Below are 110,458 nucleotides of genomic sequence, written 5' to 3' on the forward strand. Positions count from 1 at the left end.
GTGAATGACAATCAGATTTCTGTTCACTGGTCAGATCTACCGAAAGATGAGCTAACCCGTTTCTGCCAGGATGTCGATGCCGGCACTCAGGGTAATTTCCTCATTGCACCGGTCAAAAAACTGACCCGCCGCAAACGCGGTGAGCATTCCACAAAAGCCAAATGTGAGAACCCGGCCTGGTATCGCCCGGAGCATTATAAAAAGCTCTCCGGACAGCTCGGTCATGCCTACAATCGCCTGGTGAAAAAAGACAAAGAAACCGGGCAGGTCAGCCTGCGCATGCATGTTTCTCGTCACCCTCTCTATGTCGCCGGCCGCCGTAAGGCGGGACGTAAATATGGCTTCCGTCCGGAACGTCAGCGCCTGCTCGATGCGCTCTGGCCAGTGCTCATCAGCTTCTGTGATGCCGGCAAGCATACCGTCGGCATGTGTATCTCCCGTCTTGCAAAAGAACTCAGTGCAAAGGACGCAAAAGGCAATGTCATTCCTGAAACGGAGGTGACGGTGTCACGCCTTTCACGGCTTATTGAGGAACAGGTACGGTTTGGCGTTCTGGGCCTCGCAGAAGAACGCGCCTGGGATCGTGAATCCCGCACCTGGTTGCCAACGTATGTCTATATAACCCCCGTGGGATTCCAGATGCTGGGCGTCGATATGGACAAGCTGTTTAAAGAGCAGGAGAAGAAGCTCCGTCAGAGCGCCGAGCGTGAGCAGCTGATCCGGGAAGGAGTGATGAGCGAACATGATGATGTTCAGGCCCACTCTGCGCGGAAATGCTGGTCTGGCCGTAAGCGTCGGGAGGCACTCGTTTACCGCCGCAATAAAGGCGCGGAGCGTAAACGTGCCAACAATCTGATTAAGCTGCCGGCAGATGAACGACTCCATGCAATGTCTGAATGGATTTACCGCACCCTCCCGCCTGACGAAGCGTACTGGTGCACATCTGAGCGCCTGAAGGCTCTGGCCATCCAGCATCTTTACCAGCTGGATCTGGCGCTTTCTCCCCCGGACTAGTCACAGACGACACAACAGTCTTCTTGTTTACGGGCCCCTCACCGGGGCTTTTCGTGCTGGTTTTTTTCGGCCACTCTGCTCATTTTTCAACCTTCACTCCGTTCTCCTTCCGGTCACCATGACGTTCTGCTTGTCGTTATGGCCCCCAGTGGCCACTGTCTCTTTTTTTTACACAGAAATCCGCAAACGAATAAGTGAAGTAACCCGGAAACGAATAAAAGACATTCCGCAAAACAGTCTTACTTCACCGTTTTTATCTCTCTGTTCATTTCATTCCAGAGTAGATCTTTGTCTGCAGTCACTCTGTGGATAACGAAAAATGCCTTCGCATGCAGCGGCCTCACGGCCTCGCGCTCAGAACAAAATCAAAAGTACCTCCCGTCGCAAGCGCCGGGCCCCTTTCTGGCCAGAACCCGGCACCGCATACATACCTAACCCCTGCTAAACCGACGCCGCCCCGGCCCAAAGGGCCGGAACACCCTCGCTTTAAGAGGGATGTTGTAACTAGTATCAAGAGTAGCTGTAGTTAAGTCGCGGTAATCACTTCATACACGCTCGTAAGCGCCTGACGGCGCTAACGCGGAGATACAGCCCGTCAGCGGCCATCGGCCTTGACGGACTCACTCCGACCGCGCACATTAGCAATCGGAAAGCTTTAAGCGGGTATAGCTTTGCAGGGAAAGGGATGGGATTGGCAGAACCTATCAATCCGTAACGGCTGATGCCGGTTACGACGCCCCTCACCAGAATCACCCGGTTCAGCTCCGGCTGGCGTCTCCATGCCGCTTCGCGGCATACATGTTCCATGAACCCTGGACTACACAGGCTGGCCATCATGGGCGAAGGTTTACTGACAGCATCAGACTATTATTTTACCCTTTAAAGCAGGGTTGCCTAAATCCGGGAGCGCGATAAGCTTTAACGGGTGATTTTCAATCAGGATGAGTAAAATGGATATAATTCTTCCGGGAAACAAAAGCCAGGCACGACTCTGGGCAGAAACCATGATTAATCTGGAGGCCCGCAAACTCGTCAATACCGCTAATATTGTTGGCGCCCGACATCTGGGGGATGGATTGACGCGTCTCAAATTCATCGATGAAATTAAATCTGTCATTAATGGCGAATTTGAGCGTGCCCGGCGGGCAAAGTCTGACGAAGAGTGCATGACCTGCCTGCGTAACCTGCAGGCAGAAAACAGCAGTCTGCTTGAGCAGAGCCGGCAGCTCCAGACCGGTTATGCGAAACTATATGCCCAGATCAAATACGTCAGGGATGAAGACCGGATGGTCGGTTATGTCATCTCAGGAATTAAAGTGGTGCTGGCAGGTATGCAGGGCGTATTTGGCTTCGTGCTGACTTCCTCAATGACCCCCGTAGGCGTTCTTGCCGGGGCTATTCTGATTGTCGACTCGGCCAACACGATAACCCGTGAAGTTGGTCGTCAGTTCCTGAATGAACCTGACACGCAGGGTATGTTTGGTGATGGTGCCATGAACATCGCTAAATTCATGGGATTTGAACGATCAACAGGGTTAGGGATATACAACGGGATCGCGCTTGCAGGCAATATCTACAGTGTCTATGGATTAATGGCCAGACCTGGGACATGGCGTCTGTTTAACTATATCAGCACCGATTTTTACCGGAAAATCGACACCATGTCCCGGGGTAAACTGACAATGAAAATTGTGGGATGGGGGGTAAAGGCTAAGGTTGTTTTCGATCTGATCACTTCTGATGACTCCGGGAAATGAGATTTTTCCGGCGGTAATGCCATGATTTATAGGCCAGCTTCAAAGGCATGGTAATCGTAAACAGAGTGCCAAGAACAAGAATAGCCACGCCGAAGGAAATGGTATGCATCCTCGAGCCAGCCAAAAGTGTGGCCACAAAAATCAGTAACATGACTGACAACACCCATATCAGGGCCTTAAAACGGTTTGCCAGATCGTTCAGCAGGGTATCCATCTCCGTACCCGTCTTAGCTGAACTGGCCCGCAGCCGGACAATGTCCTCTTCACTGAAGCCGTGGTTCATCAGATCACTTTCATGGTTCATGCTTCTCTCCTTTTCCCTGCGGGAAGTTTAACATGCCCTGCGCCAATAACCAGTTAAGCCCGACCGATAATCTGTCAGGTGGTTACGGGCTATCACTTTGCTGAAACCTGCCCCGGGCATTCTTCTGCAGGCGGAATGCTTTCCAGCCAAGAGCCGGTGGAAAGGTCAACCAGGCAATGGTCAGGACAACGAGGGAACTCATGCCGCCAGACAGGATATGTGTCCGGCTGCCGGCGATGAGAATGACCAGCATAATCAGAGCGAGCGCGACCGTGATCCATACCGATACCCGGAAGCGTCGTGAAAGTGCTGCAATGAAGCCCTGCATAGTGCCACCGGTTGCTGAAAGCCGCTCCAGTAAAGTATCCACATCACGGTTACTGAAACCTGCCTCAAGAAGCTCTTTCTCACTGATAGCCATCACGTCATCCTAAGTCAGCCAAAAGTAGTCTGTACCAGACCAATGATCCCCAGGTGGCCGGCGTAAGCATAATAAAAGAAATTACGCGGCATGAAACGCCTACGGCCCTCCGGACATATTTGCCTGCAGAATGAAACCACTGCCAGGGGGAATGCCAGAGTAGGCAGCGTGGCCAGTAATAATGTTTCTGCGGGCATATCCAGGAGATGCGATAACCCGTTTAAACAAATCAGTGACAGCACGGCAGTGATGGCTGCCAGCCGCTGCACTCCGGGTGTATCGCTGCCAGAAACCGTTGCCATACTGATGGCCAGCGTTATTCCTGCCAGTCCGTAACTTGCCGGCTGCAGGGGCCAAATCATAAGGGCCAGGAGCAGATACCCGGCAAGCATTCCTTTCCGGCCGTGCCGGTACTGCAGGGCAAGCAGCTGCGTGACGCCTGCAAACACGAACAGAATGTTCAGGGCCCACCAGGGCTGTTGATTCTGGAAGGCCAGGCTGAACACCGGCTGCGTTATGACTGCCCAGATCCACAGACGATTGGCTCTCTTCTGCAGTCGCTCCGGGGTGCGCTGTACGTTCATCGCCCATATAAGCGTGAACAGGGGGAAGGCCATCCGGCCAAGCGCATACATCACCGGCAATGCTGACGACAGAAACACCGTATTGGTGTGGTCGATAATCATGGCCAGAAGTGCGAGAAGTTTGACCATATCGAGTGCAGCGGGACTGAGCTGGCTGGCGTTCCGGATAGTGGGAAGAACGTCGGGTAATGAATGATTCATGCTGTATATTCCCCTGGCGACACGCGGTTAACAGCCAGCCCTGAACATAATGCCAGAATGCCCTGCCGGTTTGCGTTGTGATCCTGACTCTGAGTTTCTCCAGAATCTTGCGCACCGCAAATTCTGATTTATCACGCAGCACGCGCATTGCGCCTGCCACATCCTTATTCTGAATACAGATACTTAAAATATGAAAATCGTTCATGACACTCCCTTACTTACTATATATATCGGCAAAAATATTGATATATTTAGATTAAGGAGTGTAATTGTTTATTATTTTACCATAGTTTGCAGGAGCAGTTTTTTATAATTATAAAACATGCTGCTGCAAAATAACTTCATATACATCTCAACCTAAACCTATTATTCCTGGCTGATATCCGAAGAGGGAGCAGGATGAAGCTTTGCATAATCTTCTCGAAGCGATTTTGCCGCGGGTTTCCAGGCTTTCGCCCACTCATCATCCATTCTACCTACACCAACAATCTTCAGTGCGACAGCATAGGGAGTGCGCCCTTGCTGTTTTGAAAGCCACAGGATGTGATCATCAATTCTGTCATCAGGTATATCGTCGATAATGGAATGGATAACATCGAGGTCCTCTGATAGCCACGGCTTTCCAGTACGGGGAAACACCAGGTCCGGTTCGCGCGGTTTCTTTACCTTCTCGTTTTTGGCGATCTGTCTGGCTTCTTTCTCCGCAGAAATGAGTCGTAGTCGCTCCTTAAGCCCACCCAATGTGGCAACCGTTTTAATTAAATTTTCTCGCTGTTCGCGAGTAATACTTTGCTCATCACAGATCAGGTCGTTCAGGGTATCGATGAGTGTATCCACCCGATTTTCTGTTAATTTCATTTCCAGTTCTCGCTTAAGGCTACAACTCAGCATTCTATTAGATATCTATCTGATTTCGCATCCCTGTTGATCTCATAAATGCAGCCCATAGTCTCGATCACTGACCATGGAAGCCTGATGCTAAAATGATATACTTATGTAAGAACAAATCTTACATAATGAAACGGAGGGGTTATGGCCCGTACAATGACGGTGGACGTGGGTGATGAGCTGCGTGAATTTATCGATTCCCTGGTTAAGGCCGGTGATTACCGAACCCAGAGCGAAGTCATGCGTGACGCGCTGCGGCTGCTGCGCGAGAAGCAAGCTGAATCACGCCTTCAGGAACTGCGTGATCTGCTGGCCGAAGGCATCAGCAGCGGCGAGGCGAAACCATGGAACAAGGATGCATTCCTGAATAATGTCAGGGCCAGGATGGCAAATGAAAGAGATTGAGCTGACACCAAAAGCAGAAGAAGATCTGGAGGCTATCTGGGACTACAGCTTCAGACAGTTCGGGGTTGTTCAGGCGGATGCGTATATCGGGCGTATAGCCGCAGTGTTTGATGTGCTGGCCATGCATGACATCGGCACGCATCGCGCAGAGCTGGGAGAAGATATCTGCTCGCTGCCGGTGGAACAGCACATGATCTATTTTGTGTCATCACATTCGGTGGTTACGATCATACGTATTCTCAGTCAGTCTCAGGATACGGCGCGGCATGAACCATGGATATAACTGAATGTGTAAAATAACAATCAAATTAAATACTTAGTTCGCGCAATCTATCTTATGTTAAATTTAGTCCGTCGTTCATTTAGTTCATAACAGGCCGCAGACTACGATTAATCATACACAGACATAATCTTTCATTTGGTTTAAAAAAAACGCTCCCGATCGGGAGCGTAAGCCAGTGACTTCGGCGTCAAATGAGGGTCTGACAAGTGGAGCTGCGGGTTAATTCTGGGTGATCTGGCTGCGATGCTTTTCAGCCTGCTGCTGATGAATAACGGAAGATTGACCATTATTCGCCTTCTCATGCACAACAGCGGCTTTCTCATGCTCGTTCATTTCGGAAAATGATTTTGCTGTTTCGTTAGAAGCTGCTGGCTTGGATTTCATCATTTTTTTATGCATTTCAGCCATGTCCTGATGGGCAGCAGAATTGCCGTTTTGCATCATGTCATGGGACATTGCGGCCTGATCGTGACTGCTCATATCCATCATTGTCATGCTGTCTCCCTGAACTGCGCTTTTTTCAGCAGATGACTGCATCTGATGGGCAGGAGCCTGTGCATTATTTACCTGGTCATGCATGTTCATTGTCTCTGCAGCCATGGCGGATGAAGCGACAGCCATAATGGCAACAAATGATACGAGAATCTTTTTCATGGTTGGGTCTCCGGTGTTTACATACCCAAACAATCAATGGCTTATAACAGAGAAAGCAGTTGATCTCAGGGCGGGTTAATCATCACTCCAGGAACCAGGTGATTGTGTTATCACGCTGCTCCTGATTTATGAATAATTATAAAAAACCGCCTCTGTTTATCGCGTGACTGAATGATGACAATTTTGTCACCTTCCAGGTTTCTCCTGAACAACGGGATTAATCCATTAACAGGCGCACTTTGAACACAATTTCACGCCCCTGCTGTTCTGCTGACAGCTCGCCGCCGTGAGCATGAATGATCGACCTTGTAATTGATAATCCCAGCCCCGCGCCTTCCGTGTTGTAGAACCTTGATGAGTCTGCGCGATAGAACCGGTCAAACAAACGTTCCAGATTAGCGGGAACCTGGCCGGACATCGTATTCGTAATCATCACGTTCACACAGTCACTGTCACGCTCAAGGTGTATCGCTGTACAGGTGTTATCGGGAGAATACTTGATTGCATTGGAAAGCAGGTTACTGAAAGCACGTCGGAGCATATCGCTGTCTCCGGCAACAACGCCCTCTCCTTCAACCGTGATTGTCTTTCCTGTTTCGTCTGCCAGGGGCTCGAACAACTCACGTAATTCATTCAGTTCGGCTGCCAGATCCACATCATGTTTATCCAGCCGCAGCAGACCATGTTCTGAACGTGCCAGAAAAAGCATGTCACTGGTCATTCGTGACAACCTTTTCAGTTCTTCCAGGTTAGCGAATAAAATTTCGCGGTAATGCGAAACATCCCTTTCCTTAGCCAGTGCAAACTGCGTCTGCATCATCAGATTACTGACTGGTGTGCGCAGCTCATGCGCGATGTCAGACGAGAAATCTGACAGTTTCCGGAATGCCCCCTCCAGGCGATCAAACATATTATTGAACTCCTGCATGGTCTCAGAGATTTCCGGCGGAGCCAGATCGGGATTTAGACGCTGATCCAGGCTGTGTACGGTCGTGGAGGAAGCCAGACTGGTCATTTCCCGTAGCGGTTTCAGACCAATACGTGTGGTCAGCCAGCCCAGAAAAACAGAAATAAAGACCAGACCGATATTGAACCAGAACAGCCAGGTACTGAGTTTGTCCATAAACAGGGTGTGATACCCAGTATCCGTGGCAACCGTAATGATGACATGTTTGCTTTTACCCTGTTCCGGCGTCACGGCAACCCGCCGCGAGATACTGCGGTACACGGTGTTATTTTCTTCCGTCTGGATCATATAGTCGAGAATATCACCCGACTTATTAAGCAGGACCGCTGGAACAACAGAATTTTTGGCATAGAGTTGGCTTTGTTGAATAAATCAGATTTCGGGTAAGTCTCCCCCGTAGCGGGTTGTGTTTTCAGGCAATACGCACGCTTTCAGGTATACCTGCTTTCGTCATTTTGTTCAGCGCTCGTACCAGGGCCATAGCCTCCGCAACCTGACCATCGTAGTCACGCAGCGTCAGTGAACCCCCGAACAGCTGTTTTACCCGGTACATCGCCGTTTCCGCTATCGAGCGACGGTTGTAATCTGTTGTCCATTTCCACCGCGCATTACTCCCGGTCATTCGCTGATTAGCCACTGCACGGTTACGGTCTGCATATTCACCGGGCCAGTAACCCGCACCTTTTCGGGGAGGGATAAGCGCGCTGATTTTCTTACGCCGCAGTTCATCGTGACATAGCCGGGTATCGTAAGCGCCATCGGCGGCGGCTGACCTGATTTTCCGGTGGGTTTGCCGGATTAACCCGGGGAAGGCCTCTGAGTCCGTAACGTTGTTCAGCGACAGGTCAGCGCAGATGATTTCATGTGTTTTACTGTCAACGGCGAGATGCAGCTTACGCCAGATACGGCGGCGTTCCTGGCCATGCTTTTTGACTTTCCACTCGCCTTCACCGAAGACCTTCAGCCCGGTGGAATCAATTACCAGGTGTGCGATTTCACCCCGGGTGGGCGTTTTGAAACTGACATTAACCGACTTTGCCCGCCTGCTGACACAGCTGTAATCCGGGCAGCGTAGCGGAACGTTCATCAGAGAAAAAATGGAATCAATAAAGCCCTGCGCAGCCCGCAGGGTCAGCCTGAATACGCGTTTAATGACCAGCACAGTAGTGATGGCAAGGTCAGAATAGCGCTGAGGTCTGCCTCGTGAAGAAGGTGTTGCTGACTCATACCAGGCCTGAATAGCTTCATCATCCAGCCAGAAAGTTATGGAGCCACGGTTGATGAGGGCTTTATTGTAGGTGGGCCAGTTGGTGATTTTGAACTTTTGCTTTGCCACGGAACGGTCTGCGTTGTCGGGAAGATACGTGATCTGATCCTTCAACTCAGCAAAAGTTCGATTTATTCAACAAAGCCCATAGAGTTCAACAATTTTTTCATTTTCCATGTTTTTTATAGAAATGAATAAGCCATTGTGCCCCACCATCGCATCGTTTATTTTTTCTGATAATGACTTAATATCCGTTTTGTTCCTGAACGTCTCTGTTTTAAGAAACTCTTCGGTGAGCTGAAGTTTACCTGTCAGAAAATCGCGGTCCTGATTATCGAAATAGCCATTCAGGGTGCTAATCAGGATAAAACTTGATAACCACCATACCGTAAGCATCACCGCAGAAAAAATCAGGCTCAGGCGTGTGGTCAGGGAAATTTTGAACCTCACTCTTCTCTGATCTCCAGGACATATCCGGCACCGCGAACGGTATGGATCAGTTTTGGCTCAAAGTCATCATCAATTTTACTTCTCAGACGTCTCACGGCGACATCAATCACATTCGTATCACTGTCAAAATTCATGTTCCAGACCAGGGACGAGATAAGACTCCTGGGTAACACTTCTCCGGTGCGTTGCAGCAGCAACTCAAGCAGAACGTATTCTTTACCGGTGAGATGGATCTTCTTCCCCGAACGGATCACGGTCCGGCGCACCATATCAACGGTCATATCGGCGATGGTGCAGACTGTTGCGGCCTGCGAGCGTGCCCGGCGCAGTAGGGTTCTTACACGTGCAACCAGCTCCGTAAAATCAAAGGGCTTAATCAGGTAGTCATCTGCGCCAAGCTCCAGTCCTTTCACTTTGTCCCGCACGTTGTCCTTTGCGGTTAAAAACAGGACCGGTTCTTCGTGCCCGGACTCCCTCAGTGCGCTGATGATTTGCCACCCGTCGAGGAAAGGCAGCATCACGTCCAGTATTATCAAATCATACTGTCCCTTCGACGCGGCCCCGAGACCATCGCGGCCATTATTAAAGAGATCGGCCTGATAGCCTTCCTCAACCAGTCCCTGCTGCAGGTAACGACCTGTTTTTTGTTCGTCTTCAACGATTAAAATACGCTGCATGGTCAACTCGCTGATATGAAAGTAAAAATCTCACGCATGAGCTTTGGCTGTCCCCTAGCTGACCTGAGACGGAGCAAGCATTCCGAGCCACGCTACGGCGCCCAGAATGATAATCGCAACAACGAATTCTGTCAGGATGCTGTTTCGCATCAGGGCAACGCTGCGATCATAATTCCCTTCCCTGACCATAACTTCAAGCCGGGGACCCAGGTGAAACCGGTTTGCTGCAGCCAGAAGAAGCATCAGAACAAACAGAGCCGTCTTGGCAAGCAATATCCTCCCCCAGGAACTGTTGAATAAGGGAGTTAAGTTACCCTCAGCAATATACAGATAGTTGACCAGCGCACTCAGGATCAGGGCTACAACAATCACCGTTCCTGCCGTGGCAAATTTTGCCAGGGAGTCAGATATCACAATGACGCTCTGTGCATTATGCTCGTTTCTGCGCATCAGCAGGATAGCAAATGCAACCAGAGCACCTGTCCAGGCACCTGCAGCGCCGAGATGGGTCAGATCGCTCAGTAAATGGAGATAGTAATGCAGACCGTCATGCATAACGGCGTGTCCTCCCCAGGCAAGTGTAGCCAGCGCCACGCCCCCACTCATCGTCATCAGCAGGCAGGACAATAGTCTCTTATTAGTGTAAAGGAACAAAGCACCGAGTGTGGTAAACAGGGCACAGAGCCTGACAATCCAGCTAATACCCACATCAGTTTCTTCTATCACCATCTCGATAACATGGATGGATAATTCTCTGAGGTCAGTTACTCCACTCATGGCATTAGATACCAGGAGCATATTAATGCCAGTAAGAATGATGCCTGTAACAACAGCAAAGGTTATAAACGACCTGAAATTAGTCAGGTTATAGGTTTCATGTCTGACACCGCTTATTCCATATATCTGAAAAAATGGCAATCCAAATATTACCATCAAATCCAGATAAAGAAGAAAACGAATAACAATCATAATCAGGTCGTTCATAATATTACTTCACTGTAAAGGTGTAATTACCGGTAATAGGGTGCGTATCTGAAGAAACCGCGCGCCAGTCAACACGATAAGTGCCAGCGGGTAAAGGCTCTCGCGGAATAATGACCATCGATTTAGGGTCAGCGCCTGGCGCCACTTTTGCCGCGACCGGCATCGGAGAATGTGATGACATGCCTTTCATACCCGTCATCGTTAATTTTGCACCTGAGAATTTCACGGTCAGATTTTCCGAGAAATTAAGCTGAATCTTTTCCGGGGCCGCTACGGCTGAATCAGCCTGTGGCACAGAGCTTTTTAATTCCGGATGGGCCATAGCAGAGAAAGCAACGCCCATAACGAGGCCACCTGTAAGAATGGCTTTATTTAAAATCGACATTTTATTTACCTGTTTAGTTGAGTGTTTTATATCAGTGCGTTAAAACCAGATTCTGGCTCCCGCCAGGAATACTACCTGATGGTCTTTCTCACCTTCTCTTTTCGCCATATCGGATGTTTTCCCGTAAAGTTGATTCCAGGAAACGCCTATATAGGGTGCAAACTCACGGCGTATTTCATAGCGCAGCCGGAGCCCCAGCTCTGTGTCAGTCAGTCCCCTGCCGCGACCCCGCGATTCATCATCCTGACTGTAGAAATTCACCTCATAGGATGGCTGGAGTATGAGCCGGTTAGTCAGTAAAACGTCGTATTCTCCTCCCAGACGAAGGGCTGCTTTTCCGCCATTACTGACAAAACCCGTAATTTCAGACTCAAAATTATAGAGTGCCAGCCCCTGAAAACCGACAGCAGCCCAGGTCCGGGCAGAAGCAGGTCTGAAATCCTGCCTGACACCCGCAACCAAATCCCACCATGGGCCAACCGCATGTCCCCAGAGTAACTGCGCTTCAGCCGCCTCCGTTTCCCCATTGCTTCGTTCACCTTCACTCTTTAGCCAAATCCGATCTGTGTCGCCTCCAATCCAGCTGTTAACACTCCAGCTGAAATTGTTGGTGTTATCCGACCGTTGCCATTCCAGTTGATCCAGCAGAACCAGATAATTAATCGCACTGTCGTGAATCGCATGCCCCTGTAAATTGCCGAATGCAGCCTTCCGGTCGGCATCGGTAACAGGCGGAATTGGCGTTCTGCTCTCAGTTACAATGGGCTCCATTGACGTCATCTCAGTGAAATTCTCATCTGCTGGCATCTGCATGGCAGACATGTCGTGCCCGGCGTGGGGATCTGCAGAGACGGAGCCCGCCGCAATAGAAAGCTGTGAGGTAAACAAACCGGCGACCAGAACAGGTATGGCCTTCAAATTTCTCTTCATTCGCATCATTCCTCCACCCGGACTTCACGAAACATTCCCATTTCCATGTGATAGAGCAAATGGCAGTGATACGCCCAGCGGCCAAGCGCATCTGCTGTCACTCTGTAACTGCGTTTTGTACCAGGGGGAACATCTATTGTGTGTTTACGAACCATGAAATTACCGTTTTCATCTTCCAGATCGCTCCACATACCATGCAGGTGAATGGGGTGAGTCATCATGGTATCGTTGATCAGCGTGATCCTGAGCCGCTCACCGTATTTCAGCAGCACCGGTGCGGCATCTGAAAACTTGATTCCGTTAAATGACCAGGCAAACTTTTCCATGTGGCCGGTTAAATGCAGTTCTATGGTACGGCCAGGTTCACGTCCGTCAGGATCCTCAAAGCGGCTTTTCAAATCCGCGTACGTGAGAACCTTTCTTCCGTTATTTCGAAGACCAATACCCGGATCGTTTAATTTCGGAGAGACGCTCATCGCCTGCATATCAACCAGTGGGTTATCCGTTTCTGACGCAGGATGACTTTGCATACCCGGCATTCCGGCCATCCGGGAATGATCCATACCGGCCATGCTGCTGTGATCCATGGGCGCGGAGGATGTCCCGCTATCCGGAAGGTCAGCACCGTCCATAGACATCATCTCTCCGCTGTTATCCATGCCTCCCATCTGGCTGTGGTCCATTCCTGCCATATCATGTCCCATTCCCCCCATACCCATATCTTCCATGGTCAACAGAGGACGGGGATCGAGGGGGGGAACGGCAGCACTTAACCCCTCTCTCGTGGCCAGTGTCCCTCGAGCGTAACCGGTCCTGTCCATGGATTGTGCGAAGATGGTATAGGCCTCACCCTGAGGCTCCACAATGACATCATAGGTTTCGGCAACGGCAATCCTGAATTCGTCAACGGTAACCGGGTTTACATACTGGCCATCTGCAGCCACGACCGTCATTTTCAGCCCGGGGATACGGATATCGAAATAGGTCATTGCCGAGCCGTTGATAAACCGTAAGCGTATCTTTTCACCGGGACGGAACAGTCCGGTCCAGTTTTTCAGCGGGGCCTGCCCGTTCATGAGATAGGTGTAGGTGTAGCCACTGACATCCGCGAGGTCAGTCGGATTCATTTTCATTTCAGCCCACATTTTCCGATCGGCAATGGTGGCTGACAGCCCCCTGGTATTCACGTCGCGGAAAAAAGAGCCAACGGTTGGTTTATTGAAATTGTAGTAATCCGACTGTTTTTTTAATTTTTTCAGCAGGCTGTGAGGATTTTCATCGGTCCAGTCAGACAACATGACCACATGCTCACGATCGTAAGCAAACGGTTCTGGCTCCCTGGCATCGATGATAATGGCACCGTATACCCCCTCCTGTTCCTGCAGACCGGAATGGCTGTGGTACCAGTAAGTCCCGTTCTGCTTAACCTTAAAGGTGTAAACGTAGGTATCATCAGGCTCTATGCCCATAAAACTCAGCCCCGGAACACCATCCATATTGGCCGGAAGAATAATGCCGTGCCAGTGAATGGACGTCTGTTCATTAAGACGGTTTTTGACCTTCAGGGTAATGGTGTCACCTTCTTTCCAGCGAAGAACGGGCCCCGGCAGGCCTCCATTGATTGTTTTGGCCTGACGCTCACTGCCCGTGATATTGACGGCCGTTTCACCAATGGTCAGGTCAAACTGAGTACCCTGCAGGGATGCGGCAACTGGCAGGCTCAGACTGGAACGCGCATTGAAACTCCATACGCCAAGACTTCCGGCTACGCCAGAGAGGGTTAACCCCTTCAGGAAAGTTCGTCGAGACGTTTTCAACAGCATGCGCATTCCCTTATTTAAAGTATGGTTACTGACAGAATTCGAGAACCGATTTAAATTAAATTACTGGTTCATCCACTTACAATGAAATGAATCTAGCACACCTTAAGAAACAAATTCATTACAATCGTGTAATGTACATAGCTGTATTACATTTACGTCATCTTCCCCACAGGTTGATTATTTTTATATATGATCATAAGGACATCTTTTATGTACCTCAGAAGGTAATTACACATGAATATATTAATCACGACCACTGCGTTTACAGCTTTATTTTGTGGGGCAGCTTTTGCTCAGTCCAGTGATATTGCCCATGAAGCACATCGATTTGTTAATAATGCCTCAGCCGTCAGTCATGTGAACTCCTCGACGCATGAAAACTTACCGGACAGGGTTAATAAAAACAACACGCCCTCATTCTCTGAAATGAATGAACATGAAAGGGCCATTGTTGCTCATTCATTTATGAACAACAGCGCGTCCTATGCGCATCAGAAAATGATTGAGGAACATAAAAAAATGCTGTCCGGCAGTGATGCAAATTCAAAGACCTCGTCTTCTTCTTTTAACGAACTGAATGCCGGAGAAAAAGCCGCTCTCGTGCATGAGCAGGTCAATAATGCCGGTGCGGAAGCACATCAGACGCAGGCAAGAAAGCTTCGCGGGCTGTATTCGACCAGGTAACTGCAGGCGGGTTAGTGCTTAGCGTCAGGTGCGCAGCAGGGCTTTACTGACGGGTTACGTAGCAGGACATGAGCCCCATATTGCTCTGCTGTAACCTGTTTCAGTCCCGTTAATCATCACCGTCGGGCTGGTCATACAATTCCCAGATCTTCAGGAGCAAACGGGAAACAAGATATGTTACAAAAATGACGACCATCAACGGTGCTCCCGATTAACTGACAGATGACACGCCTCCTGAAAAGCCCTAGCATACGCCGCAGTGTTCATGCTAACGGCGAATTCCAGTAAATGTATTCTACCGATGTCGTAAAAGAAAATGCCTACCTTTCAGCCACCCGCTCGGGGCTGAAATCGAACGAGATCGCTACCCTTCAGCGCTCCTTGCCTTCCCGGTTTAATCTGCGGCATTTGAAAAAAAATGAATCATTAAAACTCGTACTGCAAAAGAAAGCGGGAAAATCACGTGTCGTGGCCTATAAATTTACGTCCGGTTCATTTAATTACACGGCGTATCGTATATCAGATAAAAAGTTCTATAACCTTTCCGATACTTCCGGGAAAGGCAGTCTCGATTATCCGTTACCGGCCACAGCAAGACTCAGTTCGCCTTTCAATCCTGCAAGACTTAACCCGGTATCGGGAAAAGTGAGTCCCCATAATGGCATTGATTATTCCGGGTATACGGATTTAATGGTTGATGGGGCACCTTCACCCCATCAATCTGATACCACCCTCAGATGGTTGATAGATCGACTCCGTAGTTGAGTTCCTCTGCGAAGTCCGGCAGTCCGTAACCGATGGTTTTCTTGTAGAAAGGAGAGACCTTCGCAGTCGGTGCCTTCTTCTTGTGCTTCGTGGTGTAGAGCATTCGTGCCCGCATCACCTCGAAGGAGTAACCGCGCCCTTCACGGTTCTTGTCCTTGGCCAGTCGGTTGATGGACTCCGTGTAAGCGTTGGTGACGGGCATGTCCGTCTCGAAGTAGGTCATGGTCTCTTCGCGCCAGTTTCCCACTGCCCTGACCAGATCGCTCCAGACTTCCTTTTGGCCCTTCGGGATGGTGGCTATCCACTCGTCCAGGGCGGCTTCTGCCTGGAGCCGTGTGGTGGCGTCCCAGATGCCGTAGAAGCGCTCCTTGTGCTCGTAGGCGGCCAGCAGTTGCGGGAACGCGCCTGTCCAGGTCTCCATGATGAGGCGCTCCCGGTCTGAGACTTCGTGAGCGCGTTTCAGCAGGATTTTCCGGTCTCCCTTGAGAGTCCGGCTCTGGGACGGTTTCAGCTCCTTTCTGAGGCCCTTGCGCACTCTCTCTAGGGCATCGTTGGCCATGCGCACCACATGGAACTTATCGACCACGATACGGGCCTGGGGCAGCACAGCCTTGACCGCTGCCCGGTAGGGGTTCCACATGTCCATGCTGACGATCTCGACCTTCTGCCGGTCTTTCAGCTTCATCAGGTAGTTGGTCACCACGTCCTGGCGGCGGGTGGCCAGCAGGTCGAGCAGGGTTCGCTCCTCAATGTTGGTCAGAATGCAGCGGTAGCGCTTGTTCAGGTATAGCTCGTCAATGCCCAGGATGCGGGGCGTCTCGAAGCGGTGCCAGCGCCCCAGGAACTCGGCGCGGGCGTTGAAGATGTCGCGCACCGTCTTCTCGTCCAGGCCGGTCTGTGCCGCCACAAAGGTGTAGGGGTGGTTGAAGGATTCCTTCTCCACGTACTCATGCAGCCGCAGTGTCATACGGAATCCGTCCACCATCTCCGGTAGCTGGGGCCTGAATGTTGTCTTGCAGGCCCGGCAGGTGTATCGGCGGCGGACCACCCAGAGAGTGACCCGCTTGCCGTGGATGGGCAGATCACGATAGGGAACGTCACGCTTGCCGAACCGTACGAACTCACCCTGCACGCCGCATTCCTCGCAGGCGATGGGATCGGGCACGTCCACCTGGAAGTGCATTTCGTCGTCGGTTGATTTGCAGCCCAGTACTTGGTATTGCGGCAGGTGAAGGATGTTGTCGGGAAGTTCGGTCATGGTGTTGTATAGGCGTAGGTGTCAGTCAGATCCATCCGGCTCGGCATTGGTGTTTGCTTTTTTACCCAACAAGCTGCTGGAAACGAAAAGTAAGGCACCGAGGACAATTGCAATATCAGCCAGGTTGAAGGCCGGCCAATGCCAGTCTCGCCAATAGAAATCAAAGGAATCCACAACATAGCCGCGAAAGACCCGGTCAATCAGGTTGCCCATGGCGCCACCGAGGATAAGACTGTAAGCGATGGCTTCTCCTTTATGACGATTTTCAAGGATCAGCTTGATCAGAAAAATCGAGACCACTACCGCGATTCCGATAAAAAAGTAGCGCTGCCAGCCTCCACCATTCGCAAAAAGACTGAATGCGGCACCGGTGTTCCATAGGTGCACCCAGTTAAAGAACGGGGTCACCGAAACATACTCGCCATAGGCCATTGATTGCTGCACCAGCCACTTTACAGCCTGATCAGACGCTGCCAGCAGGCCCGATATGGACAATAGGGCATACGGCGAGAGCTTTTTGCCAATAATGAGCATTATTTAACCCTTCAACGCCAAAATGCGTCTGGCACCGTTAAGTACAATGCCCCCCGCGATGGTGCCGATAATCAGATCCGGATAATTGGAACCGGTCCACGCGACCAGGGCGCCGGCGGTGATGACCCCCAGGTTGATCACCACGTCGTTGGCCGAGAATATCCAGCTTGCCTTCATGTGCGCCCCGCCTTCCCGATGTTTGGATATGAGCAGCAGACAACTGGTATTGGCAATCAATGCGACGAATGCGATAGCCATCATCACCAGCGATTCAGGCTCACTACCGAATACAAAGCGTCTCACCACCTCTACGAGCACGCCCACAGCCAAGATCAGTTGCAGTACACCAGCAAGATGCGCGGCACGTACCTGCATTTTCACGCTATGTCCAACCGCATAAAGGGCAAGCCCGTACACCGCCGCATCGGCAAAATTGTCCAGGGATTCTCCAATCAGGCCGGTGGACTGGGCGATCAGACCGGCAGTCATTTCCACCACGAACAGAAGTGCATTGATGCCGAGCAACCAGCGCAGGGTCCCGGATTCTTGCTTAGCAGAAGCTGCCGAAAACTCGGCGGCCTTGATGGTCTCCGGATTTGCAGCGACGGTTTCCTGAAGCGAGGCGCCTAGCCCCAAGGTCTTCAGTTTCGAGGTGACGGGCTCGACCTCGCCGTCATGCACGACCTTCAGCCGGCGGTTCGACAAGTCGAAGGACAGCGCCCGAATCTCCTCAAAGCCGTTCAGGGCTAGGCGAATCATTCGTTCTTCTGATGGACAGTCCATCTTCGGCACGGCATAAACACTGACCCATCTCCCTGGCGCCTCGGAGGAGGCCTGTATATCGGTATCCGCTGCGGACGTTGCATCACCGCCACAGGCGCCACCACAGGATTTGCTCATGATACGACTCCACTTGAACAATGTTGTGGTACCATTTAAAACTATAAAGCTACTATAAGGTCAATAGAGTAAAGAATCCGTTGGGGAGGAGGCTGATGCGCATTGGTCAGTTGGCGCAGTTGGTAGGGGTCGAAACACAGACGATCCGCTTCTATGAACAGCAGGGCTTGTTGCCGCCGCCTGATCGGCAGGACAACGGTTACCGTGTCTATACCGAGAAGCATGGTGAGGGGCTGGCCTTCATCCGTCGCTGCAGAATCCTGGGCCTGTCACTGGCTGAGATTCACGAACTACAGAGCTATCAGGACGACCCTCATCAGCCTTGTACCGCCGTCAACGCCTTGCTCGATGATCACATCTCTCATGTGCGGTCGCAGATAACCGCTCTGCAAGCGCTTGAGAAACAACTCGTTTCACTGAGAGCGAGTTGCAACGATGACCGGGAAGTTGAGGCGTGTGGGGTTCTTGCTGGAATTAGCGAAGGAAACATGCACCAGCAGTAGGTGAAGCATCAACCAGATAATCCGATGAGATGCCGGTCTGTCTCACTCTCATGCAAAGGTAAGATCAACCATTTAATCCGCTTACCCATTATTCCATGCCCATGAACACGAAAATAGTCAGCGTCATCGACGGAAAAATCACCCGGGCCGAATACAACAGTACCATGGGATTTTTTGTTGAAGTAACAGGAAAAGCCGGTGTTAAAACTCGCTATCTCCACCTCAATAAAATACTCGTTACTAAAGGGGCCAGGGTTACCCGGGGAGGCGCTATTGCGTTATCCGGTAACAGCGGACGTTCATCCGGTCCTCATCTGCATTACGAGCTGGTCATCAATAACAATCCTGTTAACTCACTGGCGTTCCGGGCAGCGGCACCCGCTGATAACAAACTTGAACAGCATGCCTTTGCGCATGCCAGAGACTACGAACGATACCTGGACTGATAACGGGGCCGCGACGCGGCCCCGTCTGACAGATTAATTTTTTTTATCGTTTTCACTTCCTTGATGTTGATGATCTCCATGTCCTCCGTGGCCGTGGAAAAGATGCATTAGCGGGCAGACCAGCAATAACAGATATGGCCAGTAACCTGCCACATGTGACCAGTGTTCGCGCAGGAGGGCAAATGCCGCGATCGCGGCGACAGCAATAAGCGCATAGGTGGTACTTTTCATACTGGACTCCTTCTGTTCGTAACAGCCCCTTCACTCAGTGTTATTTCCCGAGCCTGACACTTTTCAGACGCAACGCATTCACAATGACGCTGACGGAGGAAAGAGCCATGGCCGCCGCCGCAATAACTGGCGACAGCAGTATTCCATACACAGGATAAAGCAGGCCTGCAGCCACAGGCACGCCAAGTGCGTTGTAGATAAATGCAAAAAACAGATTCTGTCGGATATTTTTCATGGTGATCTCTGACAGATGACGGGCCCTGTTCAGTATCATCAGGTCGCCTTTGAGAAGGGTGACTCCGGCACTTTCAATTGCCACATCTGTACCCGTTCCCATGGCTATACCCACGTCAGCCGCTGCCAGCGCCGGGGCATCATTCACACCGTCTCCGGCCATCGCAACCACATGGCCAGACGCTTTCAGTCGGGTTATCACTGCTTTTTTGCCATCCGGCAGAATCCCGGCTTCAACCTCATCTATTCCCAGTTTCCGTGCGACTGCTTCAGCGGTAAGCTGGTTATCCCCGGTGAGCATAACGATGCGGATCCCCGCCTGACGCAAAGCTTTAAGCGCATCCGGCGTGGTTGCTTTCACGGGATCCGAGATAGCTATCAGGCCTGCAAGGTGCCCGTCTGTGGCCACATAGATAACGGTAGCACCTTCCATCCGCAACGTATCCGCAACGGCCTTTTGATTATCAATAACGATACTGTTTTCCTGCATAGCCAGTTCATTACCAATGACAACCCGTTGACCTTCGACATCGCCTGAGACACCTTTACCCGACGGCGCATTGAAATGAGTGACTGCGGGTATTGCGATCCCCTTTTCCTGTGCTGCTTTAACTACTGCCATACCCAGCGGATGCTGCGAGCCTTTTTCCACTGCGGCCGTTACACGCAAAAGAGATGTTTCCCCACCCGGATTGAGACTGATAATCCCTGTCACCGTCGGCGAACCTTCCGTGAGCGTGCCTGTTTTGTCGACAACCAGCGTGTCCACTTTTTCAAGACGCTCAAGGGCTTCGGCATTCTTAATTAACACCCCGGCCTGGGCTCCTTTGCCCACCCCCACCATTATCGACATCGGCGTGGCCAGCCCCAGCGCGCAGGGACAGGCAATAATCAGGACCGACACAGCCGCAATGAGACCGTGCGCCATCCTGGGCTCGGGCCCCCAGACAGACCAGATCATGAAAGCAACAACCGCGATAAGTATCACCAGAGGAACAAACCAGCCTGAAACGCTGTCAGCCATTCTCTGGATGGGGGCCCGCGAACGCTGTGCATCAGCGACCATCTGAACAATTCGTGAGAGCATCGTTTCATCACCGACTTTCTCTGCACGGATGATAAGACTACCTGTCTGATTAATGGTCCCCCCGATGACAGGGTCACCCTCCGTTTTGGTAACAGGCATAGATTCCCCGGTCACCATCGATTCATCAACGGTTGTTTTGCCTTCGACCACGATACCGTCGACCGGAATACTCTCTCCAGGTCTGATGCGGAGCTTATCGCCAGGCAGGACATCTTCCGCATTAATATCCGTTTCATGACCGTCTTGATCCAGCCGCCTGGCGGTTTTGGGGGCAAGGTTAAGAAGCGCAGTAATGGCACCTGAGGTTTGTTCCCGTGCCCGCAATTCAAGGACCTGTCCCAGCAGAACAAGCACCGTAATAACAGCTGCGGCTTCAAAATAAATGGCCACCAGGCCATCCATGTTTCTGAACGATGCAGGAAACCAGGAGGGGAAGACGGTTGCAATGACGCTGTAAACCCAGGCTACGCCGGTCCCCATTGCAACAAGGGTAAACATATTCAGGGAGCGGTTACGTAACGACATTCCGGCCCGGGCGAAGAATGGCCAGCCACACCACAAAACGACAGGAGAGGCCAGAAGTAACTGCAGCCATGTGTTGTACTGTGGCGGTACTGTATTCCTCAAAGCGGGAAACAGATGAGAACCCATTTCGAGTATCAGAACCGGAAACGCCAGCAACAACCCCAGCCAGAAGCGTCTTGTCATGTCGCGAAGTTCATCACTCGTCCCCGTGGATGCCGTAGCTACGAGCGGCTCCAGTGCCATTCCACAGACAGGACAGCTTCCGGGACCACTACGGCGTATCTCCGGATGCATCGGACATGTCCACACACCTTCAGAAATCTCTTTCTCCGCCTGGCGGTGAGACTGTTTTATCTTATCAGGGCTGACTTCATGGTGGTCGTGGTGATGGTGATGTTCACTGGCATCTTCGGTAAAATAATGATCGGGATGGGCTTTAAATTTGCTCTCACAGCTGGCGGAGCAGAAATAAAGCTGATGGTCCTGGTATCGAATGCTGCTGTGCGCCTTGTCAGGCAGGATGACCATCCCGCACACGGGATCTCTCACCTTATGCAATGCGTGACTCTCGTCCGGGGATGATGTCTGCTCAGAAGCAGTCTGGTTGTTATGTTCCACTGCATTGTCATTTTTCACAGTAACTCTCCTTATGCATATCTGAAGCATTTTCTGTCTTCAGGATATGTCATGGATGCGATTACCACGAATGCCGCCGGCATAAGAGTGCCTGCTGCCGGCGTCCCGTTATCAGCCGTTCCGCTGACTATTCGATTCGCTGGAAGACTTTTTTACTGCCCTCCGGTGAGAATGCGATAACATCGTAAGCCTCTTTTCGGGCCCCCATCTCCATTCCCGGACTTCCTGCTGGCATACCGGGGGTGGCGAGACCGTATATACCCGAACCAGACTGCATGGCCTTATGTATCGTTGCCGCAGGCACATGGCCTTCAATGATCAAATTACCTACAACCGCGGTATGACAACTTCGTAGTCCAGCAGGAACAGCATGCTTTTCTTTCAGGGCTGACAGCGCCTGATCATTCATGACGTGAGTTCGCACTTCGAACCCGTCTTTTTCCATCGCTTTGCCCCACAGGGAACAACAGCCACAGTTTTCAGATTTGTACATATCAATGACTTTTTCACTCGCCATTGCAGGCAGTGACAGGCCGAGAGCCAGGGCCATTAGAACCACTTTTTTCATACTCACCTCTGTATATTATCGATATAAACCCTGACGTCAGGGTGAATCAGTGCAGAAGGACGCCCACTGGGGGCGCCCTTTCAGGGTTATGACACGCTTTTTTTATGTCTGCGCAGCCAGATTAATTTGTAGGCGGCAGGAATAATGAACAGGGACAGCAGCGGAGCCGTGATCATCCCACCAATCATTGGCGCAGCAATACGGCTCATGACTTCTGAACCTGCGCCGGTTCCCCAGAGTATTGGCAGCAGACCCGCAATGATCACCGCCACGGTCATGGCTTTCGGCCGGACACGCAGTACGGCACCATGATAGAGGGCTTCATCAAGACCTTCCGGTGTGAACGTCTCTTTACGGGACAATTCCGGGTGCGCTTCAATGGCATGACGCAGATACATCAGCATGACCACGCCAAACTCTGCTGCCACCCCGGCCAGGGCGATAAACCCGGTTCCGGTCGCCACTGACATATGGAAGCCCTGCCAGTACAGGAACCATATTCCGCCAACCAGGGCGAACGGCAGGCTCATCAGGATCAGCAGGGCTTCGTCAACCCGGCGGAATGCCAGATACAACAGGATGAAAATGATCATCACCGTCATCGGCACCATCAGCTTCAGTTTCTTGTTGGCATGCTCAAGCAGTTCAAACTGTCCGGAGAATGCCACACTGGTTCCCGGTCTCAGTTTCACTTTCTCGCTGATGGCCGTCTTAATGTCGTTAACCACCGACACCATGTCCCTGCCGCGGGCATCAACATAAATCCAGCTGGCTGGCCGGGCATTTTCGGTTTTCAGCATGGTTGGTCCAGAAACGACGTTAATATCCGCGACATCGCCCAGCGTGATCTGCTGCTTCATCGGGGTCAGGATCGGCATCTGTTTCAGCGCCTGCGGACTGTTCCGGTAATCCTGCGGGTAGCGAATGTTAATAGGGTACCGGGCCACCCCTTCAACCGTCTCACCCACCATAGCACCTCCGATTGCTGAAGAGACGAACAGCTGGACATCACCTACCGTCATCCCGTAGCGGGAGGCTTTCTCCCGGTTGATATCGATATCGATGTAGCGCCCGCCCTCAAGTCGCTCAGCCAGGACAGACACCACGCCAGGCACGGTTTTGGCTACCGCCTCGATACTCTGCGCCGTCGCGTCGATATCGGACAGAACAGTCCCGGACACTTTGATACCTATCGGGCTTTTGATCCCGGTTGAGAGCATATCAATACGGTTACGGATAGGCGGCACCCAGAGGTTTGCCAGACCCGGTAAACGGACTGTCCTGTCGAGTTCTTCAATAATCTTGTCAATTGTCATGCCGGGACGCCACTGATCCTCAGGTTTGAGCTGGATCGTGGTTTCCACCATTTCGAGCGGCGCGGAATCCGTTGCGGTCTCTGCTTTACCGGTCTTGCCAAATACAGAAGCCACTTCAGGAACGCTTTTGATTAACTTGTCTGTTGTCTGCAGGAGCGCTGCAGCTTCTGCCGGAGAGACGCCAGGCAAGGTCGACGGCATATACAGCAGATCGCCCTCGTTAATCTTCGGCAGAAATTCACCGCCCACCTGACTCAGTGGCCAGATAACCGTGAAAATGGACAAGGCCGCAACCAGCAGGGTTGTTTTTGGCCAGTGGAGGACCCGCAGCAGCAAAGGATGATACGCTTTGATCAGCACCCGGTTCAGGGGGTTACTTGTCTCGGCAGGAATTTTCCCCCGGATCCAGAATCCCATCAGAATAGGAATGACGATGATGGCCAGTGCGGCCGCTCCCGCCATGGAGTACGTTTTCGTGAATGCCAGCGGGCCAAACAGACGACCTTCCTGCCCTTCCAGGGTAAAGATAGGAATAAAGGACAGGGTGATGATCAGCAGGCTAATGAACAACGCGGGTCCCACTTCCACGGAGGCGTCGGTAATCACCTTCCAGCGGGTGGCGTTGTCAATCTGCTCACCCGGATGCTGATGATCCCACTCCTCAAGCCGTTTGTGCGCATTTTCAATCATCACAATGGCGGCATCCACCATCGCACCGACGGCAATCGCTATCCCTCCCAGCGACATGATATTGGCGTTCAGTCCCTGGAAGTGCATGACGATAAAGGCGATACACAGGCCAAGCGGCAGAGAGATAATCGCCACCAGGGCAGAACGTACGTGCCACAGGAACAGAGCACAGACGATGGCCACCACGATAAACTCTTCCAGAAGTTTGGAACTGAGGTTATCAATCGCCCGGTCGATTAACTGGCTGCGATCGTAGGTGGTCACGATTTCAACGCCTTCCGGCAGGCTGGCCTTCAGCGTCTCCAGTTTATCCCTCACTGCCGTGATAACGTCGCGCGCATTTTTACCCGACCGCAGGATCACCACGCCGCCAGCGACTTCTCCCTGGCCGTTCAGCTCGGCAATACCACGCCTCATTTCGGGCCCGGTCTGCACGCGGGCAACATCCCGCAGATAAACCGGCACGCCGTTCTCGCCTGTTTTCAGGACGATGTTATTAAAATCATCAATGCTCTGAAGATAACCGCTGGCACGGACCATATACTCAGCTTCGGCCATTTCAACGGATGAGCCACCGGCCTCCTGGTTAGACGATTCAAGGGCCTGTTTCACTTCGGGCAGGCTGATACCATACTGAGACAATTTTACCGGATTGACCTGAATCTGGTACTGTTTCACCACGCCGCCAACCGAAGCGACCTCAGCCACGTTCGGGATGGTTTTCAGCTCAAATTTCAGGAACCAGTCCTGCAGAGAACGCAGTTCTGAAAGGTCGTGTTTTCCGCTGCGATCGACAAGGGCATATTCAAATATCCAGCCCACCCCCGTGGCGTCCGGACCGATTTCAGAACTCACACCGGCGGGCAGTTTTCCCTGTACCTGGTTCAGGTACTCCAGCACGCGGGAACGGGCCCAGTACAGATCGGTGCCGTCTTCAAAAATGACATACACATACGAATCACCGAACTGTGAAAAACCACGCACGGTTTTTGCGCCAGGCACGGACAGCATGGTGGTGGTAAGTGGATAGGTGACCTGGTTTTCTACAATCTGCGGGGCCTGGCCGGGATAGCTGGTTTTGATAATGACCTGCACATCTGACAGGTCAGGCAAGGCATCGACAGGCGTGTTAATAATCGTCCATGTGCCCCAGATGCTGAGAAACAGGGCCCCCATCATGACCAGGAAACGGTTGGCGACAGAGCGCCGGATAATCCATTCAATCATCGTCGTCTCCTCAGTGCCCTGAATGCATATTTACAGGCTGGTCAGACATTGCTGGCATACTGCTTTCTGTTTTTTCAGGGTGGCGCATACGTTCCAGTGCGCCCGTAATATTGGCTTCAGAGTCAATGAGGAACAGGCCACTGACCACCACGGTATCGCCTTCATTCAGGCCGGAGCCGATGCCGGACTGTTGCTGTGACTCATGCAGAACGTGGATCTGTTTCGGCACAAACTTGCCTTCATCATCAACAGTAATCACGCGCTGTTCTTTGCCGGTATCGATAACGGCCTGGCTTGGTATCAGCAGCATCTCCTGGCTCCTGGTATTCAGTTTCAGATAGGCATTCATGCCCGGCTTGAGAAACTCATCCTTATTAGAAACCTGGAGACGGACCTGAAGCGTACGGGTTGTCTGATCCACGCTGGGAAGAATGTTCCATTTTTCGACATGGAATGTTTTATCCGGATAAGCCGGTACCGAAATTTCAAACTGCGACGTATCTTTCAGCAGATAGGCGATAGATTCTGGCACTGCAGCGCTGATCCAGACCGGGTCCATTCCCTGAATCTGAGCCACCACCTTATCTTTCGAAATATTCATGCCGGTGCGCAGGTCAAATGCAGTAATGACGCCATCAATAGGTGCTTTAATGGTAAAACGGGTCTGGATGGTGCGGGTTGTACGCAGCCTTTGAATATCCTCTTCCGGCATACCAGCCAGACGAAGTCGCTCCAGAACCCCTTTTATCTGGGTTGGCGTACCGCCTGTACCGGATAACAGCAGGAACTCACTTTGTGCCTCAACCCATTCAGGAATGGTGATATCGATAAGCGGCGTGCCTTTCTTCACATGATCGCCAATCGTCAGGGGATACACTTTTTCGACAAAACCGTCAGAACGCGCCTGCACAATGACAAACTGATACTCGTTGTAACTGACATTAGCCGGGATTGTCTGAGAATAATTCAGCATTCCTCGCGTGACTTTTTGCGTTTTTAATCCCAGATTCTGAACCTGGGTTGGGTCGATACGGATCCCGCCACTGCTTTTATCGCCACTTTCATCAGCATATTTTGGCACCAGGTCCATATCCATAAAGGGCGATTTTCCGGGTTTATCAAATTTGGTATCCGGTTTCATCGGGTCATACCAGAAAAGTACCTTTTTCTCCGGTGCCTTTTGTTCTGTTTGTACTGTTTTTTGTGATGAGTTTACATACTGCCAGGCAGTAACCGATATCAGCCCTCCTGCTATGAGGCTGCTGATAATTATTGCAGCATATTTTATCTTTAAAGAAGCCATACAATTTCTCGCTGAAAAATCAAAACACCTGGCATATGCGCCCGATCATTCATTCACAGTAATCCCTTAATGAATGTTCAGGCGCACTGGATGTATTCGCTCCGGACTGTTAATCAGGATTGCGTCACGTTAATGCTTTTGAGTAAGGAGATATTGCCCTGCTGAATAAACGAGAAATCGACATGGTTGCCGGTTTTCAGGGCATTGATAGCGTCGTCTGCATTAACAAAAGTGAAGCGCATGGTCATTGCAGGCCAGCCCACCGCAGGGATTGCTTCGTGCGAAATGGTGATTTTTTTACTATTCATATCAATGTCTTTAACGACACCGGTGCCCTTGATAACCTGCTGTACCGAAGCATCACTGGCAGCATTCATATCGCCATGCTGATGTGTTTCAGCATGAAGACCGGCAGAGAACATGACAGAGAAGGCACCAAATAAAACGGCTTTAAGTGAATTACGCATTTTTAATTTCCTGATTAATTAAATAAATTTACTCTACCCAACCGCCACCCAGCGCGGTAAACAGATTAATTTCGTTAACCTGTCGGGAATAGGTAAGATCGAGAATGGTTTGCTGCGTCGCGAAGAGGGAACGTTCTGCATCCAGCACTTCGATGTAACTGACAGCACCACTTGCATACAATCCTCTGGCACGCTGTAGAGTTATCTGAAGTGAATCAAGATAACGCTGCTGTGACTCAAGTTGCTGGCTAAGGCTGTCGCGCAGCGCAAGCGTGTCGGAAACATCCTTAAAGGCTGACTGAATTTTTTGTTCGTAATTAACCACGGACTGTTGCTGGCGAATTTCAGCCAGCTTCAGATTGGCTTTGTTCCTGCCAGCATTAAATATAGGAATTTCAATTTTAGGAATAAAATTCCACATTCCACTTCCTGACGTAAAGAGGCTGGACAGCTCCGTACTGCTTGAGGAGAGACCACTGGTCAGGGTAATGGACGGGAAAAAAGCCGCTCGCGCTGCGCCAATATTGGCATCAGCCGCTTTCAACTGGTATTCCGCTTCCATAATATCCGGACGCTGCAGCAATATTTGTGACGACAGATTTGGTGGCAATTTTACTGGTGCGATCTCCCCACCTTTAATCCCTTTTTCTGACGGAACTGCGCGGTACGTTCCCAGCACCAGTTGCAGGGCATTGTTTGCCTGAGCCAGATCGCCTTCTCGTTTGGCTATTTCGGCGCGGGTACTTTCGATTTGCCCCCTGGCTTGTTCAAGCGCCAGAACGTTCGTACTCCCGGTCACCAGTTGTTGCTCAACGAATGCATAAGACTGTTCATAATTTTTCAGCGTTTCCCGCGCAATACGGAGTTGTTCGTACGCCAGTTGCTGGCTGAAATAGCTCTGTGAAACGTTGGAGACCAGCAGGATGTGTACGGCACGACGGGCTTCTTCGCTGGCAAAGTAGTTCTGGCGATCAGCCTCACTCATGTTCTTAAGTTTGCCAAAAAAATCGAGCTCATAGCTGAGCTCCAGACCCGCGTCGTACTCCTGTGTGGTCGGCTTGTCACCTTTCAGACCACCGTTGTATGTGATCCCGGATGAGGCATTCAGTTGGGGATAACGATCTGCATCCGTGACGTTGAACTGGGCCCGGGCCTCTTCAACCTTCAGGGCAGCCATTCTCAAATCACGGTTATTATTCAGGGCTTCACCGATCAGCCTGCTGACCTGGGGATCGACAAAAAAGTTTCGCCAGCCCGTATCCTGATAGCTGTTTACCGCAGGCGTCAGACTGTTTTTAGACAATGAAAACTGCTGGGGAACCGGAGCTGGCGGACGCTGATATTCAGGTGCCAGAGAAACACAACCAGCCAGGATGAATATGGTACTGATGCTGAGTAATTTTAATTTGAACATAACGCTTCTCGTACAGGCAGACCTGGTAAATGGTTCAAACGAAGTCCAGAGTATTGATAGGGGTACTTTACCTAACGCTCTCTGTTTGCCGGGTGACAGGATAATGACAATGTTGTCATTTTTGCTGTAATCCGTTGATAACGATCGTGGGCGCAATAGAATGACATTAGCAGCCAGCCGGGGAGCAAGATGAAAATATTGATCGTCGAAGACGAAATTAAAACAGGTGAATATCTCAGCAAAGGGCTTACAGAGGCAGGGTTCGTAGTGGATCACGCTGATAATGGTCTTACCGGATATCATCTCGCCATGACAGCCGAGTATGATTTAGTCATTCTGGATATCATGCTACCTGATGTGAACGGCTGGGATATCATCCGCATGCTGCGCACTGCCGGAAAGGGTATGCCGGTCTTACTGCTGACAGCCCTCGGCACGATCGAACATAGGGTCAAAGGACTGGAACTGGGTGCGGACGATTATCTGGTTAAACCCTTTGCGTTTGCCGAACTGCTCGCCCGGGTGAGAACCCTTCTGAGGCGGGGAAACACGATGATCACGGAAAGCCAGTTTAAGGTGGCTGACCTCTCGATTGATCTCGTATCCAGAAAAGTCAGTCGCGCCGGAAACCGCATTGTGCTCACCAGTAAAGAGTTCAGCCTGCTGGAATTCTTCATTCGCCATCAGGGAGAGGTTCTTCCCCGCTCCCTGATTGCCTCTCAGGTCTGGGACATGAATTTTGACAGCGACACTAATGCGATCGATGTCGCAGTAAAGCGACTCCGCGCTAAAATAGACAACGATTACGAGACAAAGCTGATCCAGACAGTCCGGGGCGTGGGCTACATGCTGGAGGTCCCGGATGCATAGCAAACCTTCCAGACGCCCTTTCTCACTCGCTCTGCGGCTGACCTTTTTTATCAGCCTGTCCACGATACTGGCTTTTATCGCCTTCACCTGGTTTATGCTGCATTCTGTTGAAAATCATTTTGCCGAGCAGGATGTCAGCGATCTTCAACAAATCAGCACCACACTGAACCGTATACTGCAGTCCCCGGTGGATCCGGATGATAAAAAAATAAGCAAAATAAAGGAATCAATTGCCAGCTACCGCAACGTTGCCCTTTTGCTCCTCAATCCCAGGGGTGAAGTGCTCTTTAGCTCAGCTCAGGGGGCGGCACTACGCCCGGCAGTGAATTCAGCAGATTTTAGCGAGCACAGCCGCGCACGGGATGTCTTTCTCTGGACGGTGGAGGATCCTGCGGGACCGATGGATACCGGGTCCGAAATGAAGATGGAAACATACAGGATTATCGCCTCCTCTGGTCAGGCGATATTTCAGGGCAAACAGCAGAACTATGTCATGCTGACTGGCCTATCCATTAATTTCCATCTCCATTACCTCGATGCGCTGAAAAAGAACCTGATTGCGATTGCCGTCGTGATAAGCCTGTTGATTGTTCTGATCATTCGAATCGCTGTCCGTCAGGGGCACCTGCCCCTTCGTAATGTCAGCAATGCCATTAAAAACATCACCTCCGAGAATCTTGATGCGCGACTGGAACCGACACGCGTTCCCATTGAGCTGGAGCAACTGGTTATCTCGTTCAATCATATGATTGGAAAGATTGAGGATGTCTTTACCCGCCAGGCCAATTTCTCTGCCGATATCGCGCATGAGATCAGAACGCCCATCACCAATCTGGTGACGCAGACTGAAATCGCACTGAGTCAGGATCGAACACAGAGGGAACTTGAGGATGTCCTCTATTCCAGTCTTGAAGAGTATAACCGGATGACCAAAATGGTCAGCGATATGCTGTTCCTGGCACAGGCAGATAATAATCAGCTGATACCTGACAGGGTCATGTTTGACCTCAGAGCGGAAGTCATGAAAGTCTTCGAGTTTTTCGAAGCCTGGGCCGAAGAACGCAATATCACGCTCAAATTTAACGGGATGCCCTGCCTGGTTGAGGGAGATCCACAAATGTTCAGAAGGGCGATCAATAATCTGTTATCCAATGCCCTGCGTTATACCCCGGAGGGACAGGCAATCACCGTCTCAATAAGAGAGCAGGAGAGCTTTTTTGACCTTGTGATTGAAAATCCGGGGAAACCAATCCCTGAAGAGCATTTATCAAGGCTGTTTGACCGTTTTTATCGGGTAGATCCGTCCAGACAACGAAAAGGAGAAGGCAGCGGCATCGGCCTTGCGATTGTGAAGTCCATCGTGGAAGCACATCACGGAAGAGTGCAGGTGGAATCGGACGTACGTTCAACTCGTTTTATCCTATCCGTGCCCAGACTGGAGAAAATGATTCCGGAAACCCAGTACTGAGAATAAAGATTTAAATGACAAAGATGTCATTAGCCTGTCATGCAGCAAACAGAAGCCATTCGATATAATTAGTGCAACTTATCAGGAAGGCATTATTACTTCATCCATACACGGCATCAGCACAAGCCAGGAGTTGTATTAAAGCCTCATCCTGGCGGAATAAGGTCTGTAGAGTTGTCAGTTGTACTACTGAGGACACAGATCGAAATTCACGGACATCACTAATTCAGAAATGGAGAGTTACCATGAAAAATATCGTCTTAGCATCAGTGTTAGGTTTGAGCTTAATTTCTACGGCCTGGGCCACTGAAACTGTAAATATCCATGAGCGTGTCAATAATGCTCAGGCTCCGGCCCATCAGATGCAGTCTTCTTCAACTCCAGCCGCCATCCAGGGGGCAGCTCCACGGATGGCCGGTATGGATCAGCATGAACAGGCTATTATTGTTCATGAAACCATGAACAATGGTTCAGCAGATGCACATAAAAAAATGGCGGAAAGTCATCAGAAGATGATGGGAACTGGCACCGTTAACGCTTCCCGTCCGGCGACTTCGTTTGCGGCGATGAATGAACATGAAAGAGCAGCTGTTGCCCATGAATTTACGAATAACGGTCAGTCCGGCCCCCATCAGGCTATGGCTGATGCACACCGCCGCATGATCAATGCGGGCTGATGACAACTGAAGTTTCCGTGCGGTTACCCTTTCCTTGATAGATTGTCCCTTATACGGATATGTTGTTATTTTTTGCCCCCTTCAGGGGGCTTTTTTGTCTGACTCAGCTAAACTTATCCGGTAACCATCTGAAAGGGTTTATTATATGAAAATCACAAATTCGCTTTTTGTTATACTGATGTTATCCCTGCCAGCGATTTCCGCAGAACATTCAGAAATGAAAATGTCAGATATATCCTCATCGGCATCGTCATCGTCATCGTCATCGTCACAGGAATATATGTCCGGCATGAAAGGTATGCATGACAAAATGATGGCCGCTGTAAAAGAGTCCGATCCCGACAAGGCTTTTGCGAAAGGCATGGTAGCACACCATGAAGGGGCAATAGCAATGGCTGAGACCGAGCTAAAATACGGAAAAGATCCGGAAATGAGAAAGCTCGCGCAGGACATCATTAAAGCTCAAAAAGGTGAAATTGAGCAGATGAATACATGGCTTGGTAATCAAAAATAATGATTGCGGAAATAATATATTGCGCGTACAATCAGAGTGTTCCCGGGCACGGGAACCTGTTAATCGTTAATTAATCAAAACCCGATTCATTTCGGGTTTTTCCTTTTACCCCCCCCAACGCATGCACTGCACCGAGTGAAATTCACCTGAGCCAATTCTGCTTGCTTATTATTTCGATGGGAATTGCTGATTTTAATTAAGTCTATGTTTTAAAGGTGTTTCTCATGCCTGGGTTTGGCAGGGGTTCGTCCTGTTCTCTGGTCATGCGCAATGGCAATTCGCAGTCAGGGCTCAAGACTACTTTTACCTCTTTTTTAACAGAAAGTTTCTGGACCCGATACTTGCCGGAAACATCATCTGCTGTTCATCCCGACCAATAAAACGAAGGTATCACTCTCGTTTGAATCTCACTTACTTTCCATTTTGTAATAAAGAATCAAGTTTTCCAGTGATATATCAATACCAACTTTTTTTAATAACCTTTTTCGCGCAGTGTATATTTCTTTCAGCATATCTTCATAACCCTGACCAAGGTGAATTTGTTTATGGCAATTGCAACACAGAGATATGATATTTTCTTCAACATCAAGAGATGTGTCAAAAGCATCTTGCCTGGACATAGGTACAATGTGATGAGGTTCTGTGTAATTTAAGGATGAATTTCGCCTTCTGAATGTTGGGTGGTCACTATCGACTTCACATCTGTAACCTGCTTTATTCAGCGCATTTTGGGATACGCCTTTACTCCTGGGATACGAGAGGCCATTTTTTACTTCTATTGCATTTTTCTTTGGTTTGGCTTCCCCTGTATATTCAAACGTCTGAACGTTGTCAAAGATATTACTTTTCTCTATGGCATTGATCAACTCATCGTCAGAGTAATACTCACTGCTGGCCATTTCTGTTGTACCAAAAAAATCCAGTTCGTTAATTGCCTGAACAAGTTCCTCACGAATTGTCCATAAGTTTCTTTTGGGTTTTCCGCCGATTTCTTTACTCTTCATTACGGTAATGAATTTTGTACCGGATGCGATATTTCCGACACCTTTAACCTCGAATCTACCAAGTTCTTTTTGAACTCTGCCACCCAGTCCGTTTATGACTCCATTAGCACTCATGCTGTGCAGGTCGTACTTCTTACCAATATCGAAGCATGTGCAGGAATGATTTGGCTCAATAAACCATTTTTTTAACGCTGCAATACTTTTTGTGTCAAAAACTTTATCATTTGTTAATAAAGTTTTCCATTCTTCCACACTGATATCAATGTCACAGACATACTCTCCATCAATCACTTCGCATATTTTTTTAATCACATTCATTCCCCTGTTATACAGATAGTCATAATGAAAATATAAAGCTCGCTAACCGGTATGGTTGCGTAAGGACCGTAGTCTCTCAGAGACCGTGCTTTCTTTTTTTTCAGGCCTGGACACTAAAGGGTCTGTTGCACCCCGAAAAAATTTGTTGCGGGGATTGCTCATTGAGATGAGCCTTTGCTCGATCATACCAGGGGTCGTCTCAGAATTCGGAAAATAAAGCACGCTAAGGCGTAGTCACCCCGTGACTCCCCCGCGCCGATGCAGCGAGCTTCGTTCCGTCTTGCAGTGACGCAATCAGCGGGCAGGAAACGTTCCCTTTCCGCGCATGGCAGGCGCACACCAGTTCAGACAGCACGGCCTCCATGCGTGCCAAGTCGGCCATCTTCTCGCGCACATCCTTGAGCTTGTGCTCGGCCAGGCCGCTGGCTTCCTCGCAATGGGTGCCATCCTCCAGCCGCAGTAGCTCGGCGATTTCGTCCAGGCTAAAGCCCAGCCGCTGGGCCGATTTCACGAACCGCACTCGTGTTACATCCGCCTCGCCATAGCGGCGAATGCTGCCATAGGGCTTGTCTGGCTCCGGCAGCAGGCCCTTGCGCTGGTAGAACCGGATGGTCTCCACATTGACCCCGGCCGCCTTGGCAAAAACGCCAATGGTCAGATTCTCAAAATTAATTTGCATATCGCTTGACTCCGTACATAACTACGGAAGTAAGCTTAAGCTATCCAAACCAAATTTGAAAGGACAAGCGTATGTCTGAACCACAAAACGGGCGCGGCGCGCTCTTCGCCGGTGGGCTGGCCGCCATTCTTGCGTCGGCCTGCTGCCTGGGGCCGCTGGTTTTGATCGCCTTGGGGTTCAGCGGGGCATGGATCGGCAACCTGACGGTGCTGGAACCCTATCGCCCGATCTTCATCGGCGCAGCGCTGGTCGCGCTGTTTTTCGCCTGGCGGCGCATCTACCGCCCGGCGCAAGCCTGCAAACCGGGTGAGGTCTGCGCGATTCCCCAAGTGCGAGCTACTTACAAGCTCATTTTCTGGATCGTGGCCGCGCTGGTCCTGGTCGCGCTCGGATTTCCCTACGTCATGCCATTTTTCTATTAATCACAGGAGTTCATCATGAAAAAACTGTTTGCCGCCCTCGCCCTCGCTGCCGTTGTTGCCCCCGTGTGGGCCGCCACCCAGACCGTCACGCTGTCCGTACCGGGCATGACCTGCTCCACCTGCCCGATCACCGTCAAGAAGGCGATTTCCAAGGTCGAAGGCGTCAGCAAAATTGACGTGACCTTCGAGACACGCGAAGCGGTTGTCACGTTCGATGATGCCAAGACCAGCGTGCAGAAGCTGACCAAGGCAACCGGAGACGCGGGCTATCCGTCCAGCGTCAAGCAGTGAGCCACTGAACCCGAACCTGGGGCGATCATGGGACTGATTACACGCATTGCCGACAAGGCTGGCGCGCTTGGCAGCGTTGTTTCCGCGATGGGATGCGCTGCCTGTTTCCCGGCTATCGCCAGCCTGGGCGCGGCCATCGGCCTTGGCTTTCTACAGGAATACGAAGGGTTGTTTATCTCCAAGCTGCTGCCGCTGTTCGCAGTCGTGGCTTTGCTGGCGAATGCACTGGGCTGGCTGAGTCATCGGCAATGGTACCGCAGCCTGCTCGGGATGGTCGGCCCAGCCATCGTGCTGGCGGCCATGCTCTTGTTTTTTGGCAATTGGTGGACGGCGAACCTCCTCTATGTCGGTCTGGCCTTGATGATCGGGGTGTCGATCTGGGATCTGCTCTCACCGGCCAACCGCCGCTGCGAACTACCACCCAAACACGGCTAACTGCATTGGCAGTTGCCGAAACGAAAAGGAACGATGCAATGTATTTGAATATCACCGGAATGACCTGCGACTCGTGCGCGACACATGTCAAGGACGCCCTGGAGAAAGTGCCGGGCGTGCTGTCGGCGCTCGTGTCCTACCCGAAAGGCTCCGCGCAACTCGCCACCGATCCCGGCACCTCGCCAGAGGCGCTGACCGCCGCTGTGGCCGGCCTCGGCTACAAGGCCACACCCGCCGATGCCCCATCCACTTCAGCGCGGGGCAGACTGCTTGGCAAGGCGCTGGGATGGCTGGGCGGTGGCGACAAGGCTGGTGGTGATGGGGACGGACTGCACGTCGCCGTTATTGGCAGCGGCGGAGCCGCGATGGCGGCGGCGCTGAAGGCCGTCGAGCAAGGTGCGAACGTCACGCTGATCGAGCGCGGCACCATCGGCGGTACTTGCGTCAATGTCGGCTGCGTGCCGTCCAAGATCATGATCCGCGCTGCCCATATCGCCCATTTGCGCCGTGAAAGCCCATTCGACAGTGGCATCGCGGCGACTGTGCCTGCGATTGATCGCAGCAAACTACTGGCCCAGCAGCAGGCGCGCGTCGATGAGCTGCGCCACGCCAAGTACGAAGGCATCCTGGACAGCAACCCGGCCATCACCGTGCTGCATGGTGAAGCGCGTTTCAAGGACGACCAGAGCCTTGCCGTCCGTTTAAACGATGGCGGCGAGCGTGTGGTGGCGTTCGACCGCTGCCTGGTCGCCACGGGTGCCAGCCCGGCCGTGCCGCCGATTCCGGGCCTGAAAGAGTCACCCTACTGGACTTCCACCGAGGCCCTGGTCAGCGACACCATTCCCGAGCGCCTGGCCGTGATCGGCTCGTCTGTGGTGGCGCTGGAACTGGCGCAAGCCTTTGCCCGGCTGGGCAGCAAAGTGACGATCCTGGCACGCAGCACGCTGTTCTTCCGCGAAGACCCGGCCATCGGCGAGGCCGTTACAGCCGCGTTCCGTGCCGAAGGGATCAAGGTATTGGAATACACGCAAGCCAGCCAGGTCGCGCATGTGGACGGCGAATTCGTGCTGACCACCGGGTACGGTGAAATACGCGCCGACCAGCTGCTGGTCGCCACTGGCAGGGCACCGAACACGCGCAGCCTGGCATTGGAAGCGGCGGGAGTCGCTGCCAATGCGCAGGGGGCCATCGTCATCGACAAGGGCATGCGCACCAGTACGCCACACATTTATGCGGCTGGCGACTGCACCGACCAGCCTCAGTTCGTCTATGTGGCGGCAGCGGCCGGCACCCGTGCTGCGATCAACATGACTGGCGGCGATGCGGCCCTGGACCTGACCGCAATGCCGGCCGTGGTGTTCACCGACCCGCAGGTCGCCACCGTGGGCTACAGCGAGGCGGAAGCACATCACGACGGGATCGAGACCGACAGTCGCACCTTGACCTTGGACAACGTGCCGCGTGCGCTTGCCAACTTCGACACACGCGGCTTCATCAAGCTGGTCATCGAGGAAGGTAGCGGACGGCTCATCGGCGTGCAAGCGGTGGCCCCGGAAGCGGGTGAACTGATCCAGACGGCGGTGCTCGCCATTCGCAACCGTATGACCGTGCAGGAACTGGCCGACCAATTGTTCCCCTACCTGACCATGGTCGAAGGGCTGAAGCTCGCGGCGCAGACCTTCAGCAAGGACGTGAAGCAGCTTTCGTGCTGCGCCGGATGAGGAAAAGGAGGTGTTCAATGAGCGCCTACACAGTGTCCCGGCTGGCCCTTGATGCCGGGGTGAGCGTGCATATCGTGCGCGACTACCTGCTGCGCGGATTGCTACGGCCGGTCGCGTGCACCACGGGCGGCTACGGCTTGTTCGATGACACCGCGTTGCAACGGCTGCGCTTTGTACGGGCTGCCTTCGAAGCGGGTATCGGCCTGGACGCACTGGCGCGGCTGTGCCGGGCGCTGGATGCTGCGGACGGTGACGGTGCGTCTGCGCAGCTTGCCGTGTTGCGGCAACTCGTCGAGCGTCGGCGCGAGGCCCTGGCCAGCCTCGAAATGCAACTGGCCGCCATGCCAACCGAACCGGCACAGCACGCGGAGAGTCTGCCATGAACAGCCCAGAGCACTTGCCGTCTGAGACGCACAAACCGATCACCGGCTACTTGTGGGGCGCGCTGGCCGTGCTCACCTGTCCCTGCCATTTGCCGATTCTCGCCATTGTGCTAGCCGGCACGACGGCCGGCGCGTTCATCGGGGAGCACTGGGGTATTGCAGCCCTCACGCTGACCGGCTTGTTTGTCCTGTCTGTGACGCGGCTGCTGCGGGCCTTCAAGGGAAGATCATGACCGCTTCCCAGCCAGCCGAGAGTGGGCAGCTTTGAGCTTCGCTACCAATCTGGAGGAGTACCACCATGAACGCAAACGCCCCGAACACTGCCAGTTGCACCACCTGCTGCGTATGCTGCAAAGAAATTCCGCTCGATGCCGCCTTCACCCCGGAAGGCGCGGAATACGTCGAACATTTCTGCGGGCTGGATTGCTATGAACGCTTCCAGGCACGCGCCAAGGCCGCGACAGAATCTGACATTGCGCCTGTCCCTGGCGGTTCGCAGCCGTCAGATTGAGGCATACCCTTCACATACTGGAGATAACGTCCTCTATGAACAGCCTCTTCCAATTTCCAGTGTCGCGGTCGCTAAAAATCTCTTTCGGCTCATCGATGCCAAAACCGGAGAAGCCTTTGACATCGAAGAAGAACTGTGGGCCTATGAGCGTCTGACGGCCGCAGTAGTGAACGACATTATTCACGAACATAATTTTTCTCGACTTCGTCTGGCTAAGCCCGGCGATTTCCCGTTCGAGACACTGACCAGCTTTGCAGTAATGCAGCTGCTTTTAAATTTACATAATCCCCAGAATAAGAATCCCTACAAGCAGGATCTTCTTGACCACTTTCATCATGACATTGAAATGCATTTTGAAGAATATATAAAAAGCATTCAGTCACTGCCTGGCACCCAGCCCGCACTAATGAACGACAGTTTTTATCAAAAATTGCTTCGCGTAGCCAACGCGTCCTCATCCAGAGAGGATAAATGTCGGGCGATTTTTACTTTGTTCAGCCTGCTGGCTATTCTCAATAAACCCACGCCTTATGACATGATCAATGTCTTCCGGAATAAAATATTCAGTCGGACGAGCGTGATTGAAATAATACACACCGGCCACGCTTTTGACAGTACTAACCCCAGGCCAGTCTTTGCGATAGCCCCGAATATATTTTGTTTATACACAAAACAGAATAGAATATATCTGCCGTTGTCTCATAATTTCACTTTGTGTTTTATTATTGGCTCACCATTAACATTCCGTCCCCGGATAGACGTTTTTTCACCACGACCCGAACTGCTAAAGTGTTGTGACGATCGCCACTTAAATTTCTACAAAGTTTCTTTTGATTACATTGATAATGTCATGAGCACCATCGATATGTACAATGTAGGAAATTCAAGCACTTTCTATTCTGCTTATCAGCTCAGCGACGTTGAAAAATACCTCGATTTGCAGGAAAAAGATCACCAATATTACTATACGCCTGCAGACCCCGTGCGATGGCTCCCTCAGCAGCCGGATTCATTATGAACCCAGAAAACCAGCAACGTATACGGGAGATGATTGAATCCGGAGAATTTAACGGGTATACGCTGGTCAGCGGAGAAGACTGGCAGCTCCCCACGGTGTAGTGGTCAAGTAATACTGGCCACAGTTTTACAGTAAAAATGGTATCTGTTCTCTGACTCTTCCGGCGTCAGCCCACCGTTATAATGGTGAGGTCTGACGCTGTTGTAGTAGTTCAATATGTAATCATTAATTTGCTGCCGGGCCTCGTCCTTGCCTGCGTAACCATTCGTTGGCACCCATTCTGTTTTCAGACTGCGGAAGAAGCGTTCCATGGGGCTGTTATCCCAGCAGTTTCCCCGCCGACTGACGCTTTGATTTATTCTGCAACGCCAGAGAAGTTGTTGATATTTAAGGCCTGTATACTGGCTTCCCTGGTCGCTATGGAACATGACATCCCGGGGTTGGCCACGCGTCTCATAGGCCATCCGCAGGGCACTGCTTATCAGTGCGGTATCGGCATGCGCTGACAGACTCCAGCCGATAACCCTGCGGGCAAAAAGATCCATAACAACCGCCAGATAGCACCAGCGATTTCCTGCCCAGAGATACGTAATATCTCCACACCATACCCGGTCTGGCTCCGGTACTGCGAACTGACGCTCAAGCAGATTCGGCAGGCTGGTATGCTCCTGACGGGCATTTTTATACTGATGTTTTCCGGGCTGACAACTGCTCAGGTTCAGATATTTCATCAGACGCCCGGCACGGTAACGGCTCATCGGGACGCCGTTTTGAGTCAGCATTTCAGCCAGAGTGCGCGCGCCCGCAGAGCCCCGACTTTGGTTCCACGCCCGGCGTATTTCGCTGCACAACCTGACTCGTGCCGGATTAACCGTATCGCGTCGTTTTCGCCAGTACCGGTAACTGCTGCGGTGTATTTCCAGAGCAGAACACAGGCTGACAACCGTGTGGCTGTCACTTAGTCTGGCGGCTATCGTGAACCGTTCAGCGAGTCGGACATTAAGAGCGCGGTAGCCTTTTTTAATATCGTATTTTGTTCCTCCAGACGGCGAACTTGCTTTTCCAGCTCGCGGATACGTTGCTGGTCTGGAGTAATGGGTGTGGCAGAGGGCGTAATCCCCTGGCGCTCTCGCCTGAGCTGGCGTACCCAGCTCTCAAGCGTGGTTGAACCGACATTCATCGCTTCACTGGCCTGTCGATATGAGTAGCCCTTATCAACAATCAGCTGTGCACATTCCAGCCTGAACTCAGGGGGGAAGGTTCGTTTGGTTTTCTTGTTCATTAAGTCACCTGTTTTGTGTTGTGGTGAGAATATCACCTTTCATCAGGTGGCCAAATTTAGTGTGCCACTACACGGCACGCGAAACTACCTTCGTTCGGGGGCTGATCCCCCTGACTGACATCCAGCTGGCCAACCGGCTGAATGTGGACGAACGTACCGTCCGCAAGTGGAAATCCGGCCAGACCCGGATGGTGTTCACCACATGGTGTTGCCTGTGCTGGCTGGCCGGGCTGGGGATGCTGCTGGATAACCTTCTCAGCGATTAAAGAGACGCTTCCAGATACGTCTGAGAATGAAGCGTCTCTGGTATCGCCAGCGGGAACGGTAGATATGGGGCAGGTCGTCATAGTTTTTCCAGAATAGGGTCCAGCCCTGATACCCTTTGTCCACTAAAAGGATGTAGCCGCCGGTACTGACGATGCCATATGCGATGGCGGTGAGGATGAGAAATACAGTCATACGATGTTCCTTATGTAAAACTGTATTTAGGAAATCTGATGCGGCCTTTAAGGCCGGTCTGTAAAAAAAACTGAAAAAAGTTTCTCTTTCCTTATAGTTGCCATTTAAGCCTCAGTCAGCCGTAAAATTTGCACTCCATGCAATAATCCCCAAATCACAACAATCCGCCTCTTTTCTTGATTCTGCTGCAATAATCCTTCTTTCTTTCTCCGCAGATCCGATTTCTGTTAGTTCCGGATCACGGCGATTTTCTGCGCTGATTTGTGAAACGAAAATTAAAAATGTGCTACACTTTAAGTAGTTAGATAACTTTCACCCTCTCCGCATCAGACCGACCTGACGAGTAAATCCTGTTAATCTGTTCATCATCGCTTCCGAAAACTTTGCTATTATGAATTTTTCGGAAGTCAAAAAGAGTGAGATCCGGTAATTGCGGGCGGTGACTGTTATTCTGCTAATCACTGCGGGCGGGCAACGGAATGTTCTGCTGGCGATGATAAATAAATAGAACTAATAGATATTAAATAATAAGGAAGTTGATTATGAATATGAAAATTACACTGAGTGTTTTATTTGAGGCTCTCATAATCCTTGGGCATGACAGAGTCTGGATGGAAGAATCGGAGTTTGAGCACATATACGGATACGGCTGCTACCGTGAGATACACACTTGGGACGATCGCACAGTTGCCTGGTGGGATGATGCTGATGACACATGGTATCTGTCCACAGAAGTCGATGTGATAACTCCTTTCCTTGGCCCTCTCCCAAAGAAAGAAGGAGAGCTCTCCGAGGAAAAATGCTTCCAGTTAATGACTCTTGGTCGCTACTGATAGCCGACAGCAGCATTTAATGAGTGGTCGGCTGGACACCCTCTGGCGGCCACATGTCACTCGATAGTGTAGTCCGGCGGGATTTCTCCCTGAAGATGATCCAGACATTAACGTAAAGGATACAGGAACGATGTGTAAACTGACCGGTTTTATAATGGGGCTGACGATCCTGCTGGGTGTGACTGCACGGGATGCAGGGGCGGCAACGCTCAGTGAAATGCGGATGGTTAATGCCAGTCAGAAACCCGGGATGGTGATTATCTGCAGCCGGACCTCGGAGATTCCGCAGAAAGGTGAATCCCCCGTTCGTATAGAAAGTCTCCTCAGGGGCGTGGTACTGCAGAACGACGGTGATCGCATGATGTTTGACGTGACCTATACACAGCGAAACGCTGAAGAGAGTATTCCTTTTCGTACGGAAAAATACCGGCTGACCACTGAGCTGGAAGCCACCCGCCAGAAAATGGCCATCGATCCTGAGACGATAGAACTATCGCTTCCGCGTGCCCGCGGTCTTGAAGAAACTTTTCTCGCGGGGATGAAAGCAAGCCCGGTTTCGTTTGAAGATTACACCAATTACCGTGTCAAATCTGCTACCGAGTATCTGATCCTGCCGGGTCCGGCATCCCCGGATGCACCGGTGATGCACTGCACACTCTAATGACAATGGTGACATAACATGATGCCAGCACTGCCAGGCCATAGCGGGGCTTTTTCCTCTGCTCAGCTGCCGGTGGCCATCGATTACCCGGCCGCGCTGGCACTGCGCCAGATGGCGCTCGTTCAGGACGAACTGCCGAAATACCTGCTGGCGCCGGAAGTGAGCGCCCTGCTCCACTACGTGCCCGATCTTCACCGTAAGATGCTGCTGACCACCCTGTGGAACACCGGCGCCCGTATTAACGAAGCACTGGCCCTGACCCGGAGTGATTTTTCCCTGGCCCCGCCCTACCCGTTCGTGCAACTGGCAACCCTCAAACAGCGGGTGGAGAAAGCGGCCCGAACGGCCGGCCGTGCTCCGGCCGGCAGCCAGCCTCATCGTAACGTTCCGCTTTCCGATCCGCAGTATGCCCGCCAGCTGGAAATGATGGTGGCCACCCTGAAAATACCGCTGGAACGCCGGAATAAGCGCACCGGCAGAACGGAAAAGGTGCGCATCTGGGAGATCACCGACCGTACCGTTCGCACCTGGCTGGGCGAAGCTGTTGAAGCGGCAGCCGCCGACGGGGTGACGTTCTCCGTGCCGGTGACGCCACACACGTTCCGCCACTCCTACGCCCTGCACATGCTGTATGCCGGAATTCCGCTGAAGGTGCTGCAGAGCCTGATGGGGCACAAGTCGATCAGCTCGACGGAAGTCTATACAAAGGTATTTGCGCTCGATGTTGCTGCAAGGCATCGTGTGCAATTTTCAATGGCACAGGCTGATGCTGTTGCCATGCTGAAAAAAAGATAACTAAATTTGTCAAAATTTACAGACAGTTGTAATGACATCCACTTATTCGATAATAAATTAATCTTGCGTTACGTGAAAACTGACAGGGGTCCAGGCTGTACCAGGCCGGAATTCACGTAACGCACTTTACGTCTTCTTCATTACTTACCTTTTCGTTCCGATCCTGTTCATCCCTGCATTGCCCCCTTTTCTTCATAACGCATTTCACTGTTGCCGAAAGCCCATGGGGTCGACTTTGCGACCGCGGCCGCACTCAGAAGGATGGCCACTTTAACCGGCGCCACCCTGGCGTACCTACTCGTCCCCGAAGTGAGAGCCCTACTCTTCTATATGCCGGATCTTCACCATTAAATGCTGTTCTCTACTTTCTGGAACACGGGAGTGCGGATCAGTGAATCCCGGACGCTGCCCCCGGAATCCTTTGATCTCGGTGGGTTAAGACCCTTTGTGAAAGTACTGGGCTAAGGGCATCCGCCCTGACGAACAATATTGACTAAGTGATGAAAGTAAACATATCGCAGTGAAGATGTTGAGCAGACTGCCCGCTCTTCCACACACCGCAGTCAATATCAATACTCCGGTAGGCCTATCCGCATATCGCAGTCAAGGCAAGCAAAACCTAAACGGAATGATGAATCAGTATAAATTGACTGTGGTATGCGCTCTGCATACCACAGTCAACAAACTCTAAAACGGCATTCCTCAGTCATTTCCCGGTTTCACGCTGGCGAGCGCTTTTGCTAGTTTCTGAGGATCAATACCTGCAGCCTTCAGGGCTTTAATAACTTCGTCATAGTTCTGCTCAGGTACTTCCTCTTCCGGCTCACGGGGAACAACGACCTTGCTACTGATGAGTTTCGGATTACGGTAATGCACGCTGAAGTAGGTGGCCCGGCCGCGTTTGAATTCGGTGTAATCCAGATAGCCGATATCCTTCAGCTGCGCCATGGCTTTGCGCACCGTGTGGTTCTGCGTGTAGAGGTTAGACGTCAGGTTGAGTCTGTCTCGCATACGCTTCATGGAGATGGGGGCCGGATTCTGTGGCAGACTTTCAATGTAGGTATAGAGTGCCTGTGCGGACTCCTTGCGCTGCAGGGCATCAATGGCTTTCAGACGCAACAGGACCCGCCTGTCCATCTGATAAAGCTCAAAGAGCTTGGGCTCTGCCCTGATCTCCACGACATCGGCAGTGATGTCGTAATAGGCAGACTGAACCAGGTGCGTAGTCCACCCTTTCGTTTCACTCTGAAACTTGAGGGTTACGGATGCCAGCTTGAACAGGGAGTTGCTTATCCTGTCACGCATTTTCTTGTTAGAGCGCCGGGAGTCAAAGCCACACATTTTAACAAACTCAACAAAAGACAGCTTGAGCGTGTCATCCTTAACGCCAAAATCATACATTGAACGGATGATTCCAAGCCAGACTTTGAAGTCCGTATCCATATCGAGGCGCGATCCGGTGATCCTGACATCGGTATACCCTTCACTCCGGGCAATGGACAGCTGTACGAGCTCCTCAGTCGCATCCGTGACGTTTTTGCGGTTCGTCTTACTCCTAGAGGTCGATTTGAGGGTAGGAACGAACAGACCAAGCCTCATGAGCGCAACAGGCTGAACAGTACTGGCGCTGTTGACATCCAGCTTAACAACTTCACCCGTTGTCTTATTGACCTCCTGAAGATTCAGGGGTAACTCATTATTTTCCATAGCCATTTTATTAACCCGCGGTTATCCACAAACGAAAGTATATACGCATATCACAGTCAACGGAAATACATACCCCAGTTAATACAATTGCATACCGCAATAGTTGATCTCGCACACAACAGTCAACATACCACACACCACAGTTAATGAAGATAGTCTCCAGGCTCAGGCGTAGCGGGGCGCTAAACGATCCGGGGATCTCTTTTTGATCTCAACATGATCTCCTTAAGGATCAATTACTGGATCGAAATATGGAATAACAGCCAGCATCCAATACATATGGACCACTGACATGACACAATGTGAATCTTGGTACAACAACCCAGTAATACAACACCAGGAAAGGCAATAGTCTTGACTGTGATATGCAGAAAAATGCATGTCATTACTCTTCCCTATTCCTATTCAGCTTCATACCGCAGTCAATAATCTGCATACTATAGTCAATTCCTTACCATTCAGTTCCTTCCAGTGGAGCTTCGTTAGCTTCAGAGCGTCAGCCACACCTTGTTAGTACGGAGTAATTCCGCTTCCTCGACGCATGCGCCTACGCGCGCATACTTTCTGCGGCGAGCGGATGATATTGACTGAAGCATGCGGCAGCCTTTCAGGCGGATGCTGAACTGAACAAGACTATATTTTGATCGGCTTTGCAATATTTAAGACGGTTTGCAACTTTAATGTTGCTTTGCGCCTTTTACCAAGATTTAATAGATTAATGCAAAGATAATAATAAGGAACAAAGAATGGGACTGATGGAAACGCTTGACCAGTGCATTACGGCCGGTCATGAAATGACGAAAGCTATCGCGATTGCACAGTTTAACGATGATAGCCCGGAAGCCAGGAAAATTACCCGTCGCTGGCGTGTGGGTGAGGCCGCCGATCTGATTGGCGTTTCTTCTCAGGCAATCCGTGATGCAGAAAAAGCAGGACGCCTTCCCCATCCTGATATGGAAATGCGTGGACGTGTAGAGCAGCGGGTGGGCTACACCATTGAACAAATCAACCATATGCGGGATGTATTTGGCACCCGTCTGCGCCGTCCTGATGACAGCGTTCCGCCCGTCATCGCGGTGGCAGCACATAAAGGGGGTGTCTATAAGACATCTGTATCTGTACATTTGGCACAGGACCTGGCGCTGAAAGGGCTGCGAGTACTGCTTGTCGAAGGGAACGATCCTCAAGGCACAGCCTCCATGTACCACGGCTGGGTCCCTGATTTGCATATCCATGCCGAAGACACACTGCTGCCTTTTTATCTTGGTGAGCGCGATGATGCAGCCTATGCCGTCAAAGCCACCTGCTGGCCGGGTCTCGACATCATACCTTCATGCCTGGCTCTGCACCGCATTGAGACAGAACTAATGGGAAGGTTTGACAACGGGAAACTGCCGACAGAACCTCGTATGATGCTTCGCCTGGCCATCGAAACAGTGGCCCATGATTATGATGTCATTGTTATCGACAGTGCACCGAACCTCGGTATTGGTACCATCAATGTCGTCTGTGCTGCAGATGTACTCATCGTGCCAACGCCAGCAGAGTTATTTGATTACACCTCTGCCCTTCAGTTTTTTGACATGCTGCGCGACCTGGGAAAAAACGTGGACCTGCAGGGTTTTGAACCTGACGTTAGAATTCTTCTGACCAAGTACAGCAATAACAATGGCTCACAGTCACCCTGGATGGAAGAACAGATCCGCGATGCCTGGGGAAGCATGGTACTGAAAAACGTTGTTCGCGAGACCGACGAAGTCGGTAAAGGTCAGATCCGTATGAGAACGGTGTTTGAGCAGGCTATCGATCAGCGCTCATCTACAGGAGCCTGGCGAAATGCGCTGTCTATCTGGGAGCCTGTCTGTAATGAAATTTTTGATCGCCTGATTAAACCTCGCTGGGAGATCAGATAATGAAACGTGCACCAGTCATTCCAAAACATACCGTAAAAGATATCCGCCCCGAAACTGAACCTTCAGCGGCACCCGCTGCACCGATGGTTGATTCATTAATTGCACGGGTTGGAGCCATGGCCCGCGGGAATACCATTCTGCTTCCGGTTTGTGGCCGGGAAGTGAAATTTATTCTGGAAGCGATCCCGGGCGAGAGTGTTGAGACGGCATCAAGAGTCTGGTCAGGTAATGAACGTGACCAGGAACTACTGACCGAAGACGCGCTTGATGATCTGATTCCCTCTTTTATGCTGAGTGGTCAACAGACGCCTGCGTTCGGACGAAGGGTAGAAGGTGTCATTGAAATTGCTGATGGTAGTCGCCGTCGTAAAGCCGCCATACTGACATCATCAGATTATCGTGTTCTCGTCGGGGATCTCGATGACGAACAGATGATGGCTTTATCACGGCTGGGTAATGATTATCGTCCTGTCAGCGCTTATGAACGGGGCAACCGTTATGCACAGCGGTTGGAAAATGATTTTAACGGCAATATCTCTGCTCTGGCTGAAGCTGAGAATATTTCCCGTAAAATCATCACGCGTTGCATCAACACGGCCCATTTGCCAAAATCAGTGGTTGCCCTGTTTACTCATCCTGGTGAACTTTCCGCCCGCTCTGGGGAGACGCTGTACAAAGCATTTTCGGGAAAAGAAGCTTTATTGTTGCAACGGACACAACAGCTTCATGAGCAAAAGAAAGCGGGAGTTATCTTTGAATCCGAGGAAGTTATTGGTTTACTGACGGATGTTCTGAAAGAGCCATCAGGTAAAAAAGTAAACCTTAATACCCGTCATCAATTTGTACCTGGTGCGACAGCCCTATACAAAGGCGATAAGGTGATTTTTAATCTCGATAAATCTCGTTTGCCTGCCGAGTGTATCGAGAAGATAGAAAGCATACTGCGCGACTTACAAAAAGTTTAGCCTGTTTAATGATACACGCGAGAGTCTTCATTAATTTCCAATATCCTTAATGCGTTACATGCTGCTTCGGAATATATACATCCGAAGCAGTTATTTTCTGCACTATAGCCCAGTGTTGTTAAAAAGATCTGTTTACTTCTCCCAACCTGATTGTTACCACAATCTAAAGATCCAGTTTTTTCTAGTTTTCCTTAACTAGTTCCGCAGTTCACCCCTCAACCTGCATATCAGAACTCAGACGGTAACCCATCCCGGAATACTGATTTCATACACCAGATTAACTGGGACCACGGTCCCACTTCCTACTTGCGTGTCAGAACTCACCCGTCAAGCCCGCTTGGAATATCGATTCCACACGCCGGATTTAACTGGGACCACGGTCCCACCTCCTACTTGCGTGTCAGAACTCATCCTTCAACCCCGTCTGGAATATCGATTCCACACGCCGGATTTAACTGGGACCATGGTCCCACTCTATTCAGCTGTTTCTATCACAATACAGATTTTGAGATTGTTACTGTGATTCCTGTATTAGGTGCGTAAGAAGATTATGTTCGTTTTGTTCCCTGGTGCTTCCTCGCTCACTCGCGGGCTTCGCCCTGTCGTTCGGCTGCGGCGAGCACTACTGGCTCTCTCAGAAAAGCAGAATTTATCTGATCCTCGCAACGGGAATATCTTTCCAGCGGGTGGTGTACGCAGGGGAGAGCATATCGCGTTTCATTTGCCATGATGGCGCTATCCCTCGCCCGGCAAACCAGATCTGTCCCAGACCGGAATGATTAATGCCATCGAGAACCTTCATCAGCTCAGAGCTGTGAGGACGTGGCGGACGTTCGTCGAACAGCTGCAGCTGCGAAACGCCGGAGCCGGTGAAGTCATTCAGCATCACACCGGCTTTGGCATACAGGTGCCCATCCTTCCAGATACGCTCCAGAGCCGTTGTGGCGGCCGCAATAATGTCCCGGGTGTCCTGAGTGGGTGTAAGCAGTTTCTCCGTGGCCACGTTGCCGTAGTAAGGCTCTTTAACGGCGAACGGAGACGTTTTGATGAAAACGGAAATATGCCGGCAGTACTGGCGCTCTTTCCGCAGCTTTTCAGAGGCCCGCTCTGCGTACTGACAGACAGCCTGGCGGAGCGAATCGTACTCCGTGATTTTCTCTCCAAAGCTGCGGCTGCAGACGATCTGCTGTTTCGTCGGTGGTGCTTCCTCAAGCGACATGCAGCTTTCCCCGTTCAGTTCGCGTACTGTTCGCTCGAGAACGACGGAGAAATTTTTGCGTATAAAGGCCGGGTTCGTCAGGGCCAGATCGAGCGCGGTCCTGATACCCAGTACATTAAGTTTGCGTGCAATACGGTTTCCCACGCCCCAGATCTCTTCGACCGGCTGCAGTGAAAGCAGTTTCCGCGTTCGCTGAGGATTCCCCCTGGTCAGGGCGAGCACACCACGAAACTGTTTCCACTCCTTTGAGGCCCACTGGGCTGATTTTGCCAGGGTTTTCGTCGGCCCGGCACCCACGCCGATGGTCAGACGGGTACAGTCATACACGTGCTGGCGCAGCTGCCGGCCGAAGTCCTCCAGGTCCATGCAGTGCTCAACGCCGGTCAGGTCGAGGAACATCTCGTCAATCGAATACTGTTCCACCCTTGGGGCCAGCTCCTCCAGGCAGCTCATCACGCGCGCTGACATCGAGGCATAAAGTTCATAGTTGCTTGAGAACGCGTATATTTTTTCCGGATACGTTTCGTTTTTCATCTGAAACCACGGCATGCCCATTTTGATCCAGGGCTTTGCCTCGGCACTTCTTGCGATAACGCAGCCATCGTTATTACTGAGCACCACAACCGGCTTTCCTTTCAAATCCGGGCGGAAAACACGTTCGCAGCTGGCATAAAAGCTGTTCACATCGGCCAGGGCAAACATCAGTACATCTCCCTCGGGCGGTGGATGATGTGCGTGACGACGCCAAAGATATCCAGATCGTCCGGGTCGGGATAAATCGGCGGCCAGGCGGCGTTCATTGGCTGCAGCGTCAGTCGTGGCGTCAGCAGAAGCCGTTTAACCGTAAACTCCCCCTGCACACTGGCCACAACAATATCGCCGTGCCGGGGCTTCTCTGCACTGTCCACAACCAGCAGATCGCCATTGTAAAGGCTGCCGTCGGACATGCTGTCACCGCTGGCACGGAGATAGTAAGTCGCGCTTGGGTGCCGTATGCAGTAATCATGGAGATCCAGGTCGGACTCGACATAGTCAGCGGCAGGGCTCGGAAAACCGCAGCTGGCCAGGTCTGCAAACAACGGATGGGCCTGTGGCGGGAGTGCTTTCCCGGTGCTGAAAAGCTGCAGTTTCATCTTTCCTCCTGACGTCTAAATATACTGGATATGCATACAGTATATTTAACAGCGTGAGGATAATCCAGATCACCTGCTTCATGAACAGGGTGAGTAACCTAAGTTACTCAAAATGCTATTTAATATCATTATGGAACATTTAAATTACTCATAATGAGAAGTATGGCTTTTATTTTGCCATTTTGCTCTTATAATATGTATCAAATTGAGTTTAATTGACGGAGCATAATGATGAATATTTACTGCGATGATGGTTCAACTAATGTTAAGCTGGCATGGTTTGAAGGAAACGAGCTGCAGACCCGGGTTTCTGCTAACTCCTTCCGGCATGGCTGGAAAGTGGCGGAATTCAGTGCCGCAACGTTCAACTATCAGGTGGGCACGCTGAAATACACCTGGGACAGCGTCAGCCGGGATGCCATCCCGACAACAAACGTGGAATACCAGTACGGTGATCTCAACCTGCTGGCCGTGCATCATGCCCTGCTGAACAGCGGACTTGAGCCGCAGCCGGTGAGCCTGGCCGTGACGCTGCCCCTGAGCGAGTATTATGACGGGGACTGCCAGCGGAACGAGGAGAACATCCGACGCAAACGAGAAAACCTGATGCGTGAGCTGGTTCTGAATAAGGGCAGGGCATTTACCGTAACGGACGTGAAGGTGATGCCTGAATCACTGCCGGCGGCGTTCTCCCGTCTCGCGGAGCTGAAGCCCGGACCCGCTGAGACCACCCTGATTATCGATCTCGGCGGAACCACGCTCGATGCCGGCGTGATTGTCGGACAGTTTGATGATATCAGTGCGGTACACGGCAATCCGTCTGTCGGCGTGTCACAGGTCACCCGCGCAGCTGCAGGCGCGCTGCGGGCTGCAGACAGCGAAACCAGCGCGCTTATTGCTGACACGGTCATCCGCAACCGCAATGATCGTCAGTATCTGCAGCGAGTGATCAACGATGCCGGAAAAATTGACGATGTTCTGAACAAAATTACAGAGGCAATCACTTCCCTGGGCGCGCGTGTCACCAGTGAGCTGACGGTCTTCAGGAGCGTTAACCGGGTATTCCTGGTCGGGGGAGGGGCATCCCTCATTGAAGAGGCTATCCGTCAGGCCTGGCCTCTGGCTCCTGACCGTATCGAGGTTATCGGCGATCCGCAGCTGGCGCTGGCCAGAGAGATTGCCCTTTACAATAAAGAGGACTAAACGTGCCGGACGGCCAGTATTCTTTCTATCTGCACAGCGACGATCGCACCGACATCACGGCGATGGCGACCATCAGCACCATCTCACAGCCCCTGCGCGGTGACTTCATTCGGACCGCCGCCACCGCCGGGGCGGTGATGTACCAGACGGATGCCCGTTTACCGGCGCTGATCCCGGTGTTCTTTGACGGACATCTGAGTGCCATCCGGCTTTGTGCCGTGATGGCGCTGGTATCCGGCACCTGGTCTTCACTCTCAGGACTTCCTGATGAGCCTGATGGTGGCGTTGCTGCTCTGGCCATGTCACCGGAGACCGAATACCAGCGCCGGCGTTACACCCTGACGCTTCAGGATGACCGGAGCAGTGAACGGGTTGAGCGTGTGCTGACGGGCGTGTCATCCCGCCTGCGCGGAGAGCTGCTGAGAAACCTGATAATCACCGGTCTGGCCCTGCATACGACCGCACCGGAGCTGCCGCGTCTGCTGGCCAGCATGCCGGTACCGCCCGGCACGGTCAGCGAGTTGCAGGTTCTGGTTCAGCAGATGGCCGATACGGCTGACGTGAGTATGGCTGCAGTGCCGGCGAAACCTGCGGAGCCTGCCGCACCGGTATCCGCTGAAGCGACCAGCATAAAGAAAAATATGCGCCGGGCATTCGGAGACTAGAGCATGTCAGTGATTAAACAAAAAGCAGTGCAGTGCATTCATAACTTTCTGCGGGCCCGGAACGTGCCTGAATCTCAGTGGCCGGAACGGGTCAAAAAGACCGGCAGGGGAATGATACTGGCTGGCGTGGCCGTCGTGGTTCCTGGCGTTCTGGTTGATAACATCTCACTGCCGGTGACAATCGCGATGCAGGTCTGCTATGCCTCACTGATCGGCCTCGGGGTTCTCCTGGCGTTTGACGAGAAAAAACCAGAGGGGCGGGGATGAATATGAACATTAACCTGAAGGAAACAGTATGCAGCTTGAAGAACTGACAGGAGACGAACGTACGCTGGTCGTTGTGGCACTGCAGGCGTTGTTCCGCGAGAGATTATCCGCATCAAATGCCGTCTTTACGGTATGTAGCCTGTCCGGAAAAGAGCAGCCGCCGGAAGATATTTTTGGGCTGCGTGAAGTAGAGGATGCGCTGAGACGTATTGGTGCAGCTCCTGCGCGTTAAATCCGGTCCCGTACACTTCAGAAAAAAACGGCAGAGTGACATCTCATCCCTGCCGTCAAAACTAAACGCTTAATTTTTCGGCGATTATAATGTATTGTTTTGTGATGTAAATCACATTTTAATTTAATGTGAAATTTTTCCTCCGCTTTATATCTCCCGTAAAAAATTACCCGCCGTGCCTTCACGCTAACCCGGCCGCTGCGGTCGCAAGGGTTCACGTTGTCTCCGTCCTCACCCGTTCGCGCCCTGCACGGTGCATTCAGCCCGTGAAGGGCTTGCGCTGCGGCTTCGGCGTCTCCCTGGCGTCCTCCGCTTTACGCCGTGTTTTTGTGGCGGCACGGCGCAAGAGGGTGCCGGATGCTGAGGACACAACCATGTTCAGACTGACCTGTATTGAACCCGATAACGGCGAGTTTGCCGTCTATATCAATCACCATTACCTGGGGAGTGAAGATGCCAGCGGAGAGCGACTTTCTCTGGGGGAGGTTCTGGAGCAGCTCTCCCTGCTGCCGGGCGTGGAATTACAGACCCTGCTGGAACCCGTACCGGAGTGCGATGACTGGTGCTGGAACGACATCGCCGATCGCGTCCTGCCGCCGCGTCCTGCATGTCGTGATGATGTGACGGTAGCAGGGCTCATCGCCAGGCTGAAGCAGTACCCACCGGATGCACTGTGTATGGGGACGTTCTGGCTGGAAGATGATTTTCTGTCGCTCGATAGCAGTCTGTCGGAGGAGGAAATTGCAGAAGCCATGCGTATCGGCGACCACAGCCACGATGCAGGCATCGGTTTTAATTGGGACACGCTGCAGTTCGCTATCGACCACGTGAAGGGGCGCTGAAAAAAAGGACACCATCCGGGGAGGGGGTGTCCTGAAGCCATGCAATTCGTTACAGGTGAAAACCCTTAAGATGTTTTCGGCGCTGATAATCACATAATCACTTCGCACTTTCACCTGCCATATATCCGAATCAAAAAAAAGACGTCTCCGGTCGGGGACGTCCTGAAATCAAAGGCACACATGTCAGATAACGGCGCGAATCCATTATCAGCGTGCATTCTGCCATACACTCACGTACTCATCAGCTACCAGAACCGGTACCGAAGGATGTCGGTTCCCTCCGCCTTATTGCCGCCAGCCGGCGGCGTGTTCAACGCCGTGCCTTCACGCTAACCCGGCTGCTGTGGTCGCAAGGGTTCACGTTGTCTCCGTCCTCACCCGTTCGCACGTTTCACGGTGCATTCAGCCCGTGAAAGGCTTGCGCTGCGGCTTGCGGCGTCGCCCCTGCGCCCTCCGCTTTTCGCCGGGTTTTTGTGGCGGCACGGCGCAACAGGGTGCCGCATATCAGAGAGGAGTGTGTCTATGTCCCGTTTTATTCTGGGTGACTGCGTGCAGGTGATGTCCCGTTTTCCGGCACGTGCCGTCGATTTTATTCTTACCGATCCACCGTACCTGGTTGGCTATAAGGACCGTACCGGCCGCACCCTGGCCGGGGACAACTCTGCCGAATGGCTCCAGCCCGCCTGTCATGAAATGTACCGCGTGCTGAAAAATGACAGCCTGATGGTGAGTTTCTATGCCTGGAACCGCGCGGATCTGTTTCTGAATGCGTGGAAAACGGCCGGTTTCCGGGTGGTTGGCCATATCGTCTTTGCCAAGAGCTACGCCTCAAAATCGACGTTCGTGGGTTACACCCATGAGAGCGCCTACCTGCTGGCGAAGGGAAGGCCGCAAACCCCGGACCGTCCCATCCCGGACGTGATCCCCTGGAAATACACGGGCAACCGACATCACCCGACGGAGAAGCCGGTGCAGAGCCTGCGGCCGCTGATTGAATCGCTCACGCGTCCGGGGGCTATTGTCCTTGACCCGTTCGCCGGCAGCGGCTCCACCTGCGTGGCCGCCGCCGAAGCCAGCCGCCGCTATATCGGGATCGAGATGCTTGAGCAGTACCACGCCGCCGGCGTTCGACGTCTGGCACAGGTTGAACGGGCAAGAAGGATGCCGGCGGCCAATGACGGCGCGTTTTACCCCGACTGGCCGGAGGCGGCATGAACTACCCGGGCCTTGAACACCTGCGCGCGGACGTGGCCGCGCTCAGCAATGCCATGTGTGACGTGCGGATGCTGCTGAACCGCCTCGAATCGCAGCACCGGCACGACGCGGCAACGCTTACCGAACGTATGGCTGCGCAGACTCTGCGCCGGATCAACACCCTGCTTCTTGAAGCCTACCGCGAAGCCCTGGTGCTGGACGAAACCTTTCAGGACTGACTGACCCTGCCGGGCTGATGCCCGGCCTGTAACCCCTTACAAGAGAGAACAAACGATGTACGGAACCCGCGAAGAACTTTGTGTACAGCTTAAAAACATGTTCACGTTTGACGAACCCCTGGTCCTGCTGGTCTGGACGGAAGAGGGGATTAGCGTGGCCTGCCGTGAAGCCCAGCCAGAACCGGACGGGGCTGAAATCCGGAATCTGATGAAGGCGATCGGCGAAATGAAAATGACGCAATACCGCCAGGAGGGGGTAAATAATCTGACTGTCAGCGATCTCCTGGCCCGTCAGTGGGAAGTGGCAAACCGTCAGGTGAGTGTTCCGGCGGTACTCCTGTCCCGCGTCCTGCGTAACTATGAATGCGAGCTGGAAAACCGGATCGGTATGGCCTGGGAAGCCGGGCGGCAGGAGCCTGAATCCGTCAGGAATGAGCTGAAGGACGTTCACGCATTACAGGAGACGCTGGCCGCGTAAGGGAGAGAGCCGGGGTAACGCCCCGGCAACCGGTGGCCATCCACTGCGAAAAGGATGTCAGTGCCTTTCGCTTTTATCCGCCGCTGCCCTCCGGGCCACGTCGGGACAATGAAACTCCTCTGAAGCTCCGTGCGGTGACGGCATGCGCCGTGACTTCACTGTAGCCCGGCCGCATCGGCCACAAGGGTTCGCTTACGCCTCCGTCCTCACCCGTTCGCACCCTTCACGGTGCATTCAGCCCGTGAAGGCTTTGCGCTGCGGCTTGCGGCGTCGCCCCTGTGTCCTCCGCTTTTCGCCGGTTTGTCGTGTCGTCACGGCGATGCCGGAACCGAGAATATGTTAACCGTGGAGGATCTATGAACCAGACCGTGACCTGTGATGCTGTTCGTCTTGAGGGTGCGCAGCGCCTGACTTTCCTGCCTGATTTGTTTGGCGGCGATTTTATGACGTCCGAGGCATCCGTGTACGCCTACGCCCAGCGTTACTGCCCTGAGTATCAGGGGGGATTCTGGCAGTTTTACCGGCTGCCGGAAGGCGGCGGATATATGGCGCCTGACGTGGAGAGCCTGACCCTGTGCAATCCGGACAACTGGTTTGAGGAGACTGTCAGCGGGGAAGTGGCGGGGATCATCCTCACGGCGCTGGTACTGAATCACCGGAGCTGGCACCACAGCAACCATGACCATGAAGAACTGTGCCGCCACTTCTGCCGTCGCTATGAGCAGCTTATGGCATTTGCTGACACCCATCCGGAAAGCGCCACCATCTGGCGTGCCCTTGACTGACTGACCACGGGCGGTGATGCCGCCCGATAAAAGGAGAAAAACATGATTGGTACAGCAAGAGAAATTGCCCTTGAAATGTTCAGACATTCCGACCTCGATGGCGAGAAATACGTTTTCGCCTGCTGGAATCGAAATGACATTCGTTGCGTCTGCCTTGACTGGGATTTAACCGATGAGGAACTGGATGAAGTCCTGCGTCGGCTAAGTTCATGCCTTGAAAGTGGCGCGGATATCGGCCAGATACGGGCGATTGTCGAAACCATGCTCGATGAGCGACGCGAGAAGCGAACCGTGACTATTCCCGCGAAATCGCTGGCCTTAGTCATGCAGCTTGCAGGACGGGAGATGCAACGTATCGCAGTATGCGCGGAGGATGGCGGCGGATCAGCTGAAGAAACCCTGAAAGAAGAAAACGACGTCATGATGCGCCTGCGCGCGGCGCTCGATGCCTGACAGAGAAACCGGAGGCATTGCCTCCGGAAACAGAACAAAAGGAGAACACCTTGCAACTGTCACCGGAAACCCGCAGCATCCTGCGCCAGTATAAAACACTTATCAACGAGCGACGTCGCGAATCCGGACTCAGCCCCGTAACCACAGCTAAAGTGCTTGAAGAGATCTGCGAATCGGCTACCCGCCAGTGCGCCGTCTATCTTTGCGGCCACTTCATTCTCCAGGGCGGTCAGGGGGATGCACAGTAAATAATCCGGGCGGGGCATAGGCGCCGCCTGTTCGCGCGCGAAAACCCTGTCATCCCTTCGGGCTGACGGACGGTAAGGCCAGCGCCTGCGGCGCTGCCCCCTCCCGCCCGGATGTAAGCCCGGAGAGATGCAGATGAAAGGCATTGTGAGGGCAAATTGTCACGGATACGGTCCTGCGTGGCGTGGCGTGGCGTGGCGTGGCGTGGCGTGGCGTGGCGTGGCGTGGCGTGGCGTGGCGTGGCGGCTCTGAAACCCGATCAGCAAATCCTCTGAAAACACCTGAATCCCACTTCTGGCCCCCTTCGGCTCCCGGCCAGCGCTGCTGTCCGGTCGTCGAGCCCCACTCCGCCAGGGCGGCCGCTGCGCACCCGCCGGGCTCCGCCGAACCCCTCCGGGTTTCGGGCTGACGCTAGGGTCTGATGGCGAAGGTCAAGGGCTGCGGCTTCTCCGGCCGTGCCGTCCGGAACGCCTTCACCGCGCCGGCTGATGCCGTCGCTTTAATGGCGCCACGCCGTTCCGACGTGTCGGGTGTGTGCATCCTGTTCCCCCGGTGAAGCCATCCCCCGTGCGTCCTCACGCGGAGGGCTTGTCGTAGCACCGTCGGGTCGTCATCCAAGGGGTGAAATGCACTCCGCCAAAACTTTTTGCGTGCCGCAAAAACTTTAGTCTCCGCCCCTTTCCTTCCTCCCTTCGCCGTTGCTCCTTTGCCCTTTGCCGCGAGAGAACTCACCAGGGAGATGGACAACCATCACCACAGGAGAAAACCAGGATGCACACACGAAACGTCAACGTCAAAACCGCCGCTCCCGAATCTTCCAGGAAGATGGGGGAAGAACAAAACCCTGTTTCTGTCGCACGGGAGTGGGTGGCTCAGGCCACTTCGCTGAAAGCGGGTGTCACCGTCACCCTGTCCGATGTGTCCCGATACGGAGACGTTCAGGTGGAGATCCGCACCAACGGAACGCTTAACTGGCGCGACTGGTCGTTTGAACCGGATTTTCTTTTTGAACTGAAACGCAACCTGCAATACGTGCAGCTTTAACCGGAGGCCGGATGTCCGGCCTTAACCCAGAGAAGGAGGAAACATGCAGAACCTTAACACCCGTCCGGCGACCCGTAAGGTCGGGCAGAGCACTGAAATCGTGAAGCTGCTGCGCATTCAGGCCAGCGACACCCACGTGGTCGAGTTTGACAACGTGGACACCCGATTTAACGACTGCAACAACTGGCAAGTGATGGCAGGAGGCAAACGTGTCCTGTTCAGCAACCGCATGTATGAGCGTTTTTCAGATGTGAAATCGGGGATCGTGGCAACGATCAACGTGTGTGAAAACAGCGGCAGCGTAACGGATAACGCGATGCTGGAAGGGGCAAAAGTCATGATGCAGGTTCTTGATGGCTATCCGTCCTTTGCAGCACTGGCAGCACACCCGAAACGCATTACCGGTTAACCGAGTGCCGTGACCGGAGGGCAATCCGGCCACGGCTAACCACAACTATCACTGAGAGGTAAAAATCATGGTCGCCACCAATACTACGGCAAAAAAACCAGCCAGGACCACCCGTCAGACAAAATCTGCGGAAAAAATCGCGCAGTCTACCGAGCAGAAGCTCGTCCAGCTGCTCGCTGATACGCCCGTGCAAATCTTCCCGTACTCCCGCCTGTCACACACTGACTTAAACACGCGCATCATTCCGCATACCGATCAGGAAGTGGAAGAGATGGCAGACAGCATTCAGGCAATGGGCATCCTCCAGAACCTGATCGGTGCAGAACTGCCGGACGGTACGATCGGCATTGTCGGCGGGGAAGGTCGTCGCAGAGGCACAGGCATTCTGGTGATGCGCGGTGTGCTCGATGCAGACACGCCGTTTGTTCCGGTGAAAGTCCTGCCCGTTGAGATGGCTGTGGCGGCCTCGATGATCGAGAACGGTCGACGTAAAAACATGCATCCCGCCGAGCAGATTATCGGTTTTCGTACCCTTCAGCAGGAAGGTAAAACGGCCTCTCAGATCGGCGCACTGATGGGCTATCACCCGCGCCACGTTCAGCGCTGCCTGAAGCTGGCGAATCTTGCCCCCTCCCTGCTGGATGCGCTGGCGCGGGATGAAATCTCCCTTGAACAGTGTGAAGTCCTGACACTTGCTGATACCCATGAGCGTCAGGAGCAGGTCTGGAAAGAGGCTGTTGAACAGTGGCGCGATCCTGCCGTACAGACTCTGCGCAAAATGGTGACCGACGACAAGATGGCCATCAGTCACCCGATGTTTGAGTATGTGGGTGAGGAAGCCTATACCGCCGCTGGCGGTACGCTGACCGCCGACCTGTTCAGCGACAAGGACAGCACCTTTGCCGATGCGGCGCTGGTTAAATCTCTGCTGGCTGGCAAGCTCACCGTGCTCGCCGCTCGCGTTAAGCAGGAGCAGGGCTGGGGCTGGGCTGAGTTCCGTATGACGGAACTGCGTGCCAGCGGTGAGGACGGTGAACAGTACCGTTTTGCGATGCCGAAAGCTGTCCTGACGGAAGAAGAACAGAAGCGCGTCAGTGAGCTGGAAGAACAAATGGAAGCCACTGAAAGCTACGATGACGAATACGAGCTTCAGCAGGATATCGATGACATTTACTGCGAGGCGCAGTACCGCGAAGCCACGCCGGAATTTCGCGCCGCGCACGGAATCTGGGTGTCATGGGACGGTAGCAATTTTCAGGTTCAGCCTGGTATCCGCAAGCTGACCGACGAAGACCGGGTAGCTGAAGAACAGGCGCGTCAGGAACGTGAAAGCAATGTGATCAGACACACCACGCCTGAAATTCCCGCCGACGCTTATCCGGCAACGCTGGTAAAAGCTATGTCAGCCGAACGGACTCTCGCCGTTCAGGCCGAACTGGCGGGTCGTCCCGACGTATCGGTGGCGCTCCTGACGTGGACACTGTGCCTCAGTATGTTTGATCGCAGCTACGGTAAACGCAGCGAACCGCTGAAAGCCTCCGTGTCCTCGAATCAGTATCACCTTGCATCACTGGCTCCATCCGGTGAAGAAGGGAAGGCGCTGACGGCGCTCAAAGCGCAGAAAGAGGCGCTTCAGGCAACGCTGCCCGAAAACTGGCATCTCGATTTCACCTGGCTGCTTTCATGGTCAGCGGAGCAGGTGAACACCCTGCTGGGATTCTGTGCAGCGCACGGTATCAACGGTATTCAGGAACGTATGTACAACCATACGCAGAAAAGCGAACTGGACGGGCTGGAAGCGGCGCTGGACTTTGACCTGCGCAAATGGTGGCAGCCGGATGCTGAGAGCTACTTCGGCAAGCTCACCATCCCCCAGATTGGCAAAGCCTACGAAGAAGCCGGACTCAGTGCCCGCGCTGGAGAGATTGTGAAGCTCAAGCGCCGCGATGCGGCGAAGGCCGCCGAGCAGGATCTGAATGCTCAGGGCTGGCTGCCTGACTGGATGGTGCGCACATCACCAGCCGCTGAGGCTGAAGAAGCCACCGAAACCGACGCTCACACCACTGACCACGCTGCTTAATACCGGAGGCCGCCGCCTTCGGGCGGCGGGAACAGACATGACTATGCAATATGACCTGAACCAAATCAACAAACTGACCGCCTCCGACCTGGAGTTTATCCGTCAGCAGGGCGAGGACGCGCGCCGCGCTCTCAGCGATACCGTGACCGGCCTCCTGTCCACACCAGAAGGATGGCGCGTCTGCGCCGAATACCGCAGCGAGTTCGGCGGCTTCTTCCCCGTCCAGTGCCGCTTCAGCGCGGACGGCAGTGATGACTGGCATCTGTGCGTGTGCAGCTCCGGCGAAGTCTCACCGTACTGGCTTCTGGTGCTGCTCTCCTCCGGCGGGGAAGTGGTGTGTACCCTTTACCAGAGCGACACGCTCCAGCCTGACCGGATAAACCCGCTGATCGCGCAGCTGGCAGGTATGCGCCGCTTTAACTGCACTGCCCGCACCGTGGTGAACCTGATGAGCGGAGAGGTGACAGCATGATCCCGTCCTCACACGCGCTCGTTTCCCTGAAGCCAGCCCGTCAGGCTGCAATACAGGCTATCAGCCATGTTGAGTCTGCCCGCGAACGCGGCGCACGACTGCCCGCCATGCCGTATGTGCGTACCTTTCTGCGTCTTCTCACGGGCAGCGGACGTCTCAACGCCACGGTGGCCAATAAAATACCTGGTCTGCACTGGGTGCCAAATAACCGTCATTCGAACCTGAAACAGGTCGAGGAGGCGCTTAACACGATGATCGCCACCAGTGGCGAAGCCTGCCCGCTGCCGCTCACAATTGACGTACAGGCCGAACTGTTTCCTGAGGTCATGCACACCCGCACGGGTCGACGACTGCACAGGTCCGGCATTAAGACCACGCGTCAGATGCGCCGCCAGTCTCGTGAGTACGAACAGCGCTGGAAACTGCGCCAGAACCTGCTGGAGCAGGCGAAAATCGACCTGAATTTTCAGTCACCGGAAACCGTCTGCACCTGGTACACCCGGTGGAGCGACGAGTTTGACGCGGCAGAGCTTGCCGGACCGTTCTGGCGCTGGCAGTCGCGGTTCACGTCGCTGAAGGAACTTGACTGGCTTCGCATCAGCGGTGAGCCACTGTATGCAGTGATGTACGAAATCCCGTTTATCGTGCGGGAGACTCCGGAATCTGTCCGTACTGCTGAGCGCTGGCAGGTACCGAACAAGTTGCGGTACCTGCAGGGGGCAGAATGAGAAATAACCCCTGCAAGACGGAGCTGAAAGTCGCCCGCAGCCAGCGTAACAAGCTCCGTACCATGTCGGCAAAGCTGAAAGAGATGAGCTGCGAGTGGGACGGACTCAGTGGCTGGCTGGAAACCGAAAGCGAGCAGCTGGCTGAGAGTATAGACAGGCATCTTGAGGCGCTCGAAGACCAGATCCGCGAGTGGTCAGAAGGTACGGATAACCGGGAGGGATATTGAGCATTATCAGCCGAAGGTTCGACAAAAAAGAAACGGGTACCGTGTTCCGGCATGCTGAAAGCGGGAAGATCCTGTACCGTCTTGATGCCCGGCTGGAGCGGGATGACTGGGAAACAGTGCAGTCGATGATCAGCCTTGTCTATAACGCCGGCGTGGCCGCCGGAAGCGAACAGCGAGCCGCTGAAATTCGTGAGGCTCTGGGATATTCGGGAACTGGATGACGCTGAAAAACGTTGAGGATTTATACAGTTTTCAGCCTGTTATTCCTGGGCAGATGATCGACAACGGGATATAATGGCGATGGCGCTTGAGGCTTTTTGCCTCATGACGTGAAGGTGGTTTGTTGCCGTGTTGTGTGGCAGAAAGCAGAAAGCCCCGTAGTTAATTTTCATTAACCCATGCACTGCACCCATTTAGTTGGACTCTCAAATTGGAGAGTCCCATGTCCAGACGTAAGTACACCTTTCAACAGCGCCTCGAAGTGGTTATGCACTATTTCGCTACCGATGAAGGCTATCGTTTAACTTCAGCTCGCTTTAACGTTCCCAGAACCCAGGTAAGAATATGGGTTGCAGCCTATGATGCTTATGGAGAAGAAGGTCTGAAGCCCAGGGATAAGGGCGTATCAATCGCTCCCGATATCAGAGTCGAAGCCGTAAAGGCTGTACTGACGGGGCAGATTTCCCAGACGCAGGCTGCAGCGAAATTTAACGTCGCGGGTTCGGCCTCTGTTGGGAAGTGGATGAAGGTCTTCAGCGAACATGGAGAGGAAGGGCTTCGTTCTCTCCGTATTGGCAAAAAAAGGGCACTTCATATGATTGATGATCCTGTTGCGCTTGAGGCAGCACTGGAGCGTTCGAAAGATAAACGTATTCAGGAACTTGAACAAAAAGTCCGCCGCCTGGAATTACGGATACTTTATTTAAAAAAGTTGAAAGCCTTAGTTCGATAAGGGATAAGGTCAGAATTATCGACGAACTGAGGCAGCACTATTCGTTCGAGCAGCTTTTGCAGATAGCTCAGATACCCAGGAGTACGTTTTACTATCACCTGAAAGCACTCCGCTCTCCGGGAAAATACGATGAAGTGAAATGCAGAATCAAAGAGATCTATGATGAGAACCAGGGCCGCTATGGTTATCGGCGGATAGCACTGGCGCTCAGAAGAGAGGGAGGAGCGTTGAACCACAAAGTGGTTCAACGTCTGATGAATGTGCTTCGTCTCAAAGCTGCGATAAGAGTTAAGCGTTACAGTTCATGGCGGGGTGAACATGGGCGCGCTGCTGACAATATCCTGCAACGAAACTTCAAAGCCAGCCGGCCCAATGAAAAATGGGTCACCGATGTCACTGAATTCGCTGTAAATGGCCGGAAACTCTATCTTTCTCCCATCATCGACCTCTTCAATAACGAAGTTATTTCCTACAGTATTTCAGAACGCCCAACCATGCCGATGATTGATGAGATGTTGATTAAGGCATTTGCCAGAATGGATCCAAACAGCAAGCCAGTTCTTCATTCAGATCAGGGCTGGCAGTACCGTCATCGATGGTACCAGTATCAGCTCCGCGATTTTGGCGTCACGCAAAGTATGTCCCGCAAAGGTAACTGCCTGGATAACGCCTGTGCAGAATGCTTTTTCGGGACTTTAAAATCAGAATGCTTTTACCTCGGTAAATTTAAGGATATAGATGAACTTAAGGATGCTATTGAGGATTACATTCGGTACTACAACACCCGGCGAATCAGCCTTAAATTTAACGGTCTCAGCCCAGTTGAATACCGTCTGAAATTCCATCCATTGCGCATTTAATCAGCCGATTTTTAGTTGATGCAGCTTTAAAGAAAGCGTTTAAATATGAGTGATTTGTATGCTCTGAGTTCTTGCGTTTAAGGCTAATTGAGTTAAAGAAAGCGTCTGGTATTCGTGACCATTGCGTCACCGGCCATCAATACATCTGATTTTCCACATGTGTTATTGATTTTAAATTCCCAGAGCGTATCCTGTTACCAAATGAGAAGGAGTACTGATGAAACTAACTACCCTACAACTCTTCAAATACCTCTCCGATGAAACCCGTTTGGGTATCGTGTTGCTGCTCAGGGAGATGGGGGAGCTGTGCGTGTGTGATCTCTGCACTGCATTGGAACAGTCTCAGCCCAAGATCTCCCGCCATCTGGCAATGCTCCGGGAAAGTGGACTATTGCTGGATCGCAAACAGGGCAAGTGGGTTCATTACCGCCTTTCTCCGCAAATTCCTTCCTGGGCTGCTCAAGTAATTGAGCTGGCCTGGTTAAGCCAACAGGACGACGTGCAAGCCATCGCCCGTAAGCTGGCATCAGCAAACTGCTCTGGCAGCGGTAAGGCTGTTTGTATCTAAAAAATTTGCCTTAATATATGTGATTTTTCGAATGTGAGGTATTCAGAATGAAAACGTTAACGGTGTTTGACCCGGCAATGTGCTGCAGTACCGGCGTATGTGGCTCAGATGTCGATCAGGTTCTGGTTGATTTTTCTGCTGATGTGCAGTGGCTGAAAGGACGTGGCGTACAGGTTGAACGTTACAACCTGGCGCAGCAGCCCATGAGTTTTGTTCAGAATGAGAAAGCGAAAGCATTCCTCGAAGCATCTGGTGCAGAAGGGCTTCCGTTACTGCTGTTGGACGGTGAAACGGTGATGGCAGGGCGATACCCAAAACGCGCCGAGCTGGCTCGCTGGTTCGGTATTCCGCTGGAGAAGGTAGGGCTAGCTCCCATCAGTTGCTGTGGTGGTAATACTTCCTGTTGCTGAGTATGTCAGGAGGACATATGAAATTCTTACAGAATATCCCGCCTTACCTGTTTTTTACTGGCAAGGGAGGTGTAGGAAAAACTTCCATTTCCTGCGCGACGGCTATTCGCCTTGCCGAACAGGGTAAGCGGGTTTTGCTTGTCAGTACCGACCCAGCCTCCAATGTCGGTCAGGTATTCGATCAGGCTATCGGTAACACGATTCGCCCTGTGACAGCAGTTCATGGACTTTCCGCACTGGAGATTGATCCGCAGGACGCCGCCCAGCAATACCGCGCCAGAATCGTTGACCCTATTAAAGGTCTTTTGCCTGATGACGTTGTTAACAGCATCAGTGAACAGCTTTCAGGAGCCTGTACCACTGAGATTGCGGCGTTTGATGAGTTCACCGGCTTATTGACAGACGCTTCTCTGCTGACCCGCTTCGATCACATCATTTTTGATACTGCCCCAACGGGCCACACTATTCGCCTTCTTCAGCTTCCCGGAGCCTGGAGCAGCTTCATCGAAAGTAACCCGGATGGTGCTTCCTGTCTTGGCCCAATGGCCGGGCTGGAAAAGCAACGCGAGCAATATGCTCATGCAGTTGAGGCATTATCCGATCCTGAACGTACTCGCCTGGTGCTGGTCGCGCGATTGCAAAAATCCACATTGCAGGAAGTTGCCCGCACTCATGAAGAACTGTCAGCCATTGGCCTTAAAAATCAGTATCTCGTCATTAATCGTGTGCTGCCTAAAGCCGAAGCTGAACATGACGCCCTGGCCGCTGCGATATGGCAACGAGAGCAGGAGGCGCTGGCAAATCTTCCTTCCGGGTTATCTGAGTTGCCGACAGATACCCTATTACTACAGCCAGTCAATATGGTTGGTGTTTCAGCATTGAAGGGACTGCTGGATACCCGTTCTGAGACATTACCACTCCCGGTAACGAACATCCTGTACACGCCTGAAAACTTATCACTCTCTGGCCTGGTCGATGATATCGCTCGCAGTGAACACGGCCTGATTATGCTGATGGGAAAAGGTGGTGTAGGGAAAACCACGATGGCTGCGGCTATAGCCGTCAGGCTGGCAGACATGGGATTTGACGTGCATCTTACGACCTCTGATCCTGCTGCGCACCTGAGTACAACGCTGAACGGCAGCCTCAAAAACCTGCAGGTCAGCCGCATCAACCCTCACGATGAAACCGAACGCTATCGCCAGCATGTTCTTGAGACGAAGGGAAGAGATCTGGACGAAGCAGGGAAACGGCTACTGGAAGAGGATTTACGCTCTCCCTGTACTGAAGAAATAGCCGTGTTTCAGGCCTTTTCCAGGGTGATTCGTGAAGCGGGTAAACGGTTTGTGGTCATGGATACTGCCCCTACGGGACATACGCTGTTGCTGCTGGATGCGACCGGGGCTTACCACCGAGAGATTGCCAAAAAAATGGGGAGTAAAGGTCATTTTACTACCCCAATGATGCAGCTTCAGGATCCGGATAGAACCAAAGTTCTGCTGGTTACGCTTCCTGAAACCACACCGGTGCTGGAAGCGGCAAACCTGCAGGCTGACCTTGAAAGAGCGGGGATTCATCCGTGGGGCTGGATTATCAATAACAGCCTTTCCATTGCGGATACGCGTTCTCCGTTGCTTTGCCAGCGTGCTCGTCAGGAACAGCCTCAGATTGAGGCTGTTAAGAATCAGTACGCTAACCGTATAGCGCTTGTTCCGGTGCTGACGTCAGAGCCAGCTGGTATTGAAAAGCTCAGAGAGTTGATGAGTTAATTTTTTTGCATATACAGGGCGGCAAAGTCGCCCTGTCAGGAGGTTTTATGTTACTGGCAGGCGCTATTTTTGTCCTGACCATTGTTTTGGTTATCTGGCAACCAAAGGGATTAGGGATCGGCTGGAGTGCAATGCTGGGCGCGGGACTGGCTCTGATATCTGGCGTTGTGCATGTGGGGGATATTCCGGTGGTGTGGAATATCGTCTGGAACGCTACGGCGACCTTTATTGCCGTAATTATTATCAGCCTGCTGCTTGATGAATCCGGCTTTTTCGAATGGGCAGCGCTGCACGTTTCCCGATGGGGTAACGGTCGTGGACGTTTGCTCTTTACGTATATCGTTCTGCTCGGTGCGGCGGTGGCGGCACTGTTTGCCAACGATGGTGCGGCACTTATTCTGACGCCGATAGTCATCGCCATGCTGCTGGCATTAGGGTTCAGCAAAGGTACGACACTGGCATTTGTCATGGCAGCCGGTTTTATTGCCGATACGGCCAGCCTGCCGCTTATCGTGTCGAACCTGGTGAATATAGTCTCGGCGGACTTTTTTGGTCTGGGATTCACCGAATATGCGTCGGTGATGGTTCCGGTTGATATTGCCGCTATTATCGCCACGCTGGCGATGCTGCATCTGTTCTTCCGCAAAGATATTCCACCGACTTACGACCTGGCGCTCCTGAAAGCTCCGACAAAAGCAATAAAAGATCCTGCTACGTTCCGCACCGGCTGGATAGTTTTGATTCTTCTGTTGGTAGGTTTTTTCGTCCTCGAGCCGCTCGGGATTCCCGTTAGTGCGATTGCGGCTGTTGGTGCTGTGATCCTGTTTGCGGTAGCTAAACGAGGCCATGCCATTAACACCGGCAAAGTGCTGCGTGGCGCACCCTGGCAAATCGTCATCTTCTCGCTGGGGATGTACCTGGTGGTCTACGGTCTGCGCAACGCCGGGCTAACCGAATACCTTTCAGGAGTGCTGAACGTACTGGCGGATAAAGGACTCTGGGCTGCGACGCTGGGTACTGGCTTCCTGACGGCTTTCCTGTCTTCCATCATGAACAACATGCCTACCGTGCTGGTTGGCGCTCTTTCTATCGATGGAAGCACTGCAACTGGCGTTATTAAAGAGGCGATGATCTACGCCAACGTGATTGGCTGCGATCTGGGCCCGAAAATTACACCTATAGGTAGCCTGGCAACGCTGCTCTGGCTGCATGTCCTTTCACAGAAGAATATGACCATCACCTGGGGATACTATTTCCGCACCGGGATCGTCATGACTCTGCCTGTGCTGTTTGTAACGCTGGCAGCGCTGGCGTTACGTCTCTCTTTCACTTTGTAATGAGATACTGATATGAGCAACATCACCATTTATCACAACCCGGCCTGCGGCACGTCGCGTAATACGCTGGAGATGATCCGCAACAGTGGTAATGAACCGACCGTTATTCATTACCTTGAAAATCCACCTTCACGCGATGAGCTGGTCAAACTCATTGCAGATATGGGCATTTCAGTCCGGGCTTTGCTGCGCAAAAACGTCGAGCCTTATGAAGAACTGGGGCTTGCTGAAGATAAGTTTACTGACGGTGAGTTAATCGATTTTATGCTTCAGTATCCGATCCTGATTAACCGTCCGATTGTGGTGACACCGCTGGGAACGCGCCTTTGCCGCCCTTCCGAAGTGGTGCTGGATATTCTTCCGGATGCGCAAAAAGGCGCATTTGCTAAGGAAGACGGCGAGAAAGTCGTTGATGAAACAGGTAAGCGATTGAAATAAAGATAAAGGGGGCAGACGCCCCCTTATTCCTGCCTCAGAGCATAAGATCTGAATCTTCTGGCAGAGTACGATTCCCTTCACCAAGTTTCATTTGCAGCAAAACCGTGTCAAGCCAGCGGCCATGTTTGAAACCAATGTCTTTTAATGTGCCTATTTCAGTAAATCCTGTGCGGATATGAAGCGCAACAGAAGCGACGTTAGCGCTGTCACCTACGACAGCAATCATCTGACGATATCCCTGGGACTCGGCCCATTTTAATGCATGATTGAGCAGTGCTTTTCCGACGCCCTGGCGCTGATAAGTCGGATCAATATATATCGAATTTTCAACTGTAAACCGATAGGCATGGCGTTCGCGGTAACGGGAAATATAACAGTAGCCGATGACCGTATCGCCATGCAGAGCGACATACCAAGGAAATCCCCGAGACTGAATGCTCCTCAGTCGGTTAAGCATTTCCTGCGTATCCGGAGGTTCGGTTTCGAAGCTACCTGTACCATGCAGAACATGGTGAGCATAGATATTGCGTATCGCGGTAATGTGCTGTTCTTCAGCATTAATAATGTGCATCGTGTTACTCCAGTAATGATGCTTTACAAGCTACCGGAATTCGCGACAGAAGGTTAAATACTTAAACTTATAGCCTGTATAAGTAAAAGTTTGACTGCAGGAAATGGGGCCGCAGCCCCATCTTTTAGCCTGCCATTTTTGCCAGCAGAGCTGCACCCACTGGTTCTTCATTCTGCAGCGGTGTTAATGCAATACGCTCTGCAAACTGCTCTGTAACGTCATTTATCAGAGGCAGTTCGCGACTGGCTCGGGTTACGAGGAACGGTGAGGACGGTTTCGCAGCAGCCAGACTGCTATTGATTACCCATGCCCATGGTTCAATTTCAGCACGACGCAAATCCTGCTGCAGGTTTGCTGCTTCCAGTACAGGTGTCGTTTCGGCAAGCGTCACGATAATCACCTTCGTCTTCTCCGGGTCCTGCAATAGCATCATTGGTGTCAACAAATTGTCATGCGTTTGCCCCATCTGGCGCACCATTTCCCGGTGATAGGCTCCTGTTGCATCCAGTAGCAGAAGCGTGTGACCTGTTGGGGCTGTATCCATAATGACAAAATGGTCGTCTGCTTCTTTGATGATCCGAGAGAATGCCTGGAAGACGGCGATCTCTTCAGTGCATGGTGAGCGGAGGTCTTCCTCAAGCACCGCCAGCCCTTCTGCATCTAATCCTTTGCCCTGATTTTCCAGGACAAAGCGGCGATAACGTTCTGTCTCTACCTTCGGGTCGATACGGCTGACCTGAAGATTGGGCAGCGAGCCATCCAGTGTGTAAGACAGATGTGCTGCCGGATCGGATGTAGTCAGGTGGACCTTATGACCACGTTTCGCCAGCGATACCGCGACTGACGCTGCAATGGTCGTTTTACCTACACCGCCTTTACCCATCGTCATGACCAGCCCATTGCCAGTTTGGCTCAGTTCATCAACCAGTGAAGACAGTTTCGGTAAATCCAGAACATTCAACGTGGTATCAGGGAGAGCCGGTGCGGCTTTGCTCTGGGTAAATAGCTCCCGCAGGGCTTCCAGGCCGACCAGGTTAAATGGCTTCAGATACAGCTGCGAGCGGGGAAGATTAGCCAGATTATCAGGCATTGCCTGTAATGCTTTTTCTTCCCGAACCAGAATACTTTGCGCCAGTGGGTCATCCTCACCAGCAAACGGCGGCAGCACACCATTGATGGCAAGGTGTTGATGCTGCAAACCAATAGCAGAAAGCTCATCGTGCGTATGAGAAACCTCTTTCAGCGTTGAAGCCTGAGCTCGGGCAACCAGCACTAAGCGTGTGAGAGCTGCGTCGGACAGCGCTTTAACCGCATCGGAGTACTGGTGCTGTTGTTTCTCAAGCCCTACCAGAGGTCCAAGGTTTGCAGCGGCATCAGGGTTCGCTTCGAGATAACCGCTCCAGGCTCCCGGCAATTCAAGCATGCGGATGGTGTGACCGGTTGGCGCGGTATCAAATACGATATGGTCATATTTTTCCCGCAGCTCATGATTGGTCAGCAGACCAGTAAACTCATCAAACGCAGCGATTTCTGTGGTGCATGAGCCGGAGAGCTGCTCTTCAATACTGCTGACCACATCGGCTGGCATCAGCCCGCGAACCGGGTCGAGCACGCGGTCACGATAAGCCTGTGCTGCAGCCATCGGATCAACTTCCATAGCGGCAAGATTTTCTACGGTACTGATATCTGTGATTCGGTGGCCGATAGTCTGGCTAAATACCTGGCCGACATTGGAAGCCGGATCGGTACTCACCAGAAGCGTTCTCTTACCCTGATCGGCCAGCCATACCGCAGTAGCACATGCCAGGGATGTTTTACCCACACCACCTTTGCCAGTGAAGAAGATGAACGGGGGAATGTCTTTTAAAAATGGAATATTCATCAGTAATAGCTCCTCTGGAATTAAGGCATGCGTGGAATGCTGCAGCAGCGTGGTTGCGTGCTGCCTTCACTCCAGTCCTGAGTAAGCGGAATACCTGCCCAACGGGCGATATCTTCACGAGTTGGCAGTTTGCCTGCCATCACTAGCTTGCCGTCGAGCAAGGTGACAGGAAGGGACTCCATCCCTGATGTGTTCAGAAACTCTTTAATGACAGGCGTATTCAGGAACTGTTGCGGGTTCTTTGCAAGGCTGTAGCGCTGAATATCAACGCCATTTTTTTTCGCCCATTCGGCGCTGGCGTTCCATTTGATGGCTTCGTCGCTGACCACAACGCTACTGGTTGCGCAGCAGCCTGCTGCTTCAAAGATCTCAATATTTGACATGGACTGTTTACCTCAGTGTTTAGTCGATTGGCTTTACACTGAGGTAAACGAAGATGGTGGGAAAAAGATGCGCGATTAATTCATTTTTTTGTGGCAGCAGACGGAAGAAGTGTCATCCGCCTCAATTTGGCAAAGTTCTGTCATCGCTTCTTTCAGGTGCTTTCTGGCCCGAAGTAGTCGAGATTTAAACGCCGTAAGCGTGATTCCCAGTTCATCGGCCAGAGACTGCTGGGGACGCCGGTTAAGGTCGGATTCTTCAATCAACCACCGCTCATCCTCAGGTAATGCCTGTAATGTTTCAGGCAGGCAAATACCCAGCGTTGAGATTGCCTCAGGGGATGCGTCAGTTAATGGGGCATCTTCTTCCAGCTCAACGAAATCCCTGGCGGTGCGGTACTCATCAATCAGCAGGTTCCTCGCAGCCCGGTACAGCCAGGCTCGTGGATTCTCCATCTCACAAAAACTGTCTGAATGAGCGCGGGCACGCAGGAATAGCTCTTGCAGAAGATCTGCTGCTTTTTCGCTATCGCCTGTCTTCGATGTCAGAAATCGAGCGAGTTCGGCTTCATGTTGCCGCCAGAACACGCTCATGCAGTTGTTGAATGCCGTTACATCACTCATACCAGCCCTCAAATTTTGCTCTGATTAACTCGCCGGGAAAGTTCTTCTGCCGACTCTTTTCGTTCGCTGTAGCGATTAACGAGATAGGCTGAGTTACCTCGGGTCAGCAGAGTAAATTTCACCAGTTCTTCCATTACATCTACGATGCGGTCGTAATAAGACGACGGTTTCATTCGTTCATCTTCATCAAACTCCTGCCAGGCTTTTGCCACAGAGGACTGATTCGGGATGGTGATCATCCGCATCCATCGGCCAAGAATACGCATCTGGTTTACGGCATTGAAAGACTGAGAGCCACCGCAGACCTGCATAACGGCCAGCGTCTTACCCTGAGAAGGGCGAACAGCGCCTTCCGAAAGTGGTATCCAGTCAATCTGGGCCTTCATGATGCCGGTCATCGCACCATGGCGTTCAGGTGAACACCAAACCATCCCTTCGGACCAACGAACCAGCTCGCGCAGTTCCATAACTTTAGGATGCGTTTCAGGTGCATCGTCAGGAAGAGGCAAGCCAGATGGATTGAAGATCCGCACCTCTGCGCCCATGGCAGTCAGCAACCTTGCTGCTTCCTCTGTTGCCAGTCGACTGTATGAGCGTTCACGTACAGAGCCATACAGCATCAGGATACGGGGAGGGTGGGGAATTGCAGGTACGTGGAATTTTGCCTCTGTGATGGAGGTATCGAACAGGCCTGCATCAACATTCTTAAGTTCAGTGGGCATATTATTCTCCGACGTCGTTATTGGTATTGTGCAGTCCATCTGCGCCTGTGCAACATTCTTCCGTCAGAAAGGCAATCAGCGCACTAAGTTTTTCATAGCAGGCATGGCAATACAGAGTTCTTCCCTGACGTTCCTGACGAACCAGCGATACTGATATCAGGGATGAAATATGATGACTCAGTGTCGATGCTGGGATCTCAAGTTGCTTCTGTAGATCGCCCACGGGCAGGCCCTGAGGCCCTGCTTTGACCAATTTTTTGTAAATCCCTAGCCTTGTAGCATGCCCAAGTTCTTTCAGCACCGTCGACGCACTGATAAGTTCCATACTCGTTCTCACAATCAATGATTCTATATTTCTAGAATAATGGAAATGTTTTTTTTCTTTCAACCTTCAATCTGTCTGGTTGGGGAGTTGTTGAGAGCGGCTAAGTAATCGTTGCGAGCCATCATGTTTGTAGGACTAATGTGTTGGATGGATTAAGCTCTTTCCTTTGTCTAACGCTGCTTTTAGCGCAAAGTGAACTTCAGAACTTCGCATACCAAAGAAGATAAATAATTGTATAACGTTTGCTATACATGAATATTATGCTATCTTTGTAAAGCAAATGCTATACAGAGGTGTCTCATGAAATCAGATGTTCAACTTAATCTTAGAGCAAAGGAATCACAGCGGGCGCTCATTGATGCTGCTGCGGAAATTCTTCACAAATCACGAACAGACTTCATCCTGGAAATGGCCTGTCAGGCCGCTGAGAACGTGATCCTCGATCGCCGGGTCTTTAATTTTAACGATGAACAATATGCCGAATTCATCGACATGCTTGATGCCCCTGTTGCAGATGATCCTGCCATAGATAAACTGCTGGCAAGGAAACCTCAGTGGGACGTGTAACAGTACCAGAACCTTTATCCAGCTTTCATCAGGTGGCGGAATTCGTTTGCGGTGAAACTGTTCTGGATGACTGGTTAAAGCAGAAAGGCCTCAAAAACCAGGCTCTCGGATCGGCCAGAACGTTTGTAGTGTGTAAAAAAGACACGAAACAAGTAGCCGGTTTTTACTCTCTGGCCACCGGGAGCGTCAACCATACAGAAGCGACAGGCAATCTTCGGCGTAACATGCCCGATCCCATCCCTGTTATTATACTTGCCCGTCTTGCTGTCGATCTCTCTTTCCGCGGAAAAGGGCTTGGCGCTGATTTACTTCATGATGCAGTGCTTCGTTGCTATCGGGTTGCCGAGAATATTGGTGTACGTGCAATCATGGTTCATGCACTCACCGAAGAAGCTAAAAATTTCTACATTCACCATGGTTTCAAACCATCACAAACTCAGCAACGGACATTATTTCTTAAACTCCCTCAATAGAACGCGAAGACTATTACGCTCAAAGCGCCGGGAGCGAGAATCGGATGGTCCGTCTAATGTTAATTCAGTAGAAACGCTTCACGAAAGAAGATGACGAACAGTTATTGATGAGACTGTAAGGCGAAAGGAAAGAAACGGCGGGATGGATAATTCGAGTACGGAATACTCTATTTAGCGTTAGCTGGAAACAAAAAAGAGCCCATGTATTCAATGGACTCTTTCTCTGATGCCTCGGTTAATCTGTCCAACTTTTTGGGGTCAGTACACCCACGAGGCCACCTGTATGCCTAGACAACATCAGGATAGCCTCTTAGATGCCGCAAGGCAAGGAGATGTATGGGTCCTGTTAACACCAAGCTGTAATGTCCCCTTTGAACCATTCTAAAATGTCCCCAGACAATTCTCTGGGGGATTTTTCATGATCAAAGAGACTGTTACGATGAGTCATAAGGAACTCGACCGACTTCACATTATTCAGGAGTCACTTAATCGCCATATTACTCAGGAACAAGCTGCGGCACGCATTGGCATTTCTATTCGGCAGGTTAAACGTCTGGTGCAACGGTATAGAAATGAAGGGCCTTCTGGTCTAGTTTCCCGCCGACGTGGAAAGCGTCCCAATAATTCCTTTTCTACCGAATTCAGAGCAACAGTAATTTCACTCCTCAAAGGCCGCTACGCTGATTTTGGACCTACGCTTGCGTGCGAAAAATTGCGCGAGATACACGGCTTGTGTTTATCCATTGAAACTCTCAGGAAGTGGATGGTAGAGGAGGGCATATGGCGCGAACGTCGTCGTAAGTTTGCCCGAATTTATCAGCGCCGGATGCGGCGCCCATCCTACGGTGAACTCATCCAGATTGATGGCTCGCCTCATGACTGGTTTGAAGGTCGGGGCCCCAAATGCACACTGATAGTCTTTATCGATGATGCTACCAGCGCTCTGATGGCGCTACGATTCGCTCCTGCAGAAACAACCCGGGCTTACATGGAAACCCTCCGGGGTTACCTTAATGATCATGGCGTACCACTGGCTCTCTATTCTGACAGACACAGTATATTCAGAGTAAATAACCCGGAGCGGGAAGGAGAGTTGACTCAGTTCACACGTGCGATAAAGACACTGGGCATCGAGCCAATCCATGCCAACAGCCCGCAGGCAAAAGGGCGGGTAGAGCGTGCCAATCAGACACTGCAGGACAGGCTGGTCAAAGAAATGCGGCTTCAGGGTATCAGTGATATTGAAACAGCAAACGCATGGTTGCCGACCTTTATTGAAGCCTATAACAACCGGTTTGCTACGCCGCCTCGTATTGCTGATAACGCCCATCTTGATGTACACCATTCTGAAGAGGAACTGGGTTATATCTTCAGCCTCCAGGCGAAGCGCGTTCTCTCCAAAAATCTCACTTTCCAGTACAAAAGCAGTGCGTTTCAGATTCGCAGTGAAGGCCGGGGATATCGACTTCGGCATTCGGTTGTCACGGTATGCGAAAGCTTTAACGGTGAAATTAAGGTTCTGTATGATGGGAAAGCGTTGGGATGGGAAAAATATGTTGATGGCCCGGAGCCTATACCACTGGATGATGAAAAAAGTGTCCATGAACGTGTGGATAATGCCCGTTTTGATTTACGCTCAAAATTCTACGTAAAACCTAAAGCTGACCATCCTTGGCTCACGCGCCGCACGCAAAGTAATCAGCAAGTGAAGCCCCCTAAATTACCCAGAAAGAAGGCTGATCCCGATAAAATGGACTGAAACCAGGCGTTATTCAGTTGAGTGCATATCCAGTCATAGGATAGATTCTTACGTAGCGTTTCTGGCGTGCATTTTCGGGTGGTTTGTTACTGTTTTTAACGGGGACACGTCAGAAACGCGCTCAGGCCGTCTGAGCGGTACGCGTAATGCGGCGTTATGGTAAATAGCCTATGCTAATGTCCGCTAAGAGCGAGAAGCGGACGTTTGGTTGACGAACTATATATATAAAAAAACATAGCCCGTCAGAATTGTGTTTTAGGGTTTGCTGATAACTGCAACATATAAAATTGAACCATCATTTTCATGGCTTACCGGTCCACTGACCCGTACCAGGTCCTGAGCATCGAAGTGCTGCCCGTTCCAGACTTTCTGCGGGATGCGGACTTTGATGGTACCGGTTGGGTCGCGGAACGTATACCACTCGTCCTGCTGCTGGCTGACAACATTGCCTTCCAGTGTGATCCACGCCCCTTCGTGCATTGACGATACGATCTGAATCCGGCTTTGACTATTCTCCTGCTGAACTTTATGACCGGCATACATGTGCTCAGTGACGACAGGCTCTTTCTCTGCGGAGAAGCCACCTTGCGCTGCCAGAGCAGGAATGGCGATGAACGAAGTGAGTAACACTCCGGTGACGAACTGACTGAAATATTGTTTTTGCATAGCAGATTCCATTTATAATTTTACATCCCCCATGGGGGATATTGTCGATGATAAATGAGCGGCTATAAAAGCTCAATTCCTATCCCCGGCAGGGGGATAAAAATATGATGGGCTTCAGAAATATAAAACCCACCGGTTGGTGGGTTCAGGCGTGAGATTCATACAGGAGAAAATCAGCTCGTTACGCCGATCCAGCCGTGATAGCCCATGTAAATGCCGACAAGTGCAATCAGTACGCTTGAGAAGTATGGAGCCCGCCGCGCCAGCGTATCCAGGCCACTCCAGCGTTTGGTTGCCTGACGAACGCTGAAAGCCGCCGCTGCGCCCACTGAAACCAGCGTGATCGCTAAACCGATGCTGAAACACAGTACCAGCGCGGCACCGAGCGTAAATTCCTTCACCTGGATGCAGAGCAGCAAAACGGTAATGGCTGCCGGGCAAGGAATAAGGCCGCCGGTCAGGCCGAACAGGATTATTTGTCCGGTGGTTACGCTGCGATTCGCAAAACGTTTTTTGATGTCGTTCGCATGCGCTTTTTCGTGAGCATCCTGATATTCGCGAGAATTAACATCCAGACCTTCCAGCGAGGAATGATCGTGGTCGTGTTCATGTTCACGGAATTCCACATCATAATCATGCACATGGCCGCGATGGCCTAAAGACAGGCGAACATCAAAGCTGTGTGGCTCCGGGATCGCCAGGGCCGATTCCATAAACCCGTCTTTTTCGACGAAATCAAATACCTGTGAAAATGTCCCTGGACCACGGTTGGTCACCAGAGAAATGTCGCGAGCTTCCCATTTCTTGCCGCTGAGCGAGCGTAAACGCCAGTGAGGGGGTTGTCCTTCTTCGAAAATCGAGAGTTCAACGCTGCCATGGCCCGTATCGATGATGCGGGTTTCGTCATGATCGTGATGACCGTGGCTGTGTTCCTCTTCCTGCTCCATCTTCCACAGCTTTTCGCCGCGCCAGGTTCGCCAGAACATCCATGCCGCCGTACCGAGAATGATGACGGCGGAAATCAGCTGAAACCAGGGTTCGGCTGATTCAGCAGTGAATTTCTGACTGATATACATTCCGCCGAACGCAATGAGCCAGACAACAGACGTATGAGAAATTGTCGCGGCAAGCCCCAGTAATACCGCTTGCTTGACCGTTCCCCGGATGGCCACAATAAAGGCGGCCATCATCGTTTTGGAATGCCCTGGCTCCAGTCCGTGAAGCGCACCGAGCAAAATAGCGCTGGGGATGAACAGCCAGGCATTGGCCACGCCTTGCTGTAAAAGAGTGGAAAAATCAGTCATGTTTCGCTTGCCTTAAAGATATTTAGTTATCTCTTTAAATTCGCTAAGCGTCTTATCAGACTCCGTGTGGTCAGCATGAAGGGCATCCTCCAGGCAGTGATCCAGATGGTCATGAATTAAGGTACGCTTCGCATTCGTTATCGCCTTTTCCACAGCGTGCAGTTGCTGGGCGATATCCAGACATGCTTTCTCATCTTCGAGCATCTGGATGGTACTTTTCAGGTGCCCTGCGGCACGTTTAAGTCTTTTAATAATGTCAGGGTGTGATGCATGAACGGTCATGGTTTATCCTCTCCAGGTGGAAGGGATAAGATAATGTGTATCAACGCCATGGTCACACTTTTTATCGGCTTATCCTCTCCTGATACGTTGTCTTTTTTTGGGAAATTACTTCTCTTTCTTCGGCCAGGACGGATGTTCATCGTCAATGACGAAATCATGCTCATGGGTCGATTCGTTGTTTGTTTCCGGGTCTTTGTGGCTGTGAACCTGAGCGTACACTTCATGCTCAGGACGCCAGATAAGTACGGCGGTGACCAGCGACAATGTTGCCACAACAGTCAGGGCGATGAATGAAGCCTGTGTCCCCCATGCCGCACCAACCCATCCGGCCAGCGGATAAGTCACCAGCCAGCATGAATGTGACAGTGCAAACTGGGCGGCAAACAGCGCCGGTCTGTCTTCCGCTGTTGACGAACGGCGCAGCAGGCGACCACCCGGTGTCTGAGAAAGTGAATAGCCCACCCCCAGCAGTGCCCAGAGCACAACCAGCGTGATGTAATCCTTCAGGAAAATGCCTGACCCCAGGCCAATGACTAAAAGCGCCGTACCTGCAAGCATCGGCATACGGTCGCTCATGTTGTCGAGGAGTCTGGGGAGAACCAGGGCCGATACCATGGACCCCACGCCGAAGAAGGCCAGCGCAATAGCGGTAGACCGCTGTGAGAAACCAAAGTCCGCCTGAACCAGAACGACGGTGTTGACGATAACCATTGCACTCGCTGCCGCTACGGCCATGTTGAGTGCCAGCAGGCCGCGCAGTCTGGGCGTTTTCAGGAAGATGCGCATACCTCGTGTAGTTTTGTCATAGATGCTGCGTTTGACCGTTAACGCTTTCATCTTCGGCAGTGTCACGGAAACAACCAGAGCTGCTGAAGCAAGGAACCCGACTGCCGTACCGGCAAACAGGTTGTGGAAACTCATGACCGTCAGCAGTGCAGCCGCCAGCATAGGGCTGATGACGCTTTCAAGATCGTAGGCCAGACGTGACAGAGACAGCGCCCGGGTATATTCACGTTCGTCAGGAAGAATATCCGGGATAGTTGCCTGGAAAGTAGGCGTAAACGCCGCCGAGGCAGCCTGAAGAATGAAGATCAGGATGTAGATTTCCCATATCTGGGTGACAAAAGGCAGCGTGATAGCCACGAGAGCGCGAACCAGGTCCAGTGTTACCAGCATGGTGCGACGCGGGAATTTATCGGCAAAAGCCGCCGCCACGGGCGCAACAAGAATATAGGCGCTCATTTTGATAGCCAGCGCGGTACCCAGCACTGCCCCGGCTCTGTCACCTGCGAGATCGTAGGCCAGTAACCCTAACGCAACGGTCGCCAGACCGGTGCCAATAAGGGCGATAACCTGTGCCATAAACAGGTGGCGATAGGTACGATTAGAAAGAATGTTGAGCATCAGGAAATCTCTTGGTTTGAAATCACATCCCCCCCAGGGGGATATTCAAAGCATAGAGGGACCTGAAAAAAATGACAAGCTTTATCCGGGTGAGGAGGATACTGATTCGTCTGTTATCTTGGATGTTAAATAAAAAAGCTTCAGGTATCCCAGCGTTATACCTGAAGCAGCATAAAAAGTGTCGAAGGTGTTATCGCCGCTTCCCTGCGCAGCCCCTCCTGACGAGAAGGGAATTAACTCAGTTGTCCCAGACAGGTTTTCAGGCTCAACCGGGTGGCTTCAATATCACTATGGATAATGGTGCACCAGTCATCACGGTTAGCCCGAATGACCTCCAGCCAGTTATTCAGTGCCTGATTAAACGCCATGGTTTTCTCGCGCTGCGGCCAGCTCATCTGGTTAGTGCTGTAAATGTCCTGCCCTGGCTGCGGCATTAGTACGGTTTGCTGCGTCGACATCCGGGAAGTCACCGGCCAGGTATCAGAGTTGCCATCCCAGGAAGGCATCACCGGGAAACCCGCTCCGCGCAAGGCCATATCCCAGGTGGCATCAAACAGGTATGTTTTGCCCTGTAGCTCAAAAGCCACAGTGTCATGAAATCCCTGTGTTTGCGGCAAAATTGCCAGAATATCCGCAGGTACAGGCAAATCAGCCCAGTCAAACCGCACCAGCTTTCGCTTTGCCGTAATGCCACCATCGGTCAGCAGTCGTTCGGCAGCAGCGGCTTTATGACGGCAGTCGCCAAAGCCCTGCTGAAACAGACTCATGCTTTCGCCATTCCATGCACCGAGCTGATAGGGTATCCGCCTGACCAGCTCAAAAATGGCTCTTCGCAGTTCAGTTGAGCCAGGTTTAAGCCCGAGCGACTGCAAAACCCAGCCCGGCGTTATCGCCTCTTGTTGATTGCGGCGGGTGTTTATTTTTTGCCATGTTTCACTGACTTTTTCAGCCAGAGAGGCTGCCAGGGTTTCCCCCGGCAGTAATGTTGTCATCAGCAACGCTCCTGTGGTGGTGAGAAAATGTCTGCGCGTCAACATATCGGGCGTTACACCTCTACGTTGCGACGAAGCGCCGACATAACCAGTGATTCACAGACCACTTCTTCATCCTCTGCCCGCTTTACGCCGGGGAAGACCATCTGACTTACCGGGGACGAACGAAGCCGGTGATAACGGGCAATCGCGCCATTCATTCCTCCCATTTGCTTACGTCTGACCAGCCGCAGTCCGTGCTCCCAGGCGACTTCATCCATCGCGCTCGCCAGAACAGGGTCATGGTTGAAGATCAGGACGCCATCCTCTTTCAGCAGGCGTGCAGCGCTGCGAAGGAAAGCCGTGTAATCCTGTTCGAAATAGGCCGCTGCCTGGGAGTAGATAATATCGACCTCACCTGCCTGAACACCTCTGTTTTCCAGCGCTCCCAGCCCGGCTGCTGTCACGTAAGGATGCTCAGTCACGCCTTTTGGCAGCGATGCATGCCACGGTGTGAGATTAGTGAAGTGCAGGAATACGCTTTCCCCAAGTTGCTCCCTGAACTCCCCGGAAAGCCCGGAAATCGTCGCCTGATGGCCGGCACATTCCTCAGCGCGAAAACCCGCCCAGGCGGCACCAATTTCCAGGAAGGTGACTTTCCCGTTTTTGTGGTGAATGTTTTTCGCATAGTGGGCGATGTCGAACCCAATTTCTCGCGCCAGGCGAAATGAACCGCCGCTGGATGTCCAGGGGCCATCAAAGCCAAAGGCAAGGATCGCTTTGAGCATCGAGCCCGTTTCCTGATGCATCATTTTCAGGAACGGAATGACTTTACGCCGTGAAGGAACCGGGACATTCGGACGCATTTTTTTGGCCTGAAGGTCGCGATTAACGCCCATGCAGAGCGTCTGCCAGTGCAGGGGATCAACACGATAATTGAGTGCAGTGAAATTACGCGCAATCTCTCGACGCGCCTGGATAGAGTCTTTATACATAGCCTCTCCGCTAAATCTGAAGTTGATTAAAGCCGGGCAGCAAAAACTGCCGGTAACAGCGATCAGATCTGGCGGATGCTGGGAGGACGGTAAATGATGTCCGTGGCCTTAACCGGGCTACGAAGATCGGCAAGCGGCAACCATCTGTCTGTTACAGGAGAGAGGGAAATCTCTACAGAGGGCGGCTGCTCAGGGGTTTCATGGAAATGGTCTGTCTGATGATGGCCTGCGTGGCCAGACTGAGGGATATCCGAATCGTGAGAGTGATCCTGCATTGACATGGTGACTTCTGCGTCATGCAGATTCATCTCGTAGCCTGTCAGGCCGTTTGTACCGTGCGACGCAAACGTCACCATCGACGACATCATCATGCCAATGGCCATGATGACGATCATCAGAACATAACGGGGCGAACGTTTAAACATCGGGTACATCGCTGATTGCTTTCCTCAATAGACAATGACAACGGTATAAAAAGATTAGCATCCCCCCGGGGAGGATGTAAGGGCTGGAATGTAAAGTCTTGTATTGGCGATATGAATAAAAAGGCCCGCATAATGCATCAGCGACCGGGGCGACCAGAATATAAGCAAGCATCTTCATTGCCAGCGCCGTTCCCGACTCCCCCTGCCCTGTCGCCCGCCAGCAGGCCCAGTGCAACGGTAGCAAGACCGGTACCGATAAGAGCAATTATGAGCACCATAAAAAGATAGCGATATGTACGGTTAGAAAGACTGAAAATATGTAGCAATCTCTACCATATGTATTAATCTCTACACTATGAAACTACATATCCTTATTCTGACACTGCCCACTGAGCAGGCCACATTACGTATGCGTGTCTGGCGGGCATTAAAAAATACCGGTGCCGCCATGCTGCGCGACGGCGTTTATCTGTTGCCTGAAGCGCAACAGAGCCATGAGATTTTTAACGAGATGAGTCGTGAAATCAGCGGTGAGGGAGGAACGGCCTTTGTTTTTGACGCAGAGACTTCCGACGAAGAGAAAATTCGCCCGTTATTCGATCGCTCTCAGCAGTACCTGATCCTGATGGAGAGCCTTCAGGTTTGTAAAAACGACCTTAATGAGGAAACCGCGGTCAGCCAACTGAAGATGGTAAGAAAACTTCGTCGCGAGCTGGATCGGATTGTGGCGATTGATTTCTTTCCTGGTGAAGCGCAGGCGCAGGCCATTTTTGCCTTGTCAGAACTGGAAGCTGGCATTAACAGGTTCATCTCTCCCGGAGAGCCTCATGCCGTCAGTGGCTTGCTGACACGGCTGAAGCCTGAGGATTTTCATAACAGGATCTGGGCTACGCGTCGCCGGCCATGGATTGACAGGCTTGCCAGCGCCTGGCTTATACGGCGTTTTATCGACCAGGATGCGCAGTTTCTCTGGCTTAAGGATGGCAACGATTGCCCGGAAGAGGCGGTGGGGTTTGATTTTGATGGCGCGACCTTCAGCCACATCGACAATCGTGTGACCTTTGAAGTGCTGATGGTCCGCTTCGGGCTGACGGGGGATGCCCTGAATGGTCTGGGGATGCTTGTGCATTACCTTGATGTTGGCGGGGTTCAGCCCCCCGAAGCCGCTGGCGTTGAAAGTGTACTGGCAGGATTGCGTGAAAGCATTACGGATGATGACACATTACTCACAGCGGCCTGTTCGCTGTTTGACGGTCTGTTAACGACGTTTGAAATGAGGTCCGGCCATGATGAACAAAACGGAGTTGCTGACGCTGGCAGAGGAAAACGTTAAGCCCAAGCCGGTCCCCCTGAAGGAGGCGTTCTGGTTCTGGATGAAGCTGGGTTTTATCAGCTTTGGCGGTCCTGCCGGACAGATTGCGATCATGCATCAGGAACTGGTCGAGAACCGGCGCTGGATTTCCGAGTCCCGTTTTCTCCACGCACTCAATTTCTGTATGGTGCTGCCCGGTCCGGAAGCTCAGCAACTTGCCACCTACATTGGCTGGCTGATGCACAGGACCTTGGGCGGAGTGATAGCGGGTTTGTTATTTATCCTTCCCTCACTTTTTATTCTTATCGCGTTGTCGTGGATCTATATCGCCTGGGGAGACGTTGCCATTATTGCCGGTATCTTTTACGGCATTAAACCCGCCGTGGCGGCAATCGTGCTGCAGGCGGCGCATCGCATCGGCTCCCGTGCGCTGAAACACGGTGCCCACTGGGCCATAGCTGCTGCGGCTTTTGTGGCCGTTTTCGCCCTGAACGTTCCTTTTCCCGTCATCGTTATTTCAGCAGCGATAACTGGCTTTATCGGCGGACGCATCGCGCCGGAAAAATTTCACAGCGGCAGCGGGCATAACAAACAGGAGAAAGCCGCCGTTGATGCTGCGGTTATTGACGATCATACGCCCGTACCGGCGCATGCCCTGTTCAGCTGGGCGAAACTGTTAAGGATTGTGGCAGCGGGTGCACTGCTCTGGCTTATTCCCATGACGGTGCTGACGCTGGGGCTGGGCTGGGCGCATCCGGTGACGCAGATGGGCTGGTTCTTTACCAAGGCTGCGCTCCTTACCTTCGGTGGGGCCTACGCCGTCCTGCCATACGTTTATCAGGGTGCTGTCGTCAATTTTGGCTGGCTGACTGCCGGGCAGATGATGGACGGGCTGGCGCTGGGAGAAACCACGCCCGGCCCGCTGATTATGGTGGTCACGTTTGTCGGATTTGTGGGCGGGTATACCCATGCCGTTTTTGGCGCGGATATGCTGTTTGTCGGCGGCGCCGTTGCCGCCTGCATGGTGACCTGGTTTACCTTTCTCCCGTCCTTCATTTTCGTGCTGGCAGGCGGGCCGTTTATCGAAACGACCCACAACAAGGCGGGTTTCACGGCACCTTTAACCGCCATCACAGCGGCCGTAGTGGGCGTCATTGTTAATCTGGGGCTGTTTTTTATCTGGCATACCGTATGGCCGGAAGGCGCAAAGGGAGGGATCGATATCCCTGCCGCCCTGATTGCCGTCGCCGCTGCGTTTGCGCTTTTCAGATTAAAATGGAAGGTTACGCACGTTATTGCCATGGCGGCTCTCGCCGGGCTGATACTCCGCCTGACCGGGCTGTCAGCTGTGTGAAAAGGGGCAGGTTATCCTGCCCCTGATTTATCAGATAACCCGTTTGATGTTCAGGTAGTCGCCGGTTGTATCAAGCTGGATCGTGATGGTCTCAGAACCACGATTTCGCCAGAACCAGCCATGTTTACCCTCGAACGCGGCCTGTAAAACGCCGTCTCCGGATGTGATCTGCCGGGCTTTACCATAGCCATGGTAGAAGCCTTTCGGGGCGTTGACCGGATCGCCGTGCGCATCCACGTTTACCGGTCCGGAACTTGTCCACTGATAGGTCACGCGGGCATCTTTGCGCATTTCCAGTTTAACTTCAGCAGCTTCGTTAGGCTTCAGGGTGATGAGCATCTGATGACGTTGCGAGCCAGCCGATGGTACTTCCGGCGCGCGCGTGGTCGCCGGAACGCTCAGCTCCGGGTAGGTGTTCTGCGTTATTGCCGGAGGATTATCCGGGATCGGTCGCTCATTAACTGGCGCAGCCAGCTGTCCTTGCTGAACAGCGCTGGCCTGATTATCGGCATCAGCTTCTTCGGCAAGCTGCGTTTTGATTTCTCCCATCTGCTTAAGCCCCAGTAAACGACCCACGCCAGTAGGATCAATGCCGTATTCCGAAGGCATGACGACGGTGATCAGCAGCGTCAGCGCCACGATGGCGGCGAGGATAGTGGACTGCATCAGTTTGATGGCAGAAGGTAATTCTGCGCGTGTTGGTAAATCAGCGTTGTACATTGTTTTGTCTCCCTCAGGCTAAAATGTAGCCACAAAGCTGGTAACTCATTAACAGAAATCCCGCGCTCATCATCACCACATTGGCGGTATAAGCGTGTCGGAAAAAGCTCGCCGTTTGCCGCCAGTAGCTCATAACGATCAGGATGGCGCTCAGCGCGAGCAGCTGGCCGATCTCAACGCCAATGTTGAAGGCAATCAGGTTGACAAACAGGCCATCGGGAGAGATTTCGAATTCCTGGATTTTGGTTGCCAGACCAAAACCGTGGAAGAATCCAAAGATGAGCGTCGCAAGCTTCGTGTTGGGCTGAACGCCAAACCAGCGCTGGAATGCCCCGAGGTTATCAAGCGCTTTATAGACCACGGACAGCCCGATAATGGCGTCAATAAGGTAAGCACTGACGCTGATATCAAAGAAGGTGCCGATGAGCAGCGTCGTTGAATGCCCGATAGCGAACAGGCTAACGTACAGCCCGATATCACGCATTTTGTAGAGAAAGAAAATCACCCCGAACAGAAACAGCAGATGATCGTAACCGGTCACCATGTGCTTCGCGCCAAGGTAGATAAACGGGATGATGTTCACCCCGGTGATTTCCTGGATGTACCCTTTGTCGCCTTCCGCCACGCCGTGCGCATACGCGCCCTGGCTGTAGAAAAGCAGTAACAACAGGAAAAACAGACAAGCCGAACGCGCCTGAGCTGAAAGCAGGCGAGCGCTCAACCGGCCCTGTGTATCAAGGCTGGTATACATAAAAATCCTTACATGTTGAATAATAACGAATTAGCAGAAGTTATTACGCAGACAGGATTCTCGGAGGGCGTTCGGGGGTGGACTGCGGCATTTGCAGTATTTGTTCTGAACTCAACGCATATATCACCCGCATGCCCGGATTCCATGCGTGCAGAGTAGGCAGAGCAAAGAGTTTATTCAGATCGTGGGAATGATCGGCATTGAGGTGATGCACGCTACCGTGGGAGTGAAACAACAATGGATCGTGCTCATTCAGTGGTTCATCGCTGTCGTGTTGATGGTCACTGATGGACGTTGTTTCCTGAACGCTGTATGCAGCCTGTGGCTTTGCCATAAACGAACTGCTCAGCACGGCAACAGCCATGATGATAAGCACGATTCTGGAAATGACTTCACGGCTGATAAACACAGTTAATGACCTGCCCCCACGATTAGATACAACACTCAGTTAGTAACGTCGGAATCTTCATTCTCAGAATGACCCTTTCTCCAGCCCGCTGCAAATTCAGACGGTGTCTGATAATTCAGCGTGGAGTGCGGGCGGCATTCGTTATAATCCTGCCGCCAGTCATTAATAATTTTCCTGGCATGAACGATATCGCTGAACCAGTGCTCATTCAAACATTCATCGCGAAATCGTCCGTTAAAGCTCTCAATAAATCCGTTCTGCGTTGGCTTGCCCGGCTGGATTAAGCGCAACTCAACACCATGCTCAAAGGCCCATTGATCCAGTGCACGGCAAGTGAACTCCGGCCCCTGGTCAGTTCTTATCGTCGCCGGATAGCCTCGAAACAGTGCAATGCTGTCCAGAATACGCGTGACCTGAACGCCTGAAATCCCAAAGGCAACAGTGACCGTCAGGCATTCCTTTGTGAAATCATCGACGCAGGTAAGACACTTGATCCTGCGACCGGTGGAAAGTGCGTCCATGACGAAATCCATCGACCAGGTCAGATTGGGCGCCGCCGGACGGAGCAGCGGCAGACGTTCTGTTGCCAGCCCTTTACGACGTCTTCTGCGTTTTACGCCCAGGCCACTGAGGTGATAAAGCCGGTACACGCGCTTATGATTAACATGAAGCCCTTCACGGCGCAGCAACTGCCAAATACGACGGTAGCCAAAACGCCTGCGCTCCAGTGCCAGCTCAGTGATGCGCCCTGATAAATGCGCATCAGCAGCCGGACGGTGAGCCTCATAGCGGCAGGTCGACAGGGATAAACCTGTAAGCCTGCAGGCACGACGTTGCGACAGACCGGTCGCATCACACATCAACATCACGGCTTCCCGCTTCTGGTCTGTCGTCAGTACTTTCGCCCAAGAGCCACCTGAAGCGCCTCTTTATCCAGCATGGCTTCGGCAAGCAGCTTCTTGAGTCTGGCGTTCTCTTCCTCAAGCGACTTCAGGCGCTTAACTTCAGGCACCTCCATACCGCCATACTTCTTACGCCAGGTGTAAAACGTGGCATCGGAAATGGCATGCTTGCGGCAGAGTTCACGGGCGGGTACCCCAGCTTCGGCTTCGCGGAGAATACTGATGATCTGTTCGTCGGAAAAACGCTTCTTCATGGGGATGTCCTCATGTGGCTTATGAAGACATTACTAACATCGGGGTGTACTAATCAACGGGGAGCAGGTCATTAACGGCATCCTGATGATACAAAGTAACAACGTGCGTAATGTATCCGCTATGCTGGCTTGATTTCAATAGTTGTTTTGAGTTTGGTTTTGTCTGAAATGTTCAACAAATCCTGCCGTCCACTTCTGGCACAAAGCGGACAGTGATCACCGTTCTTACGACTACTTTCTGACTTACTTCGTGACTTGCCCTAAGCATGTTGTAGTGCGATACTTGTAATGACATTTGTAATTACAAGGGGTGTAAGACATGGGTAGCATTAACCTACGTATTGACGATGAACTTAAAGCGCGTTCTTACGCCGCGCTTGAAAAAATGGGCGTAACTCCTTCTGAAGCGCTTCGTCTCATGCTCGAGTATATCGCTGACAATGAACGCTTGCCGTTCAAACAGACACTCCTGAGTGATGAAGATGCTGAACTTGTGGAGATAGTGAAAGAACGACTTTGTAATCCTAAGCCAGTACGTGTGACGCTGGATGAACTCTGATGGCGTATTTTCTGGATTTTGACGAGCGGGCACTAAAGGAATGGCGAAAGCTGGGCTCGACGGTACGTGAACAGTTGAAAAAGAAGCTGGTTGAAGTACTTGAGTCACCCCGGATTGAAGCAAACAAGCTCCGTGGTATGCCTGATTGTTACAAGATTAAGCTCCGGTCTTCAGGCTATCGCCTTGTATACCAGGTTATAGACGAGAAAGTTGTCGTTTTCGTGATTTCTGTTGGGAAAAGAGAACGCTCGGAAGTATATAGCGAGGCGGTCAAACGCATTCTCTGAACCAAAGCATGACATCTCTGTTTCGCACCGATGGTGACACTTCTGCTTTGCGTTGACAGGAGATGTATGGGTCCACCACATATTGCAATTTTTACTCTCACGTAAAATATAGTCCACTGGCGTCATCAGTTCGAGTGATTTATGTGGCCTTTTGCTGTTATACAGCACCAGATATTCAGCCATTCTTTGATTAAACAAATTCAGGTCCTCAAAAAGCAACAATTCATTGAATTCAATAAATTGTTCTCTAAGTGTCCGGTTAAATCGCTCACAGGTCGCATTCATTTTCGGTGTGTACGGATAGGTCCAGATGTGTTTAATCGAGGCTTCCTGTAGCGTTTTATCAAAGTTACCGAGGAACTCCTTACCGTTGTCAGTGACAACTTGTCTGATAGCGACAGGAAAGAGCTTTGTGGCCTTGCTGAAGAAATGGCTGGTAATATCGCTGTTGAGTGAAGGGACCGCAAGGGCCAGCGCATAGTCGCTGTGCTCGTCGATCATGGTAATGATATAGCGGCGTAGGTCCCCCATCCTGAGTTCAATCGCGTCCATCCCTATGAGTTCGCCTGTTTTTACCGGGCGGTATTGTTTTGGTCTTCTGGGCTTCACTGAGCGTTTTTTTATCAACCGGGCTTTGCCCCTGGCGCTGAGGCGTACGGGGATCATCCGCATTTTATCGTGAGCACCAGCAATGATTCTTCCAATGGTTGACGTGCTGGGACAGGTAAAATGCCGCGCTTCACACCATGGTTTCAGCCTGACAAAAATCTGCTCTTTGCCGAGATTGGGTAACTCAGTTCTCAGACGCCTGATCTCCTTGAGTGAAGTGGTCAACAAAAACTGGCCACCGCGTTAGAGTTTTTCCAGTATCGGTTTTCTGATTCGTTTGGCGGTAACCCACCATTATATTCGTGCGGTCTTAGTGCGCTGTAATATCCAACGATATAGTCCGTTATTGCGTGAGCTGCATCGCTGAAGCTTACATAGCCCGTCGCCGGCACCCATTCGTTCTTCAGACTCCTGAAGAAGCGCTCCATTGGGCTGTTATCCCAGCAGTTTCCACGCCGACTCATACTCTGCCTGATCCGGTATCGCCACAGTAACTGCCGGAACTGCCTGCTCGTATAATGGCTGCCTTGATCGCTGTGGAACATCACCCCGACGGGCTTACCACGGGTTTCCCATGCCATTTCCAGTGCTTTCATGGTGAGCCTGCTGTCCGGCGAGAACGACATGGCCCAGCCCACTGGTTTTCTTGCGAACAGGTCGAGAACAACGGCGAGGTACGCCCAGCGCTTACCCGTCCAGATATAGGTCACATCACCGCACCACACCTGATTTGGTTCCGTTACGGCGAACTGTCGCTCAAGATGATTCGGGATAGCAACGTGCTCATGACCGCCACGCTTATACCGGTGAGTCGGCTGCTGGCAACTGACCAGCCCCAGCTCTTTCATGAGTCTGCCAGCAAGCCAGCGCCCCATCTGGTAACCTCTCTGGGTTGCCATTGTGGCGATGCTTCTTGCTCCGGCAGAGCCGTGGCTGATGCCATGCAGTTCAAGTACCTGACTGCGTAATACAGCCCGTCTGCCGTCTGGCTTTTCAGGACGGTTTTTCCAGTATTTGTAGCTGCTGCGATGAACCCCGAACACATGGCAGAGAGTGGCCACAGGATAACGCGCCCTGAGTTTCCCGATTATCGAGAACTGTTCAGGGAGTCTGACATCAAGAGCGCGGTAGCCTTTTTTAATATTTCATTTTCCATTTCAATACGTTGTAGCTTTTTCCTGAGCTCACGGATTTCAATTTGTTCCGGGGTAATGGGGGAGGCTTTTGGTGTTTTGCCCTGCCGTTCATCACGTAATTGTTTCACCCATCGCGTCATTGTGGAAAGGCCGACATCCATAGCGCTGGCTGCATCTGCCACGGTGTAGTTCTGGTCAACGACCAGTTGAGCGGATTCGCGTTTAAACTCTGCGCTGAAATTTCTTTTTTTCATTATGACACCTGTGTTGTTCTGAGGTGAGCATATCACCTCTGTTCAGGTGGCCAAATTCAGTAAACCACTTCAGAGTACATCAGGATGCCAGTGCCTTGAACGGCGAACCAGAGGGGCTTTGCTTCTTGGAATTAGTGCTTCTGGACCACCGGTGCGCAGTAACCGGCGCCACCAGTAGAGTGTTCGCGTTGATACGTCTAAAGCATCAGCTGCGGCACGGATCCCGTGCTTATCCCAGAAGTTCAGAGCCTTCATTCTTAACTTCGCAATCTCGGGCATAAGAGAGTGTTTCATCGCATAAGCAGTTGCTCGGTAATACCCAAAATAGCCGACACCGATATGCTGCATCAACATCTGGCAATCCCTCCTTTAGTGTTCTGAGGCAATTGCAATATCTGTGTGAACTTACACAGGAGAAGAAGGCCATGAAACTGCCGCGAAACACCCTGCTCTGGTGCGTATTAATAGTGTGTCTCACACTGCTGATATTCACTTACCTGACACGGAAATCGCTTTGCGAAATCCGGTACAGGGACACGGACAGGGAGGTGGCAGCTTTTATGGCTTACGAATCCGCTAAGTAGCTAACCCCGGCGGGGGGAAACCCCCGCCATTCAGGGGCTGAGATTGTGTGGACATGCCTGAAGCGCCTTTATGAAGGGGTTGCCGGTTCGCCGGTAGCCCCTTTTTCCTTCCCGACGCGACCGCACGCCTGAACCTCCGGGAAGGGCTGTTCCCCTGCGGGGAACGGGGGAAGGGGGACGCGCCTTCGGCGCTGCCCCTCTGCTCCCTCTGCCTGATCCTCCCCCCTGCCTGTCCTGCCTGATTTTGTTGAATTCGAAACTCTGTGAGCTACCTGCTCATACCGGGCTTCAGCCTGGTGTGCCCGATGTTCTTTATCCCGGGCGTCATATCCGGCGTCCTGCCGGTTAACTTTCGCATCTGCAGCTCCGTGGCTATAACCCGAAAACAGGGCAGGGCGATGGCCCCCTTCGGCTCCCGGCCCGCGTGGCGGTCCGGTCGTCGAGCCCCACTCCGCCAGGTCGGCTGCTGACGCACCCGCCGGGCTCCGCCGAACCCGCAAGCGGTTTCGGGCTGACGCTAGGGTCTGATGGCTGAGGTCAACCCCCTGGCTTGCACCGGCCGGAGGCCGGGCCGCCCTGAGCGCGCCGGCGGAGCCGTCGCTTTAAGGCCGCCACGCCGTTCCGACGTGTCGGGTGCGTGCATCCTGTTCACCCGGTGAGGCCATCCCCCGTGCGTCCTCACGCGGAGGGCTGCTTGTAGCACCGTCGGGTCGTCATCCAAGGGGTGAAATGCACTCCGCCAAAACTTTTTGCGTGCCGCAAAAACTTTTGTCTCCGCCCCTTTCCTTCCGCCCTTCGCCGTTGCTCCTTTTGCCCTTTGCCGCGAGAGAACTCACCAGGGAGATGGACAACCATCACCACAGGAGAAAACCAGGATGCACACACAAAACGTCAACGTCAAAACCGCCGCTCCCGAATCTTCCAGGAAGATAGGGGGAAAAACCGTGTCGTACACGATCCTCGTCGCTGAGCAGAAAAAAAACTCAGCGGAGGAACCTGATGTTCTGGAGTTCAGCAGCCTGGCTGAGCTGAAGAAACTGCGCAGACGCTGCCCCGAAACGATGCGCTGCACCTATTTCTACGCCCTCAGCAGCGGCGTCGATAAACAGTTCCGCCATATCCATGTGGCTGAAGCTGACCACTTCAAACAGTTTGTGCGCCTGATCGCGCGTGCAGGTATCGACATTTAAACACGGTTCACCCCGTGCGGCAGCCGCCGCACGGAACCTCATAAGACAGGAGCCAGAAATATGAACGTTAACACCCCGGCCGCTGCACCAATGGCCTTTTTCGTTCCGTCCCATAACGCCGTTTATGACCGCGCAACCCAGCTGGAAGGGCAGTGGGTGACTCAGCGTGAAGCGATAACGCTGGAATCCCTGCGCCGTCTCTATCCGGATGCGGAGCTGATCCCCGCGACTCTGGTTCAGGAAAAGCAGAATGACGGCTATCGCCGTCCCTGGGTGGAAATCACCGGGGCCCGGTACATCGACCAGCTGGAAACGCTGCCGCCAGTGGACTGGTGCAGAGGGTATGGCGGGGAGTCGTTCAAATCGATGGAGTTTACGGGCGGGGATGTGACCGCAATTTTCGTCCGGTACGGCGCGCGTTTCTTTGAGTGCCATGACCTGCACACCCGCCATCACCGGGAGCTGATTGGCGACGTGATCGCCCGTTTCTGTCTCGATGCGCCGCTGAATTCCGCGCATTAAAAAAGCAGGGTTGCCCCTGCTTTCTCAACGCCGGGTAGCCGCAGCAACGGTGAACCGGCAATCACAACCAAAGTAAGGAGATTGATCGTGAAATTTGACCCGCAAACTGTCGCACAGGCGAAGGCATTTGTAAATGCCCTCCGCGCCGGAAAACGCGCTCGCGTACCCGCGCTGCGCTTCTCACAGTGGCAGCCGTTCCTGTCCGTGGTAAATGCCGAAACGGGCTACGCCACCGATGCTGACTGTGGTCTGGCTGTCAGCGTCTACCCGGCGCTTGGACTGGCTTAACAGGAGACGGCCGCCTGCGGGCGGCCGGTAAGGAGAAACCATGTCACAACTGAGTTTTGAATCCCTGTTCCTGGCAGACCAGGCTGATCTGCAGCCGCGGGCTTCCGCACCGGCCCGGATGCTGTCGCCAGCTGAGGCGCGTAAACAGTTCGCCAGTGTGTTCCGGCAAACGGCGAAAAATATGCGCCGTTCCGAAGTGTTCAGTGACTTCATCACCCTGGCAGCCAGCGAGCTGGATCTGGCCCGTATTCGTTCGCCGGAGAACATCGAAAACAGCCGTCGCATCTGCGCACGGTATCAGCCGGACGATTTAGACGCCATGAAGCAGCTGTTCTGCCTGTTGGTTGAGGGGCTGGCGGGTGACATTCATGATTTCCTCGGCGCTCTGTATATGGAGCAGGAGCTGGGCGCGGACGAAATGGGGCAGTATTTCTCTCCGTCCTGCATCTCCCGTCTGATGGCCGGACTACTCATGCCCGGCGCTCAGGAGACGATAAAGCGTGAGGGGTGGATGACGCTCGATGAGCCAGCCTGCGGCAGCGCCGGTATGGTCATTGCCTTTGCATACTGGATGGCTGAAGCGGGATATAACCCGTCTGAACAGCTATATGCCACCTGCACCGACATCGATCCAATGGTGGCTGATATGGCCTTTATCCAGCTGGCTCTGCTGGGTATTCCCGCGAAAGTCGTGACCGGTAATACGCTGACCCTGAAAGCGAACCGCGTGCGTTACACCCCCGTGTATTACTTCAATGACTGGCAGGGCCGTCTGGCATTTCGCAGTCGTCTGGATGCAATGAAGAACTTTCTGGCCACCGTGGCCGCCTGACTGACAGAGCGGCAGGGCAGACCTGCCGCAGGGAGATAAAAATGACAAGCAACACACTGAACGCTGTTCCGGCGACCGTGCTGGAGACCATGGCAGAATGCCTCAACGGCCAGCCTGAACCGCTAAAAATCCGCAACAACGACGATCACGCTGCACTGGCTGCAGATGTGCTCTGGCAGTTTGCCCGAAAAACCGGGCTGAACAGGGAAAGCGAGAGCGTGCAAACCGTCATCACTGATTTTCTGGCCAATCTTCTGCACCTGTGCAAACAGTGCGATCCTGACGGGGCAGGTATCGACGGATTTAATGCCCTGCTGAATATGGCCATGATGCATTATGAGCAGGAAAACGGAGGTGACAGCGAAGAACCAGTTTGATCGGGAGTCTGTGCCCTGGTGGATGCCATCAGGGCAACCGCAAAAAAACGCTTCCCCTTCGGGGAAACAGGGAGGGCGAAAGCGCCTCCGGCGCTCCTGCCATTCCCCGCTACCGTACTTCTCTCCTTACCTGCCTTCAGAACCGGCGTCCTGCTGGTCAACTTTCTCAGCTGCAGCTTTGTTATGGCCATAACCCGAAAGCAGGGCAGGGCGATGGCCCCCTTCGGCTCCCGGCCCGCGTGGCGGTCCGGTCGTCGAGCCCCACTCCGCCAGGTCGGCTTCTGACGCACCCGCCGGGCTCCGCCGAACCCGCAAGCGGTTTCGGGCTGACGCTAGGGTCTGATGGCTGAGGTCAACCCCCTGGCTTGCACCGGCCGGAGGCCGGGCCGCCCTGAGCGCGCCGGCGGAGCCGTCGCTTTAAGGCCGCCACGCCGTTCCGCCGTGTCGGGTGCGTGCATCCTGTTCACCCGGTGAGGCCATCCCCCGTGCGTCCTCACGCGGAGGGCTGGTCGTAGCACCGTCGGGTCGTCATCCGAAGGGTGAAATGCACTCAGACAAAAGTTTTTGCGTGCCGCAAAAACTTTTGTCTGCGCCCTTCTCCTGCCACCCCGCCGTCGCTCCTTTTGCCCTTTGCCGCGAGAGAACTCACCAGGGAGATGGACAACCATCACCACAGGAGAAAACCAAAATGCACACACGAAACGTCAACGTCAAAACCGCCGCTCAAGAATCTACCGGAAGATGTGATTCAAACCTCACCACGTCCCAGTTCACGGATCTGTTCTGCTGGGTCCTGGCAGCATCGGAAGGGGAGCCACAACCGACAATTTTTACGCCGCCAGAGAATGCCACTGAGCTGACGTTAATTAATGACGAATGCCCGGATTATATCTCTGTCTGGGTTGTAGATGGTCGCCCGGTGGCAGCTGCAATGCCGCTGGATAATTTTCACCGCGTTATTCCTTCATCACTTACTAAATAATCAGGAGTAAATAAAAATGGTCAGTTTCGCAAGCCGCTATCGTATGCCTGTCTCGATCCGTAAAGACCGTCCGCTGACAAATGAGGAATTACAGCTCATCGTTCCGAGCGCGTTCTCATCGGATAAACACGATTCACGCTCTGAACGTTATACATATATCCCGACCATAAATATTCTTGACCGTTTACGTGATGAAGGGTTTCAGCCGTATTATGCAACGCAGTCACGCACACGTGACCAGGATAAACGAGAATTTACAAAACATATGCTTCGCCTGCGTCGTCATGACCAGATTAACGGGAAAGAAGTACCGGAAATTATTCTGCTGAATAGCCATGATGGTTCAAGCAGCTATAAAATGATCCCCGGTATGTTCCGTCAGGTTTGCAGTAATGGTCTGGTTGCATGGAAGGATTTTGGTGAAATCCGCGTACCCCACAAAGGGGATATTGTCGGGCAGGTTATTGAAGGCGCTTACACGGTGCTGAAAACATTTGACGCGGTTGATGAAAATATTGACCTCATGAAAAGCATTCAGCTTACTTTGCCTGAGCAGCGACTTTTTGGTGCGACCGCTCTGGAACTTAAGTACGATGGAAAACCAGCGCCGATTACGCCGGAGCAAATTATTAACCCACGCCGGGTACTCGACAGAGGCCAGGATTTATGGACCACGTTTAACGTAGTACAGGAAAATGTGATCCGTGGGGGGATTCGTGGCAGAACGCAAAAAGGGAAGGTGGCCAGAACGCGGGAAGTCACCGGAATTGATGGTGACATCAAATTAAATCAGGTGCTCTGGAAAATGGCGGAGGAGTTTGCAAAACTGAAGGCCTGAAAATTAAGCCGCTCAACAGAGCGGCTTTTTACTGCCCGCTATGTAACGAGGTCGTTTCCGCAATTTGCATTGCATGCTCCTTTCCCGCAGCTGGCGCCAGACGTTCAGAAAGTAGCTTTTTTCTGGCCAGCAATACACGATATATATTTTTGATATCCTGAGCATACGCCTTGCGCTGCGCAATGAGCTTTTTGCTCGGCCCCGTATTATACATCCCTACGCTGTCCCAGTTTTTTCCGTATGACCTGAAGTTGTGCGCCAGTACCCATGCACCCGTATAAACGCAGATGCATGGATCATTCAACAGTCGCTCACGGGTAATATTGAAATTTTTAAGTTTACCGTAATGGGAACTGTTCACCTGCATCCCGCAGACATCTTCTGTTCCATTCCTGTTTGATCCATTTATCGCACCCGGCTTAAGTCTGCTCTCTTTAATTGAAATTGACATAAGCAGCAGCGGATCAATTTGATAATCTTTCCCGGCCTGATCAAAGCACATCTGGGGAGCTGCGCCAGCAGACATGGAAAGGGTCAGCAATGCCGCAGGTAGTATCGATATTTTCATGGTTTGGCCTTTTAACGAAATACACGGGCTCTGGAGAGTCGCCTTAAAAAATACCCCGACGGATCGTCGTAATCAAGTTAATTCACTACAAACGCGCGTGAGCGCTCTCCTGAAGGGATTTAACACCCGTCCGAAATAAACATATCAGAGCAGTAGACGGTATTAACACGCCGCTCTTTATTAACCCCTTAAAACATCACACCCCACGCAAGACTTTGTCTTGCAGATTTTTCTTTTAATTTCAGGTGCATATCTGTGATAAATTTGCGCGTTATTGAAGTGTGACCGTCTAATGTCGCACACACCGACACTACACTATCGTATAATCCTGATACCTGTTAGTGTCGGTATGTCACACATGTATCGTACAATTGTAGATATGCTTTAATTACATTGAATTATATATCGCACAGTGTCACACTGTCGCACATCCTGGTGCTGGATTGTACTACTGTACAAAACAGAGATTCGCAGCAGTATCAACCCATTACACCTTTGCACAGCATTTTGATAAACCACCAACAGGCCATATGTAGTGTCGGTTCCGACACTAACTTAAAACAGGTAAGAAATATGGGAAGAGTCGGTATCTACCTTAAAGATAAAATTGAACGCGAGGTTCGCGATATTATTCAACAAGACCTGCAAAACGGTGCCACCGCAGGAGAAGCAAACATGTCAGCCACCTGCAACGAATTAATCAGGCTTGGGCTTCTGGTTTATAAACGCGATGGCGAGGATGGCAATCATTTCGATATAGAAGGATACCGAAGGGACCTCATAAGAAAAGCAGCAGGTTCACGCGAAGGTACAGTTCTTATTGCCACACTACTTGCTGAGATGTATTTAAAAATGACAGGAAAAGATGGCGAAGGAAGGTTGGAAGATACACTTGATATGATTTTAAACGGCATAAACACAGCCGAGGATGAGGCGGAAACAAGACACTTCATCAACGAAAAGAAATAAATCCACGAGCCGGAAACCCCGGCTCGAATCGATCACTGGGATGACTTTTCATCCCACGGAAGGTCACTTTTCTCCACCTCTCTTATTTTTTCCTTCAGAAACACCTCGAACTCCATACAAAGAACTTTAAGCGCCTGCGCATCCTCGTTCTGGTCAAGTAACCTTTCCGTAAAATAACCCAGCGTATTCATCAGACGGGTAAGCATTTCGTCATTAAGACTACGGTTATGAACCTTCGCCATCGCCCTGATTTCATCCGCGAGATTCTCAGGAATACGCATGCTGTAGCCAGTTGTTTTCCCTGGAAGTAAAATTCTTTCACCCTCACGCCACACCCACAACTGCTCCTGTTTGGGCGGGACTTTAACATCTTCCGCAACATCAACGGATTCACCATCAAGTAATTTCCCCAGCCACTCCTCAAATTTCACCGCCAGTGCAATGAGACGCTCACCCTCCGCATTTTTAATGACAGGCTTGCCTGGCTGGTAATTCAGCGACAATAAAAGCCTGGCAATAATTTCCTCATTCACGCTTCTGTTGCCAGCTCTGGCACATATTCTCAGCTCCATAAGCAGATTATCCGGAGCACGCAACCGCCACTCCACCGCTTCACCTGGCTGGAACTTACGTGGACGGCCGCGACCATCCAACAATTTCTCTTTAACTTTCATAGCTATAGATCCCGGAGGCCATTTCCATACTTTCTGGTCAACCAAGCCTACTCACTTACATATTCGGATAAATCTGAATGATTCCAAAAAGTGTGACATGTGTCACAGTTTTTTTTTTAGGGTCATGGGAAAATTGCGCCCGCGTAAACAAGCACTTACGCGAGTCACTTTTGTTTACTTCGGAGAAAACAATCATGTTAACCAAAGGCAGTGCCCTTAACGTCGGTAAGGGATGGGCGGTAGCGTCTTTATTCCGCAAAGCACGCGAAAATCGCCAGGCTAAATTTTACTTAAAGTCAGCAGGCGCTTTTTTAATTGCACTTATGGTCACTCACCCGGCATTTGCCGGCGGAACCGACCTTCTTTCCTCACAGAACACCACGGTTAATTCCACCTTCGGCTCTGGCTCTTCATTGATTAAATGGTTCTATATCGCCGAAATCATCATGGGCCTGTTTATTTACATCAAGGCCCGCTCACCGCTGGTATTCGTCGGTATCGTAATGGCAATCATCTTTACCCGTGTCGCCTTCGGCATCGCGAGTTAAACGATGAATGGGGAAGAAGATAAATATAACTTCCCGGAAACAATGAACCAGCAGGACCGCTATTTTGGCTTGCCAGTTGATGAGTTAATTGTTACCGCACCCCTTCTCATTCTGGGGGTGCTTAACAATCTGTCAGTTGAACTTGGCGTTATAGCGGGAATCCTCTGGTTCATCGTCAGATATCTGAAAAAAGGGCAGGGGTCGTACTGGTTACTTAATTTCTGTTACTGGCACCTGCCATCACTTTTATTCAAAGTAACCTTTCGCCAGATACCTGATTCTAGTTTCCGGCACTGGAGGGCATAGTTTTCATGAAACTGAATATTAAAGGAGAGCGCGATAAACAACTCCGCTATGCGTTTATTGGTCTTTCAGCTTTAACTTTACTTATGGGGGCAGGCAACGTACTGACAGGTTCGCTTGCATGGTATTTTGCCACCACCCAGAAAACCATTACCACACCATTAACATTTAACCGCCCCTTCGCATCAGATTCAAAAGGTGTCGATGCCCCAGGCCTGACACAATTCGCCGCCTCCTTTATTTACTGGCGACTGAACGTCACCCCGGAAAACATCGACAACAACCAGAAAATGATTCTTGGATTCGTCCCTTCCGACGAACGGGACGAACTCAAGAAAGCTCTGGATATTGAAGCTGAACGCATAAGGAAAGCAGGCATCTCCACTCAGTTCGACACGAAAGAAATTCGCGTCATGGATGATGGCTCCGTGCAGTACAGCGGAGTTCTGAAATCCTCCACCACTAACGGCGTAATCATCACGCCATTAAAAGACCAGGAAAAAACCTACCGCCTGAAACTGAGTTATGAGAACGGTGTGATTAACCTCCACAGCTTCGAAGAACTCCAGCCGGTATCCACCACCAACTAACAGGACTGCCCATGAAATTTCGTATTTCACCGGCAGCTGCTGCTGTGTTTCTGGCAGCGGGATTATTTAACAGCGGCCTCCGGGCCGCTTCCGCACCCGCAGCCATTCCGTTTGAGAACGACGCCGCCTTTAACGTCACTCTCAGCAACACCAACCCGAGCAAGGTTGTTGTCGACGGAGAACTCATTACCAGCATCAGCGGACCAACCGGTGCCTATGACCAGAGCCAGACCGACGACGGAGCACTCATTCTGTCTCCACTTGTCAGCCAGAACTTCACGCTGTTTATTCAGACCGATCGCGGCTCATCCCTGAGCCTTAACATCAGGCCGCAGCCAGGTAACGGGAAAACACTGCGCTTCACTCCGATGTCGCCACCACTTCGCAAGAACGACGATGCGAAGACATGGGAAGAAGGGCAGACCTACGAAAAAACACTGGTCGCACTGTCCCGCGCCGTAGTCAACGGTCAGGTGCCGGACGACTACCAGGAGTATCCGGTCAGCCGCATGCCTGCATACACACCCGCCAGTGATGTACGCCTGACACCGGAACGCCAGTTTGTTGGTAACCACCTGCGCGTTGTGCGCTACCGGATGAGCAACCCTGGCAGCATCACCCGCAGCCTGCGCGAGCGCGATTTCTGGCACAAGGGCGTCCGGGCCGTGATGCTGTCGCAGAACCAGCTTTATGCCGGTGGCGAAGGCTACGCCTGGATTGTGTTTTCAGATGACGGAGACACCCGCCCATGAGTCTGAATAAAAACCTGAAAACCCGGCGCAAACAGCTGGCCATTCTTGCCGCCGTTATCACGGGAGGCGCCGCCGCCACGAGCGGCGTTATCTGGTACGGGCAACATCAGCAGGAACAGAAACAGCCCGCGCCGGTCGCCACCCCAAACATGACCGGTGTGGTCACGGCAGCGTTTAACCAGCAGGTTAATGATGCCGCACTGGCACAGCAGCAGGCCAAGACCTCCGCACTTGAGGACAGGCTCGCCACGCTCACCCAGCAGTTTGCACAGAACAAGCTCACCACCGAGCAACAACTGGCCAAAAAGGATGAAGAAATTCAGCGCCTGAATGACCAGCTAACGAAAGCCCCCGGCAGCAAAACGACCACTGGCCAGCAGACACCACCTGCCGGACAGAACGGAACACCACTCCCCGGTCCCGTTGCTGCCGGTCAGGCCCGGCCACCCGAATATACTGTGACCCCCGCAGGCACACCGGCCGCCACTGGTGTGAATATGGGGCAGGGCGCAGCGTTCTACCCGGGCGGCTCTGGCCAGAGAATGACAGGCGGGCTGAGCACCACAAAGTTCAGCTATGAAAGCCTGAAGAAAAAGCCAACGAAACTGCCATGGATTCCGTCAGGCTCCTTCTCTGACGCCATCATGATTGAAGGTGCCGACGCCAACGCCAGTGTTACCGGCCAGCAGAACACCCAGCCCGTCACTATCCGCCTGCTGGGCAATATCCAGATGCCGAACAACAAAGAATACAGCGCCGACGGCTGCTTTGTGGTGGGGGAAATCTGGGGTGACATCTCCAGCGAGCGCGGGATTGTCCGGACGAAATCACTCAGCTGCGTACTGAAAAACGGCAAGCACGTCGATATGGAGTTCGATGGCCACGTCAGTTACCAGGGTAAAGGCGGTGTTCGCGGCAAGCCAGTCATGCGAAACGGCATGATTGTCGGCTACGCCGGTGCAGCAGGCCTCCTGTCAGGTTTTGGTGAAGGCATCAAATCTGCGGCAACACCTTCTGTCGGCCTCGGTGCCACTGCTGATGTTGGAGCTGCGGATGTGTTTAAGCAGGGCTTTGGCGGCGGAGCCAGTAAGGCGGCCGACACGCTGAGCCAGTACTGGATTAAGCGCGCCGAGCAGTATCACCCCGTGATTGATATCGGCGCTGGTAACCTGGTAACTGTGGTCTTCCAGAAGGGCTTCCGCCTTGAAACCATCGAGGATGCCGATGACGCGAAAGCGAAAGAGGAACTGCAGAAAGCCGGCAACGCCGCGCAGAACGCCGTGACTCCTCAGCCTGCGAGCCAGACCACTGCATCCAGCACCACCTCAGTGGGCAATATCAACCCGGATGATGTTCTCCGTCAGGCCAGTCAGCTGCGCCTCGGTGACACCATCAACTGATGAGGGATGAAGATGGACGCACGAAAATTACTGTTTTGGGCAACAACCCGATGGAGGCCAGCGCTGACATTCATCGTTTCATGGTCCATTTTGTTCGCCACTCTTTACTCCAGTTTTAAGTGGATACAGCTGACCGGATTAGTTATCTGGCTGGCTGGAAACCTTTTTCTTGCTGAATCAATTCCCGGGGGCATGGTTTGGCGTACGCTGCACCCTTCCCCCTCAGCACCTGAAGAAAAGGAGGGCAAATGAAAACAACAGCGCAGGGGGACGGGCCAGACCACAAAGCAAAGGATGTGAACCGTCGATTAAGGATAACAGTTAACTGGTTCTATTCGATTTGCTGGGTTCTCTGGTGGGTGGCGGTGATTGCAATCATTATCAAAGGAGTACGGGAGGAATACGCATTTCGCATCTTTGGTGCAATCTTCATGGCCATCGTCCTGATTCGTATACGACCTCCCATCTGGCCAGATGACTCCGCCGAACCCCTCCCGGGACCAAACGACAGTGACCAAAAGGAGGGCAAATGAAGGGACCACGCATAGATGACCGTATCAATTTTCTGAGGGGTATTGAACGGGACTGGAAAGACTGGTCTGCAGGAAAAAAAACAAAACCCCACTGGATATTTTTTGTAGGAGTATTAACCGCTACAGGGATGCTGATTTTTAGCTTCTGGTCAGGCAATCAGAGGCTTGCCGTGGCTTCCTTTGCTATTGGAATAGCATTTATTCTCGCCGGATTGTTACAGCCAGGTGAAACATGGGAAGAAAAAATACAGAAGAAAATTCGGGCATATGAGCCGCTTGATATTGATGCCATGCGTACCCTGGCCGTCTCTGTTTTTCATAAGGATGAGTTGATGCAGGAAGAACTCAGACAGTGGCTGGATGCGGAGTTCAGCGCCATTTCGGATGCCGTTCTTCGTGATGGGCGCCAGCCACATTCCGGCGACACCATTAACTAAGGAGGCACTGCATATGTCGTATAAAACCAGGCTGGATGTTATCGAAGAAGACCTGAACAAATGGCGTGCCGGGAAAAAGATTTACAAGTACCGGCGGTTTTTGATGCCCACAGCGCTCGCACTTCTGCCTTGCAGTATTTTTCTCTACGGTGTTTTTCATAATAAGGCTGTATTTGTCGTTCTGGGCTTCATGCTCGCCTTCCTCCTGTTCCGGCTCTTTACAGGAAAAGAAGATACCCCGGACACCTGGGAGGATCGAATCAATCAGGCATTGCTGTCCTACAGCCCAATGAATCAGGACGCGTTCGAAAAACTGTGCCGCACCGTAAATGAGAAGAGGGCAATAGAGCCTGATGATGTTGCTGTATGGCTCAAGGACGAAAAAGAAGCACGTGCGCTTTTCAGGCGTCAGCGAGATGAACGGCAACGCTACAGTTTCACTAAATGGCTGGATAAACGGGAGTCTGACCAGAAAGCTGAATGTAATGAGGAGGACAAATGAAGCGCACAACCGCAGTTGTGCTGATTCAGTACCCCTCATCTTGCTACCGCCGGGATGGGCAGCGCACTGGACTCTTTATTTGGGTCTGCGACCGGGCGCGGTGAAGAAAGCTTCCAGGTGGCAAAGAAAAAGGCCCTCGCTGATAAAGACCCCTGGCATGCCTGGCTGGAATTGTCTGCCAGTGACCCGGGCGATATCTCCAGCGATATCCGAGAACAATACAGCGAGCTGGCAGCTTCACTGGTTCTGAGCGCAACCCGGAAAAATAACGGTCAACGTAATTAATTTGTACCAGAACCTTCTCATTCGTTTTTCACCACAACCCTGAAATTCCAACCGGAGTTACCCCCATGAAAAAACTACTGGGTGCTGCACTGCTGTGCAGCGCACTGACCGGCTGCGCCGGTCTCAATTCTGATTTCGACTGTAACAAGACCGCGACCGATCAGTGCCTGACCACCGGTGAGGCCAATAAGCTGGCCGCTCAGGGTAAAAGTCTGGATGACCTGACGGCAGAGAAAACCGCAAAAAAGCCTGCGGGTGAAACCCTGCCGGCACTGCGCAATTCGGCACCGGTCGTGAATCCGTTCCGTCCTGTCTCCGTCGCAGCAACCGGAACCAGCGCCGCTAAGCCACTCACCACTGCGCCAGCGAAAACGTCCGGTTCACTGGTCACGCCGCTGGCCACGACCAGTCATGTGACCCCCGAGCCGGTTAACACGGCGGGCCGCGTTCCGGTTCAGCGTATTCCTGACGCCACGCAGCGCCTGTGGATTGCCCCCTGGGTGGACACGGACGATAACTTTCATCAGCCGGCTGTGGTCGAGTTCGTGAAAAACAAATCCCACTGGGATGAAGAAAGCTACCGCGTTATCGGGGAGGGTGGGGAATGAGCAGCCACTACGTTTCCGGCAGGAACGGCATCGATCATCCGGTGAAATCATTCACCCATACACGGAAAGGAACGGCGCAAATCACCGCCACACAGTCAGTCGATACCGACGATGAAACGCTGGCCGTTCTGAGCGTGAGCTGTGGTTGGCAGATTAAGACTGCCGGTGATGCAGCGCACACCGGGCAGATGAACGAAGAGAAACTGCGTCGCCTGGAATTAATCCGGGCCGCTGCGGAGGGTCGAAAATGAGTTTTGTCGACAACCTGATGGATATGCTGAAAAACGGGAAAGAGGAAGACGGTGCCGCTACGGCCCGCGAGAATCTTTCCCAGACATGGGGCTACCCGTCCCTGGTTGCGGCACTGCCGTACCGGTATTACGACGACATCAATGAGATTTTCGTCAACGCCGGCTCTGCAGGCTTCATCATGGAAGCCGCCCCGCTGCCTGGCGCGAACGAACAGGTGATGGCCGCGCTCGATGACATGCTGCGCAAAAAACTGCCCCGCCAGACTCCCGTCACCGTCATCATGCTTGCCAGCAAGTGTGTCGGGGAACGTATCGATCGCGGTGTGAGTAACGACATGTGGAAAGGAGGGATGGCCGATCACCTCAATAAAATCACCCGCGCGTTCTGGCAGCGCTCTGCGCTGCACGGCCTGGCCAACGAACGCGAATACCCGCTTTACCTGCGTAACTACCGCATCTTTCTTGTCTATGGCCAGCCGCTGAAGCGCGCTTCCCAGACGCAACGGGTGATTGATGATCTGGTTCAGATCCGCAACACCATCCGCGTCTCCCTGGGGGCCGCGCGCATCGACAGCGTGAACGTTGATGTGAACGGTTTCCTGTCCGCGGTACGCGAGCAGATGAACTACCGCCAGGAACAGGTGCTGACGTCCTCCGGGGACTACAACGAGGATGAAAAGCTGAACCGCCAGGTGGTTGATCAGGGGATAGGGCTTGATGTCTATCCGTCGCATCTCCGGATGACGTTACCCGAAACCATCGACGCGCGCGGGACTCGGTTGCCGGCATCGGCATGTCGCATCATTAACATGCAGCTTGCCAAAACGCCTAAACGCTTCGCCCTGTGGCAGGGGGCGGACAATCTGCAGAACATTCGCTTTCCTGACCTCGGAATACCCTGTCCCTTTATGCTGACCTGGACAACGGAGCTGGAGGAGCAGACCAAAAGCCAGAGTGAGGCATTTCGCAAAGATACTGACTTGTCCAAAAAGGCCAACTCAGCCTACGCCGCACTTTTTCCCGGTACCAAAAGAGCCGCAGAGGAATGGCGACGTACCCGTGAGCAACTGAACAATAACGAAATTGCACTCTGCAATACGTATTTTAACCTGACTCTGTTCGCGCCGGACAACAATACTGACGCACAGGCCTGTGAGCTGGCCGCCGTGAACGTGTTCCGCAAGAACGAGCTGGAGATGGTAACGATACAGTACCAGCAGATGCGTAACTGGCTGGCCGGCTTCCCGTTCGTCATGCAGGAAGGGATGTGGGAAGACCTGAAAACAACAGGCGCGACGCTGCGCGCCAAGTCATGGAACGCGGTGAGTCTGATGCCGGTCGTGGCAGAACGCCAGCTGTCGAATGTTGGTATGCCGCTGCCGACCTATCGCAACCAGGTCGCATTCTACGACATGTTTGGTGAGGAGAACGGCAGCACCAACTTCAACATCGCCGTGACCGGCACGTCTGGAGCGGGTAAATCCTTCCTGACGCAGGGTATCCTGCGCGACGTGCTGAATGCCGGGGGATACGCCTGGGTTATCGACATGGGTGACAGTTATAAAAACTACTGTCATCAGGCCGGCGGGGTTTATCTCGATGGCGCTAAACTGCGCTTTAACCCGTTCGCCAACGTCAAAGATATCAAGCACTCTGCTGAAGGGATTGTGCGTCTGCTGACGGTACTCGCCAGCCCGACGCAGCCGCTTGATGGCGTCTGCGAGGCGATCCTGCAGAAAGCGGTAATGGATGCGTGGGAGAAGAAGGCAAACAAAGCCCGTATCGACGACGTTCATAATTACCTGACCAATGAGGATGTGAATCAGGCGTTTGCAGACAAGCCAACCATCATCGCGCGTCTCGCTGAGCTGGCCATGCTGCTCGATACCTACTGCACCTGGGGACCGGACGGAGAATACTTTAACGCCGACACCCCGACGCTCGATGGTGAAACCCGCTTCGCGGTGCTGGAGCTGCTGAGCCTGGAAGACAAGCCGAAGCTGCTCTCCGCTATCCTGTTCTCGCTCATTCTGGCGATTCAGGAAAAGATGTACCACAGCCCGCGCGACCTCAAAAAAGTCTGCATCATCGACGAGGCCTGGCGTCTGCTGGGTGGCTCCAACCCGCACGCGGCACGGTTTATCGAAACCGGCTACCGCACCGTGCGTCGTCACCGTGGCGCGTTTATCACTATCACCCAGGGCATCAAGGACTTCAGCGCCAGTAAGGAAGCGGAAGCCGCCTGGAACAACAGCTCCACCAAAATCACCCTGTTGCAGGATGCTAAGGCGTTTAAACAGTACCTTGCCGATAACCCGGATCAGTTCTCGGACATGGAAAAAGAAGTTATCCGTGGCTTCCAGCCAGCCCTGCAGACCGGTTACAGCTCCCTGCTGATAAACGCCGGCGAATACAGCTCCTTCCACCGTCTGTTCGTCGACCCCGTCACCCGCGCCATGTTCAGCTCGCGTGGTGAGGACTTTGCCTTCATGCAGAAATTGCAGAAGGAAGCCGGGGCCACTGCGGAAGAAGCGGCATATCTGCTGGCGGAGAAGAAATTCGGCAGTGAACTTCGTGAGCTTGAAGAATGGGTGAAAGCAGCATGAGTGAACAACAGGACAAGCCGTATGAAGGCGATACCGTTAACGATGGGGCAACGATCGCCGGCAAAACATCCCGCTGGGTAAAAGCCGGCATGCTGGGGCTGGCGGGACTTCTGGCCATGACAGGTGTGGCATATATGACGGCGAAAGCCGTCACCCCGGAGGTGGTGGTCTTCGATATGAAGGGAACCGTTGACCTGTTTATGCAGCAGTCCGCGCAGCTGCAGCTCGATGAGGACAAAGCCCGGGTGCTGACAACGCGTTTCAATACCGCGCTGTCAGACAGTCTCGGTGAATGGCAGGCAGCACATAACGCCATCATTCTGGTGAAACCGGCGGTGATGAGTCCGCAGCGGGATATCACGAATGAGATCCGTGCCGACATTGCGCGCCGCACTCAGGGGGGCCAGTGAAAAGACGACTGAAGCTGATGGGGATGTTGCTGCTGATGCTCTCCGCCGGCAGCGGAGCGAAAGATCTCGGAACCTGGGGCAACGTCTTCGAGCCTGCAGAGCAGGACATGCTGGCGTTTATCCAGAATCGCCTGAAGGGAATGGAGCAGACGGGCGAACTTGACCGCCTGCGCAAAGAGGCAACGGAAAGAGTGAAGGAGCATGCGGTACGTCCGACGCCGGTGGAAGGGCTCACGAAAGCGAAGGAATACCGCAGCTTTGCCTGGGACCCGACATTTACCGTGATGGAAACGATCACTGACATGCAGGGCAACGTGATCGCCCGGAAGGGCGATACGGTCAATCCTCTGGATAAGGTGCCTTTCAACCAGGTGCTCTTTTTTATCGACGGCGATGATAAGGAGCAGGTGAACTGGACCCGACAGCAGCTCGCCGGTCAGACCAGCGTGAAGGTCATCCTGGTGAAAGGCAACATCAAAGAAACCAGTGATGCGCTTAATGAACGTATCTACTTCGACCAGTCTGGCGTACTGACCCGTAAATTCGGTTTTGAACACATCCCCGTGCGGATATCGCGCGATGGCCGCGTGATGAAAGTGGAAGAAATTCCGGTATCAGGAGCAAAAAAATGAGTGCAACAACGTTAGGTGACCTGTTTCCCGAAATGCGTCAGGTGGCCATATCCCATCGCCGTTACGCCAGAAAACCGCGTACACCCGCAGAGATAACTCCGCGCATGGGAACAGCAGAACGGCTGAAGACGCTGTACCCCGAAATTGACTCCTGGCATCCGGTACTGGTGACCAAAGCCTGGCTCCACTGGTGTGAGCAGAACCAGCAGGACAGCCGGGAGCCGTCGAAACGTGATGAACGTTTCCCGGACTACATCATCCACCTCTTACTGGAGAACATGCGGGCCGAGGACAGCGCGAAACGTAAAAAAAGGCCGTCTATGTCTCTTTCTGAGCGCCTCGACAGGTTGTTCGCAGGCGAAGGGCAGGAGAACGCAGAATGTCACTGAGACACAATACTGGAACCAAAGGCAGTGAAGAGGAAGTGAATCGCCTCTGTCAGCTGTACCCTGAAATTGCATCATGGCAACCGGCGCTGATCACCGGTGCCTGGAATCAGTGGTGCGCTGAGAACCCGCATCTGCCGGCGATGCCGGAAAAACGTGACGAGGCGTTTCCCCTGTACCTCGTCAGGCTTATCCGCAACAGAATGGAGGAGATGAACGCATGGCGTTAATCAGCTGTTTCACCAGTCCCCAGGGACTGCAGGGGATGCTCACCTGTTTGCGCGATACTGAGGGCATGACCGGTATTCTTGTCGTCGTTGCGCTACTCGCTGGCTGGATTGCTGTTCAGTATTTTGCAGATGCACGGTGTGTACGTCAGGCGTGGGAGAGCAGACCGGGATTACCTGTCCCTCTGGCGCAATTTGGCAGTGCCCGACATGCCGATGCGGTTCATGCCTTTGCTAACCGGGAATTATACCAGGCGATGCTTCGCGGGCTGGAAAACGGTCTGACTGAAACGGGCTACAAACTGACGCGTGATAGATCCCGGCGTGTGGTGGCAATACCACTGGAACACAGACTGACGATCAGTCGCTGGGTTTTTCGGGCGCGGCAGTGGTACATGTCGCCAGGAATGTCTGAACAAAGGACGAAAGACATTGAAGATGACGCGGTGAACGACGGGTACGCTGGCATGCTGCTCAATGTACTTATCCGTGGATGTGCTCATGAGGGCTGGTACATTACAGAACCGGTACCAGAATTCACCCCGACATCCTTTCCGCTAAAACAGGTATCCATCAATGTCAGGGCCACACAGGCTGTACTGACCAGCGATGTGGTGAGCATCATCAATGACGTTGCTGGAAAAGTGAGAATGCAGCCATCTTTCCCCCATCACCCGACGTGTACTGTCGCTGACGTGGTGAACAGCGGGCTGAATTATGAGGTCCGGCAGCAGGAGATTGACGAGCCGCCTGGCTGGTTTAATTCTCCTGCGGGATGTGAGCTACCGGACGATATCACCGAAGGACATTCTCCACTCTTCATGACATCTGGACACCGGCATTTCATTGTCCGGGTGCAGGGAGGGAGATTTTATACACAGGGTACGCTTGCTTTCTTTATAGAGCAGGCCGCACACAGGATTGCACAGGGTGAAGTCAGCGGAGCGTGCTACGAAGATGACAGCGGCTATGCTTTTGCCGTGACGCCTGCAAAAAACACGCCCTGATACAACCGCGCTGCCCTTCAGGATGTTCGGTGCTCACTGCGTTGCGCTCCGCCTCAGCCTGAATGTCATCCCGGTTTCCGATTAACCCCCGACCAGGTAACGCCATGAAAAAAGACCCTGATACTGAAAAGGGCCGGAATGTTACAGCCGTTCGTCATGATGAAAAATCGGCTTTACGGCTTAAGGCCATTCTCGCAGAAAATCCCCTTTATTATCCCTCAATCGTGTTAAGAGCAGGCCTGCTGGCTCTTGAGGATATGTCCAAAGAGCAGCGGCTGACATTCATCATGAAAGCGGCTGATAAAGCGAAAAACCACTGACCATTTCTTAAGCCCTCCCGCCGTCCGGTGGCTGCGGCACGCCCGGAGATACCCCATGACTCACCCTGAAACGCTCAGGCCGGTGACGGTTACCCGTGACCGCAACGGCTTCTGGACGCACCCTCATTATTTTGCCCCCGCCAGTGATGAGGCCACGCAGACTGAATTTAGTGACTGGATGCGACAGCACAGGCTGACCTGCGCCACCCGCTGGATGGAAAATGACGCGCCTCCCCATGTTATCGCGGCCTGGGAAAAGGGCATACAGGACGTCAGTGACTGGCATCCCTCAGCGCCAGAGGGCGAGGGCTGGTTCATGGGCTCCATTCATGACACTGAGGATGGCCCGGTTTGTGTGTGGCTCCGGGAGGTGAAATGAAGCACTTTTCATGGCTGGCCGGTGTGTTGCTGGTTCTTATTTCCTGGATGCCATCCCAGGCAACGGCCGCAGCCAGTAATGCCGGTGACGGCAGATGGGTGAATCCGATCACGGACGTTTGCTGGAAGTGCCTGTTTCCAATGACGCTCGGTAATATCCAGCTGGCATCCGGGCCACAGAAAGACACGTCCAACCCGTCTTCACCCATCCAGATTTGCCCGGTGGGGATTCTGTACCGCATCGGTCTGGCCATCGGATTCTGGGAGCCGATGGCCATGGTGGACGTGACCCGTGAGCCGGGCGTCATGGTTAACATGGGCGGCTTTAAAATCGATCTCGGGCGAACGGGTACGGGAACCGCAGGTCAGAGTGACAGGCCCGCAGCTGGTACGTTCTACCACGTCCACTGGTATAAGTACCCGCTCATTTTCTGGCTGAACATCATCACCAGTCTGGGTTGTCTGCAGACCGGCGACATGGATATCGCCTATCTTTCCGAAGTCGATCCTCTCTGGAATGACAGCACGCTCTCAATGCTGATCAACCCCGAAGCCGCACTGTTCGGCAACCTGATAGCTCAGGGCGCGTGCGCAGCTGATGCCG

The 110,458-nt window shown here is 52.5% G+C and carries 130 protein-coding genes and 11 pseudogenes (1 of these 141 cut by a window edge); 87 read left to right on the plus strand and 54 right to left on the minus strand.

Annotated features, from left to right (window positions below):
- Positions 1–1,014, plus strand: coding sequence for a plasmid replication initiator RepA (gene repA, locus ECL_RS25780; RefSeq protein ID WP_013087098.1), 1,014 nt, complete (start codon positions 1–3; stop codon positions 1,012–1,014).
- 950 nt (positions 1,015–1,964) lie between these two features.
- Positions 1,965–2,771: a DUF4225 domain-containing protein gene (locus ECL_RS25785; RefSeq protein WP_013087100.1), complete on the plus strand. Its 807-nt coding sequence runs from the start codon at positions 1,965–1,967 to the stop codon at positions 2,769–2,771.
- On the opposite strand, the gene ECL_RS25790 is transcribed toward ECL_RS25785, so the two are convergent.
- The 4 genes from ECL_RS25790 to ECL_RS25805 all read right to left on the minus strand — a co-directional run bounded on the left by ECL_RS25790 (position 2,746) and on the right by ECL_RS25805 (position 5,172).
- Positions 2,746–3,075, minus strand: a complete 330-nt coding sequence (locus ECL_RS25790) for a hypothetical protein (protein WP_013087101.1) — start codon at positions 3,073–3,075, stop codon at positions 2,746–2,748. The genes ECL_RS25785 and ECL_RS25790 overlap by 26 nt on opposite strands.
- A gap of 82 nt (positions 3,076–3,157) precedes the next feature.
- Positions 3,158–3,496: a VHS/ENTH/ANTH domain-containing protein gene (locus ECL_RS25795; RefSeq protein ID WP_013087102.1), complete on the minus strand. Its 339-nt coding sequence runs from the start codon at positions 3,494–3,496 to the stop codon at positions 3,158–3,160.
- Between the two features lie 14 nt (positions 3,497–3,510).
- Entirely contained in the window at positions 3,511–4,281 is a 771-nt protein-coding gene (locus ECL_RS25800) for a TraX family protein (RefSeq protein WP_013087103.1), read from the minus strand.
- A 366-nt stretch (positions 4,282–4,647) separates the two neighbouring features.
- Complete coding sequence (locus ECL_RS25805) at positions 4,648–5,172, minus strand: hypothetical protein (RefSeq protein WP_013087105.1); 525 nt, start codon at positions 5,170–5,172, stop codon at positions 4,648–4,650.
- Between the two features lie 141 nt (positions 5,173–5,313).
- Between ECL_RS25805 and ECL_RS25810 the strand changes: the two genes are divergently transcribed.
- Positions 5,314–5,574 (plus strand): type II toxin-antitoxin system ParD family antitoxin, encoded by a 261-nt coding sequence (locus ECL_RS25810; RefSeq protein WP_013087106.1) that lies wholly within the window; start codon positions 5,314–5,316, stop codon positions 5,572–5,574.
- The gene (locus tag ECL_RS25815) at positions 5,561–5,857 is read left to right on the plus strand and encodes a type II toxin-antitoxin system RelE/ParE family toxin (RefSeq protein WP_013087107.1); all 297 of its coding nucleotides are present in this window, start codon (positions 5,561–5,563) and stop codon (positions 5,855–5,857) included. The genes ECL_RS25810 and ECL_RS25815 overlap by 14 nt, the downstream gene beginning before the upstream one ends.
- A 219-nt stretch (positions 5,858–6,076) precedes the next feature.
- Here the strand turns inward: ECL_RS25815 and pcoE are convergent, their stop codons facing one another.
- The 9 genes and pseudogenes from pcoE to pcoA all read right to left on the minus strand — a co-directional run bounded on the left by pcoE (position 6,077) and on the right by pcoA (position 13,994).
- Positions 6,077–6,511 carry a copper resistance system metallochaperone PcoE gene (gene pcoE, locus ECL_RS25820; RefSeq protein ID WP_013087108.1) on the minus strand — a complete coding sequence of 145 codons (435 nt, stop codon included), beginning with the start codon at positions 6,509–6,511 and terminating at the stop codon, positions 6,077–6,079.
- A 217-nt stretch (positions 6,512–6,728) separates the two neighbouring features.
- Positions 6,729–7,835 (minus strand): annotated as a pseudogene (pcoS, locus tag ECL_RS25825) (copper resistance membrane spanning protein PcoS); the annotation flags it as partial.
- Positions 7,836–7,890: 55 nt separating this feature from the next.
- Complete coding sequence (locus ECL_RS25830; RefSeq protein WP_013087110.1) at positions 7,891–8,859, minus strand: IS5-like element IS903B family transposase; 969 nt, start codon at positions 8,857–8,859, stop codon at positions 7,891–7,893.
- A gap of 33 nt (positions 8,860–8,892) precedes the next feature.
- Positions 8,893–9,195: pseudogene (locus tag ECL_RS25835) on the minus strand (hypothetical protein); the annotation flags it as partial.
- Positions 9,192–9,872 carry a copper response regulator transcription factor PcoR gene (gene pcoR, locus ECL_RS25840; protein WP_001188930.1) on the minus strand — a complete coding sequence of 227 codons (681 nt, stop codon included), beginning with the start codon at positions 9,870–9,872 and terminating at the stop codon, positions 9,192–9,194. The gene pcoR and the pseudogene ECL_RS25835, both read right to left, overlap by 4 nt.
- Before the next feature lie 54 nt (positions 9,873–9,926).
- Complete coding sequence (gene pcoD / locus ECL_RS25845; protein WP_233445827.1) at positions 9,927–10,805, minus strand: copper resistance inner membrane protein PcoD; 879 nt, start codon at positions 10,803–10,805, stop codon at positions 9,927–9,929.
- Positions 10,806–10,860: 55 nt separating this feature from the next.
- Positions 10,861–11,241 carry a copper resistance system metallochaperone PcoC gene (gene pcoC, locus ECL_RS25850; protein ID WP_000025662.1) on the minus strand — a complete coding sequence of 127 codons (381 nt, stop codon included), beginning with the start codon at positions 11,239–11,241 and terminating at the stop codon, positions 10,861–10,863.
- A gap of 39 nt (positions 11,242–11,280) precedes the next feature.
- Positions 11,281–12,171 (minus strand): copper resistance outer membrane transporter PcoB, encoded by an 891-nt coding sequence (gene pcoB / locus ECL_RS25855; RefSeq protein WP_001378118.1) that lies wholly within the window; start codon positions 12,169–12,171, stop codon positions 11,281–11,283.
- Positions 12,172–12,176: 5 nt separating this feature from the next.
- Entirely contained in the window at positions 12,177–13,994 is a 1,818-nt protein-coding gene (gene pcoA, locus ECL_RS25860) for a multicopper oxidase PcoA (protein ID WP_000925242.1), read from the minus strand.
- A 234-nt stretch (positions 13,995–14,228) separates the two neighbouring features.
- On the opposite strand from pcoA, the gene ECL_RS25865 reads away from it, so the two are divergent.
- Together ECL_RS25865 and ECL_RS25870 are read left to right on the plus strand one after the other, a co-directional pair.
- Positions 14,229–14,678, plus strand: a complete 450-nt coding sequence (locus ECL_RS25865; RefSeq protein WP_001023257.1) for a copper resistance protein — start codon at positions 14,229–14,231, stop codon at positions 14,676–14,678.
- A 288-nt stretch (positions 14,679–14,966) separates the two neighbouring features.
- A pseudogene (locus ECL_RS25870) lies at positions 14,967–15,357 on the plus strand (peptidase M23); the annotation flags it as partial.
- A gap of 54 nt (positions 15,358–15,411) precedes the next feature.
- Here the strand turns inward: ECL_RS25870 and ECL_RS25875 are convergent.
- The 3 genes from ECL_RS25875 to ECL_RS25885 are packed head-to-tail and all read right to left on the minus strand — an operon-like array spanning position 15,412 to position 18,135.
- Complete coding sequence (locus ECL_RS25875) at positions 15,412–16,701, minus strand: ISL3-like element ISPpu12 family transposase (protein ID WP_004574636.1); 1,290 nt, start codon at positions 16,699–16,701, stop codon at positions 15,412–15,414.
- Positions 16,702–16,722: 21 nt separating this feature from the next.
- On the minus strand, positions 16,723–17,235 hold the full coding sequence (gene lspA / locus ECL_RS25880; protein WP_004863699.1) for a signal peptidase II: 513 nt from the start codon (positions 17,233–17,235) through the stop codon (positions 16,723–16,725).
- Between the two features lie 3 nt (positions 17,236–17,238).
- On the minus strand, positions 17,239–18,135 hold the full coding sequence (locus ECL_RS25885; protein ID WP_004574643.1) for a cation efflux transmembrane domain-containing protein: 897 nt from the start codon (positions 18,133–18,135) through the stop codon (positions 17,239–17,241).
- A gap of 95 nt (positions 18,136–18,230) precedes the next feature.
- Here ECL_RS25885 and cadR point away from each other — a divergent pair, with 95 nt between their 5' ends.
- Both cadR and ECL_RS25895 read left to right on the plus strand, forming a co-directional pair.
- Positions 18,231–18,638: a Cd(II)/Pb(II)-responsive transcriptional regulator gene (gene cadR / locus ECL_RS25890; RefSeq protein ID WP_004364961.1), complete on the plus strand. Its 408-nt coding sequence runs from the start codon at positions 18,231–18,233 to the stop codon at positions 18,636–18,638.
- Positions 18,639–18,650: 12 nt separating this feature from the next.
- Positions 18,651–19,084 (plus strand): annotated as a pseudogene (locus ECL_RS25895) (M23 family metallopeptidase); the annotation flags it as partial.
- A gap of 33 nt (positions 19,085–19,117) precedes the next feature.
- On the opposite strand, the gene ECL_RS25900 reads toward ECL_RS25895, so the two are convergent.
- The 7 genes from ECL_RS25900 to silC form a co-directional block, all read right to left on the minus strand.
- Complete coding sequence (locus ECL_RS25900; RefSeq protein WP_000843497.1) at positions 19,118–19,315, minus strand: DUF2933 domain-containing protein; 198 nt, start codon at positions 19,313–19,315, stop codon at positions 19,118–19,120.
- A 40-nt stretch (positions 19,316–19,355) separates the two neighbouring features.
- Positions 19,356–21,827, minus strand: a complete 2,472-nt coding sequence (gene silP, locus ECL_RS25905; RefSeq protein ID WP_129244003.1) for an Ag(+)-translocating P-type ATPase SilP — start codon at positions 21,825–21,827, stop codon at positions 19,356–19,358.
- Between the two features lie 97 nt (positions 21,828–21,924).
- Entirely contained in the window at positions 21,925–22,365 is a 441-nt protein-coding gene (locus tag ECL_RS25910; RefSeq protein ID WP_002436620.1) for a DUF411 domain-containing protein, read from the minus strand.
- An 86-nt stretch (positions 22,366–22,451) separates the two neighbouring features.
- A complete protein-coding gene (gene silA / locus ECL_RS25915) occupies positions 22,452–25,598 on the minus strand; it encodes a Cu(+)/Ag(+) efflux RND transporter permease subunit SilA (protein ID WP_013087115.1) in 3,147 nt (1,048 codons plus the stop codon).
- A 10-nt stretch (positions 25,599–25,608) separates the two neighbouring features.
- Positions 25,609–26,901 carry a Cu(+)/Ag(+) efflux RND transporter periplasmic adaptor subunit SilB gene (gene silB, locus ECL_RS25920; protein ID WP_013087116.1) on the minus strand — a complete coding sequence of 431 codons (1,293 nt, stop codon included), beginning with the start codon at positions 26,899–26,901 and terminating at the stop codon, positions 25,609–25,611.
- A 113-nt stretch (positions 26,902–27,014) separates the two neighbouring features.
- Complete coding sequence (cusF, locus tag ECL_RS25925) at positions 27,015–27,368, minus strand: cation efflux system protein CusF (RefSeq protein WP_001246153.1); 354 nt, start codon at positions 27,366–27,368, stop codon at positions 27,015–27,017.
- A gap of 28 nt (positions 27,369–27,396) precedes the next feature.
- Positions 27,397–28,782 carry a Cu(+)/Ag(+) efflux RND transporter outer membrane channel SilC gene (gene silC / locus ECL_RS25930; protein WP_001507116.1) on the minus strand — a complete coding sequence of 462 codons (1,386 nt, stop codon included), beginning with the start codon at positions 28,780–28,782 and terminating at the stop codon, positions 27,397–27,399.
- 189 nt (positions 28,783–28,971) lie between these two features.
- On the opposite strand from silC, the gene silR reads away from it, so the two are divergent.
- From silR to copM, 4 genes are all read left to right on the plus strand, one after another.
- A complete protein-coding gene (silR, locus tag ECL_RS25935) occupies positions 28,972–29,652 on the plus strand; it encodes a copper/silver response regulator transcription factor SilR (RefSeq protein WP_000697968.1) in 681 nt (226 codons plus the stop codon).
- Positions 29,645–31,120 (plus strand): copper/silver sensor histidine kinase SilS, encoded by a 1,476-nt coding sequence (silS, locus tag ECL_RS25940; RefSeq protein WP_007374412.1) that lies wholly within the window; start codon positions 29,645–29,647, stop codon positions 31,118–31,120. Before silR ends, silS begins: the two co-directional genes overlap by 8 nt.
- A gap of 245 nt (positions 31,121–31,365) precedes the next feature.
- Entirely contained in the window at positions 31,366–31,797 is a 432-nt protein-coding gene (gene silE / locus ECL_RS25945) for a silver-binding protein SilE (RefSeq protein ID WP_007374411.1), read from the plus strand.
- A gap of 145 nt (positions 31,798–31,942) precedes the next feature.
- Positions 31,943–32,311, plus strand: coding sequence for a CopM family metallochaperone (copM, locus tag ECL_RS25950; protein ID WP_013087117.1), 369 nt, complete (start codon positions 31,943–31,945; stop codon positions 32,309–32,311).
- A gap of 407 nt (positions 32,312–32,718) precedes the next feature.
- On the opposite strand, the gene ECL_RS25955 is transcribed toward copM, so the two are convergent.
- Together ECL_RS25955 and merR are read right to left on the minus strand one after the other, a co-directional pair.
- Positions 32,719–33,627, minus strand: coding sequence for an HNH endonuclease (locus ECL_RS25955; protein ID WP_007374408.1), 909 nt, complete (start codon positions 33,625–33,627; stop codon positions 32,719–32,721).
- Positions 33,628–33,856: 229 nt separating this feature from the next.
- Complete coding sequence (gene merR / locus ECL_RS25960) at positions 33,857–34,312, minus strand: Hg(II)-responsive transcriptional regulator (RefSeq protein WP_001166628.1); 456 nt, start codon at positions 34,310–34,312, stop codon at positions 33,857–33,859.
- Between the two features lie 71 nt (positions 34,313–34,383).
- Here merR and ECL_RS25965 point away from each other — a divergent pair, with 71 nt between their 5' ends.
- The 8 genes and pseudogenes from ECL_RS25965 to ECL_RS26005 all read left to right on the plus strand — a co-directional run bounded on the left by ECL_RS25965 (position 34,384) and on the right by ECL_RS26005 (position 39,093).
- A complete protein-coding gene (locus ECL_RS25965) occupies positions 34,384–34,734 on the plus strand; it encodes a mercuric transport protein MerT (protein ID WP_001294660.1) in 351 nt (116 codons plus the stop codon).
- Between the two features lie 15 nt (positions 34,735–34,749).
- Positions 34,750–35,025 (plus strand): mercury resistance system periplasmic binding protein MerP, encoded by a 276-nt coding sequence (merP, locus tag ECL_RS25970; RefSeq protein WP_000732276.1) that lies wholly within the window; start codon positions 34,750–34,752, stop codon positions 35,023–35,025.
- Positions 35,026–35,052: 27 nt separating this feature from the next.
- Positions 35,053–35,460 carry an organomercurial transporter MerC gene (gene merC / locus ECL_RS25975; RefSeq protein WP_000522993.1) on the plus strand — a complete coding sequence of 136 codons (408 nt, stop codon included), beginning with the start codon at positions 35,053–35,055 and terminating at the stop codon, positions 35,458–35,460.
- Between the two features lie 38 nt (positions 35,461–35,498).
- Positions 35,499–37,181 (plus strand): mercury(II) reductase, encoded by a 1,683-nt coding sequence (merA, locus tag ECL_RS25980; RefSeq protein ID WP_000281123.1) that lies wholly within the window; start codon positions 35,499–35,501, stop codon positions 37,179–37,181.
- Between the two features lie 17 nt (positions 37,182–37,198).
- Positions 37,199–37,564, plus strand: a complete 366-nt coding sequence (merD, locus tag ECL_RS25985) for a mercury resistance co-regulator MerD (RefSeq protein WP_001277463.1) — start codon at positions 37,199–37,201, stop codon at positions 37,562–37,564.
- Positions 37,561–37,797: a broad-spectrum mercury transporter MerE gene (gene merE, locus ECL_RS25990; RefSeq protein WP_001087807.1), complete on the plus strand. Its 237-nt coding sequence runs from the start codon at positions 37,561–37,563 to the stop codon at positions 37,795–37,797. The genes merD and merE overlap by 4 nt, the downstream gene beginning before the upstream one ends.
- A gap of 50 nt (positions 37,798–37,847) precedes the next feature.
- Positions 37,848–38,075 (plus strand): annotated as a pseudogene (locus ECL_RS26000) (DUF3330 domain-containing protein); the annotation flags it as partial.
- Positions 38,038–39,093 carry a hypothetical protein gene (locus ECL_RS26005; RefSeq protein WP_223526262.1) on the plus strand — a complete coding sequence of 352 codons (1,056 nt, stop codon included), beginning with the start codon at positions 38,038–38,040 and terminating at the stop codon, positions 39,091–39,093. The pseudogene ECL_RS26000 and the gene ECL_RS26005, both read left to right, overlap by 38 nt.
- 104 nt (positions 39,094–39,197) lie before the next feature.
- On the opposite strand, the gene ECL_RS26010 is transcribed toward ECL_RS26005, so the two are convergent.
- A protein-coding gene (locus ECL_RS26010; protein ID WP_099516394.1) for an IS3 family transposase occupies positions 39,198–40,411 on the minus strand; the annotation gives its coding sequence in 2 pieces (ribosomal slippage) (positions 39,198–40,117 and positions 40,117–40,411; 1,215 coding nt in all).
- Positions 40,412–40,455: 44 nt separating this feature from the next.
- Here ECL_RS26010 and ECL_RS26015 point away from each other — a divergent pair.
- Positions 40,456–40,641, plus strand: a pseudogene (locus ECL_RS26015) (korC); the annotation flags it as partial.
- Here the strand turns inward: ECL_RS26015 and ECL_RS26020 are convergent.
- Positions 40,631–40,834: a hypothetical protein gene (locus ECL_RS26020; protein ID WP_013087123.1), complete on the minus strand. Its 204-nt coding sequence runs from the start codon at positions 40,832–40,834 to the stop codon at positions 40,631–40,633. The pseudogene ECL_RS26015 and the gene ECL_RS26020 sit on opposite strands and share 11 nt — an antisense overlap.
- A 542-nt stretch (positions 40,835–41,376) precedes the next feature.
- Between ECL_RS26020 and ECL_RS26025 the strand changes: the two genes are divergently transcribed.
- The 4 genes and pseudogenes from ECL_RS26025 to ECL_RS26040 form a co-directional block, all read left to right on the plus strand.
- Positions 41,377–41,667, plus strand: a complete 291-nt coding sequence (locus tag ECL_RS26025; protein WP_013087126.1) for a hypothetical protein — start codon at positions 41,377–41,379, stop codon at positions 41,665–41,667.
- 130 nt (positions 41,668–41,797) lie between these two features.
- Positions 41,798–42,328, plus strand: coding sequence for a hypothetical protein (locus ECL_RS26030; RefSeq protein WP_013087127.1), 531 nt, complete (start codon positions 41,798–41,800; stop codon positions 42,326–42,328).
- 18 nt (positions 42,329–42,346) lie between these two features.
- Complete coding sequence (locus ECL_RS26035) at positions 42,347–43,123, plus strand: site-specific integrase (RefSeq protein WP_013087128.1); 777 nt, start codon at positions 42,347–42,349, stop codon at positions 43,121–43,123.
- Positions 43,124–43,324: 201 nt separating this feature from the next.
- Positions 43,325–43,582 (plus strand): annotated as a pseudogene (locus ECL_RS26040) (tyrosine-type recombinase/integrase); the annotation flags it as partial.
- A 243-nt stretch (positions 43,583–43,825) separates the two neighbouring features.
- On the opposite strand, the gene ECL_RS26045 reads toward ECL_RS26040, so the two are convergent.
- Positions 43,826–44,836 (minus strand): RepB family plasmid replication initiator protein, encoded by a 1,011-nt coding sequence (locus ECL_RS26045; RefSeq protein WP_015572055.1) that lies wholly within the window; start codon positions 44,834–44,836, stop codon positions 43,826–43,828.
- Positions 44,837–45,576: 740 nt separating this feature from the next.
- Between ECL_RS26045 and sopA the strand changes: the two genes are divergently transcribed.
- Positions 45,577–46,743 carry a plasmid-partitioning protein SopA gene (sopA, locus tag ECL_RS26050; protein WP_013087133.1) on the plus strand — a complete coding sequence of 389 codons (1,167 nt, stop codon included), beginning with the start codon at positions 45,577–45,579 and terminating at the stop codon, positions 46,741–46,743.
- The gene (locus ECL_RS26055) at positions 46,743–47,708 is read left to right on the plus strand and encodes a ParB/RepB/Spo0J family plasmid partition protein (RefSeq protein ID WP_013087134.1); all 966 of its coding nucleotides are present in this window, start codon (positions 46,743–46,745) and stop codon (positions 47,706–47,708) included. Before sopA ends, ECL_RS26055 begins: the two co-directional genes overlap by 1 nt.
- Before the next feature lie 649 nt (positions 47,709–48,357).
- Here the strand turns inward: ECL_RS26055 and ECL_RS26060 are convergent.
- Entirely contained in the window at positions 48,358–49,629 is a 1,272-nt protein-coding gene (locus ECL_RS26060) for a Y-family DNA polymerase (protein ID WP_013087135.1), read from the minus strand.
- Positions 49,629–50,060: a translesion error-prone DNA polymerase V autoproteolytic subunit gene (gene umuD, locus ECL_RS26065; protein WP_013087136.1), complete on the minus strand. Its 432-nt coding sequence runs from the start codon at positions 50,058–50,060 to the stop codon at positions 49,629–49,631. Before umuD ends, ECL_RS26060 begins: the two co-directional genes overlap by 1 nt.
- Positions 50,061–50,291: 231 nt before the next feature.
- Here umuD and parM point away from each other — a divergent pair, with 231 nt between their 5' ends.
- From parM to arsC, 24 genes are all read left to right on the plus strand, one after another.
- On the plus strand, positions 50,292–51,263 hold the full coding sequence (gene parM / locus ECL_RS26070; protein ID WP_077681920.1) for a plasmid segregation protein ParM domain-containing protein: 972 nt from the start codon (positions 50,292–50,294) through the stop codon (positions 51,261–51,263).
- Between the two features lie 2 nt (positions 51,264–51,265).
- Entirely contained in the window at positions 51,266–51,928 is a 663-nt protein-coding gene (locus ECL_RS26075; RefSeq protein WP_013087138.1) for a plasmid partitioning/stability family protein, read from the plus strand.
- Between the two features lie 3 nt (positions 51,929–51,931).
- A complete protein-coding gene (locus ECL_RS26080) occupies positions 51,932–52,195 on the plus strand; it encodes a hypothetical protein (protein ID WP_013087139.1) in 264 nt (87 codons plus the stop codon).
- Positions 52,196–52,223: 28 nt separating this feature from the next.
- Positions 52,224–52,427, plus strand: a complete 204-nt coding sequence (locus ECL_RS26085) for a hypothetical protein (RefSeq protein WP_013087140.1) — start codon at positions 52,224–52,226, stop codon at positions 52,425–52,427.
- A gap of 374 nt (positions 52,428–52,801) precedes the next feature.
- Positions 52,802–53,269 (plus strand): hypothetical protein, encoded by a 468-nt coding sequence (locus tag ECL_RS26090; protein WP_013087142.1) that lies wholly within the window; start codon positions 52,802–52,804, stop codon positions 53,267–53,269.
- Between the two features lie 522 nt (positions 53,270–53,791).
- Positions 53,792–54,484, plus strand: a complete 693-nt coding sequence (locus tag ECL_RS26095; protein WP_013087143.1) for a DNA methylase — start codon at positions 53,792–53,794, stop codon at positions 54,482–54,484.
- Entirely contained in the window at positions 54,481–54,702 is a 222-nt protein-coding gene (locus tag ECL_RS26100; protein WP_013087144.1) for a hypothetical protein, read from the plus strand. Before ECL_RS26095 ends, ECL_RS26100 begins: the two co-directional genes overlap by 4 nt.
- 55 nt (positions 54,703–54,757) lie before the next feature.
- Positions 54,758–55,180: a DUF1380 family protein gene (locus ECL_RS26105; RefSeq protein ID WP_013087145.1), complete on the plus strand. Its 423-nt coding sequence runs from the start codon at positions 54,758–54,760 to the stop codon at positions 55,178–55,180.
- Between the two features lie 356 nt (positions 55,181–55,536).
- Positions 55,537–55,965, plus strand: coding sequence for an antirestriction protein (locus tag ECL_RS26110; protein ID WP_013087148.1), 429 nt, complete (start codon positions 55,537–55,539; stop codon positions 55,963–55,965).
- 42 nt (positions 55,966–56,007) lie between these two features.
- Positions 56,008–56,418, plus strand: coding sequence for a DUF1380 family protein (locus tag ECL_RS26115; RefSeq protein ID WP_013087149.1), 411 nt, complete (start codon positions 56,008–56,010; stop codon positions 56,416–56,418).
- 50 nt (positions 56,419–56,468) lie between these two features.
- Positions 56,469–56,666 (plus strand): hypothetical protein, encoded by a 198-nt coding sequence (locus ECL_RS26120; RefSeq protein ID WP_071888820.1) that lies wholly within the window; start codon positions 56,469–56,471, stop codon positions 56,664–56,666.
- Positions 56,667–57,435: 769 nt separating this feature from the next.
- Positions 57,436–57,708 carry a hypothetical protein gene (locus tag ECL_RS26125; RefSeq protein WP_013087154.1) on the plus strand — a complete coding sequence of 91 codons (273 nt, stop codon included), beginning with the start codon at positions 57,436–57,438 and terminating at the stop codon, positions 57,706–57,708.
- Between the two features lie 43 nt (positions 57,709–57,751).
- Complete coding sequence (locus tag ECL_RS26130; RefSeq protein ID WP_013087155.1) at positions 57,752–58,117, plus strand: hypothetical protein; 366 nt, start codon at positions 57,752–57,754, stop codon at positions 58,115–58,117.
- A 67-nt stretch (positions 58,118–58,184) separates the two neighbouring features.
- Positions 58,185–60,197: a ParB N-terminal domain-containing protein gene (locus tag ECL_RS26135; protein ID WP_013087156.1), complete on the plus strand. Its 2,013-nt coding sequence runs from the start codon at positions 58,185–58,187 to the stop codon at positions 60,195–60,197.
- 37 nt (positions 60,198–60,234) lie between these two features.
- The gene (gene psiB, locus ECL_RS26140) at positions 60,235–60,669 is read left to right on the plus strand and encodes a conjugation system SOS inhibitor PsiB (RefSeq protein ID WP_032669078.1); all 435 of its coding nucleotides are present in this window, start codon (positions 60,235–60,237) and stop codon (positions 60,667–60,669) included.
- Positions 60,666–61,397: a plasmid SOS inhibition protein A gene (locus ECL_RS26145; RefSeq protein ID WP_013087158.1), complete on the plus strand. Its 732-nt coding sequence runs from the start codon at positions 60,666–60,668 to the stop codon at positions 61,395–61,397. Before psiB ends, ECL_RS26145 begins: the two co-directional genes overlap by 4 nt.
- Positions 61,394–61,624, plus strand: coding sequence for a hypothetical protein (locus ECL_RS26150; protein WP_013087159.1), 231 nt, complete (start codon positions 61,394–61,396; stop codon positions 61,622–61,624). The genes ECL_RS26145 and ECL_RS26150 overlap by 4 nt, the downstream gene beginning before the upstream one ends.
- On the plus strand, positions 61,621–61,845 hold the full coding sequence (locus ECL_RS26155) for a hypothetical protein (protein ID WP_013087160.1): 225 nt from the start codon (positions 61,621–61,623) through the stop codon (positions 61,843–61,845). The genes ECL_RS26150 and ECL_RS26155 overlap by 4 nt, the downstream gene beginning before the upstream one ends.
- Before the next feature lie 221 nt (positions 61,846–62,066).
- Positions 62,067–63,436, plus strand: a protein-coding gene (locus tag ECL_RS26160) for an IS3 family transposase (RefSeq protein ID WP_087654045.1) whose coding sequence is annotated in 2 segments (ribosomal slippage) — positions 62,067–62,556 and positions 62,556–63,436 — 1,371 coding nt in all. Because the reading frame shifts where the segments join, the coding sequence is not laid out codon by codon here.
- A 217-nt stretch (positions 63,437–63,653) separates the two neighbouring features.
- The gene (gene arsR / locus ECL_RS26165) at positions 63,654–64,004 is read left to right on the plus strand and encodes an As(III)-sensing metalloregulatory transcriptional repressor ArsR (protein WP_012540252.1); all 351 of its coding nucleotides are present in this window, start codon (positions 63,654–63,656) and stop codon (positions 64,002–64,004) included.
- Between the two features lie 47 nt (positions 64,005–64,051).
- The gene (arsD, locus tag ECL_RS26170; RefSeq protein ID WP_012540111.1) at positions 64,052–64,414 is read left to right on the plus strand and encodes an arsenite efflux transporter metallochaperone ArsD; all 363 of its coding nucleotides are present in this window, start codon (positions 64,052–64,054) and stop codon (positions 64,412–64,414) included.
- A gap of 17 nt (positions 64,415–64,431) precedes the next feature.
- Entirely contained in the window at positions 64,432–66,183 is a 1,752-nt protein-coding gene (gene arsA / locus ECL_RS26175) for an arsenite efflux transporter ATPase subunit ArsA (RefSeq protein WP_013087164.1), read from the plus strand.
- 47 nt (positions 66,184–66,230) lie between these two features.
- A complete protein-coding gene (gene arsB, locus ECL_RS26180) occupies positions 66,231–67,520 on the plus strand; it encodes an arsenite efflux transporter membrane subunit ArsB (RefSeq protein WP_012540054.1) in 1,290 nt (429 codons plus the stop codon).
- A 12-nt stretch (positions 67,521–67,532) separates the two neighbouring features.
- Positions 67,533–67,958, plus strand: a complete 426-nt coding sequence (gene arsC / locus ECL_RS26185) for a glutaredoxin-dependent arsenate reductase (protein WP_013087165.1) — start codon at positions 67,533–67,535, stop codon at positions 67,956–67,958.
- A 34-nt stretch (positions 67,959–67,992) separates the two neighbouring features.
- On the opposite strand, the gene ECL_RS26190 is transcribed toward arsC, so the two are convergent.
- From ECL_RS26190 to ECL_RS26215, 6 genes are all read right to left on the minus strand, one after another.
- Entirely contained in the window at positions 67,993–68,529 is a 537-nt protein-coding gene (locus ECL_RS26190; RefSeq protein WP_013087166.1) for a GNAT family N-acetyltransferase, read from the minus strand.
- Positions 68,530–68,653: 124 nt separating this feature from the next.
- On the minus strand, positions 68,654–70,411 hold the full coding sequence (gene arsA, locus ECL_RS26195) for an arsenical pump-driving ATPase (protein WP_013087167.1): 1,758 nt from the start codon (positions 70,409–70,411) through the stop codon (positions 68,654–68,656).
- Positions 70,412–70,431: 20 nt separating this feature from the next.
- Positions 70,432–70,794, minus strand: a complete 363-nt coding sequence (locus ECL_RS26200; protein WP_013087168.1) for an arsenic metallochaperone ArsD family protein — start codon at positions 70,792–70,794, stop codon at positions 70,432–70,434.
- Positions 70,795–70,869: 75 nt separating this feature from the next.
- On the minus strand, positions 70,870–71,415 hold the full coding sequence (locus tag ECL_RS26205) for a sigma-70 family RNA polymerase sigma factor (protein WP_013087169.1): 546 nt from the start codon (positions 71,413–71,415) through the stop codon (positions 70,870–70,872).
- A gap of 8 nt (positions 71,416–71,423) precedes the next feature.
- Positions 71,424–72,137: an arsenical resistance protein ArsH gene (gene arsH, locus ECL_RS26210; protein WP_013087170.1), complete on the minus strand. Its 714-nt coding sequence runs from the start codon at positions 72,135–72,137 to the stop codon at positions 71,424–71,426.
- A gap of 1 nt (position 72,138) precedes the next feature.
- Positions 72,139–72,462: an ArsR/SmtB family transcription factor gene (locus tag ECL_RS26215; RefSeq protein WP_013087171.1), complete on the minus strand. Its 324-nt coding sequence runs from the start codon at positions 72,460–72,462 to the stop codon at positions 72,139–72,141.
- A 300-nt stretch (positions 72,463–72,762) separates the two neighbouring features.
- Here ECL_RS26215 and ECL_RS26220 point away from each other — a divergent pair, with 300 nt between their 5' ends.
- From ECL_RS26220 to ECL_RS26230, 3 genes are all read left to right on the plus strand, one after another.
- Positions 72,763–73,029, plus strand: a complete 267-nt coding sequence (locus tag ECL_RS26220) for a type II toxin-antitoxin system TacA family antitoxin (protein ID WP_012540086.1) — start codon at positions 72,763–72,765, stop codon at positions 73,027–73,029.
- Positions 73,017–73,502, plus strand: a complete 486-nt coding sequence (locus ECL_RS26225; RefSeq protein WP_013087172.1) for a GNAT family N-acetyltransferase — start codon at positions 73,017–73,019, stop codon at positions 73,500–73,502. Before ECL_RS26220 ends, ECL_RS26225 begins: the two co-directional genes overlap by 13 nt.
- Before the next feature lie 418 nt (positions 73,503–73,920).
- Positions 73,921–75,261, plus strand: a complete 1,341-nt coding sequence (locus ECL_RS26230) for an ISNCY family transposase (RefSeq protein ID WP_000589001.1) — start codon at positions 73,921–73,923, stop codon at positions 75,259–75,261.
- Positions 75,262–75,516: 255 nt separating this feature from the next.
- Here the strand turns inward: ECL_RS26230 and ECL_RS26235 are convergent, their stop codons facing one another.
- From ECL_RS26235 to ECL_RS26270, 8 genes and pseudogenes are all read right to left on the minus strand, one after another.
- Positions 75,517–75,939: a nickel resistance OB fold protein NcrY gene (locus tag ECL_RS26235; protein ID WP_032072095.1), complete on the minus strand. Its 423-nt coding sequence runs from the start codon at positions 75,937–75,939 to the stop codon at positions 75,517–75,519.
- A 161-nt stretch (positions 75,940–76,100) separates the two neighbouring features.
- Positions 76,101–77,231 carry a Ni(II)/Co(II) efflux transporter permease subunit NcrC gene (locus tag ECL_RS26240; RefSeq protein ID WP_004196366.1) on the minus strand — a complete coding sequence of 377 codons (1,131 nt, stop codon included), beginning with the start codon at positions 77,229–77,231 and terminating at the stop codon, positions 76,101–76,103.
- A gap of 12 nt (positions 77,232–77,243) precedes the next feature.
- Positions 77,244–77,513: a nickel-sensing transcriptional repressor NcrB gene (locus ECL_RS26245; protein ID WP_004196355.1), complete on the minus strand. Its 270-nt coding sequence runs from the start codon at positions 77,511–77,513 to the stop codon at positions 77,244–77,246.
- A 105-nt stretch (positions 77,514–77,618) separates the two neighbouring features.
- Positions 77,619–78,917: a nickel resistance membrane nickel efflux protein NcrA gene (ncrA, locus tag ECL_RS26250; protein WP_004196314.1), complete on the minus strand. Its 1,299-nt coding sequence runs from the start codon at positions 78,915–78,917 to the stop codon at positions 77,619–77,621.
- A 233-nt stretch (positions 78,918–79,150) separates the two neighbouring features.
- Positions 79,151–79,909 (minus strand): hypothetical protein, encoded by a 759-nt coding sequence (locus ECL_RS26255; RefSeq protein ID WP_004196325.1) that lies wholly within the window; start codon positions 79,907–79,909, stop codon positions 79,151–79,153.
- Between the two features lie 53 nt (positions 79,910–79,962).
- Positions 79,963–80,883: a methyltransferase domain-containing protein gene (locus ECL_RS26260; protein ID WP_004196315.1), complete on the minus strand. Its 921-nt coding sequence runs from the start codon at positions 80,881–80,883 to the stop codon at positions 79,963–79,965.
- A 62-nt stretch (positions 80,884–80,945) separates the two neighbouring features.
- Positions 80,946–81,317 (minus strand): hypothetical protein, encoded by a 372-nt coding sequence (locus ECL_RS26265; protein ID WP_004196359.1) that lies wholly within the window; start codon positions 81,315–81,317, stop codon positions 80,946–80,948.
- Between the two features lie 109 nt (positions 81,318–81,426).
- A pseudogene (locus ECL_RS26270) lies at positions 81,427–81,634 on the minus strand (MFS transporter); the annotation flags it as partial.
- 29 nt (positions 81,635–81,663) lie between these two features.
- Between ECL_RS26270 and ECL_RS26275 the strand changes: the two are divergent.
- Both ECL_RS26275 and chrA read left to right on the plus strand, forming a co-directional pair.
- Entirely contained in the window at positions 81,664–82,641 is a 978-nt protein-coding gene (locus tag ECL_RS26275; protein WP_004196334.1) for a chromate resistance protein ChrB domain-containing protein, read from the plus strand.
- Positions 82,598–83,974, plus strand: a complete 1,377-nt coding sequence (gene chrA / locus ECL_RS26280) for a chromate efflux transporter (protein WP_004196363.1) — start codon at positions 82,598–82,600, stop codon at positions 83,972–83,974. The genes ECL_RS26275 and chrA overlap by 44 nt, the downstream gene beginning before the upstream one ends.
- A gap of 30 nt (positions 83,975–84,004) precedes the next feature.
- Here chrA and ECL_RS26285 read toward each other — a convergent pair whose 3' ends face one another.
- From ECL_RS26285 to ydfV, 5 genes and pseudogenes are all read right to left on the minus strand, one after another.
- Entirely contained in the window at positions 84,005–84,694 is a 690-nt protein-coding gene (locus ECL_RS26285; RefSeq protein WP_013087175.1) for a hypothetical protein, read from the minus strand.
- Positions 84,695–84,707: 13 nt separating this feature from the next.
- Positions 84,708–85,445, minus strand: coding sequence for a HupE/UreJ family protein (locus ECL_RS26290; RefSeq protein WP_008460272.1), 738 nt, complete (start codon positions 85,443–85,445; stop codon positions 84,708–84,710).
- 43 nt (positions 85,446–85,488) lie between these two features.
- A complete protein-coding gene (locus ECL_RS26295; protein ID WP_009651956.1) occupies positions 85,489–85,854 on the minus strand; it encodes a hypothetical protein in 366 nt (121 codons plus the stop codon).
- Positions 85,855–85,889: 35 nt separating this feature from the next.
- A protein-coding gene (locus ECL_RS26300) for an IS3-like element ISSen4 family transposase (RefSeq protein WP_087451024.1) occupies positions 85,890–87,010 on the minus strand; the annotation gives its coding sequence in 2 pieces (ribosomal slippage) (positions 85,890–86,752 and positions 86,752–87,010; 1,122 coding nt in all).
- Positions 87,011–87,206: 196 nt separating this feature from the next.
- Positions 87,207–87,305: pseudogene (gene ydfV, locus ECL_RS27820) on the minus strand (protein YdfV); the annotation flags it as partial.
- A gap of 24 nt (positions 87,306–87,329) precedes the next feature.
- On the opposite strand from ydfV, the gene relB reads away from it, so the two are divergent.
- Positions 87,330–87,569 (plus strand): type II toxin-antitoxin system antitoxin RelB, encoded by a 240-nt coding sequence (gene relB, locus ECL_RS26305; protein ID WP_004196370.1) that lies wholly within the window; start codon positions 87,330–87,332, stop codon positions 87,567–87,569.
- Positions 87,569–87,856 carry a type II toxin-antitoxin system mRNA interferase RelE gene (gene relE, locus ECL_RS26310; protein ID WP_000323025.1) on the plus strand — a complete coding sequence of 96 codons (288 nt, stop codon included), beginning with the start codon at positions 87,569–87,571 and terminating at the stop codon, positions 87,854–87,856. Before relB ends, relE begins: the two co-directional genes overlap by 1 nt.
- A 66-nt stretch (positions 87,857–87,922) precedes the next feature.
- Here the strand turns inward: relE and ECL_RS26315 are convergent.
- The 3 genes and pseudogenes from ECL_RS26315 to ECL_RS26325 form a co-directional block, all read right to left on the minus strand.
- Positions 87,923–88,678, minus strand: a pseudogene (locus ECL_RS26315) (IS481-like element ISKpn28 family transposase); the annotation flags it as partial.
- A gap of 8 nt (positions 88,679–88,686) precedes the next feature.
- A protein-coding gene (locus ECL_RS26320; RefSeq protein ID WP_085929673.1) for an IS3-like element ISEc52 family transposase occupies positions 88,687–89,855 on the minus strand; the annotation gives its coding sequence in 2 pieces (ribosomal slippage) (positions 88,687–89,606 and positions 89,606–89,855; 1,170 coding nt in all).
- Between the two features lie 72 nt (positions 89,856–89,927).
- Positions 89,928–90,209, minus strand: a pseudogene (locus ECL_RS26325) (helix-turn-helix domain-containing protein); the annotation flags it as partial.
- Between the two features lie 71 nt (positions 90,210–90,280).
- On the opposite strand from ECL_RS26325, the gene ECL_RS26330 reads away from it, so the two are divergent.
- The 8 genes from ECL_RS26330 (at position 90,281) to ECL_RS26365 (ending at position 95,468) form a co-directional block, all read left to right on the plus strand.
- A complete protein-coding gene (locus ECL_RS26330) occupies positions 90,281–90,439 on the plus strand; it encodes a type I toxin-antitoxin system Hok/Gef family toxin (RefSeq protein ID WP_013087178.1) in 159 nt (52 codons plus the stop codon).
- An 875-nt stretch (positions 90,440–91,314) separates the two neighbouring features.
- Positions 91,315–91,629, plus strand: a complete 315-nt coding sequence (locus tag ECL_RS26335) for a hypothetical protein (RefSeq protein WP_044157807.1) — start codon at positions 91,315–91,317, stop codon at positions 91,627–91,629.
- Between the two features lie 60 nt (positions 91,630–91,689).
- Complete coding sequence (locus ECL_RS26340; RefSeq protein ID WP_013087181.1) at positions 91,690–92,151, plus strand: hypothetical protein; 462 nt, start codon at positions 91,690–91,692, stop codon at positions 92,149–92,151.
- Positions 92,152–92,238: 87 nt separating this feature from the next.
- Positions 92,239–92,439 (plus strand): hypothetical protein, encoded by a 201-nt coding sequence (locus tag ECL_RS26345; RefSeq protein WP_013087182.1) that lies wholly within the window; start codon positions 92,239–92,241, stop codon positions 92,437–92,439.
- A gap of 40 nt (positions 92,440–92,479) precedes the next feature.
- Positions 92,480–93,271, plus strand: coding sequence for an N-6 DNA methylase (locus ECL_RS26350; RefSeq protein ID WP_013087183.1), 792 nt, complete (start codon positions 92,480–92,482; stop codon positions 93,269–93,271).
- Between the two features lie 41 nt (positions 93,272–93,312).
- The gene (locus ECL_RS26355; RefSeq protein WP_013087184.1) at positions 93,313–93,648 is read left to right on the plus strand and encodes a hypothetical protein; all 336 of its coding nucleotides are present in this window, start codon (positions 93,313–93,315) and stop codon (positions 93,646–93,648) included.
- A 544-nt stretch (positions 93,649–94,192) separates the two neighbouring features.
- On the plus strand, positions 94,193–94,630 hold the full coding sequence (locus tag ECL_RS26360; protein WP_013087186.1) for a hypothetical protein: 438 nt from the start codon (positions 94,193–94,195) through the stop codon (positions 94,628–94,630).
- A gap of 16 nt (positions 94,631–94,646) precedes the next feature.
- A complete protein-coding gene (locus ECL_RS26365) occupies positions 94,647–95,468 on the plus strand; it encodes a DUF932 domain-containing protein (RefSeq protein ID WP_013087187.1) in 822 nt (273 codons plus the stop codon).
- 28 nt (positions 95,469–95,496) lie between these two features.
- Here ECL_RS26365 and ECL_RS26370 read toward each other — a convergent pair whose 3' ends face one another.
- Complete coding sequence (locus ECL_RS26370; protein WP_032662327.1) at positions 95,497–96,036, minus strand: lytic transglycosylase domain-containing protein; 540 nt, start codon at positions 96,034–96,036, stop codon at positions 95,497–95,499.
- Positions 96,037–96,609: 573 nt separating this feature from the next.
- Here ECL_RS26370 and ECL_RS26375 point away from each other — a divergent pair.
- Complete coding sequence (locus tag ECL_RS26375) at positions 96,610–97,005, plus strand: relaxosome protein TraM (RefSeq protein ID WP_013087191.1); 396 nt, start codon at positions 96,610–96,612, stop codon at positions 97,003–97,005.
- 32 nt (positions 97,006–97,037) lie between these two features.
- On the opposite strand, the gene ECL_RS26380 is transcribed toward ECL_RS26375, so the two are convergent.
- Complete coding sequence (locus ECL_RS26380; RefSeq protein ID WP_013087192.1) at positions 97,038–97,679, minus strand: Arc family DNA-binding protein; 642 nt, start codon at positions 97,677–97,679, stop codon at positions 97,038–97,040.
- Between the two features lie 194 nt (positions 97,680–97,873).
- Between ECL_RS26380 and ECL_RS26385 the strand changes: the two genes are divergently transcribed.
- The 20 genes from ECL_RS26385 to traU form a co-directional block, all read left to right on the plus strand.
- Complete coding sequence (locus tag ECL_RS26385; protein WP_013087194.1) at positions 97,874–98,227, plus strand: type IV conjugative transfer system pilin TraA; 354 nt, start codon at positions 97,874–97,876, stop codon at positions 98,225–98,227.
- Between the two features lie 3 nt (positions 98,228–98,230).
- A complete protein-coding gene (traL, locus tag ECL_RS26390) occupies positions 98,231–98,533 on the plus strand; it encodes a type IV conjugative transfer system protein TraL (protein WP_013087195.1) in 303 nt (100 codons plus the stop codon).
- A 5-nt stretch (positions 98,534–98,538) separates the two neighbouring features.
- Positions 98,539–99,120 (plus strand): TraE/TraK family type IV conjugative transfer system protein, encoded by a 582-nt coding sequence (locus ECL_RS26395; RefSeq protein WP_013087196.1) that lies wholly within the window; start codon positions 98,539–98,541, stop codon positions 99,118–99,120.
- Between the two features lie 11 nt (positions 99,121–99,131).
- Positions 99,132–99,872, plus strand: a complete 741-nt coding sequence (gene traK, locus ECL_RS26400; RefSeq protein ID WP_013087197.1) for a type-F conjugative transfer system secretin TraK — start codon at positions 99,132–99,134, stop codon at positions 99,870–99,872.
- A complete protein-coding gene (traB, locus tag ECL_RS26405) occupies positions 99,869–101,272 on the plus strand; it encodes an F-type conjugal transfer pilus assembly protein TraB (RefSeq protein ID WP_013087198.1) in 1,404 nt (467 codons plus the stop codon). The genes traK and traB overlap by 4 nt, the downstream gene beginning before the upstream one ends.
- Positions 101,273–101,520: 248 nt before the next feature.
- Positions 101,521–101,805 carry a hypothetical protein gene (locus ECL_RS26410; RefSeq protein ID WP_013087200.1) on the plus strand — a complete coding sequence of 95 codons (285 nt, stop codon included), beginning with the start codon at positions 101,521–101,523 and terminating at the stop codon, positions 101,803–101,805.
- The gene (locus ECL_RS26415; RefSeq protein ID WP_013087201.1) at positions 101,802–102,242 is read left to right on the plus strand and encodes an MgtC/SapB family protein; all 441 of its coding nucleotides are present in this window, start codon (positions 101,802–101,804) and stop codon (positions 102,240–102,242) included. Before ECL_RS26410 ends, ECL_RS26415 begins: the two co-directional genes overlap by 4 nt.
- A 13-nt stretch (positions 102,243–102,255) precedes the next feature.
- Complete coding sequence (locus ECL_RS26420; protein WP_013087202.1) at positions 102,256–102,744, plus strand: hypothetical protein; 489 nt, start codon at positions 102,256–102,258, stop codon at positions 102,742–102,744.
- Positions 102,745–102,861: 117 nt separating this feature from the next.
- Positions 102,862–103,029 carry a hypothetical protein gene (locus ECL_RS26425; RefSeq protein WP_155404428.1) on the plus strand — a complete coding sequence of 56 codons (168 nt, stop codon included), beginning with the start codon at positions 102,862–102,864 and terminating at the stop codon, positions 103,027–103,029.
- A gap of 65 nt (positions 103,030–103,094) precedes the next feature.
- Positions 103,095–103,637 carry a type IV conjugative transfer system lipoprotein TraV gene (gene traV / locus ECL_RS26430; protein ID WP_013087204.1) on the plus strand — a complete coding sequence of 181 codons (543 nt, stop codon included), beginning with the start codon at positions 103,095–103,097 and terminating at the stop codon, positions 103,635–103,637.
- Positions 103,634–103,888 carry a hypothetical protein gene (locus ECL_RS26435; protein ID WP_013087205.1) on the plus strand — a complete coding sequence of 85 codons (255 nt, stop codon included), beginning with the start codon at positions 103,634–103,636 and terminating at the stop codon, positions 103,886–103,888. The genes traV and ECL_RS26435 overlap by 4 nt, the downstream gene beginning before the upstream one ends.
- Positions 103,885–106,494, plus strand: a complete 2,610-nt coding sequence (traC, locus tag ECL_RS26440; protein WP_013087206.1) for a type IV secretion system protein TraC — start codon at positions 103,885–103,887, stop codon at positions 106,492–106,494. The genes ECL_RS26435 and traC overlap by 4 nt, the downstream gene beginning before the upstream one ends.
- Complete coding sequence (gene trbI, locus ECL_RS26445) at positions 106,491–106,904, plus strand: type-F conjugative transfer system protein TrbI (protein WP_032662369.1); 414 nt, start codon at positions 106,491–106,493, stop codon at positions 106,902–106,904. Before traC ends, trbI begins: the two co-directional genes overlap by 4 nt.
- Entirely contained in the window at positions 106,901–107,536 is a 636-nt protein-coding gene (traW, locus tag ECL_RS26450) for a type-F conjugative transfer system protein TraW (RefSeq protein ID WP_013087208.1), read from the plus strand. Before trbI ends, traW begins: the two co-directional genes overlap by 4 nt.
- Positions 107,533–107,925: a hypothetical protein gene (locus ECL_RS26455; protein ID WP_013087209.1), complete on the plus strand. Its 393-nt coding sequence runs from the start codon at positions 107,533–107,535 to the stop codon at positions 107,923–107,925. Before traW ends, ECL_RS26455 begins: the two co-directional genes overlap by 4 nt.
- The gene (locus tag ECL_RS26460; RefSeq protein ID WP_013087210.1) at positions 107,916–108,152 is read left to right on the plus strand and encodes a hypothetical protein; all 237 of its coding nucleotides are present in this window, start codon (positions 107,916–107,918) and stop codon (positions 108,150–108,152) included. Before ECL_RS26455 ends, ECL_RS26460 begins: the two co-directional genes overlap by 10 nt.
- Complete coding sequence (locus ECL_RS26465) at positions 108,143–109,156, plus strand: hypothetical protein (RefSeq protein WP_013087211.1); 1,014 nt, start codon at positions 108,143–108,145, stop codon at positions 109,154–109,156. Before ECL_RS26460 ends, ECL_RS26465 begins: the two co-directional genes overlap by 10 nt.
- Positions 109,157–109,260: 104 nt before the next feature.
- Positions 109,261–109,476, plus strand: coding sequence for a hypothetical protein (locus ECL_RS26470; RefSeq protein ID WP_013087212.1), 216 nt, complete (start codon positions 109,261–109,263; stop codon positions 109,474–109,476).
- 55 nt (positions 109,477–109,531) lie between these two features.
- The gene (locus ECL_RS26475) at positions 109,532–109,855 is read left to right on the plus strand and encodes a hypothetical protein (protein WP_013087213.1); all 324 of its coding nucleotides are present in this window, start codon (positions 109,532–109,534) and stop codon (positions 109,853–109,855) included.
- Between the two features lie 47 nt (positions 109,856–109,902).
- On the plus strand, positions 109,903–110,458 hold the 5' portion of the coding sequence (gene traU / locus ECL_RS26480; RefSeq protein ID WP_395314219.1) for a conjugal transfer pilus assembly protein TraU. 392 nt of this gene lie beyond the right edge of the window; 556 of the gene's 948 nt are visible here — the first part of the coding sequence; the start codon lies at positions 109,903–109,905; its stop codon lies beyond the right edge, outside the window.

Origin of the sequence: Enterobacter cloacae subsp. cloacae ATCC 13047, from assembly GCF_000025565.1 — a bacterium.
GTDB lineage: Bacteria > Pseudomonadota > Gammaproteobacteria > Enterobacterales > Enterobacteriaceae > Enterobacter > Enterobacter cloacae.

Excerpts from the sequence above, each read along its gene's own strand:
- ECL_RS26080 (WP_013087139.1), top strand. The coding sequence starts at position 51,932 with ATGTCAGTGATTAAACAAAAAGCAGTGCAGTGCATTCATAACTTTCTG.
- ECL_RS26435 (WP_013087205.1), top strand. The coding sequence starts at position 103,634 with ATGAGCAGCCACTACGTTTCCGGCAGGAACGGCATCGATCATCCGGTG.
- ECL_RS26060 (WP_013087135.1), bottom strand. The coding sequence starts at position 49,629 with ATGTTTGCCCTGGCCGATGTGAACAGCTTTTATGCCAGCTGCGAACGT.
- ECL_RS26240 (WP_004196366.1), bottom strand. The coding sequence starts at position 77,231 with ATGACTGATTTTTCCACTCTTTTACAGCAAGGCGTGGCCAATGCCTGG.
- arsB (WP_012540054.1), top strand. The coding sequence starts at position 66,231 with ATGTTACTGGCAGGCGCTATTTTTGTCCTGACCATTGTTTTGGTTATC.
- ECL_RS26135 (WP_013087156.1), top strand. The coding sequence starts at position 58,185 with ATGGTCGCCACCAATACTACGGCAAAAAAACCAGCCAGGACCACCCGT.
- parM (WP_077681920.1), top strand. The coding sequence starts at position 50,292 with ATGAATATTTACTGCGATGATGGTTCAACTAATGTTAAGCTGGCATGG.
- ECL_RS26410 (WP_013087200.1), top strand. The coding sequence starts at position 101,521 with ATGAAAACAACAGCGCAGGGGGACGGGCCAGACCACAAAGCAAAGGAT.
- traV (WP_013087204.1), top strand. The coding sequence starts at position 103,095 with ATGAAAAAACTACTGGGTGCTGCACTGCTGTGCAGCGCACTGACCGGC.
- ECL_RS26145 (WP_013087158.1), top strand. The coding sequence starts at position 60,666 with ATGATCCCGTCCTCACACGCGCTCGTTTCCCTGAAGCCAGCCCGTCAG.
- traB (WP_013087198.1), top strand. The coding sequence starts at position 99,869 with ATGAGTCTGAATAAAAACCTGAAAACCCGGCGCAAACAGCTGGCCATT.
- ECL_RS26330 (WP_013087178.1), top strand. The coding sequence starts at position 90,281 with ATGAAACTGCCGCGAAACACCCTGCTCTGGTGCGTATTAATAGTGTGT.
- ECL_RS25795 (WP_013087102.1), bottom strand. The coding sequence starts at position 3,496 with ATGGCTATCAGTGAGAAAGAGCTTCTTGAGGCAGGTTTCAGTAACCGT.
- ECL_RS26220 (WP_012540086.1), top strand. The coding sequence starts at position 72,763 with ATGAAATCAGATGTTCAACTTAATCTTAGAGCAAAGGAATCACAGCGG.
- ECL_RS26200 (WP_013087168.1), bottom strand. The coding sequence starts at position 70,794 with ATGTCAAATATTGAGATCTTTGAAGCAGCAGGCTGCTGCGCAACCAGT.
- silP (WP_129244003.1), bottom strand. The coding sequence starts at position 21,827 with ATGCTTCAGATATGCATAAGGAGAGTTACTGTGAAAAATGACAATGCA.
- ECL_RS26055 (WP_013087134.1), top strand. The coding sequence starts at position 46,743 with ATGAAACGTGCACCAGTCATTCCAAAACATACCGTAAAAGATATCCGC.
- silC (WP_001507116.1), bottom strand. The coding sequence starts at position 28,782 with ATGTTCAAATTAAAATTACTCAGCATCAGTACCATATTCATCCTGGCT.
- ECL_RS25800 (WP_013087103.1), bottom strand. The coding sequence starts at position 4,281 with ATGAATCATTCATTACCCGACGTTCTTCCCACTATCCGGAACGCCAGC.
- silB (WP_013087116.1), bottom strand. The coding sequence starts at position 26,901 with ATGGCTTCTTTAAAGATAAAATATGCTGCAATAATTATCAGCAGCCTC.
- ECL_RS26385 (WP_013087194.1), top strand. The coding sequence starts at position 97,874 with ATGTTAACCAAAGGCAGTGCCCTTAACGTCGGTAAGGGATGGGCGGTA.
- ECL_RS26460 (WP_013087210.1), top strand. The coding sequence starts at position 107,916 with ATGTCACTGAGACACAATACTGGAACCAAAGGCAGTGAAGAGGAAGTG.
- ECL_RS25865 (WP_001023257.1), top strand. The coding sequence starts at position 14,229 with ATGAATATATTAATCACGACCACTGCGTTTACAGCTTTATTTTGTGGG.
- arsR (WP_012540252.1), top strand. The coding sequence starts at position 63,654 with ATGAAACTAACTACCCTACAACTCTTCAAATACCTCTCCGATGAAACC.
- silA (WP_013087115.1), bottom strand. The coding sequence starts at position 25,598 with ATGATTGAATGGATTATCCGGCGCTCTGTCGCCAACCGTTTCCTGGTC.
- pcoE (WP_013087108.1), bottom strand. The coding sequence starts at position 6,511 with ATGAAAAAGATTCTCGTATCATTTGTTGCCATTATGGCTGTCGCTTCA.
- ECL_RS25790 (WP_013087101.1), bottom strand. The coding sequence starts at position 3,075 with ATGAACCATGAAAGTGATCTGATGAACCACGGCTTCAGTGAAGAGGAC.
- merD (WP_001277463.1), top strand. The coding sequence starts at position 37,199 with ATGAGCGCCTACACAGTGTCCCGGCTGGCCCTTGATGCCGGGGTGAGC.
- ECL_RS26190 (WP_013087166.1), bottom strand. The coding sequence starts at position 68,529 with ATGCACATTATTAATGCTGAAGAACAGCACATTACCGCGATACGCAAT.
- ECL_RS26205 (WP_013087169.1), bottom strand. The coding sequence starts at position 71,415 with ATGAGTGATGTAACGGCATTCAACAACTGCATGAGCGTGTTCTGGCGG.
- arsA (WP_013087164.1), top strand. The coding sequence starts at position 64,432 with ATGAAATTCTTACAGAATATCCCGCCTTACCTGTTTTTTACTGGCAAG.
- pcoD (WP_233445827.1), bottom strand. The coding sequence starts at position 10,805 with ATGGTAATATTTGGATTGCCATTTTTTCAGATATATGGAATAAGCGGT.
- copM (WP_013087117.1), top strand. The coding sequence starts at position 31,943 with ATGAAAATCACAAATTCGCTTTTTGTTATACTGATGTTATCCCTGCCA.
- traK (WP_013087197.1), top strand. The coding sequence starts at position 99,132 with ATGAAATTTCGTATTTCACCGGCAGCTGCTGCTGTGTTTCTGGCAGCG.
- ncrA (WP_004196314.1), bottom strand. The coding sequence starts at position 78,917 with ATGCTCAACATTCTTTCTAATCGTACCTATCGCCACCTGTTTATGGCA.
- cusF (WP_001246153.1), bottom strand. The coding sequence starts at position 27,368 with ATGCGTAATTCACTTAAAGCCGTTTTATTTGGTGCCTTCTCTGTCATG.
- ECL_RS26335 (WP_044157807.1), top strand. The coding sequence starts at position 91,315 with ATGCACACACAAAACGTCAACGTCAAAACCGCCGCTCCCGAATCTTCC.
- merP (WP_000732276.1), top strand. The coding sequence starts at position 34,750 with ATGAAAAAACTGTTTGCCGCCCTCGCCCTCGCTGCCGTTGTTGCCCCC.
- ECL_RS26025 (WP_013087126.1), top strand. The coding sequence starts at position 41,377 with ATGAATATGAAAATTACACTGAGTGTTTTATTTGAGGCTCTCATAATC.
- psiB (WP_032669078.1), top strand. The coding sequence starts at position 60,235 with ATGACTATGCAATATGACCTGAACCAAATCAACAAACTGACCGCCTCC.
- ECL_RS26245 (WP_004196355.1), bottom strand. The coding sequence starts at position 77,513 with ATGACCGTTCATGCATCACACCCTGACATTATTAAAAGACTTAAACGT.
- ECL_RS26035 (WP_013087128.1), top strand. The coding sequence starts at position 42,347 with ATGATGCCAGCACTGCCAGGCCATAGCGGGGCTTTTTCCTCTGCTCAG.
- ECL_RS26150 (WP_013087159.1), top strand. The coding sequence starts at position 61,394 with ATGAGAAATAACCCCTGCAAGACGGAGCTGAAAGTCGCCCGCAGCCAG.
- merE (WP_001087807.1), top strand. The coding sequence starts at position 37,561 with ATGAACAGCCCAGAGCACTTGCCGTCTGAGACGCACAAACCGATCACC.
- ECL_RS25875 (WP_004574636.1), bottom strand. The coding sequence starts at position 16,701 with ATGACCGAACTTCCCGACAACATCCTTCACCTGCCGCAATACCAAGTA.
- pcoC (WP_000025662.1), bottom strand. The coding sequence starts at position 11,241 with ATGTCGATTTTAAATAAAGCCATTCTTACAGGTGGCCTCGTTATGGGC.
- arsC (WP_013087165.1), top strand. The coding sequence starts at position 67,533 with ATGAGCAACATCACCATTTATCACAACCCGGCCTGCGGCACGTCGCGT.
- arsD (WP_012540111.1), top strand. The coding sequence starts at position 64,052 with ATGAAAACGTTAACGGTGTTTGACCCGGCAATGTGCTGCAGTACCGGC.
- lspA (WP_004863699.1), bottom strand. The coding sequence starts at position 17,235 with ATGCTCATTATTGGCAAAAAGCTCTCGCCGTATGCCCTATTGTCCATA.
- umuD (WP_013087136.1), bottom strand. The coding sequence starts at position 50,060 with ATGAAACTGCAGCTTTTCAGCACCGGGAAAGCACTCCCGCCACAGGCC.
- merR (WP_001166628.1), bottom strand. The coding sequence starts at position 34,312 with ATGCAAATTAATTTTGAGAATCTGACCATTGGCGTTTTTGCCAAGGCG.
- ECL_RS26235 (WP_032072095.1), bottom strand. The coding sequence starts at position 75,939 with ATGGAATCTGCTATGCAAAAACAATATTTCAGTCAGTTCGTCACCGGA.
- ECL_RS26455 (WP_013087209.1), top strand. The coding sequence starts at position 107,533 with ATGAGTGCAACAACGTTAGGTGACCTGTTTCCCGAAATGCGTCAGGTG.
- ECL_RS26465 (WP_013087211.1), top strand. The coding sequence starts at position 108,143 with ATGGCGTTAATCAGCTGTTTCACCAGTCCCCAGGGACTGCAGGGGATG.
- ECL_RS26085 (WP_013087140.1), top strand. The coding sequence starts at position 52,224 with ATGCAGCTTGAAGAACTGACAGGAGACGAACGTACGCTGGTCGTTGTG.
- arsH (WP_013087170.1), bottom strand. The coding sequence starts at position 72,137 with ATGCCCACTGAACTTAAGAATGTTGATGCAGGCCTGTTCGATACCTCC.
- pcoB (WP_001378118.1), bottom strand. The coding sequence starts at position 12,171 with ATGAAGAGAAATTTGAAGGCCATACCTGTTCTGGTCGCCGGTTTGTTT.
- ECL_RS26395 (WP_013087196.1), top strand. The coding sequence starts at position 98,539 with ATGAAACTGAATATTAAAGGAGAGCGCGATAAACAACTCCGCTATGCG.
- traC (WP_013087206.1), top strand. The coding sequence starts at position 103,885 with ATGAGTTTTGTCGACAACCTGATGGATATGCTGAAAAACGGGAAAGAG.
- ECL_RS26350 (WP_013087183.1), top strand. The coding sequence starts at position 92,480 with ATGTCACAACTGAGTTTTGAATCCCTGTTCCTGGCAGACCAGGCTGAT.
- ECL_RS26420 (WP_013087202.1), top strand. The coding sequence starts at position 102,256 with ATGTCGTATAAAACCAGGCTGGATGTTATCGAAGAAGACCTGAACAAA.
- ECL_RS26375 (WP_013087191.1), top strand. The coding sequence starts at position 96,610 with ATGGGAAGAGTCGGTATCTACCTTAAAGATAAAATTGAACGCGAGGTT.
- ECL_RS26290 (WP_008460272.1), bottom strand. The coding sequence starts at position 85,445 with ATGTATACCAGCCTTGATACACAGGGCCGGTTGAGCGCTCGCCTGCTT.
- ECL_RS26095 (WP_013087143.1), top strand. The coding sequence starts at position 53,792 with ATGTCCCGTTTTATTCTGGGTGACTGCGTGCAGGTGATGTCCCGTTTT.
- ECL_RS26265 (WP_004196359.1), bottom strand. The coding sequence starts at position 81,317 with ATGTACCCGATGTTTAAACGTTCGCCCCGTTATGTTCTGATGATCGTC.
- ECL_RS26260 (WP_004196315.1), bottom strand. The coding sequence starts at position 80,883 with ATGTATAAAGACTCTATCCAGGCGCGTCGAGAGATTGCGCGTAATTTC.
- ECL_RS26110 (WP_013087148.1), top strand. The coding sequence starts at position 55,537 with ATGAACCAGACCGTGACCTGTGATGCTGTTCGTCTTGAGGGTGCGCAG.
- ECL_RS26255 (WP_004196325.1), bottom strand. The coding sequence starts at position 79,909 with ATGACAACATTACTGCCGGGGGAAACCCTGGCAGCCTCTCTGGCTGAA.
- ECL_RS26415 (WP_013087201.1), top strand. The coding sequence starts at position 101,802 with ATGAAGGGACCACGCATAGATGACCGTATCAATTTTCTGAGGGGTATT.
- traL (WP_013087195.1), top strand. The coding sequence starts at position 98,231 with ATGAATGGGGAAGAAGATAAATATAACTTCCCGGAAACAATGAACCAG.
- trbI (WP_032662369.1), top strand. The coding sequence starts at position 106,491 with ATGAGTGAACAACAGGACAAGCCGTATGAAGGCGATACCGTTAACGAT.
- ECL_RS26045 (WP_015572055.1), bottom strand. The coding sequence starts at position 44,836 with ATGGCTATGGAAAATAATGAGTTACCCCTGAATCTTCAGGAGGTCAAT.
- ECL_RS25965 (WP_001294660.1), top strand. The coding sequence starts at position 34,384 with ATGTCTGAACCACAAAACGGGCGCGGCGCGCTCTTCGCCGGTGGGCTG.
- chrA (WP_004196363.1), top strand. The coding sequence starts at position 82,598 with ATGAACAAAACGGAGTTGCTGACGCTGGCAGAGGAAAACGTTAAGCCC.
- ECL_RS25810 (WP_013087106.1), top strand. The coding sequence starts at position 5,314 with ATGGCCCGTACAATGACGGTGGACGTGGGTGATGAGCTGCGTGAATTT.
- ECL_RS26365 (WP_013087187.1), top strand. The coding sequence starts at position 94,647 with ATGGTCAGTTTCGCAAGCCGCTATCGTATGCCTGTCTCGATCCGTAAA.
- pcoR (WP_001188930.1), bottom strand. The coding sequence starts at position 9,872 with ATGCAGCGTATTTTAATCGTTGAAGACGAACAAAAAACAGGTCGTTAC.
- ECL_RS25885 (WP_004574643.1), bottom strand. The coding sequence starts at position 18,135 with ATGAGCAAATCCTGTGGTGGCGCCTGTGGCGGTGATGCAACGTCCGCA.
- silE (WP_007374411.1), top strand. The coding sequence starts at position 31,366 with ATGAAAAATATCGTCTTAGCATCAGTGTTAGGTTTGAGCTTAATTTCT.
- ECL_RS26105 (WP_013087145.1), top strand. The coding sequence starts at position 54,758 with ATGTACGGAACCCGCGAAGAACTTTGTGTACAGCTTAAAAACATGTTC.
- ECL_RS26030 (WP_013087127.1), top strand. The coding sequence starts at position 41,798 with ATGTGTAAACTGACCGGTTTTATAATGGGGCTGACGATCCTGCTGGGT.
- relE (WP_000323025.1), top strand. The coding sequence starts at position 87,569 with ATGGCGTATTTTCTGGATTTTGACGAGCGGGCACTAAAGGAATGGCGA.
- merC (WP_000522993.1), top strand. The coding sequence starts at position 35,053 with ATGGGACTGATTACACGCATTGCCGACAAGGCTGGCGCGCTTGGCAGC.
- ECL_RS26090 (WP_013087142.1), top strand. The coding sequence starts at position 52,802 with ATGTTCAGACTGACCTGTATTGAACCCGATAACGGCGAGTTTGCCGTC.
- ECL_RS26215 (WP_013087171.1), bottom strand. The coding sequence starts at position 72,462 with ATGGAACTTATCAGTGCGTCGACGGTGCTGAAAGAACTTGGGCATGCT.
- ECL_RS26470 (WP_013087212.1), top strand. The coding sequence starts at position 109,261 with ATGAAAAAAGACCCTGATACTGAAAAGGGCCGGAATGTTACAGCCGTT.
- ECL_RS26130 (WP_013087155.1), top strand. The coding sequence starts at position 57,752 with ATGCAGAACCTTAACACCCGTCCGGCGACCCGTAAGGTCGGGCAGAGC.
- ECL_RS26230 (WP_000589001.1), top strand. The coding sequence starts at position 73,921 with ATGATCAAAGAGACTGTTACGATGAGTCATAAGGAACTCGACCGACTT.
- sopA (WP_013087133.1), top strand. The coding sequence starts at position 45,577 with ATGGGACTGATGGAAACGCTTGACCAGTGCATTACGGCCGGTCATGAA.
- ECL_RS26125 (WP_013087154.1), top strand. The coding sequence starts at position 57,436 with ATGCACACACGAAACGTCAACGTCAAAACCGCCGCTCCCGAATCTTCC.
- merA (WP_000281123.1), top strand. The coding sequence starts at position 35,499 with ATGTATTTGAATATCACCGGAATGACCTGCGACTCGTGCGCGACACAT.
- ECL_RS25785 (WP_013087100.1), top strand. The coding sequence starts at position 1,965 with ATGGATATAATTCTTCCGGGAAACAAAAGCCAGGCACGACTCTGGGCA.
- ECL_RS25900 (WP_000843497.1), bottom strand. The coding sequence starts at position 19,315 with ATGAAAAGTACCACCTATGCGCTTATTGCTGTCGCCGCGATCGCGGCA.
- ECL_RS25805 (WP_013087105.1), bottom strand. The coding sequence starts at position 5,172 with ATGCTGAGTTGTAGCCTTAAGCGAGAACTGGAAATGAAATTAACAGAA.
- cadR (WP_004364961.1), top strand. The coding sequence starts at position 18,231 with ATGCGCATTGGTCAGTTGGCGCAGTTGGTAGGGGTCGAAACACAGACG.
- ECL_RS26370 (WP_032662327.1), bottom strand. The coding sequence starts at position 96,036 with ATGAAAATATCGATACTACCTGCGGCATTGCTGACCCTTTCCATGTCT.
- ECL_RS26275 (WP_004196334.1), top strand. The coding sequence starts at position 81,664 with ATGAAACTACATATCCTTATTCTGACACTGCCCACTGAGCAGGCCACA.
- silR (WP_000697968.1), top strand. The coding sequence starts at position 28,972 with ATGAAAATATTGATCGTCGAAGACGAAATTAAAACAGGTGAATATCTC.
- ECL_RS26475 (WP_013087213.1), top strand. The coding sequence starts at position 109,532 with ATGACTCACCCTGAAACGCTCAGGCCGGTGACGGTTACCCGTGACCGC.
- pcoA (WP_000925242.1), bottom strand. The coding sequence starts at position 13,994 with ATGCTGTTGAAAACGTCTCGACGAACTTTCCTGAAGGGGTTAACCCTC.
- silS (WP_007374412.1), top strand. The coding sequence starts at position 29,645 with ATGCATAGCAAACCTTCCAGACGCCCTTTCTCACTCGCTCTGCGGCTG.
- ECL_RS25815 (WP_013087107.1), top strand. The coding sequence starts at position 5,561 with ATGAAAGAGATTGAGCTGACACCAAAAGCAGAAGAAGATCTGGAGGCT.
- ECL_RS26285 (WP_013087175.1), bottom strand. The coding sequence starts at position 84,694 with ATGTACAACGCTGATTTACCAACACGCGCAGAATTACCTTCTGCCATC.
- ECL_RS26360 (WP_013087186.1), top strand. The coding sequence starts at position 94,193 with ATGCACTCAGACAAAAGTTTTTGCGTGCCGCAAAAACTTTTGTCTGCG.
- ECL_RS26020 (WP_013087123.1), bottom strand. The coding sequence starts at position 40,834 with ATGACTGTATTTCTCATCCTCACCGCCATCGCATATGGCATCGTCAGT.
- ECL_RS26100 (WP_013087144.1), top strand. The coding sequence starts at position 54,481 with ATGAACTACCCGGGCCTTGAACACCTGCGCGCGGACGTGGCCGCGCTC.
- relB (WP_004196370.1), top strand. The coding sequence starts at position 87,330 with ATGGGTAGCATTAACCTACGTATTGACGATGAACTTAAAGCGCGTTCT.
- arsA (WP_013087167.1), bottom strand. The coding sequence starts at position 70,411 with ATGAATATTCCATTTTTAAAAGACATTCCCCCGTTCATCTTCTTCACT.
- ECL_RS26355 (WP_013087184.1), top strand. The coding sequence starts at position 93,313 with ATGACAAGCAACACACTGAACGCTGTTCCGGCGACCGTGCTGGAGACC.
- ECL_RS26340 (WP_013087181.1), top strand. The coding sequence starts at position 91,690 with ATGAACGTTAACACCCCGGCCGCTGCACCAATGGCCTTTTTCGTTCCG.
- ECL_RS26115 (WP_013087149.1), top strand. The coding sequence starts at position 56,008 with ATGATTGGTACAGCAAGAGAAATTGCCCTTGAAATGTTCAGACATTCC.
- ECL_RS26380 (WP_013087192.1), bottom strand. The coding sequence starts at position 97,679 with ATGAAAGTTAAAGAGAAATTGTTGGATGGTCGCGGCCGTCCACGTAAG.
- ECL_RS25910 (WP_002436620.1), bottom strand. The coding sequence starts at position 22,365 with ATGAAAAAAGTGGTTCTAATGGCCCTGGCTCTCGGCCTGTCACTGCCT.